78 protein-coding genes, 1 tRNA gene and 1 riboswitch (1 of these 80 cut by a window edge) are annotated in these 115,343 nt (G+C 43.6%); of the genes, 33 read left to right on the top strand and 46 right to left on the bottom strand.

Annotated elements, in window-relative coordinates:
* From cheB to DQQ10_RS12285, 10 genes are all read right to left on the bottom strand, one after another.
* A protein-coding gene (cheB, locus tag DQQ10_RS12330; protein ID WP_112747171.1) for a chemotaxis-specific protein-glutamate methyltransferase CheB crosses the window boundary here: on the bottom strand, window positions 1-448 show its start. 584 nt of this gene lie to the left of the window's left edge; the window shows 448 of its 1,032 coding nt (coding positions 1-448); it begins with the start codon at window positions 446-448; the stop codon falls past the left edge of the window.
* Between the two features lie 5 nt (window positions 449-453).
* Window positions 454-810, bottom strand: a complete 357-nt coding sequence (locus DQQ10_RS12325) for a response regulator (RefSeq protein WP_112747170.1) — start codon at window positions 808-810, stop codon at window positions 454-456.
* 20 nt (window positions 811-830) lie between these two features.
* On the bottom strand, window positions 831-1,301 hold the full coding sequence (locus DQQ10_RS12320; protein WP_112747169.1) for a chemotaxis protein CheD: 471 nt from the start codon (window positions 1,299-1,301) through the stop codon (window positions 831-833).
* Window positions 1,298-1,819: a chemotaxis protein CheW gene (locus DQQ10_RS12315; RefSeq protein ID WP_112747168.1), complete on the bottom strand. Its 522-nt coding sequence runs from the start codon at window positions 1,817-1,819 to the stop codon at window positions 1,298-1,300. Before DQQ10_RS12315 ends, DQQ10_RS12320 begins: the two co-directional genes overlap by 4 nt.
* An 18-nt stretch (window positions 1,820-1,837) precedes the next feature.
* Complete coding sequence (locus tag DQQ10_RS12310) at window positions 1,838-4,789, bottom strand: PAS domain S-box protein (protein WP_112747167.1); 2,952 nt, start codon at window positions 4,787-4,789, stop codon at window positions 1,838-1,840.
* Window position 4,790: 1 nt separating this feature from the next.
* Window positions 4,791-6,062 carry a glutamyl-tRNA reductase gene (gene hemA / locus DQQ10_RS12305; protein ID WP_112747166.1) on the bottom strand — a complete coding sequence of 424 codons (1,272 nt, stop codon included), beginning with the start codon at window positions 6,060-6,062 and terminating at the stop codon, window positions 4,791-4,793.
* 253 nt (window positions 6,063-6,315) lie between these two features.
* Window positions 6,316-7,458, bottom strand: a complete 1,143-nt coding sequence (locus DQQ10_RS12300; protein WP_165823911.1) for a sensor histidine kinase — start codon at window positions 7,456-7,458, stop codon at window positions 6,316-6,318.
* A 291-nt stretch (window positions 7,459-7,749) separates the two neighbouring features.
* Window positions 7,750-8,397, bottom strand: a complete 648-nt coding sequence (locus DQQ10_RS12295) for a response regulator (RefSeq protein WP_112747164.1) — start codon at window positions 8,395-8,397, stop codon at window positions 7,750-7,752.
* 4 nt (window positions 8,398-8,401) lie between these two features.
* Entirely contained in the window at window positions 8,402-9,811 is a 1,410-nt protein-coding gene (locus DQQ10_RS12290) for a response regulator (protein ID WP_112747163.1), read from the bottom strand.
* 16 nt (window positions 9,812-9,827) lie between these two features.
* A complete protein-coding gene (locus DQQ10_RS12285; RefSeq protein ID WP_112747162.1) occupies window positions 9,828-13,727 on the bottom strand; it encodes a PAS domain S-box protein in 3,900 nt (1,299 codons plus the stop codon).
* Between the two features lie 265 nt (window positions 13,728-13,992).
* Here DQQ10_RS12285 and DQQ10_RS12280 point away from each other — a divergent pair.
* From DQQ10_RS12280 to DQQ10_RS28405, 3 genes are all read left to right on the top strand, one after another.
* Window positions 13,993-14,074: transfer RNA gene (locus DQQ10_RS12280), tRNA-Leu, on the top strand.
* 56 nt (window positions 14,075-14,130) lie between these two features.
* Window positions 14,131-14,415: a GIY-YIG nuclease family protein gene (locus DQQ10_RS28410; RefSeq protein WP_112747161.1), complete on the top strand. Its 285-nt coding sequence runs from the start codon at window positions 14,131-14,133 to the stop codon at window positions 14,413-14,415.
* A 162-nt stretch (window positions 14,416-14,577) separates the two neighbouring features.
* Window positions 14,578-14,862: a GIY-YIG nuclease family protein gene (locus DQQ10_RS28405; protein WP_112747161.1), complete on the top strand. Its 285-nt coding sequence runs from the start codon at window positions 14,578-14,580 to the stop codon at window positions 14,860-14,862.
* A gap of 435 nt (window positions 14,863-15,297) precedes the next feature.
* On the opposite strand, the gene DQQ10_RS12265 is transcribed toward DQQ10_RS28405, so the two are convergent.
* The gene (locus tag DQQ10_RS12265) at window positions 15,298-17,067 is read right to left on the bottom strand and encodes a tail fiber domain-containing protein (protein WP_165823910.1); all 1,770 of its coding nucleotides are present in this window, start codon (window positions 17,065-17,067) and stop codon (window positions 15,298-15,300) included.
* Window positions 17,068-17,568: 501 nt separating this feature from the next.
* On the bottom strand, window positions 17,569-19,035 hold the full coding sequence (locus DQQ10_RS12260; protein ID WP_112747159.1) for a hypothetical protein: 1,467 nt from the start codon (window positions 19,033-19,035) through the stop codon (window positions 17,569-17,571).
* A gap of 121 nt (window positions 19,036-19,156) precedes the next feature.
* Between DQQ10_RS12260 and DQQ10_RS12255 the strand changes: the two genes are divergently transcribed.
* From DQQ10_RS12255 to DQQ10_RS12245, 3 genes are all read left to right on the top strand, one after another.
* Window positions 19,157-21,193, top strand: coding sequence for a tetratricopeptide repeat-containing sensor histidine kinase (locus DQQ10_RS12255; protein WP_112747158.1), 2,037 nt, complete (start codon window positions 19,157-19,159; stop codon window positions 21,191-21,193).
* A 180-nt stretch (window positions 21,194-21,373) separates the two neighbouring features.
* A complete protein-coding gene (locus tag DQQ10_RS12250) occupies window positions 21,374-21,991 on the top strand; it encodes a response regulator (RefSeq protein ID WP_112747157.1) in 618 nt (205 codons plus the stop codon).
* A gap of 183 nt (window positions 21,992-22,174) precedes the next feature.
* The gene (locus DQQ10_RS12245) at window positions 22,175-22,573 is read left to right on the top strand and encodes a hypothetical protein (RefSeq protein WP_112747156.1); all 399 of its coding nucleotides are present in this window, start codon (window positions 22,175-22,177) and stop codon (window positions 22,571-22,573) included.
* Between the two features lie 120 nt (window positions 22,574-22,693).
* On the opposite strand, the gene DQQ10_RS12240 is transcribed toward DQQ10_RS12245, so the two are convergent.
* Complete coding sequence (locus tag DQQ10_RS12240; protein WP_112747155.1) at window positions 22,694-24,310, bottom strand: glycoside hydrolase family 43 protein; 1,617 nt, start codon at window positions 24,308-24,310, stop codon at window positions 22,694-22,696.
* A gap of 163 nt (window positions 24,311-24,473) precedes the next feature.
* On the opposite strand from DQQ10_RS12240, the gene DQQ10_RS12235 reads away from it, so the two are divergent.
* The 5 genes from DQQ10_RS12235 to DQQ10_RS12215 all read left to right on the top strand — a co-directional run bounded on the left by DQQ10_RS12235 (window position 24,474) and on the right by DQQ10_RS12215 (window position 30,574).
* Window positions 24,474-25,601 carry a carboxypeptidase-like regulatory domain-containing protein gene (locus tag DQQ10_RS12235; protein WP_112747154.1) on the top strand — a complete coding sequence of 376 codons (1,128 nt, stop codon included), beginning with the start codon at window positions 24,474-24,476 and terminating at the stop codon, window positions 25,599-25,601.
* Window positions 25,602-25,718: 117 nt separating this feature from the next.
* Window positions 25,719-27,680, top strand: a complete 1,962-nt coding sequence (locus DQQ10_RS12230; protein WP_112747153.1) for a GAF domain-containing protein — start codon at window positions 25,719-25,721, stop codon at window positions 27,678-27,680.
* Window positions 27,681-27,949: 269 nt separating this feature from the next.
* The gene (locus tag DQQ10_RS12225) at window positions 27,950-29,425 is read left to right on the top strand and encodes a DUF5687 family protein (protein ID WP_133259629.1); all 1,476 of its coding nucleotides are present in this window, start codon (window positions 27,950-27,952) and stop codon (window positions 29,423-29,425) included.
* Window positions 29,426-29,430: 5 nt separating this feature from the next.
* Window positions 29,431-30,123: an ABC transporter ATP-binding protein gene (locus DQQ10_RS12220; RefSeq protein ID WP_112747283.1), complete on the top strand. Its 693-nt coding sequence runs from the start codon at window positions 29,431-29,433 to the stop codon at window positions 30,121-30,123.
* A gap of 58 nt (window positions 30,124-30,181) precedes the next feature.
* The gene (locus tag DQQ10_RS12215) at window positions 30,182-30,574 is read left to right on the top strand and encodes a GxxExxY protein (RefSeq protein WP_112747151.1); all 393 of its coding nucleotides are present in this window, start codon (window positions 30,182-30,184) and stop codon (window positions 30,572-30,574) included.
* A 592-nt stretch (window positions 30,575-31,166) separates the two neighbouring features.
* On the opposite strand, the gene DQQ10_RS12210 is transcribed toward DQQ10_RS12215, so the two are convergent.
* From DQQ10_RS12210 to DQQ10_RS12190, 5 genes are read right to left on the bottom strand one after another with little or no spacing between them, the layout of a single operon-like run.
* Complete coding sequence (locus DQQ10_RS12210; protein ID WP_245970390.1) at window positions 31,167-33,050, bottom strand: rhamnogalacturonan lyase; 1,884 nt, start codon at window positions 33,048-33,050, stop codon at window positions 31,167-31,169.
* Window positions 33,047-33,814 (bottom strand): rhamnogalacturonan acetylesterase, encoded by a 768-nt coding sequence (locus DQQ10_RS12205; protein WP_112747281.1) that lies wholly within the window; start codon window positions 33,812-33,814, stop codon window positions 33,047-33,049. Before DQQ10_RS12205 ends, DQQ10_RS12210 begins: the two co-directional genes overlap by 4 nt.
* A gap of 13 nt (window positions 33,815-33,827) precedes the next feature.
* Window positions 33,828-35,180, bottom strand: coding sequence for a glycoside hydrolase family 88/105 protein (locus DQQ10_RS12200; RefSeq protein WP_112747150.1), 1,353 nt, complete (start codon window positions 35,178-35,180; stop codon window positions 33,828-33,830).
* Window positions 35,173-36,537, bottom strand: a complete 1,365-nt coding sequence (locus DQQ10_RS12195) for a Gfo/Idh/MocA family protein (RefSeq protein WP_112747279.1) — start codon at window positions 36,535-36,537, stop codon at window positions 35,173-35,175. Before DQQ10_RS12195 ends, DQQ10_RS12200 begins: the two co-directional genes overlap by 8 nt.
* A 7-nt stretch (window positions 36,538-36,544) precedes the next feature.
* Window positions 36,545-37,603: a glycoside hydrolase family protein gene (locus DQQ10_RS12190; protein WP_245970388.1), complete on the bottom strand. Its 1,059-nt coding sequence runs from the start codon at window positions 37,601-37,603 to the stop codon at window positions 36,545-36,547.
* A gap of 133 nt (window positions 37,604-37,736) precedes the next feature.
* Between DQQ10_RS12190 and DQQ10_RS12185 the strand changes: the two genes are divergently transcribed.
* Window positions 37,737-38,792, top strand: a complete 1,056-nt coding sequence (locus DQQ10_RS12185) for a GntR family transcriptional regulator (RefSeq protein ID WP_112747278.1) — start codon at window positions 37,737-37,739, stop codon at window positions 38,790-38,792.
* On the opposite strand, the gene DQQ10_RS12180 is transcribed toward DQQ10_RS12185, so the two are convergent.
* Entirely contained in the window at window positions 38,789-40,933 is a 2,145-nt protein-coding gene (locus DQQ10_RS12180) for a hypothetical protein (RefSeq protein ID WP_245970386.1), read from the bottom strand. The two genes, DQQ10_RS12185 and DQQ10_RS12180, sit on opposite strands and share 4 nt — an antisense overlap.
* A gap of 135 nt (window positions 40,934-41,068) precedes the next feature.
* Between DQQ10_RS12180 and DQQ10_RS12175 the strand changes: the two genes are divergently transcribed.
* From DQQ10_RS12175 to DQQ10_RS12165, 3 genes are all read left to right on the top strand, one after another.
* Window positions 41,069-42,205, top strand: coding sequence for a glycoside hydrolase family 88/105 protein (locus DQQ10_RS12175; protein WP_112747148.1), 1,137 nt, complete (start codon window positions 41,069-41,071; stop codon window positions 42,203-42,205).
* Window positions 42,206-42,366: 161 nt separating this feature from the next.
* Complete coding sequence (locus DQQ10_RS12170) at window positions 42,367-45,597, top strand: SusC/RagA family TonB-linked outer membrane protein (RefSeq protein ID WP_112747147.1); 3,231 nt, start codon at window positions 42,367-42,369, stop codon at window positions 45,595-45,597.
* A 21-nt stretch (window positions 45,598-45,618) separates the two neighbouring features.
* Window positions 45,619-47,478, top strand: coding sequence for a RagB/SusD family nutrient uptake outer membrane protein (locus DQQ10_RS12165; protein WP_112747146.1), 1,860 nt, complete (start codon window positions 45,619-45,621; stop codon window positions 47,476-47,478).
* A gap of 332 nt (window positions 47,479-47,810) precedes the next feature.
* Here the strand turns inward: DQQ10_RS12165 and DQQ10_RS12160 are convergent, their stop codons facing one another.
* A complete protein-coding gene (locus DQQ10_RS12160; protein ID WP_112747145.1) occupies window positions 47,811-50,675 on the bottom strand; it encodes a glycosyl hydrolase in 2,865 nt (954 codons plus the stop codon).
* A gap of 20 nt (window positions 50,676-50,695) precedes the next feature.
* Window positions 50,696-52,264 carry a sialate O-acetylesterase gene (locus DQQ10_RS12155; RefSeq protein ID WP_112747144.1) on the bottom strand — a complete coding sequence of 523 codons (1,569 nt, stop codon included), beginning with the start codon at window positions 52,262-52,264 and terminating at the stop codon, window positions 50,696-50,698.
* 185 nt (window positions 52,265-52,449) lie between these two features.
* Between DQQ10_RS12155 and rhaT the strand changes: the two genes are divergently transcribed.
* From rhaT to DQQ10_RS12130, 5 genes are read left to right on the top strand one after another with little or no spacing between them, the layout of a single operon-like run.
* Window positions 52,450-53,511 carry an L-rhamnose/proton symporter RhaT gene (rhaT, locus tag DQQ10_RS12150; protein WP_112747143.1) on the top strand — a complete coding sequence of 354 codons (1,062 nt, stop codon included), beginning with the start codon at window positions 52,450-52,452 and terminating at the stop codon, window positions 53,509-53,511.
* Between the two features lie 23 nt (window positions 53,512-53,534).
* Complete coding sequence (locus tag DQQ10_RS12145) at window positions 53,535-55,658, top strand: bifunctional aldolase/short-chain dehydrogenase (protein ID WP_112747142.1); 2,124 nt, start codon at window positions 53,535-53,537, stop codon at window positions 55,656-55,658.
* Between the two features lie 18 nt (window positions 55,659-55,676).
* The gene (gene rhaM / locus DQQ10_RS12140; RefSeq protein WP_112747141.1) at window positions 55,677-55,991 is read left to right on the top strand and encodes an L-rhamnose mutarotase; all 315 of its coding nucleotides are present in this window, start codon (window positions 55,677-55,679) and stop codon (window positions 55,989-55,991) included.
* Between the two features lie 7 nt (window positions 55,992-55,998).
* On the top strand, window positions 55,999-57,273 hold the full coding sequence (locus tag DQQ10_RS12135) for a sugar isomerase (protein ID WP_112747140.1): 1,275 nt from the start codon (window positions 55,999-56,001) through the stop codon (window positions 57,271-57,273).
* An 11-nt stretch (window positions 57,274-57,284) separates the two neighbouring features.
* On the top strand, window positions 57,285-58,619 hold the full coding sequence (locus tag DQQ10_RS12130) for an FGGY-family carbohydrate kinase (protein ID WP_112747139.1): 1,335 nt from the start codon (window positions 57,285-57,287) through the stop codon (window positions 58,617-58,619).
* A 48-nt stretch (window positions 58,620-58,667) separates the two neighbouring features.
* On the opposite strand, the gene DQQ10_RS12125 is transcribed toward DQQ10_RS12130, so the two are convergent.
* The 10 genes from DQQ10_RS12125 to DQQ10_RS12080 form a co-directional block, all read right to left on the bottom strand.
* The gene (locus tag DQQ10_RS12125; protein WP_112747138.1) at window positions 58,668-59,567 is read right to left on the bottom strand and encodes a DUF1338 domain-containing protein; all 900 of its coding nucleotides are present in this window, start codon (window positions 59,565-59,567) and stop codon (window positions 58,668-58,670) included.
* 133 nt (window positions 59,568-59,700) lie between these two features.
* Complete coding sequence (locus DQQ10_RS12120; protein WP_112747137.1) at window positions 59,701-60,513, bottom strand: VanW family protein; 813 nt, start codon at window positions 60,511-60,513, stop codon at window positions 59,701-59,703.
* A gap of 38 nt (window positions 60,514-60,551) precedes the next feature.
* On the bottom strand, window positions 60,552-61,121 hold the full coding sequence (locus tag DQQ10_RS12115) for a hypothetical protein (protein WP_185147032.1): 570 nt from the start codon (window positions 61,119-61,121) through the stop codon (window positions 60,552-60,554).
* An 18-nt stretch (window positions 61,122-61,139) separates the two neighbouring features.
* Entirely contained in the window at window positions 61,140-61,658 is a 519-nt protein-coding gene (locus DQQ10_RS12110) for a GNAT family N-acetyltransferase (protein ID WP_112747136.1), read from the bottom strand.
* Between the two features lie 162 nt (window positions 61,659-61,820).
* On the bottom strand, window positions 61,821-62,876 hold the full coding sequence (locus tag DQQ10_RS12105) for a hypothetical protein (RefSeq protein ID WP_133259628.1): 1,056 nt from the start codon (window positions 62,874-62,876) through the stop codon (window positions 61,821-61,823).
* A gap of 95 nt (window positions 62,877-62,971) precedes the next feature.
* Window positions 62,972-64,444 (bottom strand): outer membrane beta-barrel protein, encoded by a 1,473-nt coding sequence (locus DQQ10_RS12100; RefSeq protein WP_112747134.1) that lies wholly within the window; start codon window positions 64,442-64,444, stop codon window positions 62,972-62,974.
* Entirely contained in the window at window positions 64,428-64,973 is a 546-nt protein-coding gene (locus tag DQQ10_RS12095; RefSeq protein WP_112747133.1) for an RNA polymerase sigma factor, read from the bottom strand. Before DQQ10_RS12095 ends, DQQ10_RS12100 begins: the two co-directional genes overlap by 17 nt.
* A gap of 268 nt (window positions 64,974-65,241) precedes the next feature.
* On the bottom strand, window positions 65,242-65,694 hold the full coding sequence (locus DQQ10_RS12090) for a GNAT family N-acetyltransferase (protein ID WP_112747132.1): 453 nt from the start codon (window positions 65,692-65,694) through the stop codon (window positions 65,242-65,244).
* Window positions 65,695-65,802: 108 nt separating this feature from the next.
* The gene (locus DQQ10_RS12085; RefSeq protein ID WP_112747131.1) at window positions 65,803-66,822 is read right to left on the bottom strand and encodes an aminotransferase class V-fold PLP-dependent enzyme; all 1,020 of its coding nucleotides are present in this window, start codon (window positions 66,820-66,822) and stop codon (window positions 65,803-65,805) included.
* Between the two features lie 50 nt (window positions 66,823-66,872).
* A complete protein-coding gene (locus tag DQQ10_RS12080; protein WP_185147031.1) occupies window positions 66,873-67,205 on the bottom strand; it encodes a hypothetical protein in 333 nt (110 codons plus the stop codon).
* Window positions 67,206-67,586: 381 nt separating this feature from the next.
* Here DQQ10_RS12080 and DQQ10_RS12075 point away from each other — a divergent pair, with 381 nt between their 5' ends.
* Entirely contained in the window at window positions 67,587-68,342 is a 756-nt protein-coding gene (locus DQQ10_RS12075; protein ID WP_112747130.1) for a phosphatase PAP2 family protein, read from the top strand.
* Window positions 68,343-68,359: 17 nt separating this feature from the next.
* Here the strand turns inward: DQQ10_RS12075 and DQQ10_RS12070 are convergent, their stop codons facing one another.
* The 6 genes from DQQ10_RS12070 to DQQ10_RS12045 form a co-directional block, all read right to left on the bottom strand.
* Window positions 68,360-69,928, bottom strand: coding sequence for a glycoside hydrolase family 32 protein (locus DQQ10_RS12070; protein ID WP_112747129.1), 1,569 nt, complete (start codon window positions 69,926-69,928; stop codon window positions 68,360-68,362).
* 117 nt (window positions 69,929-70,045) lie between these two features.
* Complete coding sequence (locus tag DQQ10_RS12065) at window positions 70,046-74,950, bottom strand: OmpA family protein (RefSeq protein ID WP_112747128.1); 4,905 nt, start codon at window positions 74,948-74,950, stop codon at window positions 70,046-70,048.
* Window positions 74,951-74,952: 2 nt separating this feature from the next.
* Complete coding sequence (locus tag DQQ10_RS12060) at window positions 74,953-75,894, bottom strand: PorP/SprF family type IX secretion system membrane protein (protein ID WP_112747127.1); 942 nt, start codon at window positions 75,892-75,894, stop codon at window positions 74,953-74,955.
* A gap of 15 nt (window positions 75,895-75,909) precedes the next feature.
* Window positions 75,910-79,554 (bottom strand): Ig-like domain-containing protein, encoded by a 3,645-nt coding sequence (locus DQQ10_RS12055; protein WP_112747126.1) that lies wholly within the window; start codon window positions 79,552-79,554, stop codon window positions 75,910-75,912.
* A 292-nt stretch (window positions 79,555-79,846) separates the two neighbouring features.
* Window positions 79,847-83,029 (bottom strand): carbohydrate-binding protein, encoded by a 3,183-nt coding sequence (locus tag DQQ10_RS12050; protein ID WP_112747125.1) that lies wholly within the window; start codon window positions 83,027-83,029, stop codon window positions 79,847-79,849.
* 166 nt (window positions 83,030-83,195) lie between these two features.
* Window positions 83,196-83,855 carry an NAD-dependent epimerase/dehydratase family protein gene (locus DQQ10_RS12045; RefSeq protein ID WP_112747124.1) on the bottom strand — a complete coding sequence of 220 codons (660 nt, stop codon included), beginning with the start codon at window positions 83,853-83,855 and terminating at the stop codon, window positions 83,196-83,198.
* A gap of 477 nt (window positions 83,856-84,332) precedes the next feature.
* On the opposite strand from DQQ10_RS12045, the gene DQQ10_RS12040 reads away from it, so the two are divergent.
* From DQQ10_RS12040 to DQQ10_RS12030, 3 genes are all read left to right on the top strand, one after another.
* Window positions 84,333-86,423, top strand: coding sequence for a glycosyl hydrolase (locus DQQ10_RS12040; RefSeq protein WP_112747123.1), 2,091 nt, complete (start codon window positions 84,333-84,335; stop codon window positions 86,421-86,423).
* A 232-nt stretch (window positions 86,424-86,655) separates the two neighbouring features.
* A riboswitch (cobalamin riboswitch) is annotated at window positions 86,656-86,861 on the top strand.
* 161 nt (window positions 86,862-87,022) lie between these two features.
* The gene (locus DQQ10_RS28400) at window positions 87,023-87,256 is read left to right on the top strand and encodes a cysteine-rich CWC family protein (RefSeq protein ID WP_112747122.1); all 234 of its coding nucleotides are present in this window, start codon (window positions 87,023-87,025) and stop codon (window positions 87,254-87,256) included.
* Between the two features lie 38 nt (window positions 87,257-87,294).
* Complete coding sequence (locus DQQ10_RS12030) at window positions 87,295-87,678, top strand: acyl-CoA thioesterase (protein ID WP_112747121.1); 384 nt, start codon at window positions 87,295-87,297, stop codon at window positions 87,676-87,678.
* Here the strand turns inward: DQQ10_RS12030 and DQQ10_RS12025 are convergent.
* From DQQ10_RS12025 to DQQ10_RS12010, 4 genes are all read right to left on the bottom strand, one after another.
* Entirely contained in the window at window positions 87,675-88,376 is a 702-nt protein-coding gene (locus DQQ10_RS12025; RefSeq protein WP_112747120.1) for a hypothetical protein, read from the bottom strand. The genes DQQ10_RS12030 and DQQ10_RS12025 overlap by 4 nt on opposite strands.
* Before the next feature lie 334 nt (window positions 88,377-88,710).
* The gene (locus tag DQQ10_RS12020) at window positions 88,711-89,466 is read right to left on the bottom strand and encodes a LytR/AlgR family response regulator transcription factor (protein WP_112747119.1); all 756 of its coding nucleotides are present in this window, start codon (window positions 89,464-89,466) and stop codon (window positions 88,711-88,713) included.
* Window positions 89,467-89,616: 150 nt separating this feature from the next.
* Complete coding sequence (locus DQQ10_RS12015) at window positions 89,617-92,613, bottom strand: sensor histidine kinase (RefSeq protein ID WP_165823909.1); 2,997 nt, start codon at window positions 92,611-92,613, stop codon at window positions 89,617-89,619.
* Window positions 92,614-92,777: 164 nt separating this feature from the next.
* A complete protein-coding gene (locus DQQ10_RS12010) occupies window positions 92,778-96,461 on the bottom strand; it encodes a BamA/TamA family outer membrane protein (protein WP_112747117.1) in 3,684 nt (1,227 codons plus the stop codon).
* An 84-nt stretch (window positions 96,462-96,545) separates the two neighbouring features.
* Here DQQ10_RS12010 and DQQ10_RS12005 point away from each other — a divergent pair, with 84 nt between their 5' ends.
* Entirely contained in the window at window positions 96,546-97,805 is a 1,260-nt protein-coding gene (locus tag DQQ10_RS12005; RefSeq protein WP_112747116.1) for a Pycsar system effector family protein, read from the top strand.
* On the opposite strand, the gene DQQ10_RS12000 is transcribed toward DQQ10_RS12005, so the two are convergent.
* On the bottom strand, window positions 97,795-98,790 hold the full coding sequence (locus DQQ10_RS12000) for an adenylate/guanylate cyclase domain-containing protein (RefSeq protein ID WP_112747115.1): 996 nt from the start codon (window positions 98,788-98,790) through the stop codon (window positions 97,795-97,797). The genes DQQ10_RS12005 and DQQ10_RS12000 overlap by 11 nt on opposite strands.
* Before the next feature lie 30 nt (window positions 98,791-98,820).
* Here DQQ10_RS12000 and DQQ10_RS11995 point away from each other — a divergent pair, with 30 nt between their 5' ends.
* Window positions 98,821-99,009, top strand: a complete 189-nt coding sequence (locus tag DQQ10_RS11995; protein ID WP_112747114.1) for a hypothetical protein — start codon at window positions 98,821-98,823, stop codon at window positions 99,007-99,009.
* Window positions 99,010-99,283: 274 nt separating this feature from the next.
* Here DQQ10_RS11995 and DQQ10_RS11990 read toward each other — a convergent pair whose 3' ends face one another.
* Window positions 99,284-99,529, bottom strand: a complete 246-nt coding sequence (locus DQQ10_RS11990) for a hypothetical protein (protein ID WP_112747113.1) — start codon at window positions 99,527-99,529, stop codon at window positions 99,284-99,286.
* Window positions 99,530-99,726: 197 nt separating this feature from the next.
* Between DQQ10_RS11990 and DQQ10_RS11985 the strand changes: the two genes are divergently transcribed.
* Window positions 99,727-100,776, top strand: coding sequence for a winged helix DNA-binding domain-containing protein (locus tag DQQ10_RS11985; RefSeq protein ID WP_112747112.1), 1,050 nt, complete (start codon window positions 99,727-99,729; stop codon window positions 100,774-100,776).
* Between the two features lie 86 nt (window positions 100,777-100,862).
* Here DQQ10_RS11985 and DQQ10_RS11980 read toward each other — a convergent pair whose 3' ends face one another.
* Window positions 100,863-103,280: an ABC transporter permease gene (locus DQQ10_RS11980; protein WP_112747111.1), complete on the bottom strand. Its 2,418-nt coding sequence runs from the start codon at window positions 103,278-103,280 to the stop codon at window positions 100,863-100,865.
* Window positions 103,281-103,534: 254 nt separating this feature from the next.
* Between DQQ10_RS11980 and DQQ10_RS11975 the strand changes: the two genes are divergently transcribed.
* From DQQ10_RS11975 to DQQ10_RS11955, 5 genes are all read left to right on the top strand, one after another.
* Window positions 103,535-104,113, top strand: a complete 579-nt coding sequence (locus DQQ10_RS11975; RefSeq protein ID WP_112747110.1) for an HPP family protein — start codon at window positions 103,535-103,537, stop codon at window positions 104,111-104,113.
* Window positions 104,114-104,551: 438 nt separating this feature from the next.
* A complete protein-coding gene (locus tag DQQ10_RS11970; protein ID WP_112747109.1) occupies window positions 104,552-106,519 on the top strand; it encodes a glycoside hydrolase family 97 protein in 1,968 nt (655 codons plus the stop codon).
* A gap of 120 nt (window positions 106,520-106,639) precedes the next feature.
* On the top strand, window positions 106,640-107,863 hold the full coding sequence (locus DQQ10_RS11965; RefSeq protein ID WP_112747108.1) for a DUF748 domain-containing protein: 1,224 nt from the start codon (window positions 106,640-106,642) through the stop codon (window positions 107,861-107,863).
* Between the two features lie 39 nt (window positions 107,864-107,902).
* Window positions 107,903-109,426 carry a carboxylesterase/lipase family protein gene (locus DQQ10_RS11960; RefSeq protein ID WP_112747107.1) on the top strand — a complete coding sequence of 508 codons (1,524 nt, stop codon included), beginning with the start codon at window positions 107,903-107,905 and terminating at the stop codon, window positions 109,424-109,426.
* A 79-nt stretch (window positions 109,427-109,505) separates the two neighbouring features.
* Complete coding sequence (locus tag DQQ10_RS11955) at window positions 109,506-110,606, top strand: sensor histidine kinase (RefSeq protein WP_112747106.1); 1,101 nt, start codon at window positions 109,506-109,508, stop codon at window positions 110,604-110,606.
* A gap of 53 nt (window positions 110,607-110,659) precedes the next feature.
* On the opposite strand, the gene aceA is transcribed toward DQQ10_RS11955, so the two are convergent.
* Together aceA and aceB are read right to left on the bottom strand one after the other, a co-directional pair.
* A complete protein-coding gene (gene aceA / locus DQQ10_RS11950; protein WP_112747105.1) occupies window positions 110,660-111,949 on the bottom strand; it encodes an isocitrate lyase in 1,290 nt (429 codons plus the stop codon).
* Window positions 111,950-111,961: 12 nt separating this feature from the next.
* A complete protein-coding gene (aceB, locus tag DQQ10_RS11945) occupies window positions 111,962-113,572 on the bottom strand; it encodes a malate synthase A (RefSeq protein ID WP_112747104.1) in 1,611 nt (536 codons plus the stop codon).
* A 227-nt stretch (window positions 113,573-113,799) separates the two neighbouring features.
* On the opposite strand from aceB, the gene DQQ10_RS11940 reads away from it, so the two are divergent.
* The gene (locus DQQ10_RS11940) at window positions 113,800-115,317 is read left to right on the top strand and encodes a helix-turn-helix domain-containing protein (RefSeq protein WP_112747103.1); all 1,518 of its coding nucleotides are present in this window, start codon (window positions 113,800-113,802) and stop codon (window positions 115,315-115,317) included.
* Window positions 115,318-115,343 lie beyond the last annotated feature (26 nt).

Below are 115,343 nucleotides of genomic sequence, written 5' to 3'. Positions count from 1 at the left end.
ACGTATGTGAGCTTACATTCAGCGACTGCTGGCGATCTACCAACAAACTCATATCCGTTTTCGATGCTTCTTTGATTAGCTCTAGCAATCGATAATTTTTAATGCTTGCCAGATCAAGGTCAGAGGGCTTGTCTATAAACTCAAACGCGCCACCTTGTAAAGCATCGAAAATGCGTTGGCTTGTTTTCTCCAACGAGCTTAACAATATCACAGGAACAGGTCGATTCTCCATCACAGAACGTACCACGTACATTCCGTCGTACTCGGGCATTACCATGTCGGTAACAACAACATCTGGCTTTAAGGCAAGAAACATATCACTACCTTCCTTTCCATCCGCTGCAGTTCCCACCAAGTCAATATCGGCATCGCTGGTAATGATATCACCGATTACTTTCCGCATGAACGCGGAGTCTTCAATAAGCAAAGTCCTGATCCGATTTGACATAGGTATCAGGCTTTTACTATCGCATCTATAAGTTGATCAGTAGTAAATGGTTTGACGATGTATGCTTTCGCGCCAAGACGAAGACCTTCGTTAACAACCGACTCTTGTCCGACAGCACTCACCATTACAACCTTTGACTTCAAACCTTCTTCCTGATATACTTTGAGGATATCGGTACCGATCATGTCGGGAAGAATGTTGTCGAGGGTGATAAAGTCAGGTTGCAATTCGAACGCCATGTCAATTGCTTCTTCGCCATTAGCGGCTTGTCCTACGATACTAAACCCTCCACTTTCGAGGGCATCTTTGATCAGTGTACGCATGTACAATGAATCATCGACGATTAAAACACTTTTTGCCATGTTACTTGGGTTTTCGGGTATTAAAAAATTTTGTATTGGTTGTTTTCTGCGGTACGCACTCGGAGTTCGCTGGTGCAGGAATGAAAGTGCGCTGTGCGACTGGACGACCCACCCACATCTAGCGCCGCGATAAAAATGCGATGTGCCACCAAGTGATCGATCACAGAACGGATATTCTTCTCGCCTACATTTCCTGATGCTGTAATGATGTTGGCACCACCTACAAATTTCGCACGCAACGTATCCAACGTACTACCGCCGCGAATGAAATGCATGAACAAACGTTCTAGCGCATCCTTTACATTATAACATTTTCCATCTTTTGCATTGGCTTTCACGTCCTCAGGCAGCAGGATGTGTGCGCCACCGGAAATACCAGTAGCGCGATCCTGTACAAACAACCCAATACATGAACCCAAACCAAAACATGTAAAGATTGAAGGCGTAGCATCTGTCTTTACCTCCCCGATATTCAACACATGTGTTCTCATGCTACGCCAGTTTTTTTAAGTGAACCCAGCATCTCCTGATCGATCACTTTGAAAATGTCAATCACGATGATGAGTCGCTTATCATATTTTACAATTCCTTTTATGTAGTTGCCATCACTATTCACATCGTTAATAATTCCCACGCTCTCGTCGAAATCCGACGCACCGATATTCAGTGTGTTTGGCACTTCACGAACCAGTATACCCATCTTCAAATCGTCGCTCTCAACAACAAGTGTGTAGTTATTTTCTGTGTTCGATCCCTGTGAACGCTTGAGATTAAATTTCTCTTCCAAGTCAAGGATCGCAATGATGTTACCTCTGATGTTGGCTACACCTTTTATATACGACGGTGTTTGTGGCATCCGTGTAATGGCCGGTGTAATCACTACTTCCTTAATCTGATCGATGTGCAACGCATACTCCTCATCACCTTGCTTGAACACAATGATTTGGAATGTACCTGTTCTTGTATTTGTTGCCGTCGTTGTATTAATAGCCTCTTTTATAGCACTCATAAAAATCCTCGTTTACAATTAGCTTGCTTTTCTAAGTTTGAACTTGTTCACACCAGTTTGAAGTTCAGTCGCGACACCGGAAAGTTTGTTGCTGCCATCGGTGATCTCCGACATCGAATTATTCAACTGCTGCGATGCACTCGCTGCTTGTTGTGTTCCGGCAGCCGTCTCCTCTGCTACGACAACGATCTGCTCAATATTCTTGACCACCAGATCAATCGATACCCGTTGGCCACTCGTAGCTTCTTGAATCTCTTTCGAAAAGCTGAACGTTTCGTCTGACGATTGTGCAATTTCTTGGAAGATATCCTGCGCCTCATTTGTGGCGGCGTTACCATCTTTCACACTCGTCTGCATCGTTTCGATAGCTTTCGTTGCAGCTTGTGTATCTTTTTGAACGTCGCTGATAATCTTTTCAATCTCAACCGCCGACTTACGTGAATCTTCAGCAAGCTTTCTAATTTCTTCTGCCACGACCGCGAATCCACGACCCGCGTCGCCTGCACGTGCTGCTTCGATCGCTGCGTTGAGTGCAAGCAAGTTTGTTTGGCTCGCGATGTCCGTAATCACATTCAATGTGCGTCCAATTTCTTCCGCACGTCCCGTAAGGATATCAATTGACTTCGAAGTTTGTCCGGCTGACTCTTTGATACCGCTCATGTTCGTCACGAGCGTTTTCATAATCTTCAATCCATTCTCACTACTCTTCTGTCCTTTCTCGGCAGCCTTATTGATCAAGTTTGCTTTCTTCTCCATGTCATTCGAGGACGCCATCACTTTTTCTACCAACTTCGACGATTCGTCTGTGCGACCTGCTTGATCTTGCGCACCTTTGGCCATCTGAGAAATAGCCGATGCAACCTCGTTCGTATTGCGCTTCATGCCCTCTGTTTTCTGAAGCATGTTCATTGAAGAGCTGGCCACGATATCGGCATTCTTACCAATATTGTAGAGAAGTTCGTTTAGGTTATCAACGGCTTTATTGAGCGAGCTCGCCATGTTCTTAATGTCGCCGCTAGCTGCCATCTGGAAGCGCTGTGTTAAATCGCCGTTGGCCATTTCCGTCACAATCTTATTGAACTCCATTACCGGCTCTGCAATAGACTGCAACAACTCGTTGATTGAATCGACTAACTCTTTCCAAGCGCCTTTTGTGTTTGTCAAACGAAGACGTGCATCAAGTTTACCTTCACTACCTGCTTGTCTCACCACCTCGTTCACCTCACCTAAGATGCTCTTCAAATTATCGCGCAGGTTAATCAAGTCCTGCGTTACCAACTTCACCGACTCATCGACATTGAGTCCATCGAGTTTAATATTGAAATCGAAACTACCATTCGCAATTTCTCCAATCGCCTTGATTACTTCCTGGAAGCCCATCTCATTGTGCTTCGTAATGGTAATATCTTTTATAAATGCCGTATACTGCAACTTTCCATCGACAAGCACACGACTCAATGAAAGATTACCCCAAAACCTCTGTCCGTCTTTGGTTGTCATCTCAAGATCACGTCCTTTTCCAACCACCTTATTAACACCAGTTTTCATGTTCGATTCAACATAATTATCGTGGTTCGCGCGGTGCTCCAAAGGAACGATCATCTTGATGTTCTTACCGAGCACTTCTTCTCTTGAGAATCCGAACATGCGCTCAGCAGCTTTATTAAAGAACGTAATCAGCTTGTTGTCATCAATAGTAACAACTGAGTCTACAGCTTGTTCCAGTGTTTGATTGATCCGTTCGCGTTGAAATCTTTCTTCGGAAATATCTTTGATGAAGGCCGTATACTGAATTTCATTGTTTATCTCAACTTTGCTAAGCGACAAATTTCCCCAAAACTTTGATCCATCTCGGCGTGTCATCTCAAGGTCACGTCCTTGACCGACTACCTTGTTAACGCTCGTCTTCATGTTAGCATCCACGTATCCGTCATGTCCGCCACGGTGTTCGAATGGAACAATCATTTTCACATTTTGGCCCATCACTTCTTCACGTGTAAAGCCGAACATCTTTTCAGCAGCTTTGTTGAAGAATAGGATTTTTTTATCAGCATTGATCGTCACCACAGAGTCAACAGCTTGTTCAAGTGTTTGATACATGCGTTGCTTATTCGCGCGATCTTCAGAAATATCTTTGATGAACGCGGTGTACTGTGTATCGCCGTCAACTTCACATTTGCTAAGCGAAAGGTTTCCCCAGAACTTCGATCCATCTTTACGAACCATCTCAAGCTCGCGCGCCGCGCCTACTACTTTGTTTACACCTGTGCGGATATTAGAATCGACATAATTATCGTGTCTGCCGCGGTGTTCCATAGGCACAATCATCTTCACATTTTGTCCAAGCACCTCTTCACGCGTAAAGCCAAACAACTCTTCAGCGGCCATATTAAAAAAAGTTACGATACGATCAGAGTTAATGGTGATTACAGCATCCAACGCTTGTTCCAGTGCTTGTTCGTTTTTACGTTGTTGTTGCTCCAGTTCGGTAATACGTTTGAGCAAATCTTCTACCGAGTGACCTGATGATCCGGCATTAGAACCGTTTCCTTTTTCTTGGTAATAATTTTTTGTCATGGCCTGGGGATTTTTTATTCCTAATACATGGTTTTTAGTCCCTGCTGCAATGGCCATAACTTCGGCCGACAACGGGAGGGGTACGTTAAGTTCATTCAATGTTGCTTCAAGGTGCTGGGCTACAATAATGAAGTGATCTTCATTCAGTCCCTTTGCTACAAGCGGAGCATGGGCAGACTCAAGATCTTTCCCTGTATATTTGACAGGTGCACCTAACGCCATCGCCAAAAACGATTTAAGTTTCGTTCGTTGACGTTTCATATCAGTAGCCTGAAAAAAGCTATTGATCCGCGGGTCTTCTAATACCTTCTTATAGAAAATATCAACCGCCGCGTTCAAAGCCTCCTTGCCACCGATCCTTTCAAATAATGATGTGAGGGTTTTTGTTTCCATATTAATTATTGGAGAGGTTCAGTTTCACATGCTGGAAATCGTAAAGATTTTTTACTACTTCCACTGTTGCAGTAGCTTGTGTATCGCCAGCAAGCGCTCTGAGATTTTTCAATGGCTCACGAGAAATGCTGCGTATTAATTTGTGCGCATAGCGCTTGATCAATTGTACATCGCGATCAGATGCCGACTCCAACTTCGGCAGCAGCCATCCTAATTGTTGATCCTTCAAATTCACCAGACGCGTCCAATACGCTGCGAGGATCGGCGCCATCTCCAATTGATGGATGACATTTAAAAATTCTTTTGTCTCCGCAGAAACCATTCGCCATGCTTCTTCAACACCACCAAATACATCAAGCGGAGAAGCCGACAATGCCTTAAGATCATCTAAGTTGTAAAGCGAAATACCAGGATGGAATCGAAGTTTATCATCGAAGTTACGGGGCATACCAAAATCAAGAATGACACGTTTCTTCTCCGGCGTCAATTTCGTTTCGAACCGTGTACATGTGCCGGTTGACTTTGGACAAAGAGAAACTTCGTGGTGCGTTCCACCGATAATCACATCGGCCTCGTGGAAGTATGTTGAGATCTTATCAATGGAAATTGCTTGCACGTTGTATTGAAGTGCGAGGTCGCGAGAACGTTCAATATCATGACTTGCAATCACTACATTTTGAATGCCTTCATGCTGCAAGTATCCAAGGGCAAGGCGAGCAATCTTTCCGGTGCCGATCACCAAGAAATTACGCTCGTAAATATTTTCGAACTTATCGTATAGCAAAGAGAAACCAGCATCCACTACCGAAGAGCAAAATTTATCTATACCAGTTTGCGTCCTTACTTTTTTGCCGATGCGAATTGATTCCCGTAACACGTTATCAAGCCATAGCCCAACACCACCACATTCCATCGATAATTGATGACTGTGTTTAATCTGCGTTAGGATTTGATGCTCACCTGTCACTTGCGAACAAAGACCGCTCGCTGTAGCAAACAAGTGATTAACAGACGCCTGAGTGTTCTTGTAAAATTGCACATAACGGAAAACCTCTGCATCCTCAAGGAAAAAATTAACAATTGGATTGATGTTTTCAGACACCGCGTAGACTACAAAACGATTACAGGTTGACAACACAAACACTTCGTCTACTTTCGAGCGAAGTTTAGAAATCACTCTTTTAACGGACTCGTCATTGCCGGCGAGTTTTTCACGGATTCGGAGGGGGGCGCTTTCGTGACTTACTTCAGCGGCGAAAATCTGCTTAGCCATAGAGGTTTTATTTTTTAGTAAAGGTAGTCTCCTATCGAAGGGACCTCAATCAGCGGATTTTTGTATTTTGATTTAAGGCTTAACCATTAGGGTAATCCGTAAAAACACGTAGCGTAAGATTTCCCTAGAAATACAAGAAAATATGCGATTGATAATTTACTCGCTTTTAGCACTTTAAGCCCATGGACTAAATTCAACCTCACTGTCAATTGCTGCTACCGAAAAGCAGCGTGCAACATTTCCATACGCACGCTTAGTTGTGCTGCAACTTGAGCTTCCGGCTGATGAGCTGGCCTTTGTGATCATTGGGCACACGCACGCGGAAAACGCTACCAAAACCTAACTCCGACTCCATTTTAACACTGCCCTTCAGCTGCTCAAGACTTTCTTTCACAATGTAAAGCCCTAGTCCCGCGCCACTAGAGTTTAATGTCGCCTTATAAAACATCGAAAAAATTTGATTGTGATGCTGATGACCGATTCCTAATCCGTTGTCGATAATTTCGATCAGCACATCCACTGCGCTAACGTTTATATTGATTCTAACGAACGACCTTACTTTATTCGGATCGTAAAAATGTATGGCGTTTGAAATGATATTATTCAGAATAATCTCCATTCGTTCAGGATCAGAATAGAACGGATATTGGCTATTGGCGACTACCTCAAAAAAGATTTTCTTATAATTAGCATCGCTGTGATGCGCATTTAATACACGATGTGCCAACAGCTCAAGATCAATTTTTTGACTCTTACGACGCTGATAGGTTGCCTTAGAAAAGCTCATGATGTTTTTGATAATACCATCGAGCTTCATTGCACTAGCTTCGATCTTCGCCGTATACTCTTCGAAAGAATCATCAAGCGACTCCATGCGCATCAGATTCACAAGCCCTAAAATTGACGTGAGCGGAGAACGAAGATCATGCGATGTACTATAAAGGAATTTTTCAATTTGCGCTGTCAGCTTGTTGATCTGTTCGTTTTTAGAGGCTAAGTCTGATTCGATTTTTTGTCGCTTGGTGACATCGCGAACCAATATGGTGAAGTATACATGGCTATCATAAACGATTCTGGAAAAAGTTGCATTTGCCCAGAACGTAGAACCGTCATGACGCGTTACTTCAAAATCACGAGAAAACTCTGTTGGGGACAGGTCGGTTAAAGGTCCACGATATTTATCTAAATAATTATTGAACTCCACGAGTGATGATGTTGGAAAAATAGAATCGACAGTAGCACCAACCGTACTGACACCCTGAAATCCTAAGATTTTTGCTGCGGCTTCATTATGAAACACCACGCGTTTCTCTTCGTCGAGAAAAACGATTGCCGAAGCAGTCTGGCTGAGTGCGTGAAGCGCAATTTTCGGATCAAGAGCTGCTACGGAATTCATATCATTAAACAATAACACGTTTCTCATCTCACTGAATTCTTGTAACAAAGCTCCTCCTATTCAACTGCGTTTTCAATACACACAATTGAGGATTTTAAACAGTACTAGTACGGAAAAAAGTCGCGTAGAATTACGTAGAAACGCACACCGATCAAAACACCGGTATGATTTATAAATGCAAACTCACAAAACAATCATCACTTTAAATAAACAGCTATCAGCCGACCGCGAAAATCTTATACCTTCAACTTTCAACTTTTAACTTTCAACTTTTAACTTTCAACTTTTAACTTAAATGAGATCAAGCTGCTGTGCTTTCTTAACCAACTCTATGGCATTCTTCACACCAACCTTCTTCATCAAATTTGCGCGGTGAGTTTCTACAGTGCGTGGACTAATGAAAAGTTTATCCGCCATTTCCTGACTTGTGAGTCCATCGGCGATGAGTTTAATGATTTCTATTTCACGATTGGTAAGTTTGATAAGATCCTCTCGTTGTTTTTTCTTGCTTACGTTTTGAGAGTATTTTCGAAAGATTACATCCTGAGCCTGGCGACTGAAATAATTCTTTCCTTGCAGAATAGATTTTATCGCATAGTCAAGTTCACTGCTACTTTCATTTTTCACGACGTACCCCTTTACCCCGAATTCCAAGCATCGGCTAATGTAGTCGTCATCATCGTACATCGACAATATTAATATGTTAGCCGTCGGATCGTGCGACAAAATCTCTTTGCTAACGTCCATCCCATTCATATCGGGCATCGAAATATCGAGAATGAGTAGGTCGGGTTTGAGTGACTCATATTGATCAAGGGCTTCTTTACCCGTTGATGCTTCCCCAACTACCGTATAATCTTTATTCTGTTTTACTAAGTTCTTAACGCCATCGCGAACCATTGCGTGATCATCGGCGATTAGTATTTTATGTTTTGCCATAACGTCAATTTTGAACTGGTGCTTCTACTATAATTAATGTTCCTCTGTTTTCATCTGATTCAATAATGAGTGTGCCCCCCATTATCTCAGCGCGCTCACGCATATTGACAAGTCCGTTTCTTCGTACTTGTTGTGCCGTACCTAGCCCCTGTCCATCATCTTCAACACTCAATTGGATCACATCCGACTCCTCATTGAGTTGTACCATAATGCTCCTCGCACGTGCATGCTTCACCGCATTGTTAAGTGCTTCTTGTGCGATCCGATAAAAATTAATTTTCTGTGTTTGATCAATTTCCTGCGGCGCGCCAAGTGATTCGAACGATATCTGCAGATTTACGGAGTTCCGCATCTGCGTACACAATGAACGTAAACAGGTCGCTAAATCAAAATCCCGAAGTTTCGACGGCAACAAATTTTCAGAAATGCGAACCGATTCCTGTATTGCTTCATCGATTAATTTCGAGAGCTCTTCTGTACGCCTGTCCTTTTCACCGTTCAAGTTCACACTCATCTTGATGGCGTTTAACATTTGCCCCAAGCCATCGTGAAGATCTTTCGCGATTCTTATACGTTCTTTTTCTTGCCCTTCGAATAACGCCGCCATCCGTTTTGTTTCAAACTCCTTCAGCAACCGCTCGCGTTCAGTTTTCTCTGTAAGGTCTTTAAAAATCATCACAAGCCCTGTGCAATTTTCTTTGTTGTCAATCACGGGACTAATACTTCCCTCACCCACCGACGTTTCATGACCATTGCTTGAAATGAGTAATAAGTTCTTCGGCAAAGAACTCACGCGGCTACCATCCAAACTACACTGCAATGGATTGATAAAATTTTCTTCTTCATCAACAAAGCGAATCCGCATCACTTCCAAGATTGGTTTTCCTTGCGCTTTCGGAAGCGTCCATCCTGTGAGGTACTCAGCACTCGGATTCAGGTAGTTGATACAAAAATGTCTATCAAGTACTACGACTGCATCGCTTATGGAGCGGATCGTAGAAAAATATTGTTCTTCACTTTGCCGGAGCCTGGACTCAATGTCATGCTTATACAGCGCCATTTCGATCACGGTAAAAATTTCGCGATCTTCAAAAGGCTTCGTGAGGTATCCGTGTGGTTCTGTAATCTTTGCGCGCTGAATTGTGTCTTTATCCGACAGCGCCGTAATGTAAATGATGGGAAGATTATAACGTTGTTTTACCAAGCGTGCTGTTTCAATGCCGTCTGTTGCACCGTTCAGCATGATGTCCATCAGAATAAGATCGGGCTTGTTCTTCTCTAAGAAGGCAAGCGCTCCTTCGCCGGAATCTTCCGTTCCAAGCACGCGGTATCCTTCACTTTCAAGCGTTGTCTGCAAGTGATACGCTACAATGAATGAGTCTTCAACAATTAAAATCCCAGCTTTGGACAACATGCAGTATAAATTAAAGTCAAAACCGCATTTGGAATATAGTACCTTTTTCTCGAATTATCTCCAGCGTCCCACCTAATTGTCGTACAAATATCTGCAACAAATGCATTCCGAAAGAAGCAGACGCACCCGGTGTTACATCCTCCGGCATCGTAACACCATCATCAGCAACAACCAGCAAAAACTTATCGCCATCTTTTCTGAAACTTACCGTAATACTTCCTTCATTCTTCCCTTTGAAAGCATGCTTGATGGCATTTGTAATAAGCTCATTCACGATAAGTCCACAGTAAATCGCTGAGTCAAGATCAATTACATTATTCTGAATATCCGTCTTGAATTTCAGCACAAGATCAGGCGTCGAATTCGTCACCTGTAAATCATAAACTAATCGGCCTAAATAGTCGGAGATTTCTACTTTATCAAGCGTCTCCGACTGAAGTAAGCGCTCGTGAATCAACGCTATTGACCTTATCTTCTGCCGCGTACTTTCCAAGAAATGCCGCACCTCAGGTTCTTCCAATGACTTCATTTTAATATAAATAATGGAAGAAATAAGCTGAAGATTGTTCTTCACCCGATGATGAATCTCTTTGATCAACGCCTCTTTCTCCATAATGGTCGCGAGTAGTTTCTTTTCCGTACGAAGCTTCTCCGTAATATCCGACGCAATGGCTACCAATGAACCTTCCTTCTCTTGATATTGAATCACGATATCGACATCGTATGCCGTTCCATTTTTTCGATGATGTTTTATTTGAAGCTGAAGTCTAGCGGTTTCTCGTTTAATCAATGGCGCGACTAACGCCCGAATCGCCATTTCATCCGGATAGTTAAACAGATCCGTGAACTTCATCTTATTTAACTCCTCGATCGAGTAACCTAGATTTCTCAGCGCCGATGCATTCACGAATTGGAATATCAGCGTATCACGATCAAAAAGATAAATCTCGTTATAACTTTCCCTTACAATAAGATCAAGACGCGCTTGTTCTGATTGCAATCTTTTCCGCACGGTAATATCATGACCGATGGCTTGCAACTCGTAGATCTTCCCAGCATCATCTCTTAAAATCAAAATGTGCCACTCTAACCAATGCCATGTTTTATCACCCGCCATGATGCGATGCTCCACGGGGTCTGGCGAAACACTACCTGCAAAAATTCCTTCACACAGATCGAGTAACGGTTTTCGATCCGCTGGCGGTACCAGAAAAGAAAAATCTCGCCCAATCATTTCTTCTTCTGGCAATCCAAAGAACTTCGAATAAGCATGATTGACAAACGTAAGCACTCCACCTCGCTCAATTCGACAAATTAAATCCAACTGATCTTCAACAATCGATCGATAACGATTTTCCGATACCGTAAGCAATTGTTCGGCAAGCTTTCGTTCATGAATGTCCATGCATGTGCCAATAAAACCAGCAAATGCGCCTGTCTGCAAATGCCTTGCACTTCCATTATCTACAAACCACCGATATGCGCCGTCGTGTCTGCGCAATCTATATTCAACCGAAAAAGATTGTTGATTATCGAACGCGACATCGAAATCGCGTGTCGTTCGTTCTGCATCGTCCGGATGTACGAACTCCGACCATCCTTTATTTAACGCTTCGTCCAAACTAAGCCCAAAATATTGAAGCGCACTCGCATTGTAATAGGTATCGCGTTTCGATTCATCTGTCATCCAAATCCACACAGGTGCTTGATCTGCCATATCCTTAAAGCGCTGTTCACTTTCGCGAAGCTGAAGAATGATTTTACTATTCTCCGTTACGTCCAGCGACATACCACCTACCGCATATACATTTCCATCGGCGTCCCGAATAGGAAACTTTACTTCATGAAATTCGCGATCGCCAATTTGATATGAAAACTCAACCGACTTCCCGGTTTCAAAAATTTCTTGATCCTTCTGCGATTGAATATCAGCAACTTCACGCGGAAACAATTCGTGTGCACGAACATTATCTTTCAACCTGCTCGGCAATGTTTTTAAGAAACTAAGATTATTAAACAAATAGCGACCACGTGTATCTTTCATGTACACCATCATCGGCGCGTGATCAAGAATCGTTTGCAACTGCGACTGGCTCTTGAACATCTCTTGCATGGCTAGCTTGATCGTTGTGATGTCAGACTGAATTGCCATGAATCCGTTAACAACATTATCGGCGTCATGCATCGGCATCACTTCCATATCGAGCCAGTACTTCTTACCCGCTTTTGTATAATTCAAAATCTCCGTCCGAAATCCTTTTTCGTTTTTCAACGAGGCGCGCATGTAAGCCACGGTCTGTGGATTGGTTTCTGCGCCTTGTAAAAATTCACCAGGCTTTTTCCCTAGCACCTCCTCCATCGTGTAGCCGGTGACGCGTTCAAATCCTGCATTCACCCAAGTAATTTTCCCGTCGCGATCAGTCAATGTTACCGCGTTGTTAGTTCTACTGGCGATGAGTGCGAGTTTCTTATTTTCGTCTTCAGCCTTGCGCTTTTCTGTGATATCATTAGCAACCACAATACGCGCACGTTTACCTTTATATTCAATGGCGCGAGAATGTACATCAACAATAATGATGTCTCCATTTTTTTTCCGGTGAATCGCCTGTACAATGGAATACTGGTTCGCGTTTGCTGCAACAATTCGCTTCGTACGCTCGAATTCTTCTGCGGGGCGAATGTCGAAAATCGTCATCTTCATGAACTCTTCTTTCGAAAATCCATACAACTTCATCGCTGTTTGGTTTACATCGAGAAATTCATACGACTCCACATCAAAAATCCACATCGACAGCGGATTATTCTCAAACAGGTTTTGATAAAGAAAATCACTCTCACGCTGCGCACGTTGCGACAGCTTTTGATCAGTGACATCTTTATAGTATACGAACAAACCTTCAGCACTAGGGTATCCACTCACCTGAAAGATAAGCTCGGCATTCGTGTAGCTTGTATGCTCAACTGAAAACGACTCGCCTGTCTGAAGTGCCTTTTCAAACTGCCCATATAAGGGATATTTATTAAATCCTGGAAATACTGCTTCGAGATGTTTACCAATCAGATCTTCTTCCTTACGGTTTGTGTAAGAAAGGAAAACATTGTTTGCCATGATGAAATTAAGATTTCGATCGAAAGCGAATATGCCATCTGAAATACTGTAGAGAATCCGTTGCAACTGACGCGTTTTCAATAACGCATCTTCTTCTGTTTGTTTTCGTTTTGTTACATCTTGAAATACGCCAAGCACCTTTCCATTCTTTCGGAATGTTCCCTGTGCAACGAAGACTTTACGACTTCCTTTCGCGGTTTGAATTCTAAACTCTGCTTGCACACGTTTCAGCGCCTCATCAGATACAAGTCCTTCTTGAAGCTTCTCGTAAATGAGACTGCGATCTTCTGGAATCAGATACTTATTAACAAAATCAGCAAAAACAAGTTTGTTAGGCGCCAACTCATCTTCCTCGACAAGTTCTAAAAATTCAGCAGAGAGGTCCACCATGTAGTTCTCAACCGTCAATTCGGCTGTACCGATTTTACTAAAGCGCATGGCCTCACTGAGCTGCTGTTGTGAGCGTAATAGTTCTTGTCTATCAACATTGCTGTCTTCGATCAACGTAGCAACCATCAACCAGCACTTTTTCGTACCGACTACGAGTTCACTTACGGAAAGCTTCGCGCTAATTTGTTTTTTTCCTTTCGCCATCAAAGTAGCGGCAACGTTCGTTCCCCTCTTGAGCTTACCTGTTGTGGACAAAAGCTCGCCTAGTGTTTTTGAAAGAAACTGTTTTTGGGTAAACCCGAATATTTTAAGCGCTGCCTTATTTACACCTTCAATAGCAAGCGATTTCGGATTGTAGATCCACGATGGAAGTGGGTGATTGTCAAATAGGTCTGTCGGCTTAATTTTCAATGGCATACACCGGAAAACGTTAAAGGTAATCACACTACCTGTGGGTAGATACTGTGGAACTACGTACGTATTTATACAGAGGTACTCCGAAGCGCGAAATGTGAAAAAAGCGAATTCGTCAGTTTTTAGGCTAAATGAAGGACAGAAAGAAGTGAATAAATCGTTATCCAGGCCATGTTGATTCAACGAATTCGATTATATTTGCGTCCCGATTTGAGCGAAACCGCAAAAAAATTGGCCATCCTCGAGAAGTTATGGATGGTAGTCACAAGCCAAAGTGGCGGAATTGGTAGACGCGCACGACTCAAAATCGTGTACCGTAAGGTGTGTGGGTTCGATTCCCACCTTTGGTACTTAAGAATTAAAAGGATGGCTTGCCATCCTTTTTTGTTAACCATAATACAAACCGTTGGCTGCAGTTTACATTCTTTATTCTAAAGAATTGAACAAGTTCTACGTTGGAAGCTGTCAGGATTTTGAATTGCGTTTTCATGAGCACATTGAAAAGGTGTATCCTAATAGTTTCACTGCTAATTCTGACGACTGGCAATTAGTCGCCCTCTTTGAAAATTTGTCGTATTCGCAAGCCAGATCAATTGAAAGTCATATTAAGAAAATGAAGAGCATAGTTTATATACAAAACTTAGTGAAGTACCCTGAAATGGTAGATAAGCTCAAACAACGATACAAATAAGTGGCGGCCCCGATAGCTATCGGGGTGGCAGACGCGCACGACTCAAAATCGTGTACCGTAAGGTGTGTGGGTTCGTCCCGATAGCTATCGGGACCCACCTTTGGTACTTAAGAATTAAAAGGATGGCTTGCCATCCTTTTTTGTTAACCATAATACAAACCGTTGGCTGCAGTTTACATTCTTTATTCTAAAGAATTGAACAAATTCTACGTTGGAAGCTGTCAGGATTTTGAATTGCGTTTTCATGAGCACATTGAAAAGGTGTATCCTAATAGTTTCACTGCTAATTCTGACGACTGGCAATTAGTCGCCCTCTTTGAAAATTTGTCGTATTCGCAAGCCAGATCAATTGAAAGTCATATTAAGAAAATGAAGAGCATAGTTTATATACAAAACTTAGTGAAGTACCCTGAAATGGTAGATAAGCTCAAACAACGATACAAATAAGTGGCGGCCCCGATAGCTATCGGGGTGGCAGACGCGCACGACTCAAAATCGTGTACCGTAAGGTGTGTGGGTTCGTCCCGATAGCTATCAGGACCCACCTTTGGTACTAAAAAGCTTAAAGCAGAAAGCTTAAAGCAGAAAGCTTAAAGCAGAAAGCTTAAAGCAGAAAGCTTAAAGCAGAAAGTTATGAAAGGCCCTCAGGAAACTGAGGGCTTTTTTATTTTGGTATTTGTTTGTATCGGACAAATACCGGACAGCCTTAGGTGTAAGCCCTTCCTATTGGGCAGGTGAATGATCGGCCGGTATTGCTGGATAGTTAACTCATCGCCTTGAGGAAATATCATTTAGGCCTCAGTTCGTTTGAACGTTCTTAGATTTGAGCCGCGGCCACTGTCCGGAAATTCCGGACAACTGCATTTGGGTCGAGTTACTTTCTTACCGCGTCAAAATCATGCGTTTATTATCGATAACTTGTCCATCGGCGATCAGGGCATACAAATAGATTCCTGCTTCAAGGTCATTTCCATTTAGCTCAACATTCGTTTCTCCGCGCATAGATATAGTAATACGTTTGATCTGCTTGCCTTCAAGATTATAAATTATCACATCGGCGTTGCGTACAGCATCAGAAACAGACAGCGCAATACGCGTATATTGACTAAACGGGTTCGGCGAATTTTGTTGCATTGTATTCTGACCTGTTACCGCAGTATGATCCAATTGAACGCGTGATAATTTCCCAGCAAGCGCTTCTCTCAAACTCATTATTTCATTTGCCTGTTTATCAACTTGCGCCGAAAGTTCCTGAACAGCTTTCACCAAAGGCACAACAAACTCTGAGTATCGTAACGCGTAGTGACTCTGTTCATTCTCTGGCGCATCAACACCATAGAATGCATACGCCGATTCCTTTACTATCTTCTCAACTTCCTGTGCGACAAATCCCGTATGGCGCTGACTTGGTGACGCAATTTTTTCATGCCCAGGCTTTCTTTCAATGCGCAGAAATTTTTCTTGCGCTTCATCGTCGACAACATAGGTAACGGGACGAAGTTTGTTGATAAACGAAATACCCGGCACATCTTCTTTCACGTCGCGTTTGAATCGTCCATCCGATAATGTAGACCACGGCACTTGGCCACCAATACTGGTAACGCTGGTATTACCGATACGCACTTGGTTATTCGCTGTTGTTCTTGTGAACGCACCAAGCGCCGTTGTATTGCTGAAGGATCCCGTTGTTCCAGCCTGATACCCTGCGGCTGTGTTATCATTTCCAGTTCTATTCTCATACAATGTCCAGGTGCCGACACATGAATTACCCGACGCGGTTGTACTGAAAATTTGTGCTCCCTCGCCAACAGCAACATTTTCGCCTCCACTAATAGAACTATTCAACGACATGTATCCACACGCCGTATTGTGATTGCCTGTAGTATTGTACTGCATCGATTCACTGCCAATCGCAACATTACTCAACCCAGTCGTGTTGCTGTACAAAGAAGATTGCCCTACCGCTGTATTGTAAATACCCTCAGTTGTCGAATACATTGACTCATGCCCAACAGCGGTGTTCATACCAAAGAAATTATTTGCGCTGTACAATGCCTTGTATCCAACTGCTGTAAGTTGATTCCCAGTATTCTGAAATCCGGCACGATATCCAATCGCTGTATTGGAAAAACCATCATTCAAAAACAAAGATTGAAATCCAACAGCCGTATTGTATGCTGCGGAAACGTTACTCAATAATGCTTCATATCCAAATGCCGTGTTTGACTGGCCTGTTGTATTCGATGCGAGCGTTGATGTTCCGAATGCGACATTCCAATTTCCGGTGTTCACAGGAAGTGAATTCGTTCCGACACCAAGTGAGTTTGCACTAATCACATACGGGAATATTCCACGCCGGCGAATATTGCCACTACCATCAGCCACGAGTATTTGTGTCAATGTAATATTGGTGGGAAGCGATCTGATACGCAAGGCGCCATTGATATCCAACTGAACGGTAGGCGCTGTTGTATTGATGCCTGCAAAACCGTTCGTGTTTAAAACTGTCATGCGCGTCGTTGTTCCGGTTCGTAACGATACATTCGTAGTAGCTGCACCCGAACTAAACGTACCATCAGGGGACGTAACCTGTGCATTGACTATTGCACTGCACAAAAGAATAAATAAAAAAATTGAATAGATTTTTTTCATAATGAGAGTGGTAAGTGAGTGAAAAGAAATCGTCAGCATTGCCTTAACTTTGCTTAACATGCTGAAAAATTAGAGAATGAAATACCTCTCAACAACGTGAGGTGAAGCGATGAGAATGAGGAAACGTTCTTTACACGTTGATTTCGAAATGTCGCGTCAAATAATCAGGGAAAAGCCTATTAACTGAGGTGATTTTGCAGCTATAGAGTATTAGGTGATAATACCCTTGTTAAAAAAGCGGCAAGTCTTAAGCTGCAAGTTACAAACCTTACTCAGCGCTCCTCAGCGTCTTTGCGCCTCCGCGGTGAAAAGAATTTGTTCACTACTACTATCCTCAGATTGAGGACACGAAACATTTCATTTTTACCGCAGAGATGAAGAGGAGCTGAGTTTTGCAGAAACGTTTCATTTCTTACCGCTGAGAATGTAAACAAAAAGCCCCGGAATTTCTTCCGGGGACTTCTTCACATAAACTCCACTTTATAAAAATTACATTGTGGATCAATCCATGGTTGCATACACCAGCCTGAAGAACCCTGACACCTGGTGTGATGTTGACGTTTTACATCCGTCCGCGTGATCCGGTGTATCTTCGTAGATCGTACCTGAAAAAGAAACTACAACATCCGACAAAGGCTTACCAGTAAACTCTTCAACATTGTAAGTCATTTCAGCACACACGCTTTCCGATTCACAAACGTCCTTCACTTTCTCACGTTTAACATAATCACTCTCATACGCCACCGTACCAGGAATATTCGTGAAGGACACATCGTCGTCACCCTCATCGTAAATACATTTCACCCTTTGCGCCCCAATGCCCGTCTGATGAAGTTCCGCCAGAAAAATATTGATGTACTGATCACCGCGAACATAACCCGCAGAAACACCAATACCTTTGTTATCATCTATTGGTCCGCAATTCACAATTTCGAAATTCGTTGGATCTGGAACAGTGCTACCATTAAAACCATATTGATAGTATGTGTACGTTTGTCCGTCGACTGTCAATTCAAGGAAGTATTCATTCTCAAGCACTGTTATATTCGACACCACCATGTAGTGACCTTTGCTTCCTTCTTTGTTTGACGTTTCAAGATCAACGGAAACCGCAACAGTTTTTGGGTTGGGTGCTTTTGCAGGTGCAGTATACGTTGCCATGTTACCTGAACCGCTCAGCTTTCCATTACTATTCGACACCGGAGCTGCCGCGCCATTCAATGCCCACTTGGTTGCGCGAAACTGGATCATCCGTTTCTCTATGTCACGTGGAATAGGCGTAAGCGGTGCAAGCACGTCAAGACCATCATCCTTTATCGGCACCAACGGAGCAAGTTCATCCATGGCATTCGGGTCGTCATTGTCTCGCCTGAAACCGGTGAGACGAAGTTCGACACTCTTATTAACGCTCACCCTAGGCGCCGACGGGGTCAAAACAAAATCAATAAACCTTCCCAATGCCCAATCACTGAAGTGCGTAGTGGTAACGGTTACATACTTATCATCTAAGTTTGTTTCGCTCTTCAACATCGCGTTCCAGGTACCATCTGTATTCTGCGTCGTGATCCAAAGAAATTCGTCACTGGCCGCACCGAGCACACTTGCATCATAATGAAATTTCAACTCTACAGGTTTTGCAAACGTAGTGCCTTCGGGAGAAAGTCTGTAAGCGGCACCAAGTCCGAGTGGTGCATGATTTGACAGTGGCTGTATTGCGACTGTGGTATTGGTTGTAAGCGCTCCTTCCGGAACAGTAAGCGTAAGATGGCCATCAGCCGAAGTGAGAGAACCACCAGATGTTCCAATAACTTTGCTTGTTGCATCACCTTGTGGCGTTCCGCGATCTGTAACAATCGGATCTAGATCTTCGGGAGCAGGGTCTCCCCCATCGGAACACGAATGCAACGACAGGGTGACCAGCAAACCCCAACCTAACACAAAACAAAAAAATAGGGATCTTTTTTTCATAGGATAATTATTTTAACAACTCAATCACGCCGCATGTCAAGGGCGATCATCGCTTCATAAATCTTAAGCGAAAGTAGTTCATGAAGTTTTTGCTGGTAATCCACGAAAAAAGGGATATGTTATGGATAGAATTAAAATCCACGAAAAAGTGGATGAGATCCCCAACGTGAGTTTAGTTTATTTGCAATCAACCTACATGAACATGTCGATTCGCATTTGCATCGTATCAATTTTACTCTGTGCAACAGCGCTTAAGCTCGAAGGTCAGCAACAAAAGCCCGACAGCCTTGCGCGTGCGCTGATGTCTATGCCTGATGATACCACGAAGGTCAATCAATACTACATCGCTGGAAAAACTTTTGAACGTCAATCGCCGGAACGTGCCATGATGTTGTATGATTCCGCCTATGCATTGGCAAAACGTTTGGGCTTCAGAAAGGGAGAAGCAACATATGCCGGACATGCGATCTCAATCTTAAACAGTAAAGGAAAATTTAAAGAAGCATTAGAACTTACGAAGCAAGCGCTTGCCATCTTTGAAACACTTGGTTCCGAGCGCGATCTCGCCATTGCGTATACCAACGTTGGTAGCGAGTGGCACTATCTGTCCGACTTCCCACAAGCGTCAGAAAACTATCTCAAGGCCCTAGCACTTTCGGAAAAAATTGGTGACCAGTATAGTCAGCGAATTCTCAACAATAACTTAGCATCCATATTCATCAATCTTCAGCAGTATGAAAAAGGAAAATCATACGCCGAAAAATCACTACACATCGCGCGCGCGTTAAAAAATGATTATGCCATATCATCGTCGATGTTTAACATCGCTACCGCTGAATTATACCTCAAGCAATATGACAGTGCACTCCATCATTATCAAGTGATTCATGCTATCGGCATCCGCACTGACGACTACATCGTAGTTCTTGATGGTCTATTAGGACAAGCTGATGCGTACTTGCACAAAAGTGATTTCACGAATGCTGAACCGCTTTATAGAAAAGTGATTTCATATTCAAAAGAAAAAGAAGCACCGGAGTACGAACTCTATGCCTGGATGGGGCTTTCAGATGTGTATCAAAAAACAAAAATGTTCAATGAATCCGGAAGGGCAATTCAGCAGGGCATGAGTATTGCCAACCTGCTGGGTTCTTTGTTTGAATTAAAAGACCTCTATCTTAAAGCGTCGGAGCTTGAAGAAAAGAAAGGAGATTTCGAGCAGGCACTTACATTTCGAAAGAAATTTGAAATGCTGAACGACTCGATTGTCGGCGAGAATAGCAAATCGAAGATAGAATTACTAGAAGTGCGGTACGAATCCGAGCAAAAAGCTGCTACTATTCGCGCGCTGCAGGCAGAGAAAGACATACAAATCCTCACCATTCGCCAGCATCGAAATATTGCTTTCGCATTAGCAGCGGTTGTCATTGCCGTGGTTGCCATTGCCTTTCTCATCTTTAGAAATTACAGACAAAAGCAAACGCTACAACAGCAACAGATCAATCAACTCGAAAAAGAGAAAAAACTATCCGCTACCGAAGCGATTCTGAAAGGAGAAACGCAAGAGCGGACAAGGTTAGCCCGCGACCTGCACGATGGATTAGGAGGTATGTTAAGTGGAATTAAATTCTCATTAAATACCATGAAAGAAAATCTGGTGATGACACCCAAAAACCAAGAAGCGTTTGAGCGCAGTATTGATCAGCTCGATCAGTCCATAAAAGAAATGCGACGTGTCGCGCACAGTATGATGCCTGAATCGCTTGTCCGTTTTGGGCTCGACATTGCACTTCAAGATTTTTGCAAAGGCATCGGCCAATCTCAGGCATTAAAGATAAAATATCAATCGTTAGGCGTTACGCAAACGAAATTTGATGAAGCCGTTGCGCTTACTATCTATCGCATCGCACAAGAACTTATTAACAATACACTAAAACATTCCGGGGCAAAGAATGTACTCGTTCAACTTTCCAAGACTGATGCAAAGGTAGCAATTACCGTTGAAGACGATGGAAAAGGTTTCGACACGAAGCAGCTAAGCAAGAGTCCAGGTATTGGCTGGGCGAACATTATGAACCGTATAGAAACACTGAATGGCGTATTGGATTTATCTTCCGACGCCAACGGTACGTCTATCCATATTGAGTTTAATACCTAGTCGTCTCAAAGGAAAGTACTTCTTAGCGAAACTTTGAGTCTTCAAACCTTCGTGGCAAGAGAATCAGAAAAACAAGGAAAGATACTAAATGCAGCTTTTAAGTCCCGGATAAATCCCCAACCGCATGTTTGTGTAGGTCATAGGATGTGATCGGTTAGTTCGACGTAACTTGGGCAACGCATGCCTACCAAAATCTTTATCACCGACGATCACGTGATGGTAACGGAAGGAATCCGTCTGCTATTTGAGCGCGATGCCGATATTGAATGGATGGGAAGTGCCGACAATGCCGCGTCATGCTTAACAATGATGCAGGAACAACAACCCGACATCATGCTTCTCGATATCAGCCTTCCCGACAAAAGTGGCATTGACCTGTGTCGCGAATTGAAAGCATTATACCCAACGATGCGCATCATTGCTTTAAGCTCTTTCAATCAACTGAGTTTTATCCAGAAAATGATACAAAATGGAGCGCAGGGATACGTGCTCAAAAACGCCTCCCATGATGAACTGCGATACGCTATCAAATCGGTTATGAACGATGAAGTATTCATGAGCGCAGATGTGAAGACAATCTTACGAGAAGAAGAAGCCGATAAAATTCCCGTACTCACCAAGCGCGAGAAGGAAGTTCTAAACCTCATCGCCGATGGCATGACCAATCAAAACATCGCTGACAAATTATTCATTAGCCCGGCGACTGTCGATACACATCGAAAAAACCTTATCACAAAGTTTGAAGTTAAAAACACAGCCTCGTTGATTCGCCACGCGGCGCACTATGGATTTCTTTGATCAGCCAGCAGAGGACCAAACAAAGTATTCACTCAATTCACAGACAGCTTAAAAGGTCGTTCGTAACCATGGTAAGTTGAATACCTTATGCAAATCGTCGTTGTTATGCAACTAAAATATTTGCATGAACGTGACTACCTTGTGTAGATAAAGTAACCCTGAAAATATTACACTTTCCGAGTCATGAATGTATTCCAACAATATCTCTACTGCGCCTTTCTTTCATCGTTAACGGTTCTTGTCAGTGGAATGGTTACTATGCCTGATGATTGTGGGCAGTGCGTGCTCTTGTATATTGTCGGTTCTGGACTCATGTTTCTTGCCATGTTACTGTTGACATTACCCTATTTTCTATTGCGCGTAAACGTGGCGCAATGGGCAGAAAAAATAATCCTCGGCATCATCGCCACGTTAACACCGCCGATACTTTTAGCAGGCTTGCTGTTAAAATACTATTATGATCCAGATCGCTATGATAACAGTGACTTCGAAGTCTTCAGTCCGGCAGTGATCACGGCGTTTATTGTGGGAGTTTGGACTTTCTATATTTACATGAGAAAGGATGAAGGCCGATCGAGTTGATCAGCTCTTTGTGATTGAATGGCATTGACGGTTAAAACGAATGAATTTTTTCTCTAAATCGCATGTCACCATATCGCACTAATTAATCTTCACGATAGAAACGAACATCGATTCCAGCCCTCACTTTTCAACATGAAACCAATCAACATCAGCATACCCTGAATCGTTTGTTGGTTGCGTTCTAGTGCAGAACAATCCCACCTTCGCGCCAATCCATCGGCCCGCCTCCGCGATGAAGTCGCTTTCAATAGATACGTAATCTTTATTATCGACGCTATAACTGAACGCGCACTTCGCATCCGCCGACACCGTCACGCGTAGATACACAACGTGTTGCCCTAAGTCTGCAAGAACAATTTCATTCTCCGACGCGCCACTCGCTGCGTGAATGCATTTTACATAAACTAACTTCACGCCATCCTTTGTACTCTTCAATCCAACGTAAGCATAACTTTGTCCCATCACAATCAAACCCGTTCTTTCATTTTCGATTTTAACATTCGGCTTGAAGGTTATTCGCGTGGTCACTTTAAATGCTTCCGCTGGAAATTTTTGCAGTAGTACATGAGGAACCTCCCAGTAGTTCGTAATACTATCTGACACTCGTGAAGCATACAATCTTAGAAATCCGTTACTGCTTGCAAAAGCCCAAGTAGCCTTTGGATTAGCTTGCCACTGCCATTGTAATCCCAGCAAATGCGAATTGAACTCATCGGACTCTGGCGGCGCGGCTATCGCATACTTGCGTGACGTCGCCGGCTTTTGATAAACTGTTACGGGCTCACCCTTCCCATCGCCATCTACATCACTGCCGATCACTGGCCAATCGTTCAACCATTTCAATGGCTGCAAATGAACAACGCGCCCGAATGCTCCTTTATCTTGAAAATGTAAAAACCAGTTCTCTCCCAATGGTGTATCAACCCAAGCACCTTGATGCGGCCCATTCACTGAGGTCGTACCTTGGTCCATGACCACTTTTCGTTCATAGGGACCATATACATTTCGCGAACGCAATACCGTTTGCCATCCCGTTGCTACGCCACCGCCAGGTGCAAAGATGTAGTAGTATCCATTGCGCTTATAAAACTTAGGACCTTCAATCGTAGGATCAAGATCGTGGCCATCATAAACAATAACGCCCGCATCCACAGTTTTGTCGCCAGCAGCATTAAGCTTCTTTACAGCGATTACACTCTTGATTCCCGCGCGACTTCCGGCATACGCATACACGAGATAGTTATTACCATCATCATCCCAGAGTGGACATGGATCTATCAAACCTTTTCCAGCTTCGACCAATACCGGATCAGACCACGGACCTATCGCATTCTTCGACTTCGTTAAATAAATCCCGAAGTCTGGATCAGGATAGTAGATATAGAACTCACTGTTATGATATCGAATGGATGGAGCCCACACACCATTGCCATGTTGCGTCTTTTCAAAATGTTCAAATGGAGGCTGACGTTTCAGGGCATGTCCGATCAACGACCAATTCACGAGATCACGCGAATGTAAAATCGGCAACCCAGGAATAGCGTCGAAGCTAGAGGCAGTCATGTAGTAATCTTCACCAACGCGTATTGCATCCGGATCGGAATAGTCAGCATGAAGCACTGGGTTTCGATAGGTATTGTTTCCCTGATCAGAAACCCACACCTGCTGCTGCGCATAGACCATCCGTGAGACACCGATTATTAGTAAGAACAAAATAAAAACAGGAGGTTTTGTCATGATACTTATTCTTTAAAACACGTGGTGTTTTTCGTTGCCAACTTTAACTAAAAAAAATCATAAAACAGTCCGGTGCGCGCAAATAAACACGGCATCAAAATACCACATACTTCCCGGGATCGTTCTATCTTGACTACACGATTGCGTTACCCTAATTGTTAGTATGAACAACTTATCGGCTATCCTATTTCTTGTGCTATGCTACACAACGGACATGCTCCACGCACAATCTGCTACTAAAAGCAAAACCTTCGAAATTGCAGGTACAGTAATTTCCCAGACCACGAAAAAACCAATGTCATTCGCGAGCATCCGTTTAAAAAATTCGCTATTCGGAACCTCAAGCGACGAACATGGGAAATTCCTTTTTAAGGCAAATCATTTATCCGACACCTTAGAGATAAGTTTCATTGGGTTCAAAACGAAACGTATAGCGCTGAAAACCATCCTTGCGACAACACCCACAATCATCGCGTTAGAAGAACATCATATCGAAATACCAGAGACGATCGTTGTAGAAGCTAGTAAAGAATGGGCGAAAGAACTTTTTGAACAAGTGATCGATAGCATCCATGTCAATTTTGTGCAAGAGCCGATTCTCTTCAATACGGTGATCCACGCTTCGCAAGCAAAGGATGATTTTACACAACAACGAACGACGATAAACGCAGACATCTATTTCGGAAACGGATACAACCCGCGTAAAAAAAGAAATGACTTTCTTGTTGTAAAAGGAACCTGTATCACAAAATATGATAGCGTATCAGCACAATGGTCACCTTTTACTCCAAAAGACAACACGTTGATCTACGAAGTGAACGGAATATTCCTCAGGGATGTAATCGCCTATCGTGACAATTTATTTCTAAACAAAAAGAACCTATCACATTACGCTTTCGATGTGGAGTCAGAAGATGAAGCAACATTAACCGTGCGATTTAAAGCAAGCACTCTTCGTGTCGGTGTGATACCATTTCCCAACCTTATATCATTTTCCGGAAAAGTAGAAATCAACAAAACGAATTTCTCTATAACAAAAATTATAATGTCTGGTATTGTCGATGAAGACGCTATGATTGAAGCATTCAACAAAAGTACTGTTGGCGAGCTAGAGATTACCACAGAATATAAATCGTCGCCAAATGGAAAACTGTACTGGGCGCGAAGTCTTTTCAAGGAGAACTTTCAACGAGGAGCTCAAATTATTATCGATAATTCATTTATCGCCACGGGTGTTCAACCGATACACGACAACGATTGGACGCCGAAAGCGCAAAACCTTTGTGATTGATAAATGGAAACTACGTCGTTCAAAATATTACTCCGGTAAAATAAGCTTTTAAGGCATCGATGGTCACCGATGTAAATTAAAATACTATATTAGAATTTGGTAACCCTCGATAGCCCCATGACATTGCTTAAGTTTCTAAAGGAGCGTGCATTTGCTTCCGTCGGACTGGTGAGCCTCATCGCCGTCTTGTTCATTCTTGCATCGTTGTTATACTATTTTACCTATAGCCAAGTTCGCTCGTACAATAGCGCCATGTCAATCACGGCAGCGCTCGTATCGCAGTCTGTTGGCCAAAAGGTTGACCGAAACTTTTACGAGCGTTTCGGCGATGTACAGGCCTACGCATACAATAACCTCGCTGTAACCACCGCTGAAAACGATTCCGTTGCACCTGGTTTGCAGCTTTTCATCAACACCATGACCTCATATTATGTACTCTATGATCTCATGGTGCTTTGTAATCGCAACGGCGTGGTCATGGCAGTGAATACGATTGATCGAGGCGGTAAAGAGATCGCCTCACAAAAACTAGTCGGCAAAAATTACAGCAACGAAGAATGGTTTCGAGCGTGCACTACCGGTAGCGGTCCCGTTGGCGGCGCCTGGTACTCCGATTTTATGCACGACCAAGATGTAGCCAGCATCTATCGATCATCTGGGGCCGGCATGGGATACGCTGCGCCCGTAAAGAATAGCGAAGGATCAGTAGTCGGTGTGTGGTATAACTTCGCCTCGTGGAATGAAGTGACCGATGGCATTCGTCAGCAAGCAGAGTCTGATCTCATTAAGGACCACGACGGAGCTTTCGTAGTGATGACCAATGCAAGCGGTGAAGTAATCAGCGCCGCCAACAAAACATTTATCGGCCATAAAATCAGCGTTGGAGAAAGTCAATCACTGATAGAAGGGCAGCAACTTGGCAACATTGTATTAGATGACTACACCAGCGCGTTGTCACGATCAACCGGTGCTTATACTTTCCCTGGAAAAAACTGGTACACCCTGACATTCATCCCAGAGCAATCCGTATCGTGGGCAGTGTTCTTCTCAAAAAATAATTTGATCGTCGTATCGATTTGCATTGCTGTATTTGCACTATTGATCGTATACGTTTTCTTTTTCTTTAAGAGAAGAATTATGATCCGGGTAAACCGAATTAAAGATCTTCAGCAACAATTGAGTGATGGCGAAGTCCTCGATGTAACGACAGACCAACATCAATACCCTGACGAATTCGGGAAAATGTTAACATCGCTCACCATCCTTGCTAACAAATTAAAGCAGAAGGCTGCCTTTGCCGACGAAATCTCCAAGGGAAACTTAAATGCTACACTTACCGACTTACAAGACAAAGATCATCTTGGTAAATCGCTCGTAAACATGCGCGACCAACTACAACGCGCACGTGAAGCGGATGCACAACGAAATTGGTCGACAGAAGGACTTGCTCAAATCGGAAGCGTACTCCGCGTGGTGAGATCCTCACAAGAACTGTATTATGAAATCATCAAGTTTATTGTCTCCTACCTCGGTGCCAACCAGGGTGGACTTTTTTTAGTAACAGAAGATGACGGAGAATCGAAGATTGAACTCAAAGCAAGTTACGCCTACGAAAAGCGCAAGTTTCAGGAAAAGACGATAGAACTTGGAAACGGACTTATTGGGCAATGTGTATTAGAAAAATCCACCATTTACCTTACCGATGTTCCTAAAAACTACGTGCACATCACATCCGGTCTGGGCGAAGCGAATCCATCGGTAGTACTTATCGTGCCGCTCAAAGTAAATGAAATTGTCTATGGTGTATTTGAAATTGCTTCATTCAAAAAACTTGAAAATTACCAAGTAGCACTAGCGGAAAAACTCGCCGAAAGTATAGCGGCGTCAATCAGCACTATTGTAACGAACGAAAAAACGAAAGAGCTACTTGAGCAACTTCAGCAACAGACTGAAGAAATGAAATCACAAGAAGAAGAAATGCGTCAAAATATGGAAGAGCTTTCTGCTACACAAGAAGAGATGCTGAGAAAGGAAAAAGGCTATATCGAGCAGATCAGGGAATTGAAGGGAGCGCAATAATATCGCACTGAAATTTTAATTTCCAACAACGACTTTAGGAAGCAACAAATTTACTAATGGAGTATCTTATTTTTTGGCGTAATTATACTTATCTCAATATTTGTTCTAAGTCAGCAATTAAACAAAAGAAGCTCGACAGTCGCTGCAGAGAAAATTCGTTCCTCGTGGGGTTACCCCGCCAATATATAATCACTGAAGCGCGAAAAATCAGCGCTATATTGGCATCCGTAAAGAATGACTAATTTACACATCAACTAAACATTATTCTTTTGACTTTAACCCTGCTCTCTCATCTCTACAAAAGCTATACTCGATCTACTTCCGTAGGGAAAGACACCGTGGTGCAGATAATCCTTGGACTGCTGCTACTTTCCTTCGTCGTGTATTCTTTACTATTAGGTTTAGCACTGGAGAATATTATTATCACTATTTCCAGGCACACCGACCCAATCCAATTTCTTCATCGGTTATTGCTCTACTATTTTATAGGAGGTTTCATCATGCGATATATCATCCAAGGCTTACCTGCACTGGATGCACAGCCGTACCTCCACCTGCCTATCAAACGCAGCAGTATAATCAATTTTGTCATACTTAAATCGCTGTTTCACGCCACCAACATATCCGCAATACTTTTGTTCGCGCCATTTGCAATGGGCGCTATCAGTCGAACATATGGCAGCTTTCAGGGCTGGATGTGGTTGCTGGCACTATGCATGATAAGTTTAACGAATCACTTCTTAGTCATTATCGTGAAGAAGCATTTCGCCGCAAACGAATTAAAAGCAACTATATTCATATTGTGCTGCTCACTTATCGGTATCGCCGACTACTACGGCTGGATACAATTGTCGATGGCGTCAGAAAAAATATTCAACCTATCTCTAAAAGGTTACGCATTTGTTGTATCAACAATCACCGCCTGTGCATTAGCCACGTACTTTACATATCGCATTTTTGTCAATTCACTTTACACAGATGACTTCATCGGAGAAAAAGATCAATCTTTTCACTTCACCAATTTGCCATTTCTTAAAAATTTCGGATCGATAGGCCATTGGATTTCACTCGAATTAAAATTAATCTTTCGTCACAAGCGTTCGCGCGAGTTACTGATCATGCATTTTATATTTCTACTGCTCCCGCTAGCATTCTATTCGTTTCATTCAAAACCCGATAATTACGCTGGAATGCTTTTCTTTGGCATAGTTTGTTCCGGCCTGTTTATGATGAATTATGGTCAATTTTTATTCAGCTGGCAAAGTGATCATTTCGACTTCTTACTCTCTCAGCCGGTATCGTTTAAAGCATTTGTAGCGTCTAAATATTGGTTGCTAACAGCGACAACAGTATTGTGGTTTATTCTTAGTATCCCATTTGCTTTTCTCGATTGGAGATACCTTGTCCTCAATCTTGCATGTTCTGTTTATAACATTGGGATAAACACCTTCATTGTCATGAACCTTTCGATGTGGGGTGTGAAGCGGCTAAATCTTAATCATTCCGGCTCACTCAATATTCAAGGAATTGGTGCTGCACAATGGATTATGGGAATACCACTCATGATCAGCCCCTATTTATTTTATGCGCCGTTCAATTTCATGGGTTCACCACTATTGGGATTAACTGCCGTGGGTGTAGCTGGCCTAATCGGAATACTATTCCATAAAAAACTTCTAGCCTTGACAACAGAACGATTCTATAATAAACGTCACTTAATGGCATCCAACTTCCGAAAAGAATAATGGCAATGATTTCAATATTAAATCTTACAAAAACGTACAATTATGCAACGGTAGTTGACGTGTCTTCCCTGACATTGGAAAAAGGCATCAACGTTGGACTAGTCGGCAATAACGGTGCCGGTAAAACAACGCTCTTCAGAATGCTTCTCGACCTCGTAATACCCACCACTGGAGAAATCAACATCAACAATAAAAACGTGCGTGGATCTGATGATTGGAAAAAACACGTGGGATCTTTTCTAGACGAACGATTTTTGATTTCCTACTTAACACCGACGGAATACTTCAAGTTTGTTGGAGACCTTCATCACTACGATCAAGATCAACTGGAAACCTTTTTGAATGAATTTCAAGAGTTCTTCAATGGTGAGATACTGGGAACAAAAAAATATATCAGAGATCTATCAAAAGGAAACATCAAGAAAGTTGGAATCGTCGCGTCACTGATTGGCATTCCTGAAATTGTGGTACTCGATGAACCGTTTGAAAACCTAGATCCAAGTTCGCAGATGAGACTAAAAGCAATCATTGAACAAAAAAGTAAACAGGGAATTACATTCTTGATCTCAAGCCACGACCTTAATCATGTAACAGAAATAAGCGATAGGATTGTATTGATGGAAAAAGGAAAAATAATCAACGACATGCAAGGTGGACAGCAAGCGTTGGTGGTTCTTGAACACTATTTCAACAAATAAGTTGATAGCATTGCGTTTTCTATTTTTAACTTAGAGGTTATTAAAAAAACCGTTGTGTATGAAAGTTAAAATTCTATCTACCGAAGAGGAACAAATCGGGCGTATTATCGTGAATTGTGCCTATAAATTGCATAAACATTTGGGTCCAGGGCTGCTCGAAAAGGTGTACGAGGTGTGCCTTGCGCATGAACTACAGAAATCAGAACTCAATATTCAGAGACAGCTAGATGTTCCCATTCAATACGACGGCATTCAATTCAAAGAAGGGTTGCGCTTAGATTTACTGGTTGAGAAAAAAGTGATCATCGAAATTAAGGCGATTGAAAACGTTCATCCAGTTTGGGAAGCACAGATCATCAGTCATCTTAAATTGACAAATTTGAACCTAGGGTATTTAATCAATTTTAACGTTCCGCTTATTAAGAATGGAATACATCGCTTTATAAACTAAAAAAATCCCTTCGCGTTAATTTGCGCCTTTGCGACTTCGTGGCAAAAAAAATTAGGATAAGAAACTGCACACGCGAAAGAATGGACTTCACCTGTCACTGCATTATATCCATTTGCCACAAAGGCTCGAAGGCTCTAAGGTACGCCAAGAATTCATTGCTTTACTTTGTGTCTTTGCGACTTTGTGGCAAAAAAAATTAGGATAAGAAACTGAACGCGCGAAAGAATCGACTTCACCTGTCATTGCATTATGTCCATTTGCCACAAAGGCTCGAAGGCCTAAGGTCGCCAAGAATTCCTTGCATTACTTTGCGCCTTTGTGACTTCGTGGCAAACAAAATTTAGGATAAGCACAGCACGCTCGGAAGAATGAACTTCACCTGTGATTGCATTATGTCCATTGTCCATTTACCACAAAGGTTCGAAGGCTCTAAGGTACGCCAAGAATTCCTTGCATTACTTTGCGCCTTTGTGACTTCGTGGCAAACAAAATTTAGGATAAGAAACGGCACGCTCGGAAGGAATGCGACGTCAACATGAGTACACGCACACTGTAGCCACTAAGAGTTCGAAAGCACCAAGAGATGCGACTATCACTTTACGCCAAGATAATAGCTCACATGCGGCGGTTGATTGTAAGCAACATTTTGCCACGCAATAGCAAGTCTGTAAACAGGATCATGCATCAGTGTAACAAACCTATAACGGGTTGGTATTGTCGTTGTGTAAATATGTAACGCGGTGTTATCTTTCGTTCGCCAAATTACCTCTTCACGCCAGTCGCCGAAGAGGTCTGCGCATAGCGCGGGCGTTGCTTTCGTCCCGTTGTTTGAATCACATTCACTTGCCGTCATGAGTGACGCTAACGCATTACGCTCCCAGTTCCATTTTGCAATCACATTTTTATCGAGAAGTTCGCGCAATAAATCGCCATCCCACCACACGGCAAAGTTGCACATCGTTGGCGCTTGCGAAGCAATTAACGTCCCCTTGCACGAATACAATCCCGTGATGTTTGCGCCTTTCACCCAACACTCGAAACCCGGATAACGCGGATCAATATCAAATGCATTTCCACGTCCTGGACCTTCACCATCTTCTCCAGCCTTTATCGAAGGCTTCCGCCAAAGCACATTTCCATTCATCGCGTCGCGAAAGTGCATGCCAGCATCGTCGAACCTTTCTTGAATATCAAATATTTCCAATCCAGGTCGATCAGGATCAAGATCAGAAACATGCAATGCGTCACCATGTCCTAACCCCGTTGTATGTAGACCTTTGCCATCATCATCGATAACGCAGGCTCCGTAAATTATCTCGTCACGTCCATCACCGTCAACATCCGCAACACTTAGATTATGATTTCCTTGTCCTCCATACTTTTTATTCTCTTCAGATGCATCACTATCAAAAGTCCATTGGTGGGATAATTTTCCATCGCGCCAGTTCCATGCACTTAGCACGGTTCGTGTGTAGTAACCTCGCGCCATCACCAAACTTGGTCGTTTTCCATCCAAGTAAGCGATGCACGCTAAAAAACGATCCATACGGTTACCATAACCATCACCCCAAATAGATTTCATCTGTTCGAAAGTAGGACTGGAAGTTTCGGGATGCCGTGCGGGTAGGTACTCCGTTGTAGTTAACACTTCGCCTGTAAGCCCATCAAAAATGGACAAATACTCAGCTCCCTTTAATATATAGCCATCGACATTTCGATGATCGGCTTTCATATCACCAATCACTTTGCTTTTCCCATCTCTACTGCCATCCGCAGTTTTACAAGCAACTTCTGCACGACCGTCGCCGTCCAAATCAAACACCATGAATTGTGTGTAGTGCGCCCCTTCACGGATGTTTATGCCCAAATTAATTTCCCAGAGAAGCGTGCCGTCCATTTTATAAGCATGAAGAATAGGAGGATCGGTTATTCCTTTATGGGAATTGTCGTGGGCCTTCCCAGTCATGTGAACGACCAATTCGTAATTGCCATCACCGTCAAGATCACCAGGAGAAATATCATTTGGCCTATACCCTTGAGGTGTCTTCAACGGCACGGATAAAAAAGATTGGAGGGGAGCATTCGCCGCCAACGATGTCGTACTTGTTGATGCGTCTTTGCCATCGGACGTTGCTTTCACAAGCCACACATTCTTCTTTTTCAAGTCTGCTAAAGAATCTGTAAAACACGTCGCATCGGAAATGGGTGTTGAAGTAAGCTTTTGGAGCAATGTGCCTTCCGTTTCCCGATACACATCAAACGAAATGTTATCAGGGTCGCTTTTTAAAAGTCTCCAACTCAAAAAAGCTTTCTGTTGATTTTCTCGAACAACAATTAATCCACGATCAAGTTTCTCTACCTGACGTTCCTGGCCTACTACACAGCCACTCACGACGACGATTCCGATGATAATCATCAACACGTGTCGAAACAAATCCATTATGCTAAAAACGTCGTTGTTTGTCGCGGCTATCATTTGATCAATTTTCTGAGCTGTTTATTCTTGAGCCCTGCGATTCCTTGCGCGACAAGGCTTGCATTTATCTTCGCACCTTCCGCTGTTGTATGTGTGTGGTCTTCGAGAAAAAGTTTTGTTTTCACTTCTTCGGGGCCGAGGGTTTCATAACGCGAGGCAACGAGATCATTTAAATCAATGTAAAGAGCGTCCTCGGCTTGTGCTATCTGTTGAGCCCACCCCGCATAGCTGTCCTGCGCGCGAACTACCTTGCCATCTTTCCAGACATTTCGCGCCACCAATGAACATACAATTGGTGTGGCGCCTTTAGCTTTTGTATCGCGGATGTATTTACGCATATACCATCCATAAGAATGGACGACTTCATGCTTCTTCGTTATCAAGTTATCAATCTCTTCTGTCTCCTCTCCGACTCCTCTTATCGATCCACGTGCGCGCAACGTATCATTAATAGGTCCAGCATCGTTATGGCCGAATTGCATAATGACAAAATCACCTGGCTTAACACGCGCAAGCACATTGTCCCATAGCCCCTCCGTTTGATACGTTCTGCTACTTCTTCCACCGCGTGCATGATTCTCGATGTGCACTTTCATGGTGTCAAATTGCTCGTGAAGAAAATCCCCCCAGCCCCACAGTCCTTTTTCGCCTTTTCCACTTCCATTTTTAACAGTGGAATCACCAACAAGAAAAATCGATGGCTTTATCTTTAGACTCGTCGACAACAACAATGAGGCTAACAGTATCCATGCAAAAGATTTCATTCCGTTCATTTTTTTATTTGGGAAACATTAAGGCACTATCATTAACTACTGGTGGATGTAACTTCAGCAACTGATACATGGCTGCACCAGCTAACAGCACTGGACCATATCCGTGTGCTGCATAATTATGCGTTGGGCGGTAATAATAAAATGCAGGATCGAAAGCCATACCGGTCCCCACACAAGTACCCGCTACTTGTCCCTCGGCGGTAACCTTCGTGCTCACGGCGTTCCAAGCGAGTAATGCCATCGGGCCATATGCTTCTCTGTTGATCCAGCCATTGTTGATCGCATGCGCAATACAATACGCATAGATCGCTGTCGCTGAAGTTTCAAGATAAGAATCTGAACGATCTAGGAGCTGATGCCAAAAGCCATCGCCGGATTGACACATTGCCAAACCTTGCACTTGCTTCTGAAATAATTCCATAACATATCCTCGGCCAGGATGATCTGACGGCAACACGTCAAGTACTTCAACCATCGTCATCAGTGCCCAACCATTCGCGCGCGCCCAGTGGAATTGCGGATGAACGTCCATGCTCTCCACCCAGCCATGCATAAATAACTTCTTCTCTTGGTTGAACATGCGCGATGCGAACTGTTTTATTTGCTTCACCGCTTCGTCATAATATTTCTGTTCACCGGTCAGCTTCCCCATCTGCGCCAGTGCAGGAACACTCATATACAAATCATCAAGCCACAACGTATTTGGCAGGGGACGGTTTCGCGCAAGCGTTCCATCCGACAAGCGATATTCCTTGGTGAATATGTACTGAATATAATTTTCAATTTGAGGTCGCAGCGAAGAAAGTCCGGCGCGTTCAGCTTTAATTATCGCAGCGCACATAGCACCGGCATCGTCTAAAGCTTTGGGATCAAATACATGACGCAACGGATTGGCTACTGTTGGAAATTGTTTTCCGAAGGATTGAAAATAGGGAACGACTTGCTGCAAAAACTTGAATCGTGTTGATACATAGTTACTATATCTCTTATCTCCAGTTACGGAGGCAATCTTTAACATGCCGCTATAGGTAACACCCCATTCGTAGCTTGTTAGTCGGAAGTCCCCTGGTTTTAGTATCGCCGTTTGAACAGGTTTTGTAAAATCATTGATCGGCAAATTAGTTTTACTGTCGATGACTGTGGCAGGTGTAACCGCGTCAAGATATTTATGGACGCGATCCAACACTACTTTCACCGCTTCTGGCGTAGTGACCTGATAAGGAATTTTGTAATCGGGTTGTAGTGCATGCAGCGGCGTATTGACATCGTTTCCTTGATGAGGTTGCTGTGCATAAATCGCCGTACTCACCAACAAACTGCCGATGAGCACGAGTGCGTTCCGTATGTACTTATCCATTGGCAAACTGTCTTTTTATGCCGGGCTTTATACTGGTAAGACCGTCGATCTTCACGGGCAGTCCGGTTTCACAACTCTTGCGCGCCGCTATGCCAACCAAAATAGATAATGCTCCATCGCGCACACTCGCCGCCTGATTCAGCGGATCTGTGGTAACGCCACCAAAAATTTTATCTTTCAAAAGTTTATCACCACCACCGTGTCCGCTTTCTCCATGCGAAACACGAATTACCTCGCGCTTCCCAAAGTTTTGCGTCACTACGATCTCATCATAATTTCTTTCTTCCATCGGATTGCTCTCTTCGATCCACATGTCTATTCGTCCTTTGGTTCCGTTGAAAGCAATGCGATAGCCTTCATATGGCGAATACGTTGTGAGCGAATAACTCACTTGCACACCATTGGCATATTTGATTGTCGCCGCCATCTTATCATAAATATTGATATCCTCCTTCCACACACAACCATCGCGCAGATAGCCATCGTGTTTCTCGTGGTTCACATAGAGGTCAACATAGTTCTGTCGCTTGTTAACATCCCAATAAAACTTACACTCCTCTTTATGTCGACATGGCCTGCAATGTGTATGACGAAAAGGATTGTTCTTTCCGTAGAATTCGAGTGAACCCGTCGCATACACTTCTGAAGGATCAGATTCAATCCACCAATTGAGAAGATCGAAATGATGGGTTGCTTTATGAACCCACAATGTTCCACCTTTCTCTTTCAAGCGATGCCATCTTCTAAAGTAATCTGCACCATGGCCCGTATCGAGATACCAATGAAAATCTACCGATGTTACATTACCAATTACGCCACTGCGAAGCAATTCATATATCTTCGCGCGATGCGGTGAATAACGATAGTTGAAAGTAACCGTTACTTTCTTTCCTGTTCTCTTTTCCGCGGCAAGTATGGCTTCACATTTTGTTTCGTCAGTCGTCATCGGTTTTTCGGTGATGATATTGGCGCCGAGTTCCATACCGCGAATGATAAACTCGTGATGGGTCGCATCAACCGTCGTCACAATTAACGTATCGGGTTTCACATCCTTCATCATCTTTTCAAAATCGGTGAAGGTGGGACAATTAAAGCCTACAGACTTTTTGAAGAATTCAAGACGTCCCGGGTTGATATCACAAAGTGCAACAAACTCAACTTTATCGGGATAATCTTTTAATACCTCTTTCGACCACATGCCATGCGCGCGACTTCCTGTGCCGACAATGGCGATTCGTTTTTTCTTGTCTGGACTCCAGCTGTTTGCCAATGTACTTAATGGGTTTACCAACATCGCTCCTGCCATTACGCCCGATGCTGCCATGAAATCTCTCCGCGTTACTTTGCTGTTCTTCATATGATCGCTATTGATTGATTTTAAAAATAAAAGCTGTCGATGTTCCATACGGTCCACCTTGGGCAGCCGTAAAAAGATAGGTAGGCCTACCGTTGCGAATGAGCAGTTGTGGTCGCTCAAATCTTCCGTACCGCTTTAAATGAGAGGGCGGTTCCGGCTCCGAAACATATTCCTTCAGCGACGCGTAAGCCATCTCTGGATGTGACCACTTCAAGCCGTCTTTCGATTCGAGATACAGACCAACTTCGTGATTGTAAAAACCCATATCGCGCGCAAGCATTTTGAATCGCTTACCTTCACACCATACGAAAGCGTCTTCAAGTTGTTCGTTATTGCCACGTGCCGAAAAATCTAATATTGGGTTATGCGCCGATTTTATATACGGACCTTCAAGCGTTGACGAAATGGCGACGCCGTACTTTCGATTGCCGCGTATGGGCCCCGTTGTGGTCTCATAATCTTTTGTGTTCCATGACTTGTAAAAAAGCCAGTACTTCCCATTGCGTTTTACAAAGGCAGGGTTTGTCGTGCAATGATCATCCCATGCACCAGCATCACCCGGCTGCAACAGCGGTTCATCAGGTCGTTGCCATGGCCCGGCTAACGACGTAGCTGTAGCAAGACCAATTCGTTTTGTATTTGTTTGGCCATTACTATTGCCCATATAAAATAGACAATATTTATCATCGACCTTTTGAATATGTGGATTATGACACGTTGTAGCATCCCATGCATCACCACCGCGCGGCGCAAGAACTGTTTCGACATACTCAAAAGGTTCCTCTGGTGAGTTCGCTACAGCATGTGCAATCTCGCATCCGTTAAGCCATCCGCCCATCTTTCGATCGGCAGTCCACCGTGAATAAAATACGTGGACTTTTCCATCGGGGCCGTCAATAGGACTGTTGCACCACACGTAGCCATCTTTCCATTGCAAATTTCTTCCAATCGGCTCCAACTTTTTTGGATCAAATCGCATGGTGTTCGCGATGGCCATCGCCGCAGGTGTAAGCAAAGTGCTCAACAAAAATGATCTTCTGGATATATGATGACTTTCTAAAAACATGCAATAAAGGATGCAATCGATTGCGCAATATGATAAAAATATTTAACTTGGTTCAAACAACTATCCTGCACTATACCGATTGCGCGTGGTGCCCGCGAGGTTTTACACAACGTACAAGCTTAACATGAACGGAATGAAGGAGACAGAATGCCTGATTGAAATTCGTATCGATAGTGAGTCGCGAATTCCAAAGTATCGTCAAATTATTAACTCGATCATTCAAGACATTGAAGCGGGTATCCTCTCCGTTGGGCAACGTATTCCTTCCATCAACGAAATCAGTGAAGAATATTACCTCTCTAGAGACACGGTCGAAAAAGCCTATAACTTCTTGAAAGAGCAGCAGATTATCATCTCTGCAAAAGGAAAAGGATACTACGTGGCGCGTCATTTATTCCCTTCAAAAGTTCGCGTGCTATTCCTTCTCAACAAACTTAGCTCGTACAAACTTCGCATTTACAATTCGTTCGTCGACAGCCTCGGACAACATGCGCAAGTAGACTTAAATATCTATCACTGCGATCCTAAAATATTTCTGACAACCATCAACGAGAATATTGGACGCTATGATCAATATGTAATCATGCCGCACTTCAAAGATGAACATGATGTACACCAAAGCATAACACCTGAAGTTCTCGAGGCATTGCGAAAAATTCCTGAAGACAAACTCGTCATTCTCGACAACTACCTACCTGACCTGCGCCGAGAAGTAGGTTTCATTTACCAAGATTTTAAAATGGATATCTATGATGCTTTAAGCGAAGGTAAAGACAGACTAAAGCGTTACGAAAAGTTGATTCTCGTTTATCCGCGCAAAACCGTTTATCCATATCCTATCGAAATCCTTCAAGGCTTCAAGAAATTCTGCAATGACCGTGACTTTGATTTCGAGGTGCTTGATGAGATTTATCCGGACATGGACTTGCGCACCAATGACGCATACATCATTATCGAAGAAGCTGATCTCGTGAGTTTGATGAAACAAGTACGCGATAAAAATTTTATCCTCGGTCAGGACATCGGTATCATTTCATACAACGATACACCGCTAAAAGATCTTCTCGGCATTACGGTAATTTCGACTGACTTTCAAGTGATGGGAGAAACCGCTGCTTATATGATTATGAAAAAGAAAAAGGAAATGGTAAAAAATGTATTTAGTCTTATCAATAGACACTCCATCTAGGGCATTTTTTTTAATCCTTCCCATTTGATATTCCATTGGCCATTCTTCGGAAACCCAGGAGCATCATCCGTGCTTCCATCCCAGCCCGCAGCCATCATGGCTACCGCTGCTAGTAGTCCACCATTGCCAGGAAGATAAATACGAAGTCGTTTATCTTGATAGTTGTGACCATTCACCAAGTACGTATTCTTCTGGACATTCATCAGCAACGCATCGATGGCAATATCCGGTTTATTCACACGCGCCGCTGTCATGGCAATTAGGGGATAGTCCCATCCCCAAGTAGTTTCCCATTGCCAACGTTGCATAATATTTTCCAATGTATTGCGCATCACGGCAGTATCAACGCGTGTATTAACAGGCAACATCCCCAAAGCACCGAGTACGGCAGGATGATCGCGACGATATTGATCATCACCGTATGCGTTCGGCGTTGTTGCGTTGGGTAGGTAAAGTCCCTTATCTGCAGATAGTGGCGTTAGTCTTTCGATTATTTTTTTCCAATATGGTTCCTCAGGTAATCCTAGCCGTTTACGCCATTGTTGCGCAGTAGAAAGACCGTAATACCAATACTGAAGTTCAAAAGCGGGATCATCCGTTTCTTTGGCTTTGAAGATTTCTTGTGCAGGAATCAAAGGGTGACAAAGGTGATATGCACCATCGCGTTCCTTCACGAATGAAGCCATGAATGTGGCCGTGTTAAAAACAATGTCTTGATATTTCAACAACGTCTCGCGAGAAGGTTGTGTGCGGTAAAGGAGCTCAGCAAAATATATTGGATGCGGTTGTTGCCAAATGATGAATGCACCAACACTCGACGGACTTTCATCGCCGACAGGATCAGTCATTTTCTGCCAACGCGCGCCATCATACCCTTGCCATTTGGCAGTTGCCTGCGCTTTCGGCAACACCTGTTGATACCACGGCATGCTGCGTTGAAGAAGCGAATCTCTTCCCCACAAACTAAATTGGGCCGCATGCCACCAATGCATTTCCAAATGAAACTTACCAAACCAACTGTTTAACGTGAGCCCTGTTTCCTGCGGTGGCATCGAGCCGGCACAATGAATACGCGTCAAGTATTGAGAAAGAATTACGCGTCGTTCCAGTTCTCTGGCGCGTGGATCCGCGCATTGCGAAAAATCAATAGCCCCACCGTTGGACCAAAATCTTTTCCAATGATGAATACTGCTTTCCGCAGTCTCCGAGTAGTTCGCCCTCGGCCCCACTTGTGTTTTTGAAAAATGGGCCGTGAATTCAAATCGGTTCGCAGTCGCTGGCGAGAGTTCAAAGACATGTTCTCTATTGGAAGATTTGATCGTACCACCCTTCCAATCCACAGTAACAAAATAGGTGGTCGTATCGAGCTGATGTTTAATAACTGCATGCTCACCCTTATTTTCTACCAGTGTGGTGGTGTGCTTATCCGTATTCTCGAAATCATATCCCGGGCATACATGACATTCTTTTCCATAGGGGAATGTCATTTTAATCTTCAGCCGTGACTTTGTGATAAGATCTGATTCAATCTTCACAGCTATCTGATCGAGCGTTTGATGTGAATAAAGTTCTACTTTCACAGGCACACCCTCAACCGTATAAGTAGTTTCTATTTTGCCAGTCCACAAATCAAGCTTTTGAAAAGTGTTTTCCAATTCATGCAGTGCGACTTCATCACCATTCTCTTTTAACAGTACAAGACCGATTAATCCCAAATGCAACCGGTGCGGATTGGCGCGTAGGGATGCCGTTGCGGCACCGGCGCTACCCTGCGAATGTTGGATCGCATACGGTGCCATGGTCCCATCGCAAGATTCGTATTTCACCGCAACATCTTCTACGGTGAACTTATCATGCGGTATGCTGTGCCATCCCCACTGCGTTTGCGTACCTAACGAAACTCCATTTTCATACGCTTTATAATATGTTTGCAATCCACTGATATCAACCGTAAACGCAAATTCGCCATTGCCGACAGACAGTGATCCCAATGTATCCGGTGCATGAAGAACAACATTATTGCGGGAAACTAGCGCAAATCGATCAATCTTATTTGATTGATGCTTTATCGTCGCGCAACACATCACTAACAACGCTTGTGTCGTGAAGAAACAAAGTCTGCTGCAAAACCTTATCGACATATTTTTCATGATCCATCTAAAAGTGACCATTTCCTCAGAAAAATAAAACAGAAATAATTTCGAATACAGGACAGTACGTGAGAGTTTAAGCGCAAACATCCACTACCTTCAGCATCTGAAACGATCATTCCTGAAATGAAGAAAACAGTCGCCTCCATTCTATTGCTTTGTTCACTTAATGTGATTTCCACTGTCGCACAAAAGAAATTTCCTACGCGGGAAAAAACACTCGATGCGATGCGTATTACCAATAAATATTTCATGAATGCATGGCCCGATGTTGGGAAACGAATCGTTACAGAACGATCACGCGCAAGTAACATCTGGACCCGCGGCGTGTACTATGAAGGATTGATGGCCCTGTATGAAATTGATAAGCAACCCGAATACCTCGACTACGCAAAACGTTGGGCAGATTTCCATCAATGGGATTTGCGTGATGGTGAGACCTACACGCGTAATGCAGACAATCAATGTGCTGGTCAAACGTATATTGACATGTACGTGATGGATCCTCAACCATACAAGATTGAAAAAATCAAAGCATCTATCGATAGTATGATGCGTACCGATAAAATTGACGATTGGAGTTGGGTGGATGCCATTCAAATGGCGATGCCAGTTTTTGCACAACTCGGTGTGGTCTATAAAGAGCCTGCATATTGGGAACGCATGTATGAAATGTATATGTACACCCGAAACAAACACGGTGACAATGGCCTCTTCAATACAAAAGACAATTTATGGTGGCGAGATAAAGATTTCGATCCTCCTTACACGGAGCCCAATGGCGAAGATTGTTATTGGTCGCGCGGAAATGGTTGGGTATTCGCCGCGCTCGTACGTGTATTGGATATTGCACCGAAAGACGTTCCACATCGAAAACAATATGAAGATGATTTCAAAGCAATGGCAGAAGCGCTCATTCCTATTCAACGCAAAGATGGTTTCTGGAATGTAAGTCTACACGATCCAACAAATTATGGTGGCAAAGAAACTACGGGTACATCATTGTTCGTGTACGGAATGGCATGGGGGGTGAACAACGGATACCTTGATGCTAAGCGATATGCACCAATTATCATTAAAGCGTGGAATGGAATGCTCAATGATTCCGTTCACCCAAATGGTTTTCTTGGTTATGTACAAGGAACGGGTAAAGAACCAAAAGATGGACAACCCGTCACGCATACATCCATTCCTAATTTTGAAGACTATGGTTTAGGATGTTTTCTTTTAGCAGGAAGAGAAGTTTATCAGATGACAAAATAAAATTCATCACTACTTTTTTGATCATCGATAATAAATAACACGTCATGTAAACGAATTCGCAAACGGGATACTACAGGATAGTTTCACATAGTGAGTCAGGTAACTTTCATTATACACACGCATTGTATTGCGATGTACCCAAAAACCAAACCTGATTCATTATGTATCGAATTTTATCTCCACGAGCGCGATTACTTCAGTGCTTATTCTTTCCCATGTTTATACTGATCTTTCAGTATAGCTTGGCAACTGAAACATCAAGTTATTATCAAGACCGCACCATTACAGGGCGCGTAACCTCTGCTGATGATGGACAAGGATTTCCAGGTGCGAGTATTGCTATCAAAGGAACGGATATCGGAACCATCACGGATGCCGATGGAAACTTCAGTTTGAGAGTGCCCTCATCAGAATCTATTCTTCATGTCAGCGCTATTGGATACGCATCCGTTGAGATGCTGGTCGGAACACAAACAACGATCAACATTGCACTCGAACCAGATATTACTTCCTTGAGCGAAGTAGTGGTAGTCGGTTATGGAACCGTGAAGAAAAGCGATATCACGGGATCGATCGCACGCGTGACGTCAGCGCAAATAGAAGCGATGCCTGTTCAAAATGCATTGCAGGCATTGCAGGGAAGAACGGCTGGTGTAGATATTACTTCGAATACGAGACCTGGTGAGATGGGAACAATTCGTATTCGTGGCACAAGGTCACTTGGAGCAGGTAGCGAACCACTTTATGTCGTAGATGGTATTCCATTGCAATCCGGTGGCATGGATGCATTCAATCCACACGATATTGAATCGATCGAAGTTCTAAAAGACGCTTCAGCTGCAGCGATCTATGGCTCGAGAGCAGCAAATGGTGTGATCCTCGTTACTACAAAAAAAGGAAAGAATGGTGTAGCACAAGTAAATTATGCGGGGTCAGTCTATACAGAAAAAATCAACGATTTGATGGAAATGTTTGACGGTGGGGAGTATGCGGAGTATCGCCGCAATGCATATCGATCTCTAACAAACGCAAGCAAATACACAACGCCATTTCCTAATCCCGTAGATGACAAAAGAATTCTCGGCGCAGATCCGTTTGCATGGGAGTCAATCGCAGCAGGATATACCTGGGAAGACAAATCAACGCTTACCCCAAAGATGCGACCTACAACATCAGAAGAACAAGCGCTGTGGGGTGTGACCGAAGTTCCAATATATGATGGATCTAAAGTTCCTACTACCGATTGGACAGACTATGTAAATCAAACTGGTGTTACACAAGATCACAACCTTAGTGTAAGCATGGGAACAGATCGCATCAGAACATTTTTCTCAGGCGGATACCTGAATCAAAAAGGAACCAGTCAAGGTCAAGACTACAAAAGATATTCCGGGCGGTTAAACTTAGAACTTCGTGCAACGGACTGGCTAACAGTTGGCGCTTCGATGATGGCGAGCTATGGAATTCAAAATTATGGATATGCAGCTGGAGGATCGAGAGGTGCAAGGACAATTTACGAGGCCGCTAAAGGCATGCTGCCTTTCGCAGTGCCTTATGACACAACCGGAAAATACATTTACTATCCCGGTGGCGATATCGGGATCGTCAATCCGATTATGGAAGATGACTATGTGATCAACGAAAGGTCAACCTTAAGAACGATGGGAAGTTTCTTTGCAGAAGCGAAGATCATCGATGGACTAAAGTTCCGGGTGAATTTCGGACCTGACATGAGAAACTACGAGAACGGCCAATTTCAATTTAAAGAATCCGCGCTTCGTGGTGGCGGTGCACCATCATCTACTAACTACGCCAGTTCCTTCAATGAAAAACACATCTCGTGGACATTGGAGAATCTTATGTTCTACGATCGCACCATCAACAATCACAAAATTGGTTTAACACTGTTGCAAAGCTCGTCGATGGAGAATCGAAAAAATTCTTCGATGACTGCAACAAATCTTCCTTATAATACGCAGCTGTGGTATAATCTCGGCTCAACAGCAAGGGGAGCATTGGATGGCTGGGGATCCTCGTATACAAAACGGACGCTCATGTCGTACATGGCGAGAGTCAACTATACTTTCAAGGACAGGTACCTGTTAACCGCTTCGGGTCGCTGGGATGGCGCAAGCGTTTTAGCAGAAGGCAACAAGTGGGATTTCTTTCCTTCGATGGCACTCGCATGGAAAATAAACCAAGAAAATTTTCTTAGCAGTGCATCCTGGTTGAGCGAACTCAAATTGCGTGTAGGGGTGGGCGTTGTGGGTAATCAGTCAATTGAACCCTATACGGTACTCGGTGCGCTTATTCAAGTTCCATATGTATTCGGAAACCTTCCTGCAAATGGATATGTACCGTCGAATCCCAAAGGCGGTTCAGGTGAACAAGGTGGCAGACCAAACCCTACGTTGTCATGGGAGAAAACGAGTACCGTCAATCTTGGTCTTGATTTCGGAATCTTAAACGACCGTATTTATGGCTCACTCGAATACTACGTTACGACGACGAGAGACATGCTCATGAGTCAAACACTTAATCCTGTCGGCGGATACTCTCAACAATCTGTAAACGCTGGTATGACAGAAAATCGTGGCATTGAGCTCACGCTATCCTCAAATAATATTGAGCAAGGTGACTTCCGTTGGAAAACAGATTTCACAATTTCGATTAACAAAGGAAGCATTCTCGAATCATACAACGGCGCCGTAGATGACATTACGCGTTCATGGTTTATTGGCAAGCCACTTCAAGTTTACTACGACTACAAAAAGATCGGCATCTGGCAAATCGCCGATGCCGACGAGATGGCGAAGTTCAATGAAAAAGGCGCAACCTATAAAGCCGGCGACATTCGTGTAGAAGATGTAAACGGCGATTATAAAATCGACCCCAATAACGATCGACAAATTGTCGGCACAGCAGCGCCTAAATGGAATGGCAGCTTGACCAACACATTTTCATATAAAGGTTTCGAACTGTCTGCGTTACTCTACGCACGTTGGGGACAAATCATTGAAGGTGGTGCCGTGGATATGCAAGGTCGATACGCATCACGGAAAGTAGACTACTGGACACCCACTAATCCCACAAACGAATATCCGCGTGCCGATTTTGGAAACGGTGGCGTTCCCGTTCACTTAAGCTCAATGAACTATCAAGACGGATCGTTTGTGAAAGTTCGATACATTGCATTAGGCTACACCGTGCCTGCCGACATCGCCCGACGTGCAAGACTCAACAATGTGCGTGTATATACACAAGTACTTAATCCATTTCTCTATTCTAAAGTAGATTTTCTCGATCCCGATTTTACCATCGGCGGTACCAACCGAAGTGGATTTGCTTTCACCACACGCAGCGTAGTATTTGGTTTGAATGTGGCCTTTTAATCATCGACAATCGAAAACACCATGAAAAAAATATTTTTACTTCTCATCGCAATCCTGCCCTTATCGTGTAAGGATTTTCTGGAAGAAGAAGTTGTAGCAACCCTTACTCAGGATTATTACAAGACTGAAGAAGGCATTGAAGCGTTGACAAACGGTGGCTATGAATCGCTACGCTTCCATCACAACTACGAATGGGCTTATGCGCTCACAAATTATGGAACCGATGAATTTACCAACGGTGGCGGTACTGATTTCGTGATTTGGAATACTTACGTCGCTGCGTTGGATCCCACCAACGGTACAATACTCGCTCCGTTCTTTAGTCAGATGTATGCACAAATTAATACTGCCAACCTCGGCATTAGAATGGTGCCAACGGTAATTCCGGCCGGCGAAAAACAAAACACAAGACTCGGTGAGATGTATTTCTTCCGCGGCTTTAGCTACTTCAACTTGGTCATGCAATTTGGCGGTGTTCCCATTAAGCTGGATCCAGATCCTCAAACTGAATATACACGTTCTTCGGCTGAGGAAGTTTTTCAGCTTGCAATAAGCGATCTCCGCAGAGCACTTGACCTCTTGCCCACCAGCGTTACACAGAATGGTCGTCTCACCAAATATGCCGTACAACACTTTCTGGCGAAAGCATACTTAACGCGCGCGAGTGAACTCAATGCAGCATTCAGCAAAGCAACGGACCTTGACAGCGCTACCTACTTCGCCGATGAAGTCATCCTGAACTCAACGCGAAAGTTAGCAGTAGACTACAACGACCTGTTCCGCTACACCGCTGTGAATGGACCTAATGAACAGAATGCAGAAATTATTCTAGCATCTCAATTCGACAACACACAAAGTCAACTAGGGCGATACGGCAATCAAACACATTTGTATTTTTTATCAATCTATCAAAATCAACCGGGCATGATACGCGACATCCTCAATGGTCGTGAATTCCAACGATTACGTCCTACTGATTACGCACTCGATATCTATGACAGAGCCAACGACTCACGATTCTACAAAAGCTTTAAGACGGCTTACATCGCTAACAATCCAGCATCCTTGCCCAAGTGGGACGCAACCAATGCGCCAACACCGGGCCAAGTAGGGCAATTTAAATTCAACATTGGAGATACATCTTTGATCTACATTGTAAATGCTTTGGATGATGATCGTTTCGATGAAGCGTTTATAAAAAAGCAAGCCGCAACAACAATGGTTCGTACCTTCGAAGGTGGCAATGGCGTAACAACCTCATCATTTGGTTTAAGCATTTTCCCTTCGCTCTCGAAGTACATTGATCCTTTCCGTCAGAGTGTTGCCGATCAAAAAGGAACACGCGATGGAATTCTCGCACGCTTGGGTGAAACATATTTGATTGCGGCCGAGGCTTACGGACGAAAAGGTGAATATGCAAAAGCACTTGAATACCTCAACGCCTTACGAACGCGTGCCGCCTACAAAGCAAATGAAGTAAGAAGCAACATTTATTACATCGCAGAAGATCTACCGTACGGCGAGACGACAAGCACTGAAGCATCAATGCAAGCCACGGAAAATTTCTTCACACCGGGAAGTCCTGAAACCGATTCTGAAATGTATCCACCATCAGCAACAACAAAAGAGTCGATGTTCATTCATTTCATGCTCAATGAACGTTCACGCGAGTTGATGGGTGAGTTACATCGTTGGATGGACCTCTCGAGAACAAAAACACTTGTTGAACGTGCGCAATTGTTTAACGCAGAGGCGAAGCCAAACATCACGGAGAAGCACAACCTCCGCCCAATTCCGCAGGTATATTTCGACACGAATCTAAAAAATGGCCTGCCGCTAACGCCGGAAGAAAAACAAGCGGAACAAAACCCGGGATGGTAGCCTAAACATACCATCACTATTACAGCCCAGGATATTTATTCTGGGCTTTTTTATTTCCGTGAGATGATTAGGATAACGAAAACGCAGCGGTTACTTATACTTTCATAGTGTTCAAAAAAACTTTGCCACAGTCAATCACGTGTACAAATTTCACTTACGTCACTATCGCTGAATTGCAATATCATCAAGTAGCGAATAAAAAAAGGTCGCCACGCTGACGACCTTCAAGAAACCAATCGAAGTTAACCCACTATCAAACCCCTTTGATAGCTGTGTTGAAAATAACGACGCGGTTAATTACAACTGTCCTGCACTATACCGCTACTACAATTCTAATCGCCCAGCGGCTGAAGTAACACAGGTCCGAGCATGCCTGACGTACGCGGCTTCCAATGCGATGCATCAAATAAACCGTGTACACGATTCTCCTCTTTCCGCGCAGGAAAGTTAACGTTGTAAAATTTTTTCCATACTACACCGCGGCGATCGAGATCTGCAATGCGATTTGCCATCAGGTTCGAAACATAAACCTCAAGTGTATTCTGATCAGCCAATAGACTATTATCAATTGCAAGTTGATACGTCGGACCAATGCGTGTCCCGACTCGCTTACCATTTAAAACTACAGACGCACTTTCTTTCACCACACCGAGATCAAGCAGCCATCGATTAGCAATCGTCGAAGGGCGCTGAAATGTTGTTACATATTTTACAGTACCTGAAAACGCTTTATAACCATCGCCACTGAAATCTGTCCATGATGATAAAGTAGACGTTGTGATCTCGGTCGGCAACGAGGGACCTCCTTCTTCAAATGTGATCGTCCAAGGCGTAGCGATCGAAAAGGCTTCTCCATGCTTCCTTGCATAGGGAAACTCTTTTACTGCCGAAGTATTTTCCATTTCCATAATAAAGATGCTTTGACCACGCGTCAATTGAACAAATACCGCTGCGCCATCTTTACCTTCTTTCATTTTTCCTGCGCCCCATTCTCCCGTCATAGCATCTTGCAATAACACCGATGTCGCTACCTTATTCAAGGAGATCCATCCCTCGAATGAGTGCTCCGATTCATTCACCACAAAGTAGACTGACTGCTGCGTACTATTTTTTTTCCGTTCGAAACGAATTCCGTCATCAACCATCGTCTCGCGCTTAACATTTGCTTTAGTCAACATCGACTCTAGTTCATCACCGCGGAACACCTTTGCGTCGGTAATCATTTTTGATTTTGTTTCTTCAAATGCCTTTTGATTTTTTACCAAATCAGCGTATCCAGAAACTTTCTCTGGAAATCCGTCTGCTACAATAACTGTTGCTCCTTTTGATGCTAAAGTTCTCAGCGCGATCAGGGTCTTTTGAGGAATATATTTGCATTTCGGAACGACAATCGTTTGATAGATTGCACCACCTTCTGTTTTAATTTTTCCTTTCTCAACTGTTGAATTCGTCAATTGACTATCTGAAATAAAGTCAAAAGTATATCCACGCTCATGCATTACCGTGGCGCACTTTTCGAATGACGTATTTTGAAATTGTTTACCAAGTCCATCGAAGTGCTCGATCATCTCTGGACCATGCACCGAGAAGCGATCATAGATCGGCATATAAAGCAACACATCGTGATCTGCGGTTGTCGACTGCAAAATCGACTGACTTCTTGCAATGTAGCTGTTGAGCGTTCCGAAATCTTTCCAAAGCGGATTTCTTGGATTCAAGTGCACAGCAGCATAGAACAACCAACCTGGCCATGGCTCGTCTTGTGGCGAGTAACATGTACCGTGATAAAAAACATGGTTTACACCATTCAGTAGAAATAAATCAATCGCACTTTTTATGTCGGATAAGTTAGACTCGAAATGTTCATTCAACCATGTTGCCGATTCGGAAGACACCAACTTCTTGCCCATGACGTTACCCGATGACGAGGCCATCTTAATGCGCAACGGTTCAGTCCCTTCTATCTCAGGAATATCAACAACGCCATACAAGTCCAAAATGTTTGCAGGCGAGCCATGCGCTTGATTCCGAACGATAGCTTTTTTTTCATGCGCCCACGTTTTCCACTGCTGAGTGAAATTTCTAAGTACAAGTTCTGCAATCGTTTCGCGATAATCACAGAGAATCCTTTCATTCTTTTCAACATTCACGTCGCGATTGAACAATGCCGGCAGATGATCGCGAAGGTCGTAACCGTGTTTGGTTTTAAATGCCTCGAACAAAGTCGGTGTCCAGTCCGCTGCTCCTTTTGCATCGTCAACTTCATAAGAGTCGTTGAAAAAAGCACGCAGTGAATTGATATCGTGACCATGCATAGCACTATCAAAATGTGCGAGATAATTTTTAAGAGCTTCCTGCGAAAAATGGTCGATTACATTTCCCTCGCCACCAGGTCCAGCGCGCTCAACGAGTTTTCCGTGCGAGCCTTCGAATACGGCATAGATCTTCCACTTCCCTTTCGGTGCCACCCATTGCAAACTACCATCGTGACCTACCTTCTTGATCAAATCAACAACCGTATTTTTTTCGTCGTAAGCATGAAGCGCGACCAACTTCAGCGGCCTTGCAAATCTTACTTGATCTATTGCGAGCGCCTGGAGATTTCTATTTGATTCTATGGGGTGTTGTAAATTCTCTAACGTCGCAGTGGGCAACTTTACGCGCGTCGACTCATCTTGCACGCTACCTTCGTACAGTTGATTTCCGACGATACGCAAGTATGGAGGTTGTGTGAATCTAATCTTATCTTTGAGCGACTCACCACCATACAATTCGTACACGCTGTATTCTATCGTCTTACACGCATCCGATTCCTTCACCCATGGTCCACCAAATGGCCAACCTGTTCCTGTGGCCATGTCTATTCCAAGATCCAATCGTTCTGCCTCTCGCAACGTATGAACAAGCAAATCCATCCACTGCGGCGACAAATAATTTACAAATCTATCTTCCGTACCAAAAACACCGTAGATGGGCGTTATCTCCAAGCCACCAAGGCCAGCACGTTTAAATGCTTCGAGCTCTGCCGTAATACCTTCCTTTGTTACCGCGCTTCCATGCCACCACCATCGCGACCACGGTTTATGCTCACGTGATATTGTGGACCATGCAGGCTGTGATAATACTTCGTGTTGAAGTCCGAATACCGAAATACTGCACAATGCAAAAAATAAATACTGTAAAAAATATCGCTTCATATCACAAGATCAATTCAAGTTTACTCAATATCAGTTCGAAAGGGTGATGCCGGCAGCCCCGCGTCATTGAAAAGATTTGCCTGCGGATTTTTCGCCCAAGCATAACGCACGGCAACAGGTCTCGCTATGGTTGAACTTGACACAACAATCGTCTTCCCTTCGATACGCGCATCAGCCCAAACGAATTTACCATCCTGCCCAGCAATCGCAAAACCTTTAAGGATATCCCCTTTTATCACCAACGACTTCCCAACATGATTAAAGGATATTCTAATCGCATTATTTTCGATAACCATGCTGCTATATAGCGGGCCGGAAAATTGATTCTTCTCACCATATACTTTTGCGCGCGCCAGTAAGGCCAATCGCTTTCCAATCTCTTGTTTATTTTTCGGATGAATATCATTCGGATCTCCAGGGTTCGCATTATCGATCGCCACCACCATACCGGTATTGGCAATCGACAAATTCTTCAATTGCATTTCCCTTACCACAACCATCGGATCATCTTTCACGGGTTGATCTATCAACGCTTGATGATTCGCCAATTGCACATATAAGAAAGGGAAATCCCCTTGACGCCAAGCCACGCGCCAATTCTCAATCAACGCTTGCATCAGTTTATCATAAATTTTCGCCGTCGGTCCATTCGATTCTCCCTGATACCAAATAGCACCTTTGATGGCAAATGGAATCAACGGAGCTACCATACCGTTAAATAAAACGGCAGGACTATGTTGATCTTTTTTCGGATCAGGGTTCTTTGGTTCGCGCGGTTTATCTTTTCCTGCAGCTATCGCAGCGATTGATTCAGTCTTCCACTTCTCATAAGCAGATTTGTATTTCTCTTGTGCGTATTTACTCGTGTCATAAGCGTTGCATTTTGCTGCATATTCTTCAAGAAGGAATTTCAACTGAGGATGTGATTGTAACTTTTCATTGCTCGTCCATGCTTCCGCTGTACTAGCGCCGTACGCGCTCGTGATCAAGCCGATTGGAATTTTATATCGATTATACAATTCGCGAGCAAAGAAAAATGCTGTGGCAGAAAAATGACCCACGGTGTTTGGTGAACATATCTCCCACGAGCTTATCACATTTGCTTGCAACGTGTCGGTCGGGTGAAAGGGAACATCGAACACACGAATCAATGGATAGTTGGCAGTGGCAACTTCTTGTGCTTCGTTAAAGACGCCACACCAATAACGATCTTCGCGCGCTACTGTCATATCCATGTTGGACTGTCCAGAGCAAAGCCACACATCGCCAATGTATACATCGCGAAATACAACGGTAGTACTACCGTTCACATTCAACGAAAATGGACCTCCTGCTTTCATCGCTGGCAAATTCATTTCCCAACGACCATCCTCGCGTGTTACCGTAGACTGTTTCTGTTTGTTGAAGTTCACCGTGATCTGCTCTCCTGGTTGGCTCCATCCCCAAATAGGTACAGGCATACCGCGCTGTAGCACCATGTGATCGCCAAATACACCCGCGACTTTAACCTGACCGAAAGCGTGTGTCGTGAAAACGAGTAGCAACGCGATAAGCGAATAGCAGACTGAATTTATTAAATTACCCTTCATTGATGTTACCTAGCACTTTTTTGAAAGGTACTTACGATTACAGCCCGGAGTGTCCTGTACTATCCGTTAAGATTTTTGTTTTGCGGAGAAAAAAGTGGCGCTAAGCATGACAGTACATGACAGGTAAACATCGGTTGATTGGTAACATTGTTTCAGAAGATCATGGTCGAATTTAAATTCTAAGCATGGGCGTAATTCTGGGCGTACTGTTTCACTTTCTTGGAGGCTTTGCCTCAGGTAGTTTTTACATTCCTTACAAAAAGGTGAAGGACTGGTCATGGGAAAGCTATTGGATTATCGGTGGTCTTTTCTCTTGGCTTATTGTTCCTCCCATCGCAGCGTGGCTAACGATTCCGGGGTTCGCTGAAATCATTCGCAATGCGGATACCACCATGTTAGGTGTTACGTTTTTGATGGGTATCCTCTGGGGCATCGGTGGTTTAACGTATGGGCTAGGCATTCGCTATCTGGGAATGTCTCTCGGTAATTCTGTGATACTCGGATATTGTGCCGCCTTTGGCGCGCTCATACCAACGATCTACTACAATTATTTTCCAGCAGCCGGTAAGATTTCTTTTTCACAGATGATCGCAAGCGACGGCGGCCAGTTGGTATTACTGGGTGTTGCCGTCTGCATTTTAGGCATTATTATTTGTGGGCGCGCTGGCGTTCTAAAAGAAAAGGATTTACCCGAAGAGCAGCGTAAACAAAGTATTGCAGAATTTAATCTTACAAAAGGACTTGTTGTCGCTACGGTATCCGGAATATTAAGCGCGTGTTTCAATTTTGGCATTGAAGCGGGAAAGCCATTAGCAGAAGAAGCTGTGCGTCAAGGTTACAATCCGTTGTTTCAAAATAACGTGACGTATGTTGTGTTGCTTTGGGGAGGACTCACAACAAATTTCATTTGGTGTATGATTCTCAATGCACGTAATAAAACTTTCGGTGACTACACCAATAAAAAATCACCATTGCTATCAAACTATTTTTTCGCAGCCATCGCGGGGACGACGTGGTTCTTGCAATTTTTCTTTTACGGCATGGGCGAAAGTAAACTCGGCAATGGTGCGAGCTCTTGGATATTACACATGGCATTCATCATTCTGATTTCTAACGTATGGGGAATCGCATTGAAAGAATGGAAAGGTGTTCAAAGCAAAACACGTATCACGATCTTTATCGGGATTCTCACCATACTCGCGTCGGTCATTATCGTCGGATATGGAAACGCATTACCACAGCATTAGCACAAATTATTAATACATTACGTATGTCAACGACAACTCAAACACAATTCAAACACGTCAGTTACTTGTGGGACGAAAAGAAGGCAGCAACACTGAATGGTGATGAAGTGGAACTTCTGATTTACCGCTCCAACTTACTTGGCGCAGATCTGCGGTTGACAAACTATGGCGGAGGAAACACATCGTGTAAAGCGATGGCAAAAGATCCGCTTACCGGAAAGGATACAGAAATCATGTGGGTGAAAGGATCCGGCGGCGACATCGGCACCATGAAGCGCAATGGACTCGCAGCACTTTATGTCGATCGACTACGGGCATTAAAAAACATCTATAGAGGCGTTGCATTCGAAGATGAAATGGTTGAACTTTTTAATCATTGTATCTATGATCTCGCTTCAAAAGCGCCCTCCATCGACACACCGCTGCACGCATTTCTTCCATTCAAACACGTTGATCACTTACATCCCGATGCTGCAATCGCCATCGCTGCTGCAAAAGACGGCAAGAAAATAACACAAGAGCTTTTTAACGGCACCATCGGTTGGGTTGATTGGCAACGTCCGGGCTTCGATCTTGGTTTAAAACTCAAACAATGTCTCGATGAAAACCCGGGCATTCGCGGCATCATGCTAGGATCTCACGGACTGTTCACATGGGGCCACACGGCATACGAATGTTACATCAACACACTCGAAGTAGTTGAACGCTGTGCTACCTATCTTTCAGAAAACTTTGGAAAAAGAGCACCCGTTTTTGGCGGCGCTAAATTGAATAGTCTCGATAAATCTACACGCATTGCACAAGCAGCATCGCTCGCGCCAATATTGCGTGGGTTCTGCTCGAGTCAAACACGCATGGTGGGTCACTTCACCGACGATGAACGCGTGTTGGAATTTATAAACTCCAAAGACCTCGACAAACTTGCGCCGATGGGTACCAGTTGCCCTGACCACTTCCTAAGAACGAAAATAAGTCCACTCGTTCTTGCGTTGAAACCGGAAGAAAATTTGAATGACATCAAAAGTGTTAAAGAGAAACTCTTGCCAGCGTTCGAATCGTATCGCTCCATGTATCGGGCATACTACGACAAGTGTAAGCATCCCAACAGCCCGGCTATCCGCGATGCGAATCCTGTTGTGATTCTTTACCCTGGCGTGGGCATGTTCACTTTCGCCAAAGACAAACAAACCGCGCGCGTTGCAGCAGAGTTTTACATCAACGCGATCAATGTGATGAAAGGTGCCGAGGCAATTTCATCTTATACATCACTTCCACATCAAGAAGCATTCAATATCGAATACTGGTTATTGGAAGAAGCCAAGCTTCAGCGTATGCCAAAGCCGAAATCACTTTCTGGAAAAATTGCTTTGATCACCGGAAGTGCAGGTGGCATCGGAAAGGCTATTGCTAAAAAATTTGCAGACGAAGGCGCGTGTGTCGTATTGAGCGATAATGATGAGACACGTTTACACGACGCAGGTGAAGAATTCAAGAAACAATATGGCAGAGATACGTATGCGCAAGCGTTTCTCGATGTTACCAAATCTGATAGCATTGGGGATGCGATGACAACGGCCTCACTCGCTTTCGGTGGTGTCGATATTATTGTAAACAACGCTGGTCTTTCTATTTCGAAACCCTTGGAAGATCACACCGAAAAAGATTGGGACATTCTGTACGACGTATTGGTGAAGGGACAATTCCTCACAACGCAAGCTGGCGTTGGTGTGATGCGTAAGCAAGCATTGGGCGGTGATGTAATCAACATTGTAAGTAAAAATGCGCTTGTGTCTGGTCCGAATAACGCCGGCTATGGCTCAGCAAAAGCAGCACAATTACACCTCAGTCGTCTCAACGCTGCTGAGCTGGGCGCTGATAAAATTAGAGTCAATGTCGTTAACCCTGACGCCGTAATTGCCGATAGTAAAATCTGGTCAAGTGGCTGGGCTGAAGGTAGAGCAAAGGCCTACGGCGTGAGTGTTGCTGACCTCCCCGCGTATTACGCAAAGCGTACATTACTGAATGAAATCATCTTACCGGAAGATATCGCGCAAGCGTGTTTCGTCTTCGTGGGCGGCGCACTTAATAAATCGACAGGCAATGTACTGAACGTCGATGGTGGTGTTGGCATGGCATTCACACGATAACTTCACTAAATTCCACAGATGAAACGTGTAGCCTTCAAAATGAAACTTTTTCCTGGAAAGATTCAGGAGTACAAAAAACGCCACGATGAAATCTGGCCAGAATTGAAAGAACTCCTTCGTACAACCGGAATTCGAGAATACTCCATTTTCCTGGATGAGCAGACTCTGAGTCTCTTCGGCGTTCTCAAAATTTCAAAGGAAGAAGCACTCAACGACTTACCGAAGCATCCTGTCATGAAAAAATGGTGGCATCACATGAAAGATATCATGGAGACAAACGAAGATGAAAGTCCGTTAAGCTTGCCTTTAAAAGAAGTTTTCCACTTACCGTAACGCTATTATGAAACTCGAGAAATATCAGATTGAAGAACACAATCACGCACACCGTTCAACACATCAACAACGGATAGACTATGTGCGTAGCTGGGTCAGCAATAGCGACCACATCATCGAAAAGCTGATTGAGTTTCAAATTGCTATCCCAAGTTGGGCGCTGGGTACCGGTGGAACACGCTTTGGTCGATTCGCGGGAGCCGGTGAACCGAGAAGTCTTGAAGAGAAAATCGAAGACATCGGTTTACTCCATTCATTGAACAAATCGAGTGGTGCTGTATCACTTCACATCCCTTGGGATATTCCCAAAAATCCCAAAGCGATTAAGGCATTGGCGGCGCAACTCGACATTAAATTCGATGCCGTTAATTCCAACACATTTCAAGACCAAAAGGGCCAACAGCACAGCTATAAATTCGGATCACTTCAGCATGTAGACAAAACCACAAGAGATCAGGCTATCGAACATAACCTCGAAGTGATTCACTACGGAAAAGAATTGGGGTCATCTTCAATAACGGTGTGGCTATCCGACGGATCATCCTTTCCGGGGCAACTAAACTTTAGAAAGGCGTTTGAAAATACTTTAGACGGCCTTCAAAAAATATACGGCGCACTTCCGGATGATTGGAAAATGTTTGTCGAGTACAAGGCCTTCGAACCCAATTTCTATTCGATGACCGTGGGCGATTGGGGACAATCATTATTATATGCTTCTAAACTCGGGCCGAAAGCCTACACGCTCGTAGACCTCGGACATCACCTGCCAAATGCCAACATCGAACAAATTGTTTCGCTGCTACTCATGGAAGGCAAGCTGGGTGGATTTCATTTCAACGACTCAAAGTATGGTGATGATGATCTGACGGTAGGCAGTATCAATCCTTATCAATTGTTTTTGATTTTCAACGAGCTCGTGGAAGGTATGGACGCGCGACACATGAACCACGCCACAGGACTTGGTTGGATGATCGATGCTTCTCACAATGTGAAGGACCCGTTGGAAGATTTACTTCAATCCGTCGAGGCAATCATGATCGCGTATGCACAAGCGCTACTGATAGACCAAAAAGCCTTGGAGTATGCGCGTCAAAAAAATGATGTCGCTTTAGCGCAAGAAATTCTTCAGGTTGCTTATCGCACAGATGTACGTCCATTGGTAGCGGAAGCTCGTCTACGTTCAGGCGCAGCATTACAGCCTTTGGAATTATTCAGAACACTGAAGGTACGCGAACACTTGATCAAAGAGCGCGGCACACAAACTGTTGCTACAGGCCTTTAACTACAAGCTGTATGGCAAAACCTGTCATTGCAATATTTGATATCGGAAAAACCAACAAGAAACTTTTTCTTTTTGATGAGCGCTACAATATCGTTCTTGAGCAATCTACGCAAATTGAAGAAATCATTGACGATGACGGTGATTCTTGCGAAGATCTGCATGCGCTAACAAAATGGGTACTCGCGTCATTTCAGGAAGCCAATAATAGTCCTTCATTCGACATCAAGGCGATAAACGTATCCACATACGGCGCGAGTTTCGTTCACCTTGGCTATGACGAAAAACCGGTGACCGATTTATACAACTACTTAAAGCCATTTCCAGAATCGCTAAAAAGGAAATTTTACTCAGACTACGGTGGTGAGTCGGTATTTTCGATGTTCACAGCATCACCTGTGTTAGGAAATCTTAATTCAGGTATGCAGTTGTATTGGTTAAAGCATGCGAAGTCCGCGTTATTCAAAAAGATCAACGTAAGCCTTCACCTCCCGCAATACATTGCCTCGTTGTTTAGTAAACGGTATTACAGCGACATCACAAGTATTGGATGCCACACAAACCTTTGGAACTTCGCGCAGAACAGTTATCATGATTGGTCAGAGAAAGAAGGTATTCGCGAAAAGCTTGCGCCAATGAAAGCAGGTGACGCTGTTGTTCCTTCGAGCAACGAAGAAAATATGTTGTGTGGTATTGGTCTACACGACAGCTCCGCTGCGCTCATCCCTTATTTAGTAAGTTTCAATGAGCCATTTTTACTACTATCTACCGGCACCTGGTGTATTAGTCTAAATCCATTCACCGACGACCCGCTCACCGTAGAGGAGTTAGAGAAAGGATGTCTTTGTTATCTAACTTACAAAGGGAATCCGGTAAAAGCGTCACGACTTTTTTCTGGATATGAACACGAGAAGCAAATCAACAGGTTAGCGGATCACTTTCAGAAACCAAAAGATCATTATGAAAGCATCGGATACAACGCAACGCTAGTAGCATATCCCGGAAACTATTTCGAACAGCACGACCTTTCCGTGTATGAGACTTATGAATTAGCATACACGCAGTTAATCAAAGCGCTGGTTGATGATCAAGTGACCTCAACGAAACTTGTATTGAACAACATGCAGGTGAAGCGAATTTTCGTCGATGGAGGTTTCAGCAAGAATGCAATCTTCATGAACCTTTTGGCAAAGGCATTTCCAAGCATCGAGGTTTACGCTGCTGCGATGGCGCAAGCAAGTGCATTAGGTGCTGCCATGGCCATTCATCAACACTGGAATAAACAGCCACTCGAGTCAGATGTCATTGCGCTTCGATACTACACCGGGGCAAGCTCGATGGTGAGCTGACGAATTGGAGATAAAAAAAGCGCCATCGGGCGCTTCTGATTTTAGATATCAACCATGTTTACTGGTTTGCGATTGGTATGTGCTCTCAAATATTTTGTTTGCATTTTGTGCTTCAAATCCTTCCCGACGATGTTCACGTTTTATTTCACTGGCAGGAATGTGACTAAATTCAGGGCGAACCTTTCGTTCCGCAAACTCAGCATAAGAGCCAGCAATCATATGTTTCTTTCCATTTGCAAACTCCGCTTCGATCATTTGAGCAACCGTTGAGCTCTGCAGGAGTAAGCCATCAGGGCTCTTCTTAAATTTTCCACCAGCGTCATTGAGAATAAAACCATTGCGTTCCAAAAAAGCATTAAACGCTTCGATCGTATTATATCCAGGTTTGAGATTGTGAACGCTAACGGTAAAGTGATTTAAATAATACCGATTATAAATTACCCACGCGGCGTATTCGCTTTCTTTCGCCAACGCGAGATAGTCTTCAAGTAGCGGGGTTTGCCACAAGCTGCTGTGTAAGAAATTATCAACTATTTTAACATCGTTCAAATCAAGTGCATCAACAGGATCACTTTTTACTTCGTCTGTATATTTTCGAATGGTTTTTTGAACCGCCGGCGACAGATCATCAACACGCAACTCACTTATAAAAATACGAGGGAACGTTTCAGATGGTGGTGCATACCAGTAGGCGTTAAGTTTTTTCTCAGGAAAGAAGTAGTAGTCACGCTTGGTGTATCCTAGGTGTAGAAAGACCTTTTCGAGTGATTTTATTCCAAGATGTTCAACGCCCATGGTTCGAAATGCGATGTGATCATTTTCGATTTCGTCGGCTGTATTGATTACCCCTTCACGAATCATTGCATTGATCACACCGGCAACATCCGGTACCCTTTCCTTATAGCGGGACATCAATCCATCGAGGACGCCCTGTAGTTTTTGAGTCATTGGATTTTAGGTTAATGAATGCTAAAGGTAGCAAGTTTTTATTTTGGGAGCATGGTTCGCAAAAAAACTAATGTTATGCAATTACTACCAAGTGGTCGTCGGCCTGGAACGGTGATAGATTCCGCCGCGCCTTTTAACCGCAACAATCTTCATATTGCGCCGGCGTGTACGTAACGCGTGCGAAGTTTTTGGTGATAAGCTCCGATTCTACCACCCTACCGCTTTCAAATTTCAAAATCTTGTCGCGCCAGATCTCGTTCTTGCGAAAGAATTTTCCATCTATTTTTAAAAACGCGTGATCCTTTTCCCACACATGGTATGCATATTCGAGTTCCTGATCTATGCGCAATTCCCCTTCGATGCATTTTTCAGAAAACCAGAGATTGATCTGAAAGGTATGCGAGGTGTTGTTCGTAAATTGGTAATCACGATAGTTATAAAATACGGTCGCACCGCTGCCAAAAGGTAACACGCGTCCATCATCAGGGAAAGGATCGAATGAATGGTGATGTCTTTCCGTAACGCTTAGTGGACTATGCATCACGAGCCAATGGATCAAATTCGCTATTTGACAGATACCCCCGCCAACACCGGCACGCGCTACACCGAAAGATAATTCCATGCCTTCAAGATATCCCTTTCTACGCGTGGGACGACCAACCATTCTACAAAATGAAAATGTTTGTCCAGGCTGGATGATTACACCATTAATACGCGATGCAGCAATCTTCAAATTCGTAACCTTGTTGATTTGGAGCTGCATGTCACTGTCGCCGAGTTTCTTCAGCAACACCGACTGATGTTTTTTAACGCGATAGGCGAGCTTGGTTTCGTCACGCTTATTGGCGAAATGCGTTCTTCCAAAATACCAATACCCGTACCGTTGTAGCCGCCGGCACCAAACGGAAATGAAATAAAAGAATGGATGACGTTGGCTGAGCAGCATAGCATTACCGAAGCATGATACAAAAAGTATACGGCGAACTATCTTACTTGTTGCTTCAACAATTGACGTTTACGTTGATAATAAATAAAGATCGATATTTTTGCGACCATTAACCCCAGTACGCCACCCAGGTAGCTAAAGTTGTGCATCGAACCTACAGCGATAAAAGATCGGAAGTCATCTAAATTATTGGGAAGATACCAATGCTCGAATGCGCTTGGCGATTGTGTCCCTAGCACGAAGTAACCGTAAGCAAGTCCCACAATACCCGTCACAAATGCAACGACCATCGTAAGCGAAAAGGCTTTGATTGCCACCCGCGCCATTTCTTGCCACGTCGGAAAAATTAATGCAATCGCTCCGAGAATAATTCCAATGAATGTGCCCATCCACCAAGTTGCCAGGAATCCTACAATAGAAACCAATACTCTCGCATTTGGAGGAATATCATGCGCACCGTCGTTCACCAACGCGAACTGATGAAATTTAAACTTGGTATAGTACTCATGGGAAACTGTGTAGGTTAATTGATCATGGACAACACCATAAACGCCACCCAGTAGCGAGGCAAAAAGTACGATGACAACAAAAGCGATCAATTTATTCATAAAAATTCCCAGTTTCTATCATAACATTTTTTCCAACGATCTCCACACAAAACGAGTTTGTAAAACTTCCTTTCCACCAAAAATCACCGTTGTTGAATCTTCAACGACTGCGCCTTTTCTTTTGTAAAATTCTGCAGCAGCATTGTTTCCGTTGAGCACCCACAGATATACACTGTGTCTATTTGTCGCACGTAGTATTTCCGCCGCTGCTTTCATCAGGTTGGCTCCAATACCCTTTCCTTTTACGTCACCGCGAACATGGAGGTTGTCGATAAAGGCATCACAAGCCGCTTCAGGCTTATCCAATACGGCTATAAAACCGACGGCAGCAGTTTCCTCCTCGGCAATTAATACAAACTCATTTCCCTTCAGCATTTGGATTTTAGCATACCAGTACCGTTGGCGTTCATTATACAAATCGTCATCGAGATATTCATCGGCAAGAATACCGCGGTAAGTTGTTCTCCAACTATTGCAATGAAGTAACGCGATGGCATCTGAATCCAAAATACTAGCCGGCCTTATAGAAATGGACATGATTAATGTTTTTCTTGACAAGATAGACACGTAAACAAAAAAAGTCACCGTTGATATAAAGTTATTGATACTCCCCTTGCAAAATAAAAAGCCCGAGACATGCTCAGGCTTAACACAACGTTTGGAAATCAAGACCAATAATCCAGAGAGGGACTTTATGACTTATTTCGTTTTTGGTTTCGCGACAATGGCAGAAACACCGCCGTTAAATTTACCATCAGTCACCGACACTGGAACACCATTCTTCCAGTAGGTTGGTTCATAGATTTCACGCGGATGTCTGAAGCCAGCCATATATACGTCGTCACCTTGTACCGCAAAATCGTATGTCGCGTGAACGTCTTTGGCGCCGTTACCTATCGTAACAACCTCGCCATTTTTCCAATACTCGCCGATACCGATCATATATAAATCACTCCCAAAAATTTTCATCCTTTTCGGTGCGATATCAACACCCGTATTTTTACTGCCCGTGACCGACACTAAATTTCCATCCTTCCAATATTTTGCAACACCTAAATCGCCGGTGATATAAAGTGAGTTATCCTTCACTAAAATACCCGATGCATACGTACCTGGAATTTTCTTAATCACTCCATTTTTCCAATAATACGCTTCTGGATTCCCCGCTGCATTCTTGATCGACCCGGCAACGTATACATCCTCGCCATCAATCCATATGTCGGTGGCAACGCCACTCGTTTCACCATTCGAAAGCGATACCTTTTTACCATTCTTCCAATAACACGCTGCCGGGTAATTGATTCCAAATTCAAAACCTACAACGTAAAGGTCGTCGCCGTGTATTCTCATTCCTTGTGCCGATGCGTAACGGTGAAGCGTTGTATCGGTGAGTAATGTGGGTTCAGAATTTTTCCAGATTACCGGATACGACATGCGCTCAGAATCCGTCGCCGTCCCCACAATAATTACATTTCGATCTTCATCAACATACATGTCTGTGGTCTGAGCTGATCTCTTACCATCGCCAAGTAGCGTTACCTTCCCTGAAGGATCAACATATTTCGGCGTCCAAACACCTTCAATAGATTCATCATAGGTAATATAGAGATCATGTTCAGGATCAGGATCTATGTTCGGAGTAATTACCGGCTTTTCTATCTCTTCAATTTTAACTTCTTCCTCATCGCACGCCGACATCAACAACGCAAGCGACATCAATGGAACGAACCTACTTACTGCAAAAATTTTTCTCATACAATGGGCTTTTAATATCTACTGTTATATTTATTCAGAATTAAAAAAATGAATTCACGAGCTGACAACGTCAACCGTTACCGGCGTTAAAAGTCTTAGCGACGTCCTGCGTGCATAAAACTATACTGCACACCAAAAAAACTTCCAAAGCTAGCAAGCTCAACTTTCCCAGCGCCTACGCCAGCAAGAGGCACCTTCACAAATGGTTCTACCTGTATCGCAAAATGATTCGTAATTCTACGCTGCAAACCAACACTAACATTCATCATCCTAAACCATTCTTGATTTCCATTTTTCACTTCCATTTTATATTGTTGTCTATCGTAGGCAGTCTGCACCTCGAACGTATAATATTCACGATCCATAAAGTATGAAGACAACCCTACACCAATAAAGAATGCATTCCGTTTTTGCGGAAAGAATTGGTATCGGATATTAACCGGAATATCCCACATCCGGCAGTCACCTTTTACGCGATCAGTTTCATAGACATCATATTGAATACGATCGGCGGTGTAATACTTCCGCGACGAAATAACTCCGACATGTGCAGAAATATTTTTCGTAAAAGAATACCCAATCTCGACACCGTAATTCAATCCCGTCTTGTCTTTTTCTTTAAATCGTTCAGAAGAATAATCAGGCGACACCAACGCGCGTAATGACAATCTATAAAACTCTTGGTCTTCATCATTCTCCGTACGCTCATCTTCGATAGTAAGCGTTTGCTGATTATCTTCCTTCACAACACCGACGTTTTTTACCGAATCAACTTCGTCTTCTACTTGTTCAGTCAATTTATTTCGCTTGTATATCTTTCTATCATTACTTGGCTTTTGAGTTGTATCCAACGCCCCTGTCATTGACGACGATTGCTGAACACTATCATCATGTGTTATCGTATGGATACGGGAATTATGTTTACTACGCAGCGTTAACGTGTTTGCAGAAATATCCTCTTGCTCCGCTTTCGCATACTGACGATCGTGATCACTATTTTTATCATACCTTGAATTTTCATCATCTTGAGATAAAAATATTTGACCCTTCACACGATCTTCACCTGACACATTCGCTTGTACAGTGGACTGAGAATTTCTTTTAGCAATCACATTCGAAATCGTTCCCTTGTCATTCGATTGATCGTGGCCCTTCGCTATTGTTGATTTTTGTTTGAGACCACTCTCACTCTCCGATGCTACTGAGTCTTGTTGATACTCCTTTAAAACACTTTTCGGTGGATGATTAGCTTGTGAAGCGGCGGCCGATTCTTTTGATACCGCTACATCGTCGTGTGTCGCGACATGCTGAGAAGCAGTTTCATTTACATCCGAAGCAAGCGCATTAAAATGATCCGCACCATACCAACCGATAAATAACGCTACGAGTGCAACGATGGTGACCGTTAGTGGTTTATTGCTTCGAAATCCAAACGCACCTTGTGTTGGATCTTCTGCATCCAGTTTTTGAGACATCGCCTTCCAGTCATCAGCATTAAAACCAGGCTGATAATTTTCAGCAGCATCTTTGAACAGCTTGTCAATATCTTTGTCAGACAGATTTTGCATACGCTGTTACGTTAAGTTTTTGAAGACGTTCTTTAAGGACCTCCCTAGCCTTGAGCAAATTTGATTTAGAAGTACCCTCGGAAATTTGAAGTATCTCTCCTATTTCTCTGTGCGTATATCCATCAATCACATACATATTGAACACCGTACGATAAGCCGGCGACAGCGCCTGCACCATCGTCATGAGTTCAGCATGTGAGAGGTCCTCCACAGCAGACGCTGACGTGGTAAACGTATATTCCGCACGCTCAATAGAAACTTGCTGATAGTGTTTCTCTTCTTTTCGATAGTGATCGATCGCCGTATTGATCATTATTCTGCGAAGCCATCCTTGGAAGGAGGTCTCCGGATTATACTGATCTATTTTCGAAAACACTTTCATAAATCCGTCATTTAAGATCTCCCTTGCTTCTTCCCTTGTTCGTGAATATCGCAAACAGATGCTCATGGCATACGCATAGTGATGCTGGTACAGCAAGCGCTGATTTTCACGATCATGCTTTTTGCAACCTTCTATGAGTAGATGCATTTCAGATGAGGATTCTGTTTTAATCAATTCGGACACAGGACGGATAGAAATTGGAAAGGGTTGCCAGCACGTGAAAAGAAAATTATAAACTCAGCGTTATATCACAAGCAAGATAGTCGCGGTTGCACTGATTAGAGTGAAAGTTAATGATCGTTGGCCGTCGATCTTGACTTAGATCAACTTTTTGAAATGTATTCTTGAAAAATCACCATTTCTAGTGATGGCTTTATACTCCCTAACGAGTGAATGGTTTGTATTTGTACACAACCTAAAGTTTCAACTTCATACCTTCGTGAGAGGCAACAAATCCTAACTTCTCATAGAATCGTTTCGCATCCGGGCGTTGCTTATCAGTTGTTAGCTGAACAACCCGTGCACCTTTCTCACGCGCACGTACAATAACCCACTGAAACATCGCATCGCCTATGCCTTGTGACCGCTTGTCGCTGCGTATTCGAACAGCCTCTACTTGCGTAACCATGGTCCCTTTGTGGGCGATATATGTAATGTGCGACAACTGAAGTGTGCCCACAACTTCGTTAGCCTCATCTTCAACAACAATTAATTCTTGGTTGTTATCCGCACTGATGATATCGAATGCGCGATAGTAGGATTCAGGAAGGGGATTCGAATACAATTCCCTTGTTTTACCCAGCGCATCGTCTGCAAGCATCTGCACGATCGCAGGCAAATCATTTTTATTGGCCTTTCTAAACTTCATCACCAACGCTTAGTCATCAAATAGAATCTAACGCATCAATTAATCTAACGATTTGTTCTTTGTTATTATAAAAATGTGGCGACACGCGAATCATTTCGTCGCGATAGCTCACGTCAATTTTTGAGCAGAAAGAATTTTCTTCACTGCGTTAGGATCTCGTTTACCAAAAGGAATTCCAACGATGTGACCAACATGTTCGCGTGTAGCCACCCCGTTAGACTCATTATATTGGTTCACGATCAACGTCAACGACTTTGTATAAGACTGAATTGAATCTACACCCCATGAAACAATCTGCTTCACGGCAGCGACTGCCATCGGTCGTATACTTAGCATTGGATACTCACCACAATCGAATTTACGGGCGCCATTTTTAAACAGCTCGGTATAGTCTGTGAGCTTCGAAAAATCTTCGCTCTTGTAGCGCGGCAGCCATGAGTACTCCAAAGGCTCCCATACATGCTGCCACCGCGGCGCGATGTACATGTAACCAAGTCCATAAGGTCCGAGCATCCACTTATACCCTGCAGCAACGGCAAAATCCGGATCAACTTTTTCTATATCGATCGGTAATGCGCCCAACGACTGACTGAGATCAAGCACCAGTAAAGCATGAACCGATTTTACCCTCTGACTCACTTTCTCTACATCGATCCAAGATCCATCCATCCAATGACAATTTGGAATCGCGACAAGCACTACTTGATCGTGAATCGCATCGAGGATCGATTCTGTTAGCGACTTATCATCTTGCTTTCGAACACGTACAATTTTTAAGTCGTACTGTCTTACAAGATGTTCCCAAGTATATACGTTGGAAGGGAATTGTTTATCGAGGACAACGATCGTTTTACCCGCCTTGAAATTCATGTTCTTCGCTGCGAGGGCCATACCATAACTTGCCGAAGGCGCGAACGCGATGTTGTCGCCAGTGGTCTTAAAAACAGTAGCCACATCGTTGCGAAGTACTTCCGAGTCGGCAAACCAATCATCTTTCGTCATTCGCCAAGGATTCGCACGCAATTCTAATGCAGCCATCGATGCTTCACGCACAGACTTTAACATGGGCGACATACTCGCGCAATTCAAGTATGTTACCGATGGATCCAACTCAAAATGATCGTGCATGACGTACTTAGATTTTTTAAACCGTAATGGATTTTATAAACGATACCACGCTATGATCGTTTTGCCTTTACAAAACCTGCGAGGTGATTCTTTTGCACACCAAATCCTTTTCCGCGTTCATGCTCAACGGCTACCCATCCTTCTTCAATCTCTTCGATTAACTTTTGAATAATCTCGTCGAGGCCATCGTACCAATCGAGGTGTGGGCTCCATTGTTTGCATGGCTCTACCAAGCATTGTGTATCCTTCCAAATTTTTCCGCAGCCAGGGCATCGTCCGGCTGTGTCGAAAGCATTCCAAACCGTGCCGCAGGTACAAGGCCATTTACTATCTTTTGTTGGCTCCCATTCACATTTCGGGCAGCGTATGCGTATTTCGCTCATTATTTTTTTTACTTAAGTCGTTAAGATAAAAAAGTTTGGGCAATTGATCATTTCATCTCCTATGGCGATCATGAAGATGTTGCGGGCGTTTTCGGACACTATCGGCAACCACAGTAATCCATAACGATAAGCCACGTTGCGTATTTTTTTTATAGGTTATGATCAATTATCACAAACACAAACCCACGTAATTTTTCTAAAAAACGACTTAAAATCAGCGTATTGGCCATTTCTTTGTGATAATTGCCCAGGGAAAAACAAATCTTACATAGGTGACGGCCACTTCGCAATCACGCGGCAACGTGCTATTACAGTATATTATTTTTGACATACAAAATCCTGCTTAAAAAGCGTTATCTTCAACATTCAACCGGGCCGCCTATGCACTTTATTTGCTTTTTATTCTTCCTCTGCATCTGCAGTGTTACACTGGCGCAAGTAAAGTCGCAAAGTGATACATCATTTTCTTTCTCATTAGCAGAACAACCTGCGAAGAAACAAAGTGAACTTTGGAAAGCAGCAAAAACACCAACGGTTCTGATCAGCCTCGGCGTTTTGTCTTGTGTGAATGACGATATCATCAACCGCTACGAAATCCGTGAAGAAAGAAATGAGCACATGCCGAATTTCCGCTCTACGGTCGACAACTACTTAATGCACGCGCCGGTGGCTATCGTATATGGTCTCAATGCTATTGGCGTAAAAGGAAAACATGATTTCAAGAACCGTACTTTGCTTCTTGTCAAGTCCGAAGCAATTATGGCGGCACTCACGTTTTCGTTTAAGTCGATGACGAAAGTATCGCGTCCTGACGATAGCAATAACTACTCATTCCCTTCGGGGCACACCGCGCAAGCATTTGCTACTGCTACGTTCTTGGCAAAAGAGTATGGCGAGAAGAACATCTGGTACAGCATCGGAGCTTACGGAATGGCTACAACGGTTGGGGCTATGCGCATCTTAAACAACCGCCATTGGGTATCTGATGTGCTTGCCGGCGCAGGCATCGGAATATTGTCGACCAACCTTGCTTATTTAACACATCGTTACAAGTGGTCCAATAAAAATAGCAATGTGACGTTACTACCAGCGTACACCAATGGTCCTGGTGTTTACTTCTGCTATAATATCAAGTAAGATTTCCGCGAAGCCTTCTACCAAATAGTTTTCAATTCGTCTACCACGATCGCATCGGTTGAGACTTTTCCATTCTTGCCGTAAAGCTTCAACTTCGAATATCCATCATTCGGGAAATAGATAGCCGTCATGACGGTTGCACCTTGATCAAAGAAAAGCTCGATTGAAGCAACATCAACAATGGCAGTGAATTCTACCCACTCGCTATCGCGGACACGTGGCGCTTGAATACCTAATTTGAAATCAGGATGAAAATTTACTTTACCGCTAGCGCTTCGATCTACAAAAAATTTTCCACCTACATCATCTAAGCCAAACAGGATTTTCTCTCCCTTCGCATTAGACAACTCAAAAACAAAGTTGGCCTTCTTTATTCTCCCTTGAATACGTGAAAGGCGAACGTCGACCTTAGCTTCCGCAGTTATATCAAGGGTATCCACTTCCCGAGTAGAAATTTTTCCGGTTGATTCAATTGTCTCTTCAATTTCCACAACAGGCAAAGACTGTACAACGTGATTTTTACCGATTGTTCGCAACGTCAACACGCGTGGAATCGTCATCGCACTACGCCACTTCTCCGTTGGAACTAGCTCTGCATAAAACCAATTCGACATCCATCCAATCATGATGCACCGTCCATCTTCCTTTGGAATATTATTGAATGTTACCCCAGCATAGTTATCTGGTCCATAGTCAACCCAACCGCTATTCTTTCCCGGTGTATCGTTCTTGAAAGTCTTCCCATCAAAATCGCCGACAAAATATTGTGTAGCGGAACCTCTGTTAGGGCCACCTGGATTTATACTCACGATCAACACATTCTTCTCGACGCCGTGCTCGTCCTTCATGGTGAGTAGGTCAGGACATTCCCACACACCGCCATGGTCGCCTTCATTCAAACCGAAATCGCTGAGCTTTTTCCATTGCTTCAAATTGGTTGAACCATAAAATGAGATGTGGTCTTTTACAGCTAGTGTCATTACCCATTGCTTTGATTTCGAATTCCAAGAAACCTTCGGATCACGAAAGTCTATAATGCCGGGATTAGAAATGGCAGGATTTTGATCATACTTCGTCCACGTTCTTCCTTTATCAAGACTATACGCCATCGCCTGCGTTTGGTAATCGACGCGTCCCGCCTTCGCTTTTTTGTCATCATGAATGGTATAATAGGCAACAATTGGAATCTCACCATTCTTAGCAAGGCCACTTGTATTGTGATGATCTACCACGGCGCTCCCTGAAAAAATATAACCGGTGCTATCGGGATACAACGCTATTGGCAGATGCTCCCAATGAATAAGATCTTTTGAAACAGCATGGCCCCAGTGCATGGGTCCCCATTTTGTGCCACCGGGGAAGTATTGATAAAACAAATGGTACTCTCCATCAAGAAAAAACATACCGTTGGGATCGTTCATCCACTTTTCTTTTGGCGAGAAATGAAGTTGTGGGCGATATGCCTCGTGCATGACAGTATCAACTTTTGTCGTGTCGCTATTTTCACTTGTTGCTTGCGATTTGTCTTTACAGCTTACCAACAACAACGCAACGGAAACAAAAGCTAACTTCGTGATGGATTTCATTTGGAGGGTATTTAAATTCAGCGATGTACAATATCGCGATTAAATACAACGCATACAAGATGACATGACGCTTACGACAAACTATGTATGACGATCATCCGATAGACTTCTAATCGTTTATTTCGCCAGGTCAACCATGTCTGTTAGCGTGATTGTTTTGTCATTCCAAAAAATAGATATCGACGCATCTTTAACACCTTGCAAGATCACCTCACGGCGAGCGTTCTCTGCGCGGTTAAGCGTTTCAAAAGAGGAGAGATAATAGTATGTCACGCCGTCAGCGGTGATAACTTCGACGACGCCCAATGATTTCAAATGGTCAAACGTCAGCTTGCTGTTATGTCGATAAGCTCCTAGCGTGATCTTATAAATTACACCATCAATAATTTTATCGCCGTACATCGATCTAATATCTTCGTATCCTCCGTGATGATTAGCACCCGTTGCCATATTCGCATTTATTCCTCTGAAACTGCGTGATGGAGAGGATTGAATGCTTGCCAATTTTAGTAACGAAGATTGTAATACAAATTCTGCACGTCTGTTCTTTTGGTGTTCTTCCTCTGAACATTCACGACCGTCGCATGTTACCAATGGTTCCTTTTCACCAACCGCTTGTTGCAATAAACGCGCTTGCTTAACACCATGACGAACAAGATACGATTCAACAGCACGAGCCCTTTTGCGCGACAGGTTTAAGTTGTAGTTGTCTTGTCCACGATCATCAGCATGCGCACGAATCACCAACTTCAAACTACGATCTTGATTGAGCACCTGCATTACGCGGTTAAGCTCGTCCTCTGCGCGTGGATCTAAGTTGGCACTATTAAAATCAAAATAAACATTGCGTAAACTGATTCGATTTGAGTCGGCGATACCAAGCTGGGCGAATACAGGCGTGTTGCCATTTGTCAAATCCGCTAAAGTCCCCTTTCCTAAGAATCGTGATTGATCATGATTCTCTAAGTAAAGTCCGTCTTGTTTCTGAATTACTTCACCAAAGGCATCGTTCTGCTGAACATAAACGCGCGCTGCACCATCATCGGTGTAGAAGATAATCATTTTCCGATCGCGCTGTATCTCTTCAGGATCATGCACCGCGATCATCGCCGTCGATACCGCAGCCGCGCTATCAATCTTCACATCATGGGTTAAAGTATTGTTCCCTGATTTTACTTCAATTGTATAGTCATGTGTCTTATCTGCTAAAAATGAAAGCACACCATTATCCAAATCGAAGTCAACGGTACGACCAGTAGTTTTATTCATAACCTTCGCATCGACATGATCAATCATCGGATTTTTATGCTCATCAACCAACAGCGTAACTACGGGAATTTGATTTGAATCTCCCTTGATCGCAATCACATGTGTCAGTGTCACCTTGCTCGTAGAGAGATCAGCGATACCTGATGTCATTCCTATCGCGCCATCTTTCTTGGCTACAACCATGAAAGCAGAACCTTCCGGCAACGTAAACTCACAAGCACCTTGTTCATTGGAGATTAACACAAGATCTTCCTCCACAAAACTGATCACGCGTACCTCTGAAACGTTTACAGGTTCTTGCGTGGCATCCTGCACAACCTTGACTGCTAAGGTATGAATCAAAGGTACTGGCGCTATCGGCTGCGATGGCACAGTAACATCTACCTTTTGAACATCGTCAGCTTTTTTAGAAATTTCAATTTGGTGCGATGTTGTCTGACCATTATCAGAAACCGTGAGTGTGTAATCCTTTCCTTTCTCACCTAAGAAACTCAGTAGGCCTTCGTTGACTTTAAAAGAAACTTCCTCCTTCGTGATATTTTCTGTGACTTTAACATTTGATGCATCAATTGTACGATCTAGGTCGTCAGAAAGTCTTGCAACCACGGGTACCTGTTGATTATTCTCGTTAAAGGCCTCTATGCCATGAACGACGTATTCTTTCGATAACTTAGTTTCCGCTGTACCGGTATGCATTCCAACAAAACCATCTTTACTCGCCACGACCATATAGTCTGTTCCTTCTGGCAACGAAAAATTAGCATCACCATTTTCATTGGCAGCAATTTCCTGATCGGCTTCAATAAAACTAATGACCTTGATACTTGCCCCGCTTAACGCATGCTTATCAATCGCCTTGAACGCGTGCACGGCCACCTCAAGCATCGGTTTTACTCCTTTCGCTGATATTGGAATCGATAACTTCTGAACTTCATCTCCTCCTCCGCCATTAAGCGTGACGTCTTTTGTTATTGTTTCGCCTCCACTTTCAATTGTTACGGAGTAAGATTTTCCAGTCTCACCCATGAAGCTTAATATACCTTCGTTAGCCTGTGAAGGCACTTGTGCTTTTGTATCCTTATCCGACACTGTTACCGCAGCATTTGAAATCAAATTACCTTGGTCGTCGACGATGCGCGCAACTACCGGTGCAGATGTAACAGAATCATTTTTAGCGGGGATCGGGTGAACGATTGTATTACGATCAGTTCCTTTATCGGCCGATCCGTTGTGCATGCCGACAAAACCATCTTTCGAACCCACTACCATGTATGCAGTACCCTCCGGCAACGCGAACGTCGATACGCCCGCATTGTCGGCGATCAATTCAAGATCTGGTTCCGTAAAACTGATGACTCGAACTTCGGCATTTGCCAATGGCATACCATCCGACGCCTTGAATACGCGCACGGCCAATGGTAACATTACTGGCGGTGCTTCTTTCATCAACGTAATCGATATCTTTTCCGCATCGCTGCCCTGTTCGCCGATGGTGTGCTCAACAAGTTCCGGCGTGTATCCCTTGCGTTGTACCGCAATGTCATAAGTCTTGCCACGCTCTCCCACAAAATGGATCACACCGTCCTCTGCATTGACGGCAACAGTTTCATTCGATGTTTTATCGGTAACGCGTGCCGTCACATTTGAAATCATCTCACCTTGATCGTTCATCGCGAGCGCCATAACCAAACGCGTTGCTGGCGGCGGATCACCATGGGCCGGTACAGGATGAATGACATTTGCCTTGTCTTCACCTACCTCGGCCGTTCCTGTATACATTCCGGTGTGCTCATTCTTCGATCCTATGATCATATACGCGGTACCTGGCGAAAGCTCAAAATCTACAAGGCCCTCTTCAGTGGCCGTCAGCTCTAAGTCGGGCTCTGAAAAAGTAATCACCTTCACATCAGCGAGTGCAAGCGGCTTTTGTGTTTCGGCGTCAAAAATGCGCGCCGCCATCAATAGCTTTTTGTTGCTTTCCTTCAACATCATGCTCCACATCTTCGAACCATGCTCTCCATACCCAAGTTGAAGTGTATGAACCGTCGTGTCGCCAATTTCATTCGTTATCTCTATTTCATAAGCATGTCCTTTCTCACCCAAGAAACTAATCATCGTGTTGTCTTTGTCGCTAGAAATTCGTTTCCCACTATTCTTGTCAATCACGACAATAGACGTTGCTTGCTGCGCAACGCCGGTTCTATCTTGAATTGTTCCAACACACGGAATATGGGTTGTATCACCAAAGGCTGGTATGAGATGCCTCTTTCGCGACTGTGATTCTTCCGCGGAAGCAAAACCTGTGAACATTCCCACGTTGTCGCCTTTCGAGGCCACAATAATGTAATCTGTTCCCTCCGGCAATTGGAATGAGAAGTCGCCTTTATCGTTCGCAACGATTGAAAGATCCTGTTGCGTTGCTGTCATAATCTGGATTGATGCAGAATCCAGCGGCTGTTTTGTTTTCCCGTCAAAGGCGTGCGCAAGCATCGGAATCATTTCCGCCGATTTCTGAAAGCTATACAAATCATCATTACCACTCCGCGACGACGCAAAGTAGCCACTCCGTTGGTCCGGTGTCGTGATCAATGAAAAATCATCCTTCGCACTATTGATCGGGTATCCCAAATTCATGGGTGGTGCAAAACCATTCGGTGTTACCATACTGCGATAAATATCGAGCCCACCCATACCACCATGGCCATTCGATGAAAAGTACAACACATTGTTCACCGCAAAAGGAAACGTCTCATTCTCCTTCGTGTTAATTGTTGGACCTAAGTTGAAAGGCTCGCTCCATTTACCATTTTCTAAAACACTGCGGTATATATCTGTACCACCATGGCCCCCGGATTTATCGGAGACAAAATACAACACTGTTCCGTCTTCACTGATGTAAGGATGTGCAAAGGAGTGTGTCGCATCTACGAATGGTAGCGGCGATAAATCCCAAGTTGATTTTGCTGGATTGAAAGTTGCGTTAAATAATCCAATATGCCATGTTGCCCCACCCTCGTTATGTTCCGCACCTTCTTGATTTCTATTCACAACCATGTTATTGAAGTTGTTGTAAAAAACTGCGGGGCCGTCGTGGTACTTGGAGTTCAAGCCCTTCTCAAAGTGTGTTGGCTTTTCAAAGTGATCCCCTTGTATTTTTGTGTAGAATAGGTTGAGAAAAGGACTATTATCCCAATGAAACTTACGTCTTGTGATATTGCCATCTGCGGCCGCAGTGTACACCAATCCATCTTTATAAAACGCAGGCGCAAATTCCGACGCCGAGGTATTGATGGGGAGAGGTTTCACGCTGTACTTTAACGAATCGCGAAGGTATTCATGATAGTGTTCGAGATCATACAGAAACTTCTTTTCCGCTGATGCGCCTGGGTCTTTGGCTACACGCTCACGCAGCAAGGCAATAGATTCTGATTTCTTATTTTCCATCGCCAACACCTGCGCATACAAGTACACGTCTTCGTTCGAAAACATGGCACCTTCAGTTTTTGATTTTGAGAACCACGATTCAGCATCGTTCAAACTGTTAAGTTTAACAAAACTCTTCGCCAACTTGAGCATGATCTCCTCTGGGTGTGCCGCGTTCTTAATGGCTTTTTCGTAATAAACAGCAGCATAATGATAATGGTGATTTCGAAAAAGTGAATCAGCCAATTGATCATAAGCCTTACTACTGTGTTGAGCCAAGCCAACATGCGAAATAAGTATCAACAGGAAAGTGAAACGTAAAAATTTCATGATTAAAAATATCTTGGCGAAAGCATGATGTCTTTATTTCTCTTTATTCTATAGCTAATCAAGAATTCATGCGTTCCAGATTGATAGGCAGAAAGATTATTGGTAGGATATCCGTAAGAATATCCTATGCTAAGTTGTTTGTTGATGTTGAACTCTAACAATCCATCGATGGCATCCTGCATGCGATAAGAAACACCAACCCAGACAATTTCTTTAATCAACAAATTTGCGTTGAGGTCATACTGAAAACGGCCTCCTTCCACCCAACGCAATAGTACATTGGGTTTTAATTTCAAATCCGCTGACAGATCAAACACATGGCCCGCTGACAAAAAGTAGTGACGCTCTTGCCGTGCTTTTAAGTTAGGTTCCTGATTATTCCACTTGTTATTAATAATGGTAGGAATAGAAAGTCCAATGTATGTGCGATTTGTGTTGAAGTATGCACCTACACCAAGGTTGGGCATATAACGGTTGTCAACACCTGCGAAAGATGGATCGACTTGGCCATTGCTAGTAACAACGTCAAGCTCTCCGTAATCAGCGCGGTAGTAAGTAACACCGGCCTGACCTCCTAAAGAAAGTTTAGCATTCTCAGAAATTGGAATACGATAAGCATACACACCATACAACGTTGTTTGGTTCGTGATTGCCACCTGATCGTGGATGGCAACAACACCCGCCGATGATCGTGAAAATTTCACTGGTGTATGCATTGAAATTATTTCGGTTTCAGGAGCTCCTGCTAATCCTGCCCACTGTCTTCGCGCGGTTGCCGTAAGCGTCATGCTCTCGTGGCTTCCTGCATACGCCGGATTGATCACCAATCCATTAAACATGTATTGCGTGAAAATTGGGTGTTGCTGCGCCTGCAATGTTTGCGTCGACAAAATGCAAATGAGACACGTCAAAGATCTTAAGGTTGTCAAATTCATTCTTTTCATCACTTGAGATCCATTTTATTTTACAATCACGACGTAGCCTGAAACAGGTTTTGCTTCACCGCCAAGCTCCAGCGTGTAATAGTAGGTTCCTTGATCTACGATCTTTCCAGATACTGCACCCTTATTGGCTGTACCGTTCCATATCGTTGTGGCATTATCATAGCCTCTCACACTGTAAACAAGAAGTCCCCAACGATCAAAAACATTTAACACGTTTCCAGGAAAATGTTCAACACCTTGAATAAACCACCAATCATTCTGCCCATCACCATTGGGCGAAAATCCTTGCGACACATGCAAAGGCTGGTATTCCAATGTGATGATAGCTTGATCTGTGAGACCTCCGTCATCTTCAACGGTGTAAGTAAATGTTATCGTCGTGCTAGTCGTTAACGGTATAGGCTGATAGACAATTCTATTGTTTTCAACTTTTGCCGTTCCGATATCTGGTGCACCAACGGCGATAATCGTGAGTTGATTGCCATTCGGATCGGTATCGTTCTCAAGCGCATCGATCGTAATCGCCGATACTGTATTGAATCTAATAGGTCCGTCATCAACGGCATCTGGTGGTAGATTCGATGGTTCAATGAGCATCGCTACAAACACTTTGTCAGACTCCAATCCTTCAACATCCTTAATGGTATAGCTGAAGGAATCTCCTCCACCAAACGCTAGATCATGTGGTGTATAAAAAACTTTCCCATTCACAACATTCACTTCGCCGTGTTCAGGCTGATCTTGAATCGCGATAGATTGTGCATCAATATCGCTGTCGATGTCAATATCGTTCGCCAATACGTCAACCTCAATTTCACCTTGCCCAACGGAAGGGCTATCGGCTTGTGGCCGCGGCGCATCATTGACTGCATTCACCTGTATACTTATCGTGGCACTGTTAGAAATTGCACCATTCGCATCTTTTACCGTGTAGGCAAATGAATCGCTTCCATTTAAATCAGCATGTGGTGTAAATGTGATTCTACCCGTTGTAGCATTAACACTCACTGTGCCTAAATCCAGACCAGCGTCGTCCACGTCAACTGTCGTGATGTCGATCGTATTATCTACATCTTCGTCGTTGAACAAAACATTGATCTCTACGCTATTGTCTTCATCGACAGAAGCAACATCATCATAGGCAATGGGATCGTCGTTTACCGCTGTAATGCTTAGCGTAACAATAACACTCGTAGAATTGAGTGCGCCATCTGTTACATGATACTTAAACTGGTCGGTGCCATTATAATTAGCATACGGAATATACGAGAAACTTCCGTTAGCACTCAAAGCCAGTAATCCGTGCGCAACATTTTCATCTAATGAAACTGTTAATGTGCCACCGTCAACATCGTAGTCGTTTTTTAAAAGTCCGTCAGCGGCAAGCGCGAAATATGGAATATCTTCTGATAGCGTGTAGCTATCGGAAACCGCTACAGGATTATCAGCAACAGCTGAAATTGTGATGTTTACCGTTGCACTACTGCATCCAGGTGTCGCGAAATTATCACATACTGTGTATGTAAATGAATCGCTCCCATTGTAGTTCGACGCTGGTGTGTATGTATATGTTCCATCTTGGTTGATGGTTACCGTACCATGCGCCGTGGCTTTTGTTTCAGACGTTACCTTCAGTGTACCGCCTTCTGGATCTGAATCATTGCCCAATACGGATGAATTTAACGCCGTATCTTCCGGTGTTAAAGGGCTATCGTCCACGGCTGTTGGCGGAAGATTGATTGGATCCATGCCGATACCGCAGACACCATGCAAGTTTGTTGAACCACCCGTGCTCGCAGAAAAACCCCAATAGATATTCGTAGGATCACCGCCGAAAATTGTATTGGTGATGTCGCCGGTATACGTCGTTCGAAGTACACCATCAAAGTATACCTGTAATGTATTGGTAGGTTTATCCCACGCAATTTTTACCGTGTGACTAACACCATCTTCGATATTCACGGGATTATTGGATCCATCTAATTTTGCAGCAACGGCAGGAGAAAGAATATTGTAAACGCTGCCATCTCTGCTAATCGCGATGTGATCTTCTGCAGGCTCACCACCATTTTGATAGGTATCAACTTCAATACCGATGGAAGGAGAGACGCCACCAATCCCAAGGTATTCACCGGTAGCACCGCGTGCATCGAGCGGAGATCCCGCTGCATTTGACGGCGGTGGTGTTACGTCGCGTTGCAAAGCAAATATAATTCCATCGGCGCCGTTATCTTTCACAACGCCTGTATCGCTCAACATCACTTCAAAATTAAGTTCGAATGAAAACCTAAGGTCAAGTGTCGACCTGCTCCAAACCGCGCCCTGCTGATTATTCAGTTCGTTTGTTAAAATGAAACATTGTTCAGACACCTGCACGGCGTTGTTACCAACAATGTTGAACTTTGGGTTAATCGGGTTGACGATGATCGTTACAACCCCATGGCTACACTTCGGTGTTGGCAATCCACCTTCCGTGCCGTTGTCACAAATCTCATACGTAAAAGTTTCTGTGCCTGTGAAAACGCCGTTGGGTGTATACGTAAAACTTCCACTGCTATTTACTACTACTGTTCCGTGCTGCGGTTGAATCACGGGGGTGGTGTTCAATGTAATGGTATTGTTTTCAGCATCGGTGTCGTTCGTCTTTAAGTTTGCTGTTACTGGCGTATTGGTACTCGTGCTGAAGTAATCTGCATTTGCGGCCGGCGCATCATTGACGGACATCACCGTGATACTTCTGTTTACAGCGCTGCTAACAAGTGCACCATCTGTAACCGTAAATGAAACCGTGCGTGTAAGTTCCGACGGGCTGTTGTTATTGCTGTTACGATACTTCACATTGCGAATCGCATTTTGATAATTCGCAACGGTAGCACTACCCGACAACGTCATTGTCCCCGTTGTGTTATCGAAAGAGCCCGTAATTCCAGCGGCGTTGGTAAAGGAAAGTACATCTTCTGTAGAAATATAATTGGATGTAATCTTTACAACGGCACCGGATAGCGTGGTGTGATCAACGTCTGTTACGGTCAGTAAAGCAGTGATCGATGTTGACGCGTCACCTTCAACATAATTCAAAGCGGCGCCTTCAATGTTAGCCAATACGGGTGCATCATTCGCAACGGCAACGTTAATTGATCTTACTGCCGCACTACTATTGGCTGTTCCATCGTTAACAACAAAGCTGACGACACGTGCCGTGGTGGAGGGCGCTGCTGAGTTCGTGTTTGTATACTTGACAGATCGAAGCGCGGCCTGATAATTTGCTACGCTGGCATTCCCAGAAAGTGTAAGCGTTCCGTTGGCACTGTTATACGCTCCTGTAATTCCAAAGGCATCGACGAATGAAAGTACATCTTCCGAACTCACATAATTCGCGACGATCTTGATGGTGGCTTGTGTCAACGTAGCATTGTCTAAGTCAGATACCACAATGGTCGATGTGATGTTGACAGCACCTTGATCTTCCGTATAGTTCAATCCGCTTCCCTCAATTGTGGTGAGTGTAGGCGGATCATTCGGTACTTTGCGGGCGTGACTACTCGTAGCAACAGTAAGGAAAAGAGCAATGAGCACGCTGGACTTGAGCACACGCCGTTCTGGTGCATTTCTCAGTTTCACAACGAAGCATGGAACCAGTGCTCTGAATAGGTTCTTCATCGGGGGAGTTAAGGGTATAGGTTTAGCAGTCCAAGGGCCGTACCAAAGAATTGCAAACCAATGAAAACGTCTCTAATTCGCTAGAATCAAAGAATTTCACCCTCCAATGCTGACGCGTGTGTTGCCGAATTTGGGACAAAAAAATAATCTAGTCCTATTTTGGGTTCGTCCTAGTTAAAAAAATGTGGCTCCTTTAAACCGATATGGAAGTTACAACAAGTTTCGAAAGCAGGCTAACGAAGGCTCAAAAAAGTTGAACTTAAGTCACGAAAACGATTAAAGATTTTACCTCTTATTGCTTCATCAACTTTACCTGTTGTCTAGACCCGTTTATAAATTCGACCACTATCACATAGAGGCCAGAAGCCAAGCTATTTCCGTAACGTCGTTCCTCAGAGATTTTCTCGTCAATTAAAACAGTAACACCTTGCATGTTGGTCACGGCAATTTTCTTGATTGGTACGGAAGACACCAGGCTAAAATCTTGCGTCGACGGATTCGGATAAACGATCGCATGTCGCGCGATACCTCCACTCACATCTGCAACGATCGATTTTTCTACCGTGAAATAATTGAGATTGAAAAACTCTGTGTCAAATGCAAAGCGCAAGACCGCATCTCCTGCAGGTAATGGTACATTATTCATCACAACATTTTGCCATGTCTGCCATGCGCCGGTATTGGGAACGTTTATTATCCCTGCTGATACATTATTAATGAGAAGTCGAAACCTTTGATTATTCATTGATGTGGCAACGCGAAACGAAAAGTCATAACGTCCAGTTTCTGCAACCGACACGGAGTACTCTACCCATTCTCCAGCTTGAATATCGGCAAGGTTATAACCACCGTTCACGTCATTGCAGATTTCGATATCTGCGCCTGTATCTGTACGGTATTCTTCCTTGATATTACCGGGTGTGTTGTCGACAAACGCAATGGTTGATGCGCCTTTATCAATGTTTTCCGCTTCCACCTTTCCGGGTAGTTGAATTGGAGTTCCTAAAAATGGTTCTTGTATAGTCGAAGGACTTACCGTAACCGATACGGCATGCGACACCGACAAACCGTGATCGTCGAATGCCTTGACAGAAACGGCGTGCAATCCCGCAGGCGCCGACCATGAAAAATTAAAAGGTGCTTCAACATCTTCGCCGAGCTTAGTGGTACCGTTGTAAAATTCAACTTTAATAACCGTTCCATCTTCGTCTTGTGCTTCCGCGGAAAATACTACAGCATCAGGTAGCGTTACAGTCGCATTGTGTGTTGGCGTGAGCATCGTGAGCGTTGGTGCAACATGATCGACAACAAATCCAATCGCATCTATTGCTAAATCAGAATCCTCACACCACACGCGTAATTGTTGAATTCCCTGATCTAGTAATGGTGTCGGTAGCGTGACCGTCGTCCACGAATCCAGACTTCCGGTTGAAGGAATTAAAACCTCACTAAAAACTACCGCGCCGTTAAGCGTGACCTTCATCTTTTTTCCTGCATGAATTGCCGATGCTTTTATTTTCATCGTGTACGTTGCACGCTTAGTTACATCTACCGTGTAGTCAAGCCATTCACCACGCACCATATTACTAACGACATATTCATTGGGCGCAATCGAAACGATGTCCACACCCTCTGTTGTACGATACGCACCGCCATTATTCACTGACTCCAAGTCGTGGTATGAAATTCCTTCGCCACCGGTATCAAAGTTTTCCATTTGAATAATGCCGGGAATCGAATGAGGTACGTTGTTGTAGGGTAGCTTGAATCCGGTGCGATCTTGTGGTTCTGAAAGGAGGAATATTTTACTTTCACGTCCCACGAAATTTATTTTCTGGATATCAACCTTTTTTGAAGCAGTGGTCACAGGATCGAGCGGTTGATAGATCATCGTTTCAGGATTAAAAAAAATTACCTGCAGCGATCTATCGTCGGCAACCGAAAATGAAATCGTTTTATTTTGCACGGATGATGGAGAAGTATTCACCGCATAAACGAAGTATTGACTGCCACATTTCATTGCAAAGATTTCAATACTTCCACCCGCTGATGAAACGGGCATCCTGGTAAATGATCCCTTACCTGCGGCGATCATATGGTCGGAGATTTCACGAACGGCTTGATAGTATTGATCAGTGCCGCGATCGTGAAAAAATTCCCACCACCAGCTCATCGGAAGTATGGAGGTTGAGCTAAACAGTCCGTACCAAAGGCCGCGTTTAAAATCAAAATCCATTGCCGTCGCGATCGTCTGGAAATCAATGTTCCAATCCCATTCATACGCAAATTCGCCCACCACAAAAGGCTTCGTACCACTATTGTTCATGATCATGGAAGGAATACCACCCGTGTTCTTATAGACATGCTGTTGATTGATATCGATATCAGGGACAGCAAAAAGACCTGTGATTTGCCGGTGTGAAATACTGGTGGAGACGATATGATCGAAAGGGTCAATGCTTTTAAGGTAAGTGCTCATCTCCGCATGCCATTGCGTAACAGCTGCATGTGGAATGACAATAGCCTCTCCGTTGTACATCGCGTTATCTATTTCATTAAAGAATTCCCATACGGCAATACCAGTACTATATCCCCACCGTGCAACGATGTAACGCAATCTGTTTTTATACATTGCCTTCGCTGCCGGTGCTGTAAAAAATTCAGCCGGTGTGTTTACAGGACCACCGTTCACTTTATTGTAGTTGTTCAACGACCATGCTGTATTCGTCATGAACGCACCATGATAGTCAAACGCAAGCATCATCTTCAGATCCAACGAATCGATCATGTCCACAACTTCATCCATGCGTGCAATACCGCTCGGATTAAAATATTCCGGCGACGATGTATACCAAGGAGAATTTGTTGTCTTCCATTCCAAGGGAAAATTCCAATTACACATCCACGTTCGAAAAAAATTCACGCCATGATCTTTGAGATGTGGTAAGAGATAATCGTAGGTGTGCTTTCCATTAGTACTAGTCGGCTCCCAACCGAAGTTTTCTCCCACGCCCCGGAAAGGTTGTCCATTATCGAATGCCATTGTCCAATGATCATGAACACGTAGAAAACCCGGCTTAGCGGAGTTATCAACGGTGAATGACGGCCCTGTCAATGAATGCGTCGACACGCCAGCATTTTTTAGGATTGCGCTAACTTGATAAGCACCAATCTTTTTAGCGGAAAAGCGTGCTCGCCATACCGACTGTACTGTGTTCCCATTTACGAAAAAACAAGGAAGCACGAGCGTGATACCATCTGGATCGGTAAATTCAAGATCAACGGCGATATCATTTTGATCAAACGGGTTCGCATAAGTGGATGCAACCGTGATATCGAATTCGATCTTCTCGTAACGTATCGCTCGCGATGTAGTTTGTGCAACTGAAATAATTTCGGCACAATAAGCTTCAACCTGTACTGCGAACATCAATGCAAGCAGCGACAAACTTGCGTAGAATCTGGGTGTGATCATGGTGTAGTCATTCACCTACAATGGCGAATGATTAAAACTAGCCGACTTTACGCATTGAAGATTGTACGCCAGTCCGGACAAGTAGTATACCAGTCCTATTCAGTGTTAAAGAACGTGTACAGCAATTAGAATCGTGCAGCTATTTTTCGAACCGCCCATCAGACACTTAGCGCTTGTGAGCAGCCCGTACAATGTCTTTTACTTCAAGCACGTTTTTATCGAAGCCATGCTGCGTGACATTAATCATCGCTTGCGCTACTTCGCTAAGTTTGCAAAATCCGCCGGGCCACAACGCGCGGCCTATGGGAAAAAGCCATTCAACGTACTTATAAAATGAAAGCGTGTTTTTAGCACCCGGCGTACTTTTCATAAATCCTGGGCGAAAAGCAAACACAGCTTTGAAAGGAAGTTTCATCAGATCATTTTCAGTTTTTCCCTTTACGCGTGCCCACATGGTTCTACCCTTCTCTGTACTATCAGTACCTGCGCCAGATACATAAATAAAAGTCATTTGTGGATTTAGCCTGCAGAGTGTTTCAGCAACATGAAGCGTTAGTGTATGCGTTGGCTTTGTATACTGCTGTTCATTCAAGCCAATGGATGTTACACCCAAACAAAAAAAACATGCGTCATAGCCGGAAAGCAAATGCTCTATAGGAAGAAAGTCGTAGAAATTCTCATGAATAACTTCTTGCAGCTTGGGATGCGTTGTACCGTAAGGTCTTCTGTTAATAATCAAGACTTTCTTAACAACGGGATTTTGTAGACATTCTAATAAAGCACCTTCGCCTACCATGCCCGTTGCACCAGTAATGATCACATTCATGCCATTTCGATTTAAGATTTTTCTGAAGATACAACGCCAGGTTGTACCGTTAAAGAAGGAGACGTCTACGCGATATAATTATTTCAAGTGCCCGACAAGAAAGTGGCGTATCGGATAAATCCGGTTTCCTTCAGACGACATCGCAGGATTGTCATGAACGTACCGCTCGACAAGTAATCGGGACTATTGTGGAAGATCACGCAAACGTTTACGAATAATTTCGATCCATCACAGCTAGAGAAGAGGACGAAGGTGTAGTGTATGTCCAGTTGCGCTCTTATAGAAGGTGGCTTGTGCTACACACTGAGAGTGCAGGACCAGTGTAGGATGTCGCATACTACAAGCCAGAAAAAGGCTCGGCCAACTGAATTGGTATTGACTACGGTGGATTGAAACTGGACAAAAAAATTGCGGGAACATGGGCAAGTATGTTCCCGCACTACAAAAAACTTAAACACATCTAAACCCTAGACGCATATGAAAAACGTGAACGTGAGGAGCTTTAGTATCTTGCTCCTGTTAAATTTATTATTGCTTAGCTATCCGGGTGCGGCACAATTCAAGTCGCTTAACTTTTTGAACAGCATTTCTGGTCAACGTACCGTCGCCGGCCAACACAATCGTGAACCGAATGCGAATCCAAGTCAATGGACGAATCAAATTTACAGTACCACAGGAAGGTATCCTGCACTGTGGAGTGGAGACTTTCTTTTTCAAGCCGACAACATTGCGAACCGACAAACGATGATCAATCAGGCAAAGGTTGAATGGGCCAATGGTGCGCTTGTCAATTTAATGTATCACTCATGTCCGCCGACACAAAATGAGCCATGCAATTGGGATGGTGGTGTTGTAAGCGAATTAAGCGATGCGCAATGGAACGAACTGATCACGAATGGCACGAACTTGAACAATCGCTGGAAAGCGCGACTGGATGTGATCGCCACGTACCTTCAAGATCTTGAGAACAATGGTGTCGAAGTTTTATTTCGTCCTTTCCATGAAATGAACCAAGGAATTTTTTGGTGGGCAGGAAGGCCCGGCGCAAATGGAACGCGTCGTCTCTATCAGATTACGCGCGATTACTTGCAAAATACGAAGGGCCTAGCCAATCTGATTTGGGTTTGGAATGTTCAAGATTTTGGAACACTCGCGAGCGATCTAAACAATTATGATCCTGGAAGCAATTATTGGGATGTATTATCGCTCGACATGTACTACACCGATGGCCAAGGATATACATCAGCAAAATACAATGCGTTGGTTAACAAAGCCGGTAACAAACCAATTGCAATTGGCGAATGTTCCGTGTTGCCTTCATCATCCACGCTTGCTTCACAGCCCCGGTGGACATTCTTCATGGGGTGGGCAGAGTTGGTATTCAGCAATAACTCGACTTCTGCAATACAAAGTGCTTATGGTGCATCGAATGTTGTTACGCTTGATGAAATGCCGGGCTGGGCCAATGTGGGAACAGGTGGATGCACGGGAACAGGCGCAACGCTACCGGCAACTGTTCAAGCAGAAAGTTACTGCCAGATGAGTGGCGTACAGAAGGAAACAACAAGTGACATCGGTGGTGGTCAGAATGTAGGTTACATTGAGACGAATGATTGGATGGCTTATCGCGTCAACGTACCGGCTACTGGTACTTACACTGTACAATATCGTGTTGCTAGTCAAAATGGTGGTGGCAGCATTCGACTAGAGAATCTTGGCGGTACAACAACATATGGAACAATTGCAGTACCAGCAACAGGTGGATGGCAAACGTGGGCAACGATTTCGCACAACATCACCTTGAATGCTGGCACACAAGATATCGCCATCGACGCTGCAGCAGGAGGATTTAACCTCAACTGGATTTCATTCAGCGGCGGTGGTGGAAGTATTAACCTGGCTTATAACCGTCCTGTATCGGTATCCTCGACGGAAGCTGGCGGAAACGTTGCGAGTAATGCCGTTGATGCAAATGGTACGACAAGGTGGTCTAGTACGTATAGTGATACACAATGGATCACTGTCGATCTCGGCGCGAACTATAATGTTAGCAGGGTGCGTGTTGCTTGGGAGACCGCGAGCGCAAAGAACTATTACCTTGAAGGATCAACGAATGGAACGACGTGGTTTAATATGAGAACGATAACAAACAACGCTTCGCTGGTGAACGATCATACAGGATTGAACAGCACAGCCCGTTATGTCCGCTTGTATTGCACGGCGCGAAATACTACTTACGGATATTCCATTTACGAATTAGAAGTTTATGGAGCAGCAGCCGCACGCGAAAGGACAAGCGAAGTATCAAGTGATGTAGAAGTGCTAAGCATTTATCCGAATCCACTGAAAGGTAGGACGGTGTTAAATGTAAATGTAGATGATTCGGGAATGGCTGTGTTAGAACTGATCAACAGCGCTGGTATGCGGGCACTCACGCTTCACAACGGTAGCCTTGCGCGCGGACAACACGCGTTTTCATTTGAAGCAAGTACACTACGTCCTGGAATTTACATGGCCATGTTCACCTTCAATGGAAAAAGAACTGCGAAAAAATTCGTGAAGGAATAAATACAAATGCTCCGATGACTCAAGCCCTGCAAAATGCGGGGCTTTTTTAATGTAGGTGTGCTAGATGAAAACATTGAACACATCACAAGTACAGCTGTCGAATTGAGTCTCCAACTACGTATAACGGCTTGCCCCTTCTGCATAACGGAAAAACTTTACACGTTTAACCTTTAACGTTCAACTTTTGAACCGCTTTTCACTACTTTCGACCTGTCGTTCTTTGCATCGTAACAACATCATCGCCGTTGCTGGTTCTTTCTGGAGTCAGAAAGATTAAAAAGGAACCGTGTGCAAATCACGGGCTGTCGCGCAACTGTAATCCCGCCATCGTAAAGATGCGAGAATTTTTTGTTCGTTATACCATTGTCCACACCATTGGATGAGAAGGTAAACAAAAATCGGGAAAGCCAGGAGACCTGCCATTCAACGCATTGACATTGCTTTCGCGGTATGAGGCATCTGTCAGGCATTGGTCATCGTAACACTTAACCAACCACAATTTATGTACTAGTGCGTGTACGCATGTCTTTCCCTGTCATTTTTTTTATTCCGTTTAAGCAATACGTTGAGCGGTCATCGCCGACTTAACTAGAGGAACTATGAACAAGCATGAAACTAAACATTGTCCGCGTTGTAAAATTTCATTTGAATGCAAGTCCGGGTCAATTGGTCTTTGCCAATGTCGTCGTGTGAGTATCACGGATGAGGTTCATCATTTTATCAATAATAGATTTTCAGATTGCCTATGTGCCCAATGCTTAGAAGAAATGCGATCAGAATATCATCAACGCAATTTCAATGCCTCTGTTCGAAAAGCTTTGGGCGACCGGTGAACAACAGGATTTTTTTCTTATCAAAATAAAATTATTCAATGACTATCGAAGAACGCATCGCGCAATCTACCACATCAATTTTTAAAGCTGTATTTCCCAACACCACCAATCACTATGACACCTTATTTGGTGGCACCGCGATGCAACTCATGGACGAAGTCGCTTTTATCACGGCAACACGTTTTGCCCGGAAACGCGTCGTAACGGTATCAAGTAATAAAATAGATTTTAGTCAGCCGATTCCCGCCGGTACGATTATCGAATTAGTTGGAAAAGTAATTCACGTTGGCAACACGAGTTTACGAGTTCTCGTCGAGATTTATGTTGAAGAAATGTATTCGGAATATCGAGAAAAGGCTGTAACCGGAGAGTTCACCTTTGTAGCCATTGATGAACACAAGCGTTCTACTCCGGTGATCTAGGATACTATCGCAAACTTCAAGCGAGGAATTTTCTCGAGGTCATCGACGCGAAATTTAAACTGCTGGTTGCCGACACCGAGACCAAACTCATTCAAATTGAATTGCACCCATTCGTGACCTTTCGATTTATCACGCTTGAAAACGATGATGATATCTGATTCACGGTCTGATGGTATTGTTCTGATCGGTGCAAACTCGCCAACGAAGATTGTATCGGTTGACGTGGTAAGGTTTACGTATTCGTGAAGATTATACGATAGCTTTTTTACTTTTTCGAAGAAGCTTCCCGCTGCGTGACTATTTGTTGCCGTGTGAGAAAAATTCAGGATGAAGAAGTAGTACGACTCGTATTTGCGCTGAAGGTTATTCAACTGCGTATAGTTTGCAGGTGAATCACCAAGCTCCTGATATACCATTAAATCTGTTGGCTTGTACGTCAACGAGATTGTCATGTTATTGTGTTGCGTATGATAGGAAAGATTATTCTCCGGAGATTTCAAAAAAAGTTGCAACTCGTCAGCAGACTCAAATTCACTGGGGCTGCAAGCCGCTAAAGAAAGCACCATCATGAAAAGCGATACGCGGAAGCAGAGCCAATATTTTTTTGGCTTACGCGCTACCGACAAAAAAATGCTGAAAGCATTATTGTTCGGTATCAAATTCGTTCCGGTTATATCGCCGATGGGGGCGGCCATCATTCATTAAAGTTCTAGGTGTATTAAAAAAAAATTGCTGGATTCCTGCATGCCCTTGTAATCAAGCGGGAATTACCAGCAATAATAACACAACGTTGGACTGACAATAAACAACGAAGGTCGCAGACAACATTGCACCAACCGGTTATGCACGGCCGATGCTACATGGGTAAATTCGCTTCTACGTCAGTTGGGGGTTCCAATTAATTGCGATTTATCAAAAGCGATATAAAAGTACGGGAAAGGATAAGGCCGAAATGGCAAAATGAACAGTTAAGGCGGTTCATTGAACAACCTGGTAGTTTTTGGTACTAAACGCGTCGAAAAAATGTCAATTCTACCCTAAAGCATCGATCAAAATCTGCTTTTTACTCTGCGAAACTTCGATACTCTTGCCGTTCGACATAACCAGCGTACCGCCACGGCCCTTTAAATAACGCTTAACGTAGTTGATGTTTACCAGATATTTTTGATGCACACGGATGAACACGCTGTCGTCTAGCAGCATTTCATATTCTTTCAATGTCTTAGACGATAGCAACGCATCACGCTCGGTCAAATGGAATGTGGTGTAATTCCGGTCACCTTCACAGTAGATGATATCGCTGACCTTAATGATTTCGAAACCTTGCAGCGACGCTATCACAAGACGATCTGCCTGATCTTTTTTGGAATCCAATTGCATTTTGAGCAATTCCAAAACTTCTCGCGGTATCTGCGAATTGCGTTGTTGCAGTTTAGCAACGGATGCCACAAGTTCTTGACGATTAACTGGTTTTAACAAATAATCCAGCGCCGACATCTTGATCGCATGAATGGCGTAGTGATCGTGCGCTGTCGTGAATATAATCTCCGCAGAAAGTGAATCAATGCTTCTGATCAGATCAAACCCAGTTCCAGGCGGCATTTCAACGTCCAAGAAAATTAAATCCGGTTGAACTTCCTTGATCAGGTTGCGACCATTCTCGATACCATCCGCCTCGGCCAATACCTGCACCGTTGGACAGTACAATTCAATCATCGACCTCAATAACTCACGCGCACCTTTCTCATCATCGATTATTACTGCCCTGATGGTGCGTTCGGTTTTCATATCACAAATGTTAACTGTTGCCGGAAAGTTAAAACACGAATGTCGGTTTTAAAAATTCGCTGAGTCGTTTTATCGCCGACATTCACGATAGGATATAGATGATCTGCATGTTCACCTGCTTCGTTTACGTCGAATCAAAGATGTACTTTATTAAGAAGGAATCGAAATGACGACTTTAGTTCCCGGATGATTTCCGTCTGCATCTTCGAGATCAATAAAGGCCAGACTTATTTTGTGCTGCGCCTTATAGTTCAAGATCTCGATACGTTCGCGCACCAGTTGAATTCCCTTCGATTTATGCTTACTCGATCGTAAGGACTGCGCTTTCTTTCTACCAATTCCATTGTCGATGATTTCAATAAACGTTTCATCATCAAGCCCATTGGTGAATTTGATCGTGAGTTGGTTATCGTCTGTTTTATGTGCAAAGCCGTGCCAAATCGCATTCTCAACAAAAGGTTGAATGATCATCGCTGGAATTTCACGGTTATAAATATCGAGTGACGGATCGATCTCGATATGATATTGAAATTGATTTGCACGCAGTTGTTCGATTTCAAGATAGTTGGTAATAGAATCCAATTCTTCTTTGATCGAGATCGATGACTTATCAGCATGATCCAAAATGGTACGCATCAATTTTCCAAATTTACCGAGATAGTCTTGCGTTACTTCTACGCTTTGCTTCAGCAGTACACCCTGGATTGAATTCAGCGCATTGAATAAAAAGTGAGGATTCATTTGCGCTCGCAAGGATCTCAACTCCGATATCGTGACACGGTGCTGACGTTGAATTTCTTTTTTCTGTTGCTTAAAGGACCAATATACAGCAAGACTGATCACGGCGATTACACCAATAATTATCGCGGCGATAAACCAAGCTGATTGCCAGAACGGACGTGTAATCTCAAAGTTGATTGTCGCGGCCCTACTCCAATGGCCCGATCGTCCGCGTGCGGATACAATAAACTCGTAATCGTCTGGTGGCAACTCAGGAAGGTACACAGACGTACTTTTTGTAAACCGCCATGGATCCGAGTCGTGAAGTTTGTATCGAAAAATTAAAGGCTCACCATTGTTAAAAAGTAATCCGGTGTATTTGATGCTTACGTCGTTCTCGCGATACTCAAAGACCAAGTCCTGACTGGAACGCTGTACGGGAACGCCACGCACGGTGAGGCTCTCGATATACACACGCGGTGACATCTTCTTTTTGTCTATCCAATGCTTATTAAAAAAATTCAACCCTTTACTTGTCGCTACCCACACCGTATCACCCGAGACAAGCACATCAGAAACTTGATTGGAGAGAATTCCATCATAAACGTTCATGTAATCTACGGCGGTGCTGTCGGGGTAGCCTTTGATTTTATTCAACCCGTTGTTCGTCGCGACCCAAAGGATACCATCACTATCGACGCAGATGGCATTACAAATATTGGAACTTAAGCCTTGGTCTTCGCGAATGGAACCAACGATGTTATCGTTCTTCAAAAAGACAATTCCTTCGCCATTTGTTGCGAGTACGACGGTTCCATTCAGAAGTATTTGAATATCATTCACGGCGACAGTTAATCGCCACCGTTCATCATCAGACAACACTTTCACAGTATCGCGATAGTAGCGTAGCAGTTCCAGATCGGTCGAAATCCACAAACGTTGCTGCTTGTCTTTGTAAAAATTTTTAAGCTTGCCGAGTCGGCGATAGCTCACCGTGTCTTTAAACCAAATAGGCTTGTCGGTATCTAGATACGTTTTATGAACATCTACACTTTGACTGTAGAATCTAGACATAGGTATACGAGAAATGTATTCGCCTGTACCATACCACAAATCATCTCCATACTGAGCGACACCACGACCAAAGGTTATCAACGCATCGCGACGTGCACCTTGCAGTTTAAAAACACCTTGCGTTGTAGCGACCCAATGGTTGCCTTCGTTAAATTCTATGCTGCGCGTCGTTAACTTATTGAAATACGCTTTATCCGAAAGTGTAACGCGAACTACTTTATTTTTTTCGATATAGCTTATTGCACCGCCAACGTAATCTTCCTTGCCTCTACCATATCCTACCCAAATTCTGTTGGCTGAATCTTTTGCTAAGCACGTTACCTTATCAGCGACTAAACCATTTTCAGATGTGTAGCAAAACATCTCAAGTGATGTACAGAAGTAGATACCATCTCCATAGGTTGTAAACCAGTAGTTGCCTTCAACATCTTTCATCACATCCGTGATCATACTTTTGTTCAGCACTTGTCGTAATACTTTATTCTCAACGCGATCATAAAGCAAAGCGCCATGCGAAGTACCTATCCAGACATTACCACCATCTTGTGCCAGGCTGTAGATCGATTTACTAGAGCCCACGGTGTAAGGAATAGAAAAAGTATTTTTTGATAGGTCTGTACGATAAAGCTTAAAGTAATCTTTATAGATAATTTCATCTTCACTCACTGGTAAAAATTTCGGATACCAATCGTTAATCTGAAACTTTCGATGGTCTTCAATTTTCTTGCCGACGTCATGGAATACATTTGCGACAACACTATCACAATCATCATTTACCGCGAGCGAATAGACCCCCCGTTGTGTCAGCAAATACATATTGTGGTCTTTCTGCTTAAAGTATAATCCGTGAATATTACCAAAATCATTATCTTGAAATAACCGGTTAATCTTCCCATCCCGTCTATAACAAATAAGACCGTCTTTAACGGTGGATATCCAAATGTTTCCTTTTTTATCTTCACCCATCATCGAGATGTAGGACTTGGAATCAAGAGGACGAAGCGTAGAATCGATGCTGGCATTGACGAAATTGCCATCTCTGTAATAGCCAACCTTGCCGTTCATGGTTAAAAACCAGACGCGACCTTGCGTATCTTCAAAAAAGTCGAACACTTCTTTGTCTGGCAATCCGTCGCTCACAGCATAGTTCGAAAAAGCATAGCCATCGTAACGGCTAACACCTTGGTCCGTACCGAACCACATGAAGCCCTTGCTATCTTGAAAGGCGGCATACACGTTTGAAGAAGGTAAAACATCTTCTCCTGTATAGTTCTTAAAGTTGAGACTTTGTGCGAATGAAAGATGGCCACATAGTAGCAGCCAGATGATACACAACGGTGTGGCTATTTTCACAAACAAACGTTTCATTCACTTGAGTGCAATGCAACAGCACTGCCGCAGGTTAGGTATTTAAGCGACTAAAGGTAATACTTTTTTAACTACCCGGTATGACCATCCTCTTTGGAAGTACTTACCATAGACGCAAACCTTGCCTGATGTCGTGAGGCGTGCCCGTATTAAAACAAGAAGCCCAACCTTATATAAAACATATTTCCTTCTTCACCATGGGCAAACTCAGTAGACAACACGGTGAGATTAAATGGCGTAAACCACAAACCGCCGCCGATACCGTTATGCCACATCGATGACGTACCATCTGTGGTGCTAGGGTCATTACCGAATTCATCTTGATACCATACACGGCCGGCATCATAAAATGCGTTTACACCAAAGTGTGCTGGGAACAAGTAAGATCTAAAACTTGCAATACGAATTCGTACTTCGCTGTTTGTAAATATCCGGCTATCGCCGTAGAACCTTGTCTTCCTGTAACCGCGCAGCTCAGTTTTTCCATCTAAGATTTGCGCTTGGTATAACTCAAAGTTTCCTGTATTAAAACCGCCGCCAGCGCGAATCGCAAATGTTACGCGTGCAGGCAAGCGGAAAGTATGATAGAACGACAGCGCTGTATTATGGCTGGTATAATCCCCTGCGTTACGCTGTATACCTTTCATCACCATCGAGCTGTGCTTGAGCAGTACCCCGCGCGTTGTGAGCGCTTTATGGTCGCGGTGATCTACCTCAAAATCAACAATGCCGCCCATGAAAGATTTCTCTTCATCTAACAATGGCTCTTCTTGTGAAGCTGCATACCCAACAATGAAACGTGCCTCATCGCTTTCCGGGTCTTCTATTTCTACTTTCTGAAATGCCGGACCAAATTTGATTTTTGCATATGATCCAATCGGGTGCGTAAGCTTCACGCGGTAATCCACTTGCTCCAGGCGCACGCGATAGAAATCAACCGCGCGTTCTAAATCATATTCTTCCACTTCATCGATCTCGCGATCAAATTCTGTTTCATTTCCCATGCCGAAGAAATTGTTAACAAAGTTTGGCGCTTTCCAATCCAAGTCAACATCTACACCCCACTTTCCCAATACCTGATTGAAGCGTCCATCGTATTTAAAGTTGTATGAACTCGTGAGCGGCGCGTAACTCGCCAAGAAAAGGTGCTGACTCTTGTAGGGTTGTTTTCTAAAACCATGTTTTGTCCAGAGAAAACCACCACCTATAAAAATACCGTCGTCATTATTAAAATTGCCATAGACAAGCGGTGCAAGCAACGGATATCGATAAGCCTTTCGGTCATAGGTGTTCACGGCAGGATCATCCGACAATTTCTCGCTAATGTTGCTTCCTGAAATCTTTACATCTCCGGTTTGATCATACAGCGCAACACGCAAGTCAGACTGATTAGCGACAGAATCAATTCCATTTCCACCGATAACGCGCAGGCGAATTTTTCCTTTTGCTTCACCGTTTACTTCAAAAACATCTTCGCCACCTAATCCAAATAGCCTGATCTCTTTGGTCTCTTCGGGATGAAACACACGACTGTAGTAATGGGATGATTTCTCATTAGACTTGTTGATCTTAAACACATCTACACGCACATCGCCATTAGATTCGTGCGATACCGTGAACCAATCTTTCTTGTCGGAAGCAACAACGTTCACTTCTTTTGCCAAGAATGCGTAGTGCTCACCGGCATATCTTGTCAATTGATCACGACGGGCTTTGATCTTTCGAACAATCTCATCGCCATGATGCTGATAAAGTTCTTTTGGAAACTTAAGAATAGACTGCTGAATAACGTCGTCGGTAAGCGCTGCTTGTAATGACTTCGCTTGCGTAATCCATTGTTCTTTACTTAATCCATTTAAGAAACTTCTATCGAAGTATCGCGCGTTGAACATGAAGCCTGGTGTCCAATTCACTTCGTCGCGAAAGCCTTCGAACTTTGGCAATATCCAACGTCGGCTCCAGAAAGAAGCAAGCCATCCATCGCTGTAAAAGAATGCTTGATCACGATCGCGCGGAATCGGACGATAGGTTTCTTTCTTTTTATCTTTGATTACAGCCCACCGCCATTGATCATCGTGACGATCCCAATCACCAATGGTCAAGTCAAACAATCGAGAGCGAACAACAAACTCCTGGTCAACGCTATTATCAGAATCCTCCGCCAGCTTTAACAACACTTTGTCCGTACTGATTACTTTATCGGCATTCCCAAAATGCGGTTTATCTTTTGCTTCTCCCGCCGGACGTTCTTCAAACAACGCAAGTACATTGGCAAATTCGCGACGATAGATTCCAAGGTTTGGATCGTCTGGAATAAACACAACCGTAGGATTCGTATGATAAATGCCAGCAGCTTCTGCTAAGAAAGGTACGACCAACGCACCATAGGGATGTGCAGCAGAAATTTGATCTTGTACCAGATCTTGTGCGAATGTCTTCTTCAGCATTTCCGGTACCGCTTTCTCCGGAAATTTTTCAACGCTACGCAAGGTGTATTCATTTCCTTTTTTGTCTTCAAGACGAAGGGAGAGCGTTTGCATACCTCCACCCTTCTGAACGATTTTTAATCCACCATAAACGGTATCTAAATTGATGACTGGTACGGTGATATCTTGACGCCACTCTTGACGATAATTTTTTCCCAACCATTTTGATTCGTGATTATACCGATCGCTGGCATGAACGGTTACCGTAGCCGGAAATTTGCGTTCACCATCGGGGCTTGTCACACTTGCCGAAGGAAGTTTGTTAATCTTCACAGTGTGCAAGGGTTCGCTTTTCTTATGGGCCATGTAGTTCAACTGAGACGAGCCATCCGACAACACATCCATTTTTACGTAGCCTAAGGTTGCAGACACAAACTGTGCGTAGCCTTTCTTTTTCACGTAACGTGTCTTCACAGAAGAACCACTCGTGATGTAGTGCACAGAGTCCTTCCAACTATACTGCAGATTGTGCTCATGACCGTTGGCGTAAATAACGTTCGGGTATCGTTCCAGAACATCTCGAACAAGGTTACGATACCGTTTATTCAACGGGTGGGCTACATCTTGACGGTTACCGATAAACTTTCTGTACAGCGGATAGATCGAACCGATCACCGGCATTGGCAAGTAAACATTGGACGAATCAAATCCTGTCAATGGAAATAAGTGATCTTTCCATGTAAAATTTCCACCATGTTCTCCATATGTGTAGATCGGATGATGTGCTGCGACAATAATTCGTTTCTCCGCATTTGCTGCCATAAGCTCTTCTAATTTCAACACAACATCTTCGGGACGTTTTGCATCGCACGGGCTATCATCGCCTTCAGGTTTATCCCATGGATGCAAAAACCATTGAGAGTCAATTATGAGTAGGACGACATTATCGGTGAGTTTCACTTCAATTGGCCCTGGGCATCCACCCTTAGGATAAAAAAACACTTGTGGATTATTAAGCGAGTCTATCCATTCTTGCTGGCGTTTGATTTTATCCCAACCTAGTTTATGATCGCGATCCCAATCGTGATTACCCGGCACGACATACACGGGCGACGAAAATGATAGTCCAAGATCAACTTGTGCCTGGATAACCTGTTCCATCTTTTTCCGTTCGTTGTCGTGCTTGGCGGGAAGTCCTTTGGGATAAATATTATCGCCAAGAAATATGAAGGCGGCTTTTACGTTTGGATCATGGTTGGCACGAATCGATTCGCGGATGCCATTGACGGGAAGCGAAAGTTCCCCGGCATCGCCGATAAAATAGATTTGAAAAGCTTTTTCCTGGCCTGATAATGGAATGGAAAAAGTATAAAAAAGAAGCAGAAAACTACAGAAGCGGGTAATCATCCCGCATAATTGAGAATAAAGGGGCTTTTTGTCAATTCAAAAAGGATGAATTTTCTTAGTTTTAAGTTTGTTGACACTTAACGGATGCTAGAAACAGAACTTGTTCGTCGCGCGCGGTCATACGCAGAGGAGGTCTTGGCAAAAGAACTACCTGCGGAGTACGTATTTCATAACCTTAAACACACACGTGATGTGGCGACAGCTGCCGCTGAAATTGGTATAGCCACAGAATTGAATGAAGATCAGCTTGAAACCGTGTTGATCTCGGCTTGGCTGCACGACTTGGGTTACACGCGAGGGTGCGAAAATCATGAGGCGACTTCCGTCGGCATTGCTACCTCTATATTAAAAGAGTGGAACGCCTCCGAGAAAAAGATCATCGACGTTCAGCGCACCATCATGGCGACGAAGATGCCGCAAAATCCACAAGACGTCATGGGCGAAGTATTGTGTGATGCAGACCTTCATCACCTGGCTAGCCTTCATCCACAAGAACAAAGTAAGTGTCTGCGTCAGGAGTTCGCGACGATCAAAAACATGAAGTTTGAGAGCGACCTCGACTGGCTAAAATTTAATCATGCTTTCCTAAAACAACACAGTTATTTTACGGCCTACGGAAAAACGGTATTGCAACCCAGGAAGAAAGAAAACGCGAAGAAGTTGAAAAAGATTATTAAGGGAGCAAACGGTGTGCACGAAGAAAAAGAGGGCAAGGAAAGTAAGGCAGAAAAGAGTCTGCGGAAAGATCTTGAGAAGCTGAAAGCTAAACTCGAAAAAGGAAGTAGGCCCGATCGCGGTATCGAAACGATGTTTAGAACAACATCCGAAAACCACGTGACCTTAAGTGGAATGGCCGACACGAAAGCCAATATCATGATTTCGATCAATACGATCATCCTATCGATCGTGGTCAGTGTTTTATTCCGGAAGTTAAGTGAATATCCACATTTGCTTGTACCGACGCTTATGCTTGTCGTTACCTGCCTCGTTACGATTGTGATGGCAATACTCGCGACACGTCCAAATGTTGGAACGGGAAAATTCAATCCAAAAGACATCGAAGACAAAAAAGCAAACCTCCTCTTCTTCGGAAATTTTCACAACATGAGTTTGAAAGAGTACGACTGGGGTATGCGCGAAATGATGAAAGATTACGACTATCTCTACGGCAGTATGATTAAGGATATTTATTTTCTCGGAAAGGTGTTAGCGCGAAAATACAAGTGGCTCCGACTGTCGTACACGATATTTATGTTTGGTTTTGTAGCATCGATTCTCGTGTTCCTCTTCCAGATGATCGTGAATTATCAGCCCTATTCAATAGGCGATTTTTTCAGCTTATAACATCAACTTGATAGAGTTCGATCGGCTTGCCAATACCGCGTAACGGTTCTTCGCCGAGAAAAGCAATCTTTCGTTTCCCAGGTGTTATGCGTTGATACACTTCACCGGAGATCAGGAATTGTGTACCATATTTTTTATTGAGCTGCTCAATGCGCGACGCAACAATAACCGGTGATCCACTGATTGAAAACTGTTTACGATTTTCATTTCCAATATTTCCCGAAACCATTTCGCCGCTGTGTAAACCGATACCGATCAATGTTGGCGGGATCGTGCCATCTTCAACAGAGCGTTGTGTGCGGCTTACGATTTCCAAACTGGCTTGGTAAGCCATGTCGGCATGGAGTACATTTTCAACTGGTGAGCCAAAACATGCCATCAGTCCATCGCCGAGAATTTGAAACACAACACCTTGATGTTGATTGATGATATCGATGGCAGGGCCGATGAATTTATTTTGATAATCGATCACTTCATCAGGCGTATGTGTGTCGGCGAAGGCCGTAAAATTCCGAATATCTACAAACATCACGGTAGCTTCCAATCTTTTGGTAGCGCCCTTCTCCTCGATCAACGCTTTTGAAACTTCTTTCGAAACTTGCTGCCCAAAAAGGAGTTCCATTTCATCGCGTGCTTGCTGCGAATCGTAAGTTGATTTAATTCTTCGCTTCAAATCGGAAGCAACATATGCGGCTGCGCCGCCACAAAGAATCAGGATAAGCGATCTCAAATAATGTGTATTAGAAGGCGCCGGCGTCAAGTAAATTTTGGTAGAGACGTGGTTATAAGCATAATATGTAATTCCTGCATACATGAGGGCAGCAAAAATTCCAGTGAACAAGCTCACGCGATAATCAAGATGCAATACCGAGAGGATGATGAAAAGGAAGTAAACCAACACCACCGGCGACTCGATGAATGACATCATGTTGTACATGTACATCATATAAAACACGATCGACGATGGGAACGTCACTTCGATCATGGTATGTATGATCTTGAAACTTAGCGTCGTATGCTGACGAAGCTCGGATTGCCTTTTCAAGTATACCAGCACACAAAGCTGGTAAATGAGGAAAATACAGATGAAGAAACACAGGGTAATAAAGGTGAGCGTACCGCCGTAGAACTTCGATACATTCTCACTGACAAGGAAGAAGTTAACGATTGCAAAAAGGAAAATGAACGAAAACAGCAGTATTAATAAATACGACCGTTTGAGCTCGCTTTTTACTTCTTCAAGCTCAAGAGTGGTGATCGTGTCAGAAAAGTTCCTTTGAAAGCGCAAGCGTTTTGAGGTAAAAGTCGTTCCTAAGGGCAAGTTTATTTTAAATTATCTCAAAAAAAACAATTTATGCCGACCATTTTTTACAGTCGGCCTGGCTCCTTAACGAAACGATTTTCCAGGAAGTTTCTGAATTGTGAATTTTAGTTTTCAGCGGCTAACTCCCAGTTGCCAATAGTGGATACCCAAACCGTTACACTTTTTCCACTACAAGCGACACGACTTTTCCACCATCATCGCGCTGATCGTCTATCATGAGCGGCTCGGACACGATTTTCCCGTTGAGTTCATCATCGTTAAATCGAACTTGAACCACATTGCCTTTCTTTAGCTCACGCTGGTCGTCGCCATAAACTACTACGCGCACCTGCGCCGAATTACCAGCTTGCAAATCGCGAAATGCCAACGAATCATCTGGTGTTAAGTTTACCGGTCTCATAGTTTAAACATTTAAAAGTTGAACACTCCACATAACAAGTTAAAAAAGCGTGCCACCGGTATTTAGTTACAAGTTATTTGTTATCGGTTATCGGCTTGACCATCGGCTCCGATATCAGCAATCGGGTAAATTTAAAACATTTAAATCCTTGATGCTTCAACTTTAAACGATGAACTTCAGGCATCAACCGTTCACGCATGACTGACATCGAAATCTTGCAACACCGTTTAGCCAATCAATTGCTCATCTATTCAAAAATGAAAAAACCTGAAGATGTTGTCGATTGGATGGGTGCGATGCAAGCACAAGAATACGCCATGGCAAAATGGGCAATAGGATTGCGTATGAAAGGTGGTTCGACCGATGATATCGTTGAAGACGCGTTTCAAAAAGGAAAGATTATCAGAACACACGTGATGCGCCCGACATGGCACTTTGTTTCTCCAGAAAACTTGCGTGCACTCCTTTCGCTTACAGCACCGCGCGTGCATGGATTAAATGCCTACTACTATAAACAGACAGAACTCGACGCAAAAGTTTTCAAGAAATGTCATCAAATTCTAGAGCAGTCACTTCGCGATGGTGAACACCTCACGCGAGAACAACTCAAGGATAATCTTGCCGATGCCGGAATAAAAGCCGACGGGCTTCGTCTCGCATACATTTTTATGCATGCCGAACTAGAACAGCTTATTTGTAGTGGTCCAAGGGACGGAAAACAGTTTACATACTCACTCATCGACGAATGGGTGCCCGCAGCACCACAACAAAAGCGCGAAGAAATACTCGCGTGGTTTACGGAGAAATATTTCTCAACACGTGGTCCGGCTACAGCTCACGACTTTGCTTATTGGTCAGGCTTGACGTTGAAAGAAGTAAAAGAAGGAATCGACATGTTGCCAAAAAAATTTCAAGCCGCAAAATTTGACGACGGAAAACAATACTACTTCGTACCCGCAAAAAAATTAAAAGATGATTTGCTACAAACATTTCTGATGCCTGACTACGATGAATACGGAATGAGCTACAAAGAGCGACGTATTTTATTAGACTTCGATGGATACAGAGCAACAGGTTACGAAAAGTGGCTCGTTATTGATGGAAAGATACGCGGGAGCTGGAAAAAGGAAACGAAAGGAAAGAAGTCATCGTTAACGACACAATTCTTCGGAAAAGTAAGTGCATCACAGAAGAAAGAAGTATCTCAAGCCGTAGAACGTTATGAAACGTTTTACAAAGGTGCGTGACCTTAAAGGCCGAGTGCAATTGATATTCTTAAAGTGAGTTAACGGTGAGGATCAATCTCTGCACCGTTAACTTGTTTCACATAAATCTATTCACACTTTAGTGCGTTCACCGGGTTTGTCCTGGCAGTCTTCAACGAATGGAATGCCACGGTTAAAAATGCGAACAACAATGCGAGTACGCCGACAATCAGGAATAGGAAGTAATTTAATTCAGTTTGATAAGCGAAGTCCTGCATCCAATATTGAACGACATAATAAACCATTGGTATTACAACGATCGACGCAATGATGACGAGCAACATGATATCTTTAAACAGGAGGTAAATAATGCTCGGCGTACTGGCGCCATGAACTTTCCGAACGCCAATTTCCTTCGTACGCTGTGAGGCCGAGAATGCTGACAATCCCAGCAGCCCTAAGAGAGAGATAAAAATACAAATGAATGAAAGTGCTGAGAGCAATTTGCTTTGCACTTCATCAGCGCGATACTGTTCATCAAAACGCTGATCGAGAAACGAATATTCATAGGGGTGATTGGGATCTAGCGTTTTCCATTTTGATTCGATATGCGCCATGGTTTCTGGCAGATTTTCACCTGAAACTTTCAAATGTAAAAATCCGCCACCATCACGAGCCTTCATGATGAGCATCGGTTCAATCTCGTTATGCAACGAATTGAAGTTGAAATTTTTTACCAAGCCAATCACCTGGCCATCTTCTTTGCCGTGAAAAAATTTCACTTTCTTACCAACGGCCTGATCACCCCAGCCCATGAGCTTGGCCGCTGCTTCATTTGCAATAAACACATTGTCTACATCTTTGTCTTTTCCCTCATAAAAATCCCTCCCGCTCAGTAGCGTCATGCCCATGGTATTGATGTAATCTTCACCCACGAACATCAACGAGAAAGCTTGTTGTTTCATCCCCTCCGCTCCTTCGGCCCACATCACAGAACCACCAACGTTAATGCCCATGACGTTATAAGACGTTGTTGCCTTTTTGATCTGCGGATGTTTCAAAAATTCTGTTTTTATACCCTCGATCTGCGCTTGTACTAAACTATCTTGAATCGGGAGCAACACAATATTTTCTTTATCAAATCCAAGGTCATTATTTCGCATGAACGCGATTTGTTGTTTCATAAACAACGTTGATACCACCACAAAAATCGAAATCGAAAATTGCGCTGTGATTAAAATTTTTCGAAGCGTATGACTTGACTTTCTGTTTTTAAAAGCGCCCTTCAACGCGGTGATTGTATTGACTCTCGGCAGATAAAATGCGGGATACAATCCGGATATGAAGCCGATCATCACAGTAATTATCAAAGAGCCTATTAACAAAATTGGATTGTTGAAATAATCGAGCGTGAGTTGTTTTCCGATGAGTGTATTAAAAGGAGTTGCAAGGAGAACAAACTTTACGAGTGCAACCGCAAACACAAGGGAGATCAGCGATAAAAATATTGATTCACCCAAAAATGAAAATGCCAATGTAGCTTTGCTCGAGCCCAATGTTTTTTTCATTGCTATTTCACCTGCCCGTTTAACAGACTTCGCCGTAGATAAATTCATGTAATTAATGCACGCCAGCAAGATGATAAACACACCGATGCCTGAAAACGCATACAGGTAAGCGATATTTCCGTGAGGTTCGTCTGCCTCCATTCGCGAATGAAAATGAACATCGGCTAGCGGTTCAAGAACCGGTGTGTATTTTCCACCGACTTGATCACCGAATGTCTTAAAGTATTTTTCATAGATACCCTCGAACTTTGACATGAAGTCACGCGTGTCGTATTGGTTATCATTGAACATGATATACATGTACACGTCAGGATTCCAAAACGCTTCCGACTTTATACTTCCTCCTTCATTCACCCATTCGCGATCTATCAGGCGCGAGATCAAGATATCAAACTTTAAATGTGTGTTACCAGGTACATCTTCGATCACAGCGGTGACAGTCCATTGCTCCTCACCAATATTCATGACTTTGTTGATTGGATCTTCATCTCCGAAATATTTTTTCGCCGCCGATTCGGTGAGCACAACGGTATGTTCTTCACTCAAGCAAGTGGTAGGATCACCGACGATAAAATTATGTGAGAACACTTTGAAGTAAGTAGAGTCTGTTCTGACAATGTCTTCTTCATAAAAAGAAACTTCTTGGCCCTGGGCATTTTTATACGACACCAGCGTATGATCCCAACTGTTAGCACGAACGATCTCTTCAATTTCTGGCAGTTCTTCTTTTAAGATCCCACCCAACTCACGGGCTGTACGCGCAGGCATAATGTCAACGCCAGTGGCCTCGAGATGCGCGCCTAATCGATAAATGCGTTCATGGTTAACGTGGTATCGATCGTACGTCAAGTCGTTTTGAAGAATGAGCAACAGGATAATGCTCACGCCAATCCCCAGCGCTAAACCGAGGATGTTGAGGATCGAAAAGAATTTGTCTTTGAGGAAGACACGAAGGAAAAACCGAAGGTGATGTATCATGGCAACATGGTTGGTTAAGGTGCTAGTCTTTTAAAATATTGAACAATGAATGTCCGATTTCGAATCAAGTAGCGGTTGAAGCAATAACAGAAAACAGCTTTTCACGCTATTTTCAACGGATTTCTGCACTACACAATCGCTGGTCGGTACTTGAATTGCGGAAAGTGTGCCAGTGTTTCAGCACATTAGATGTTCATTAGAAATTTCTCATAAAAACGAGGCCGACGCTACGTACCGTATTTTTGCAACGCCTTATGAAACGAAAGTTAAAACGTGCAGCTCGGTTTGCGCGGTATGTGGTTTATAAAGAAACGCTCGTCGATTTCCGGGAACATTTTTGGACGTTCCTCGGCTCGTTCACCGGCATCGCATTGATTGGCTTGATGAACAGCCACTTTTTCACCTTGCACGATAACTTGTTTTTGATCGGATCATTTGGCGCGTCGTCCGTTTTGATTTATGGCATCATCAACAGTCCGCTAGCACAGCCAAGAAACTTGATCGGTGGCCATTTGATTTGCGCTGTTGTTGGTGTGACGGTGCAGCATTTAATTCCAGAAGGTTGGCTCGCCGCAGGATTAGCCGTGTCAATTTCAATTGTGTTGATGCAAATCACCAAGACGCTTCACCCACCCGGCGGAGCAACAGCGTTGATCGCCATCATCGGTTCAGAAAAAATTAAAGCCCTCGGCTATCTCTATGTACTCTCTCCTATTCTCACAGGTGTAAGCATACTTTTTATCGTTGCTCTGTTTTTTAACAACATAACTTCCCATCGCCGATACCCGATGAACAAGGGCTGGTACAAGGTATGGAAAAGACGTTATCTTTAAGATAAACGAAGAGATGTGCTACCGTCAGCACGCCCTTCGATCGATACTATCGTTTAACGATGCGAATTATTTTTTGCTGTGCACCTTTCAAACGAATAAGATAGGTGCTGTTTCGTGAGATGATGCATCCTGATCGTAGTTTGTTGTTGTTCACGTGCAAAATTTCTCTCGATAGAGCTCCCTCCTGAAAAGATAAACTAACCGAATTTCATTAAACACGCCCTGTCCAAATCGTACATTCAATTGATCATGCTCAGTATTCGGTGAATATTTAACAACACTAATTTCATCCATTTCCGATTCATTTTATTCCATGTTAGTGCACACCATTCTTAATCGACGATGGATGTTTGCGGGAACGATTCTACATTAATAGCGAAAACTATTTCAGCATCGTGTTTAAGTGTTATTTTTACCCTTTAAACCAAAACCAAACCAATGAAAAAAGTACTCCTCCTGATCTTCTGTTTGATCAGTGTTCACATGGTCTTCGCGCAGAAGGCCTACAAGATTAATTCACCAGACAAAAAAATAGTCGTTAATATTCAAACGGGTACCGATTTAAAATGGTCGGTAACGCACGATGGTCAATCTATCATCGAACCTTCTGTGATTGCCATGGACTTGAGCAAACATGGTATTGCAGGAAAAAATCCGAAAGTTACTGCGGCAAAGGAAACGATTGTAAACAGCACCATCGACGGGTTGAATTACAAAAAAGACAAGATCGTCGACGCCTATACACAGCTTGCATTATCATTTAAAGGAAATTATAAAATAGTATTCCGTGCGTATAACGATGGCGTTGCTTATCGTTTTGAAACGGCGATCAAAGATTCTATTACCGTTAATTCAGAAGAAGCCACTTTTGCTTTTTCGGATGACTACAAAGCTTACATTCCTTACGTAAACGATCCCCACAACAAAGACATTTACGAGACGTCGTTTGAAAACAACTACCAATACATCAACCTATCAAAGTTTGTAAAAGATACATTAGCTTTTGCGCCCATCTTGGTTGAACTGCCGAACAATAAAAAAGCTGCCATCACAGAATCAGATCTGGAAGATTACCCAGGCATGTTCTTGCAAGTAGCAGGCAATTCATTCAAAGGGAAATACGCACCGGTTCCGCTCACGGAGAAACAAGGCGGTCATAACAATCTTCAAGCGTATGTAATGAGTCGCGCAACGTACATCGCGAAAACGAAAGGTACGCGACCATTCCCCTGGCGCGTCGTTATTATTAGTTCACAAGACAAAGATCTTCTCAACAATGACATGGTGTATAAACTTGCTTCGCCTTCGCGTATCGCAGATGTATCGTGGATCAAACCTGGGAAGGTCGCATGGGATTGGTGGAATGATTGGAATATCAGCAATGTCAATTTCAAAGCGGGCATCAACACGAAGACATACAAATATTATATTGACTTCGCGGCAAAGTTTGGTATCGAAAACATTTTGCTCGATGAAGGTTGGGCAACCAGTGAAGACATCATGAAGATTGTTCCAGAAATAAATCTGCAAGAGATAATTGATTATGGAAAGCAAAAAAATGTTGGAGTATGGTTGTGGGGCGGATGGCTACCACTGGACAAGAAAACAGATCTAGCGTTGTCAACCTATTCGAAGATGGGAGTCAAAGGTTTTAAGATCGACTTCATGGATCGCGATGATCAGAAGATGGTAAACTTCTATTATCGATTCGCGAAGAAAGCTGCAGAGTATAAGCTGATGATTGATTATCATGGCGCTTACAAGCCAACAGGATTACAACGCACATATCCAAACGTGTTGAACTTTGAAGGCGTGCGTGGCCTTGAAAACACGAAGTGGTCGAATACTGATTTTCCTGGATACGATTGTTCTATTCCCTTCATTCGCATGCTGGCGGGTCCGATGGATTATACGCCAGGCGCGATGAAGAATGCAAGCAAAGAAAACTTCCGCGCTATTTTTTCTTCACCGATGAGTCAGGGTACACGTTGTCATCAGTTGGCGCTTTACATGATTTTAGAGTCTCCATTCGAAATGCTTGCCGATAATCCGACCAACTATATTAAAGAACCAGCGTGTACAAAATTCATCGCTGAGGTGCCTACAACATTTAGTGAGACCATTGCCTTAGATGGGAAAGTTTCTGAATATGCAGTGATCGCGCGTCGTAAGGATCAAACATGGTATGTTGGCGCAATTACGAATTGGACTCCACGCGAAGTGACGCTCGACTTCTCCTTCCTTGGTGAAGGAAATTTTGAAGTAGAGTTGTTCGCCGACGGTCTCAACGCCGACCGCGAGGGAACTGACTTTTCGCGAACGATTATGCCCGTTAAATCTTCCGACAAACTTACCTTCAAGCTTGCACCTGGCGGCGGCTTGGCTGCGCGCGTTGTGAAAAAATAATGAGCACGGGTTAAGACATCATCAATTTAAAACGGAGTTGTACAAACAGCTCCGTTTTTTTATGTACACAAAGCGAGAAAGGCCACTGTCGCATGGCATTCGATTTTTATACGCGACCATATGAAACGGTCTAGGAAAGTTGGAATCACCATCGTCGCAGTGCTTGCGGCAATTGTCGCTATTCGATTAGCATTACCGTACGTCATTCTTCATTATGCCAATAAGTCATTGGCAACAATGGATGGATATTATGGGCACATTCGCGATATCGACCTCGCCATCATCCGCGGCGCATACAAAATCGACAGCGTATATCTAAATAAAGTCGACAGCGTAACAGGCAAACAAACTCCTTTTTTCGCTGCTTCGCTTGTGGACCTTTCTGTTGAATGGAACGCGCTTTTTCACGGATCGATCGTTGGTGAAGTGGTTTTCCAGGACCCACTCATTCGTTTTACAAAAGACAAAGTTGAACCTAAAGACGTCAGGAAAGATTCTGCACAGTTTGATAAAATCGCTGATGATTTCATGCCGCTTTCCATTAACAGAATGGAAATTCGTAACGGCAACATTCAATATCTCGATCAGCATACGAAACCGAAAGTGGATATTCAAATGACGGATGTTTATTTCACGGCTACCAATCTTAGAAACAGTTACGATTCATCAGCACTACTACCATCAACGGTAAAGGGTCGTGGGTCGATTTACGACGGGACGTTCAACTTAAACATGAAGCTTAATCCACTTGCCGAAAAACCGACTTTTGATTTAAATGCAGAAATTAAGAACACCAACCTCGTGAAGCTGAATGATTTTTTTCAAGCCTATGCAAAGGTTGATGTTAACAAAGGAACATTCGGATTGTATACAGAGATCGCGTCAAAGCAAGGGCGATTTGAAGGCTACGTAAAACCATTGTTGAAAGATGTCGACATCTTGGGTAAAGAAGATCGCGACGATAATGCGTTTCGTAAACTATGGGAAGCGATTGCTGGTGGTGTTTCCGAAATTTTTGAAAATCAACCTAAAGATCAGGTTGCCACAAAAATTCCATTCCGAGGAAATGTAGAAAATCCCAAAGCGAATATTTGGTATGCAATTTCCGAAGTGTTACAAAATGCGTTTATACGTGCTATTCAGCCATCGCTAGACAACGAAATTAATATTGCGGCTATTCCTGCGCCTGGTGAAAAAGAAAAAGAGAAGGAATCGTTCTTGGGAAAAGTATTCGGCAAGAAGGATGACGAAAAAAAGAAAGCTCGTGAGAATGCGCGACAAGAGCGTAAAGAGAAACGGCGCGAAAGGCGAAGAGCGCGAGAAGAGGATGACAAGCATTCGTGATGCGTTTGATTTCGCTACGAGAAACGCTATCTTCCTCGAATGAAATACATTTTGTTGCTGTGCTTATCTTTTTTGTTCCATGCGAGTGCAATGCTCGCACAAGGACCGACGATAAAAACTTCTAATGGTATTGTTGAGGGTATAAATGAAGAAGAAATTTCCATCTTCAAAGGAATACCCTTTGCAGCGCCACCAACCGGAAAGCTCCGTTGGAAAGCGCCACAGCCTGTCAAAAATTGGTCAGGTATTCTGAAATGTAATTCGTTTCGTGCGAGCGCGATGCAGCAAACGCCGAAGCCATATCAAATGTGGACGGAAGAATTTATCCCACCCGTAACGCCAATCAGCGAAGATTGTCTTTACCTAAATGTGTGGACGCCCGCAAAATCCGCTGCAGAAAAATTACCAGTGATTGTTTGGATTCATGGTGGAGGCTTTGTGGTCGGGTCGGGATCATGCCCGATATACGATGGTTTATCGCTTGCAAAAAAGAAAGTTATCTTCGTAACAATCAACTATCGCCTCGGCGTGTTCGGATTTCTAGCCCATTCAGAGTTAACAACAGAATCAGGAAAAAACACCTCAGGCAACTACGGGATACTGGATCAAATTGCATCGTTAAAATGGGTAAAGAAAAACATCGAAGCTTTCGGCGGCGATCCCAATAATGTCACCATCGCAGGACAATCGGCGGGCTCTATGAGTGTGCAAGCATTGATTCTGTCGCCCCTAGCACGCGGCCTTTTTCAAAAAGCCATTTCACAAAGCGGAGGTTTCTCAACGGATATGGCATCGCGCCAGTTGAATGCTGTGTCTTCACGTGGCGAAAAACTTTTGAAAGCACTCAATGTAAAAACCTTAAGCGCGCTTCGCGATAAGTCTGCCGCTGAGATCATGAAGGCAAGTGAGCACTTTCCATTTTTTCCGGTGTATGATGGGTATGTATTACCTACTGATCCAGTAGCCCATATCCAACAAAAGAAACACAACGACGTATCATTTATCAGTGGCTGGGCCACCGGTGATGCTTGGATCGTTGGTAAGAAAACAATGACGATCAAAGAATTCAAAGAGGAAGCGCATTTCACGTTTGGCAATCACGCCAACGATTTTCTAAAAGCATTTCCTGCCACGAATCAGGAAGAAGTGACGCAGTCAGTACTTGCATTTTCCATTTGTAAGTTCGCGGTACTTCCAACGCATCTGATCGCGGAGGCGACAAAGAAAAAAGCATATGTCTACCAATTCTCTTTTGTTCCAACCGACAAACCCAACTTCCCAAACTATGGGGCGTTCCATTCCGCCGATATTCCGTACGCACTTCATAACCTTCGTCAATGGAATCGACCTTGGCAAACGCGCGATAAAAAGTTAGAGGAACTGATGTCGAATTATTGGGTAAACTTCGCGCGCACTGGCAACCCCAACGGAAATGGACTTCCCACTTGGAAAAGTTATGATACCAATGAAAACAACATCCTTGAATTCAATGATGCTGTCACCTCCAAAGTTGCGTTTTATAGATCAGAGGTCGCATTCTTAAAGCAAATGCTCACGCAATAGGGCAAACACACGCCGTAATCAGGCCGGTATATTTTTATTCTTTGAGGTTATTTCATTATCTTCCTTTAACCTTAAGCCTGTGAGCATCCAACTCGGACAATGGACGATCGATAAACTTACCCTTAATCGGGTCCTCGACTTCTTGCCCTATCCGTTCCTGATCAGCGAACGTCGCGAGAACACCATTCACAACATCTTTGTTAATAAAAAATTCGTAGAAGAAATTGGTTACAACATCGAAGAGATGGAAACCATTCATGATTGGTTTCGCGTGGCGTACCCTGATCCTGAATATCGGCGAAAAATATTCGAAGAATGGAAGCAACTAGTCGAAACAGCGACTGAAAAAGATCAATCCATTTACATTCGAGCGCTCATTCAAACAAAGAAACACGGCAAGAAATGGTATGAAGTGAAATCATCATTTTCAGAGAATATCCGTCTCGTTGCTTTTGTTAGTATTCACGATGAAATGTTGAAAGAAGAAGAACTTCTTCGAATCAACGAAAACAAAAACAGAACACTTGCCATTCTAAGCCATGATCTCCGTGGCCCAATCACAAATCTCCATGCATTATCGCAACTCGCTCTAAATAAACATCTCACGCAAGAAGAATTTTTAGCGACCGTTCAGAATGTTCAGGAGAAGACATTCCAAGTGTTGGAATTTCTTGACACCACACTCCATTGGACGAGGACTAATTTTGACAACATCACACTTTGTTTCGACCCGATTGACTTGCATGCAGTCATTCATAAAATCCTTCGGGTATACGAAAATTCTTACAGCTTGAAAAATCTGAAAGTATCAACAAACCTAGCAGACTACCCTCCCATCGCGAGTGACCATGAGATTGTTGTGATCGTGCTTCGAAACCTTATCTCCAATGCTATCAAATTCACCCCTGATGGCGGCACGATGGTTGTCCACACCGGCACAGAGAATGGTCAAGCATTTTTAGCAGTCGAAGATACCGGTATGGGAATGAGTGAGCTCGTGATCAACAAGATTTTTTCTGAAGAACTGCAATCACAAAATGGCACAAGGCAAGAGAAGGGATTAGGTATTGGGCTTCGATTGTGCGGTGAACTGTTGAAAAAAATTGGTGCTGCAATTTCTATGAAAAGCGAGATCGGAAAAGGAACGTGCGCTAAAATTCTCTTCCCTAAAAAGAAATGAAAAGGTCCATCGGAAAAATATTCCATGGACCTTTCAATGTACTTTCAATGCGCCTACGCCGAAAGCTCCAACTTAATTTTATCCGGTGTTTCAAATTGTGCTTCCTCTGTTGAATTTTTCATTGCTGTCGTAGAAGCTGAACCAGCCGTGACCACTTCTTGAACTTTATCAAAGTATCCTGTCCCGACAAAAGCCTGGTGTCGAACTGCTTTAAAACCATGCTCATCTTGCAAAGAAAACTCGCGCTGTTGCAACTCAGAATAACCGAGCATACCCTTCTCTGTATAAGCAAGGGCCAGTTCAAACATACTGGTATTCAATGAGTGAAAACCTGCCAACGTTATAAATTGAAATTTGTAACCAAGCGCGGCAAGTGATTCTCTGAAATGCAACATCTCATCAGGTGAAAGTTTCGCTGCCCAGTTAAATGAAGGTGAGCAATTGTACGCTAACAATTTACCTGGAAACTTTTCATGGATAGCCTCAGCAAATCGTTTCGCTTGCACAAGATCAGGATAGGACGTTTCACACCAAATAAGATCAGCGTAAGGCGCGTACGACAAACCTCTACTGATGGCCTGTTCTATTCCATTCCGCACATGATAAAATCCTTCCACTGTTCGTTGACCATAAATGAAAGGTTTGTCACGGTCATCGATATCACTCGTAATTAGCGTAGCGGCATCGGCATCTGTTCTTGCAATAATCAAAGTTGGCACATCGAGGACGTCGGCAGCAAGTCGCGCGGCAACAAGTTTATCGATTGCTTCACGCGTTGGCACCAATACCTTTCCGCCCATGTGTCCACATTTCTTTGCCGATGAAAGTTGATCTTCAAAGTGAACTGCGGCGGCACCAGCGTCAATCATCATTTTCATGAGCTCGAACGCATTTAAGTTTCCACCAAAGCCCGCTTCAGCATCGGCGATGATCGGCGCCATCCAATGAACGTTACCGTCCTGATGTAACGTCTGCAATTGATCGGCACGAATCAACGCATTATTGATTCTCCTCACAACGCCTGGGACGCTATCCGCTGGATATAAACTTTGATCAGGATACATTTGTCCTGAATGATTTGCATCGGCCGCAACTTGCCAACCGCTCAGGTAGATTGCTTTTAATCCCGCTTGCACTTGTTGTACAGCCTGGTTTCCGGTAAGCGCACCCAACGCCGACACGTAATGTTCTTCGTTCAACAAGTTCCACAATCGTCGCGCTCCGAGTGTTGCCAATGTATAGTCGATCTTCACCGATCCACGAAGGCGCGTAACTTGTTCTTGTGTATAAGGTCGTATGATATTTTTCCAACGACTGTTGTTCATCGATTCAATATTATTCATGATGCATTTGCGTTAGATGATGTAAGGATAAGCTTGTGTCGTTAAGAAGTCTTCAAATGACTTTCCGAGTACTAGACGATCGAGAATGTGTTTCGCCGTTGCTAACCGATCAATTTCATGGCGTGCAGCAAGGAAAGATTTCACGATCGTTTGATATTCCTCTTTACAAATTTGTAAGTACAGATCGGACGTAATTTGCCGCCCGTCTTGAAGTGACGCTTTGTGGTTGATCCATTGCCAAAGCTGTGCGCGCGAAATCTCCGCCGTCGCAGCATCTTCCATTAAATTATAGAGAGCAGCAGCACCAGTGCCACGCAGCCACGACTCTATGTAAAGCAAACTTATGTTGATGTTCGTTCTGAATCCCGCTTCTGTAATCGTTGCTTGCAACGACGACACCTTGAGTAAATCTTCTGGCACAAATTGGTGTGGCCTCACAACCTCTTTCTGATTCTTACGATCTCCCAAATGGCTATCAAATATTTCCATAGCAACATCAACCAATTTTGGATGTGCTACCCACGTGCCATCATAACCTTGTGATGCTTCTCGTTCTTTGTCGGTGCGCACCTTCTCGAAAGCCACGGCGTTTATATTTTCGTCCTTACTGGGAATGAATGCCGACATACCGCCGATGGCATGCGTACCTCTGCGGTGACAAACATTGACGAGTTGTTGCGCATATGCTTTCATGAAGGGAACATCCATCGTGATGGTCGATCGATCTGGCGTGATGTATTGCGGAAAAGCATGAAACTTTTTAACAATGCTGAAGATATAATCCCATCGTCCGGCATTCAAACCGGCAATGTGCTCTTGCAACTCATAAATTATCTCCTCCATTTCAAACGCCGCCGTAATGGTTTCGATCAACACAGTAGCTTTGATGGTACCATGTTTAATGCTTAACATCTGTTCCGCATGAGCGAATACATTGTCCCATAAACGCGCTTCGAGATGACTTTCCATCTTTGGAAGATAGTAGAACGGCCCTTCTTGATTGGCGGCAAGAATGTGCGCGTTGTGAAAAAAGAAAATTCCAAAATCGACGAGCGACGCCGAAGCAGGTTCACCATCGATAATGATATGCGCTTCGTCGAGGTGCCATCCACGTGGACGTACCTTCAAGACGGCAACATTATTTTTCAAGCGATATGATTTGCCATCCGCAGAAACAAAATCGATTTGTTTTCTCACGGCATCGTAAAGATTGCATTGGCCTTCTGCAATATTTTCCCATGTTGGAGACGTAGAATCTTCGAAGTCAGCCATAAACACCTTTGCACCGGAATTGAGCGCGTTGACAATCATCTTTCGGTCAACAGGTCCAGTGATTTCTACGCGGCGATCTTGGAGACATGCAGGCACAGGATCAGCCTTCCAATCCGCATCACGAAAAGGCGATGCTTCGTGAACAGTTTCTAAAAACTGACCGGCGTTGATTTTCTGTTGGCGTTGTTTGCGAGCTTCCAAAAGTTCTAGCCTTCTGGAATTAAATAAGCGATGTAGTTCAGTGATGAACGCCAAAGCTTCAGCGGAGAACACTACTTCATAGCCGGGCTTCAATGGGGCAATTAGCTGATAATTTACGGCTTGGGCGGGTTTGGTTAGCGTTTGTTCCATACGTCTGGGTTTTTCTAAGGGATGTACAAACGTGTAAAAGCGGCGAAATAAAATCAAGCGAATTTTCGCTGATAGTAGATTTTCGCTAAATTCAACATCCTCGCGAAATCGCCATTAACCCGTTACAAATGAATAGAATAGGTTTTTATCACGCCGAACCTGTCGGTCCGCGAGAAAAATAAATTTTCATTCGCTGCGCAGCGAACAGCACTTTTAACCCTCGACCCATGGAAGCTTCTAAAAAATCGTCGCCACTGGTTAGCGAAGGACATGCGAGAATCATCCTCGGAATGAAACTTCGTCAGCTGCGCACTGCGCGCGGGCTGTCATTAATGCAACTCGGTGAGATGACCGGCATATCGGTTTCTTATCTGAATGAAATCGAGAAAGGAAAAAAATTTCCGAAAGCCGATAAGATCTCCGTGCTCGCGAGTAAACTCGATGTGAGTTATGACTACCTCGTATCACTGAAGATGAACAAACAATGGGCACCAATTTCTGAAATACTTCAATCCAGAATTCTGAAAGAACTTCCGCTGGATCTTTTTGGGATTGATAAAACACAATTGATTTTACTCTTGTCGCAAGCACCCGTAAAACTCAATGCGTTTTTGAATACGATCATTGAGATCAGTCGTAATCACGGTATGCGCGTCGAGCACTTTTATTTTTCCGCGCTTCGCTCTTATCTTGAAATGCAGGACAGCTATTTCGAAGACATAGAAACTTCTGTAGACCAATTTTCGAAGGACAATAATTTTAACCCGGATGAAAAAATTGATATTGGTAAGTTGATCGCGGTGCTCGAAGAAAAATACCATTACCATGTAGAAGAAGATGGATTATCCAGTCAGCCAGAGTTACAAGATCTTCGTTCGGTTGTGCTACTTGGAAAAAAACCACGGCTCTTGCTGAATAAGAATCTCAATCCAACACAAAAAGCATTCATACTAGGAAGAGAGATAGGATTTCAGTTTATGAACATTACGGAACGATCGAACACGACGTCATACGTTGAAGTTCATTCCTTCGAACAAGTGCTGAATAATTACAAGGGATCATACTTTTCTTGTTCGCTGTTATTGAACCGCCAGAAACTTGTTCATTGGCTGCAACAATTTCTACAACGCCCGAAATTTGATGGTGCTGAAATTATTCGCGCGATGGACGCATACGGTGTATCGCCTGAAATTTTCACCCATAGGCTTACAAATCTGCTACCGCGATTCTTCGGTATTCAAGAACTTTTCTTTCTTCGATTTAGCAACGAAATGGAGACGGATCATTTCGAGTTAGTAAAAGAAATGCACCTCGCGGGTCTGCATAATCCACACGCGAACATGATGCAAGAACATTACTGTCGACGCTGGGTATCGATCAACATACTTCGCGATCTTTCCAAGCAAATAAAAAGTGGAACGTATGATAAACCCCTTTGTCTCGCCCAACGCTCGCGTTATTTCGGCAATGAAAAGGAGTATCTCATCATGAGTTTCGCGAAACCATCGATGCACGGATCGACCATTAACAACAGTGTAACGGTTGGGCTATTGCTCACCAACCAACTCAAGAAAAAAGTTGCTTTCTGGAATGATCCTGCAATTCCGATTCGTATGGTTGGCGAAACGTGTGAGCGTTGTCCTGCTGCAGATTGTCGGGAACGGGTCGCCGCGCCGCGCATCTTGCAGCAAGATCAACGCATTGCCGTGATGAAGACAGCGCTGGAATCGCTCTCCGACAAATAGCACAAACTTATTTACCGTACGTATTA

Source organism: Pseudochryseolinea flava (genome assembly GCF_003286915.1).
GTDB classification, from domain to species: Bacteria; Bacteroidota; Bacteroidia; order Cytophagales; family Cyclobacteriaceae; genus Ohtaekwangia; species Ohtaekwangia flava.
This window is presented reverse-complemented; position numbering and strand designations above follow the sequence as displayed.

Bases quoted from the DNA above. Each gene is read 5' to 3' on its own strand.
- DQQ10_RS12325 (WP_112747170.1), bottom strand. From the start codon at position 810: ATGGCAAAAAGTGTTTTAATCGTCGATGATTCATTGTACATGCGTACA.
- DQQ10_RS12320 (WP_112747169.1), bottom strand. From the start codon at position 1,301: ATGAGAACACATGTGTTGAATATCGGGGAGGTAAAGACAGATGCTACG.
- DQQ10_RS12315 (WP_112747168.1), bottom strand. From the start codon at position 1,819: ATGAGTGCTATAAAAGAGGCTATTAATACAACGACGGCAACAAATACA.
- DQQ10_RS12310 (WP_112747167.1), bottom strand. From the start codon at position 4,789: ATGGAAACAAAAACCCTCACATCATTATTTGAAAGGATCGGTGGCAAG.
- hemA (WP_112747166.1), bottom strand. From the start codon at position 6,062: ATGGCTAAGCAGATTTTCGCCGCTGAAGTAAGTCACGAAAGCGCCCCC.
- DQQ10_RS12300 (WP_165823911.1), bottom strand. From the start codon at position 7,458: ATGAATTCCGTAGCAGCTCTTGATCCGAAAATTGCGCTTCACGCACTC.
- DQQ10_RS12295 (WP_112747164.1), bottom strand. From the start codon at position 8,397: ATGGCAAAACATAAAATACTAATCGCCGATGATCACGCAATGGTTCGC.
- DQQ10_RS12290 (WP_112747163.1), bottom strand. From the start codon at position 9,811: ATGTTGTCCAAAGCTGGGATTTTAATTGTTGAAGACTCATTCATTGTA.
- DQQ10_RS12285 (WP_112747162.1), bottom strand. From the start codon at position 13,727: ATGCCATTGAAAATTAAGCCGACAGACCTATTTGACAATCACCCACTT.
- DQQ10_RS12265 (WP_165823910.1), bottom strand. From the start codon at position 17,067: ATGAAAAAAATCTATTCAATTTTTTTATTTATTCTTTTGTGCAGTGCA.
- DQQ10_RS12260 (WP_112747159.1), bottom strand. From the start codon at position 19,035: ATGAAAAAAAGATCCCTATTTTTTTGTTTTGTGTTAGGTTGGGGTTTG.
- DQQ10_RS12255 (WP_112747158.1), top strand. From the start codon at position 19,157: ATGGATAGAATTAAAATCCACGAAAAAGTGGATGAGATCCCCAACGTG.
- DQQ10_RS12250 (WP_112747157.1), top strand. From the start codon at position 21,374: ATGCCTACCAAAATCTTTATCACCGACGATCACGTGATGGTAACGGAA.
- DQQ10_RS12245 (WP_112747156.1), top strand. From the start codon at position 22,175: ATGAATGTATTCCAACAATATCTCTACTGCGCCTTTCTTTCATCGTTA.
- DQQ10_RS12240 (WP_112747155.1), bottom strand. From the start codon at position 24,310: ATGACAAAACCTCCTGTTTTTATTTTGTTCTTACTAATAATCGGTGTC.
- DQQ10_RS12235 (WP_112747154.1), top strand. From the start codon at position 24,474: ATGAACAACTTATCGGCTATCCTATTTCTTGTGCTATGCTACACAACG.
- DQQ10_RS12230 (WP_112747153.1), top strand. From the start codon at position 25,719: ATGACATTGCTTAAGTTTCTAAAGGAGCGTGCATTTGCTTCCGTCGGA.
- DQQ10_RS12220 (WP_112747283.1), top strand. From the start codon at position 29,431: ATGATTTCAATATTAAATCTTACAAAAACGTACAATTATGCAACGGTA.
- DQQ10_RS12215 (WP_112747151.1), top strand. From the start codon at position 30,182: ATGAAAGTTAAAATTCTATCTACCGAAGAGGAACAAATCGGGCGTATT.
- DQQ10_RS12210 (WP_245970390.1), bottom strand. From the start codon at position 33,050: ATGATAGCCGCGACAAACAACGACGTTTTTAGCATAATGGATTTGTTT.
- DQQ10_RS12205 (WP_112747281.1), bottom strand. From the start codon at position 33,814: ATGAAATCTTTTGCATGGATACTGTTAGCCTCATTGTTGTTGTCGACG.
- DQQ10_RS12200 (WP_112747150.1), bottom strand. From the start codon at position 35,180: ATGGATAAGTACATACGGAACGCACTCGTGCTCATCGGCAGTTTGTTG.
- DQQ10_RS12195 (WP_112747279.1), bottom strand. From the start codon at position 36,537: ATGAAGAACAGCAAAGTAACGCGGAGAGATTTCATGGCAGCATCGGGC.
- DQQ10_RS12190 (WP_245970388.1), bottom strand. From the start codon at position 37,603: ATGTTTTTAGAAAGTCATCATATATCCAGAAGATCATTTTTGTTGAGC.
- DQQ10_RS12185 (WP_112747278.1), top strand. From the start codon at position 37,737: ATGAAGGAGACAGAATGCCTGATTGAAATTCGTATCGATAGTGAGTCG.
- DQQ10_RS12180 (WP_245970386.1), bottom strand. From the start codon at position 40,933: ATGTCGATAAGGTTTTGCAGCAGACTTTGTTTCTTCACGACACAAGCG.
- DQQ10_RS12175 (WP_112747148.1), top strand. From the start codon at position 41,069: ATGAAGAAAACAGTCGCCTCCATTCTATTGCTTTGTTCACTTAATGTG.
- DQQ10_RS12170 (WP_112747147.1), top strand. From the start codon at position 42,367: ATGTATCGAATTTTATCTCCACGAGCGCGATTACTTCAGTGCTTATTC.
- DQQ10_RS12165 (WP_112747146.1), top strand. From the start codon at position 45,619: ATGAAAAAAATATTTTTACTTCTCATCGCAATCCTGCCCTTATCGTGT.
- DQQ10_RS12160 (WP_112747145.1), bottom strand. From the start codon at position 50,675: ATGAAGCGATATTTTTTACAGTATTTATTTTTTGCATTGTGCAGTATT.
- DQQ10_RS12155 (WP_112747144.1), bottom strand. From the start codon at position 52,264: ATGAAGGGTAATTTAATAAATTCAGTCTGCTATTCGCTTATCGCGTTG.
- rhaT (WP_112747143.1), top strand. From the start codon at position 52,450: ATGGGCGTAATTCTGGGCGTACTGTTTCACTTTCTTGGAGGCTTTGCC.
- DQQ10_RS12145 (WP_112747142.1), top strand. From the start codon at position 53,535: ATGTCAACGACAACTCAAACACAATTCAAACACGTCAGTTACTTGTGG.
- rhaM (WP_112747141.1), top strand. From the start codon at position 55,677: ATGAAACGTGTAGCCTTCAAAATGAAACTTTTTCCTGGAAAGATTCAG.
- DQQ10_RS12135 (WP_112747140.1), top strand. From the start codon at position 55,999: ATGAAACTCGAGAAATATCAGATTGAAGAACACAATCACGCACACCGT.
- DQQ10_RS12130 (WP_112747139.1), top strand. From the start codon at position 57,285: ATGGCAAAACCTGTCATTGCAATATTTGATATCGGAAAAACCAACAAG.
- DQQ10_RS12125 (WP_112747138.1), bottom strand. From the start codon at position 59,567: ATGACTCAAAAACTACAGGGCGTCCTCGATGGATTGATGTCCCGCTAT.
- DQQ10_RS12120 (WP_112747137.1), bottom strand. From the start codon at position 60,513: ATGCTGCTCAGCCAACGTCATCCATTCTTTTATTTCATTTCCGTTTGG.
- DQQ10_RS12115 (WP_185147032.1), bottom strand. From the start codon at position 61,121: ATGAATAAATTGATCGCTTTTGTTGTCATCGTACTTTTTGCCTCGCTA.
- DQQ10_RS12110 (WP_112747136.1), bottom strand. From the start codon at position 61,658: ATGTCCATTTCTATAAGGCCGGCTAGTATTTTGGATTCAGATGCCATC.
- DQQ10_RS12105 (WP_133259628.1), bottom strand. From the start codon at position 62,876: ATGAGAAAAATTTTTGCAGTAAGTAGGTTCGTTCCATTGATGTCGCTT.
- DQQ10_RS12100 (WP_112747134.1), bottom strand. From the start codon at position 64,444: ATGCAAAATCTGTCTGACAAAGATATTGACAAGCTGTTCAAAGATGCT.
- DQQ10_RS12095 (WP_112747133.1), bottom strand. From the start codon at position 64,973: ATGCATCTACTCATAGAAGGTTGCAAAAAGCATGATCGTGAAAATCAG.
- DQQ10_RS12090 (WP_112747132.1), bottom strand. From the start codon at position 65,694: ATGAAGTTTAGAAAGGCCAATAAAAATGATTTGCCTGCGATCGTGCAG.
- DQQ10_RS12085 (WP_112747131.1), bottom strand. From the start codon at position 66,822: ATGCACGATCATTTTGAGTTGGATCCATCGGTAACATACTTGAATTGC.
- DQQ10_RS12080 (WP_185147031.1), bottom strand. From the start codon at position 67,205: ATGAGCGAAATACGCATACGCTGCCCGAAATGTGAATGGGAGCCAACA.
- DQQ10_RS12075 (WP_112747130.1), top strand. From the start codon at position 67,587: ATGCACTTTATTTGCTTTTTATTCTTCCTCTGCATCTGCAGTGTTACA.
- DQQ10_RS12070 (WP_112747129.1), bottom strand. From the start codon at position 69,928: ATGAAATCCATCACGAAGTTAGCTTTTGTTTCCGTTGCGTTGTTGTTG.
- DQQ10_RS12065 (WP_112747128.1), bottom strand. From the start codon at position 74,950: ATGAAATTTTTACGTTTCACTTTCCTGTTGATACTTATTTCGCATGTT.
- DQQ10_RS12060 (WP_112747127.1), bottom strand. From the start codon at position 75,894: ATGAAAAGAATGAATTTGACAACCTTAAGATCTTTGACGTGTCTCATT.
- DQQ10_RS12055 (WP_112747126.1), bottom strand. From the start codon at position 79,554: ATGAAGAACCTATTCAGAGCACTGGTTCCATGCTTCGTTGTGAAACTG.
- DQQ10_RS12050 (WP_112747125.1), bottom strand. From the start codon at position 83,029: ATGATCACACCCAGATTCTACGCAAGTTTGTCGCTGCTTGCATTGATG.
- DQQ10_RS12045 (WP_112747124.1), bottom strand. From the start codon at position 83,855: ATGAATGTGATCATTACTGGTGCAACGGGCATGGTAGGCGAAGGTGCT.
- DQQ10_RS12040 (WP_112747123.1), top strand. From the start codon at position 84,333: ATGAAAAACGTGAACGTGAGGAGCTTTAGTATCTTGCTCCTGTTAAAT.
- DQQ10_RS28400 (WP_112747122.1), top strand. From the start codon at position 87,023: ATGAACAAGCATGAAACTAAACATTGTCCGCGTTGTAAAATTTCATTT.
- DQQ10_RS12030 (WP_112747121.1), top strand. From the start codon at position 87,295: ATGACTATCGAAGAACGCATCGCGCAATCTACCACATCAATTTTTAAA.
- DQQ10_RS12025 (WP_112747120.1), bottom strand. From the start codon at position 88,376: ATGATGGCCGCCCCCATCGGCGATATAACCGGAACGAATTTGATACCG.
- DQQ10_RS12020 (WP_112747119.1), bottom strand. From the start codon at position 89,466: ATGAAAACCGAACGCACCATCAGGGCAGTAATAATCGATGATGAGAAA.
- DQQ10_RS12010 (WP_112747117.1), bottom strand. From the start codon at position 96,461: ATGATTACCCGCTTCTGTAGTTTTCTGCTTCTTTTTTATACTTTTTCC.
- DQQ10_RS12005 (WP_112747116.1), top strand. From the start codon at position 96,546: ATGCTAGAAACAGAACTTGTTCGTCGCGCGCGGTCATACGCAGAGGAG.
- DQQ10_RS12000 (WP_112747115.1), bottom strand. From the start codon at position 98,790: ATGATCGAAGTGACGTTCCCATCGTCGATCGTGTTTTATATGATGTAC.
- DQQ10_RS11995 (WP_112747114.1), top strand. From the start codon at position 98,821: ATGCTGACGAAGCTCGGATTGCCTTTTCAAGTATACCAGCACACAAAG.
- DQQ10_RS11990 (WP_112747113.1), bottom strand. From the start codon at position 99,529: ATGAGACCGGTAAACTTAACACCAGATGATTCGTTGGCATTTCGCGAT.
- DQQ10_RS11985 (WP_112747112.1), top strand. From the start codon at position 99,727: ATGACTGACATCGAAATCTTGCAACACCGTTTAGCCAATCAATTGCTC.
- DQQ10_RS11980 (WP_112747111.1), bottom strand. From the start codon at position 103,280: ATGATACATCACCTTCGGTTTTTCCTTCGTGTCTTCCTCAAAGACAAA.
- DQQ10_RS11975 (WP_112747110.1), top strand. From the start codon at position 103,535: ATGAAACGAAAGTTAAAACGTGCAGCTCGGTTTGCGCGGTATGTGGTT.
- DQQ10_RS11970 (WP_112747109.1), top strand. From the start codon at position 104,552: ATGAAAAAAGTACTCCTCCTGATCTTCTGTTTGATCAGTGTTCACATG.
- DQQ10_RS11965 (WP_112747108.1), top strand. From the start codon at position 106,640: ATGAAACGGTCTAGGAAAGTTGGAATCACCATCGTCGCAGTGCTTGCG.
- DQQ10_RS11960 (WP_112747107.1), top strand. From the start codon at position 107,903: ATGAAATACATTTTGTTGCTGTGCTTATCTTTTTTGTTCCATGCGAGT.
- aceA (WP_112747105.1), bottom strand. From the start codon at position 111,949: ATGAATAATATTGAATCGATGAACAACAGTCGTTGGAAAAATATCATA.
- aceB (WP_112747104.1), bottom strand. From the start codon at position 113,572: ATGGAACAAACGCTAACCAAACCCGCCCAAGCCGTAAATTATCAGCTA.
- DQQ10_RS11940 (WP_112747103.1), top strand. From the start codon at position 113,800: ATGGAAGCTTCTAAAAAATCGTCGCCACTGGTTAGCGAAGGACATGCG.